This window comes from Pseudomonas sp. IT-P260 (assembly GCF_949768395.1).
GTDB classification, from domain to species: Bacteria; Pseudomonadota; Gammaproteobacteria; order Pseudomonadales; family Pseudomonadaceae; genus Aquipseudomonas; species Aquipseudomonas parakoreensis.
Window position 1 is genome coordinate 1 of the sequence record NZ_CATKPO010000033.1, and the last position, 114123, is coordinate 114123.

Annotated in this window: 99 protein-coding genes (1 of these 99 only partly in view); 37 read left to right on the forward strand and 62 right to left on the reverse strand. The window is 60.7% G+C overall.

Going from position 1 to position 114123, the window contains the following annotated elements:
• Both ACM6HV_RS13995 and ACM6HV_RS14000 read left to right on the forward strand, forming a co-directional pair.
• A partial coding sequence (locus tag ACM6HV_RS13995; protein ID WP_414904483.1) for a DUF6124 family protein occupies nt 1-291 on the forward strand: 291 nt, incomplete at its 5' end.
• Nucleotides 292-431: 140 nt separating this feature from the next.
• Complete coding sequence (locus ACM6HV_RS14000) at nt 432-791, forward strand: DUF6124 family protein (RefSeq protein WP_414904484.1); 360 nt, start codon at nt 432-434, stop codon at nt 789-791.
• A 242-nt stretch (nt 792-1033) separates the two neighbouring features.
• On the opposite strand, the gene ACM6HV_RS14005 is transcribed toward ACM6HV_RS14000, so the two are convergent.
• The 17 genes from ACM6HV_RS14005 to ACM6HV_RS14085 all read right to left on the reverse strand — a co-directional run bounded on the left by ACM6HV_RS14005 (nt 1034) and on the right by ACM6HV_RS14085 (nt 24618).
• Entirely contained in the window at nt 1034-3598 is a 2565-nt protein-coding gene (locus ACM6HV_RS14005; protein WP_414904485.1) for an Ig-like domain-containing protein, read from the reverse strand.
• 333 nt (nt 3599-3931) lie between these two features.
• Nucleotides 3932-4690, reverse strand: coding sequence for a PIG-L deacetylase family protein (locus ACM6HV_RS14010; protein ID WP_047294177.1), 759 nt, complete (start codon nt 4688-4690; stop codon nt 3932-3934).
• 157 nt (nt 4691-4847) lie between these two features.
• Nucleotides 4848-5534, reverse strand: coding sequence for a glycosyltransferase (locus tag ACM6HV_RS14015; protein WP_041067035.1), 687 nt, complete (start codon nt 5532-5534; stop codon nt 4848-4850).
• Complete coding sequence (locus ACM6HV_RS14020; RefSeq protein ID WP_414904486.1) at nt 5531-6130, reverse strand: SAM-dependent methyltransferase; 600 nt, start codon at nt 6128-6130, stop codon at nt 5531-5533. The genes ACM6HV_RS14015 and ACM6HV_RS14020 overlap by 4 nt, the downstream gene beginning before the upstream one ends.
• A complete protein-coding gene (locus ACM6HV_RS14025; protein ID WP_145597933.1) occupies nt 6127-6900 on the reverse strand; it encodes a PIG-L deacetylase family protein in 774 nt (257 codons plus the stop codon). The genes ACM6HV_RS14020 and ACM6HV_RS14025 overlap by 4 nt, the downstream gene beginning before the upstream one ends.
• Nucleotides 6897-7895 carry an acyl-CoA dehydrogenase family protein gene (locus tag ACM6HV_RS14030; protein WP_145597935.1) on the reverse strand — a complete coding sequence of 333 codons (999 nt, stop codon included), beginning with the start codon at nt 7893-7895 and terminating at the stop codon, nt 6897-6899. Before ACM6HV_RS14030 ends, ACM6HV_RS14025 begins: the two co-directional genes overlap by 4 nt.
• 1 nt (nt 7896) lies before the next feature.
• Nucleotides 7897-10056: a glycogen debranching protein GlgX gene (gene glgX, locus ACM6HV_RS14035; RefSeq protein ID WP_041067046.1), complete on the reverse strand. Its 2160-nt coding sequence runs from the start codon at nt 10054-10056 to the stop codon at nt 7897-7899.
• Between the two features lie 243 nt (nt 10057-10299).
• Nucleotides 10300-10620, reverse strand: coding sequence for a DUF2934 domain-containing protein (locus tag ACM6HV_RS14040; protein ID WP_145597937.1), 321 nt, complete (start codon nt 10618-10620; stop codon nt 10300-10302).
• Nucleotides 10621-10647: 27 nt separating this feature from the next.
• On the reverse strand, nt 10648-13416 hold the full coding sequence (locus ACM6HV_RS14045) for a malto-oligosyltrehalose synthase (protein WP_414904487.1): 2769 nt from the start codon (nt 13414-13416) through the stop codon (nt 10648-10650).
• Nucleotides 13413-15491, reverse strand: a complete 2079-nt coding sequence (gene malQ, locus ACM6HV_RS14050; RefSeq protein ID WP_145597939.1) for a 4-alpha-glucanotransferase — start codon at nt 15489-15491, stop codon at nt 13413-13415. The genes ACM6HV_RS14045 and malQ overlap by 4 nt, the downstream gene beginning before the upstream one ends.
• Nucleotides 15488-17290, reverse strand: a complete 1803-nt coding sequence (gene treZ / locus ACM6HV_RS14055) for a malto-oligosyltrehalose trehalohydrolase (protein WP_414904488.1) — start codon at nt 17288-17290, stop codon at nt 15488-15490. Before treZ ends, malQ begins: the two co-directional genes overlap by 4 nt.
• Nucleotides 17291-17308: 18 nt before the next feature.
• Entirely contained in the window at nt 17309-18895 is a 1587-nt protein-coding gene (gene glgA, locus ACM6HV_RS14060) for a glycogen synthase GlgA (protein WP_041067060.1), read from the reverse strand.
• 574 nt (nt 18896-19469) lie between these two features.
• Nucleotides 19470-20423 carry a D-2-hydroxyacid dehydrogenase family protein gene (locus ACM6HV_RS14065; RefSeq protein ID WP_414904489.1) on the reverse strand — a complete coding sequence of 318 codons (954 nt, stop codon included), beginning with the start codon at nt 20421-20423 and terminating at the stop codon, nt 19470-19472.
• Between the two features lie 13 nt (nt 20424-20436).
• Nucleotides 20437-21486, reverse strand: a complete 1050-nt coding sequence (locus tag ACM6HV_RS14070; RefSeq protein WP_145597944.1) for an alpha/beta fold hydrolase — start codon at nt 21484-21486, stop codon at nt 20437-20439.
• 86 nt (nt 21487-21572) lie between these two features.
• Entirely contained in the window at nt 21573-22007 is a 435-nt protein-coding gene (locus tag ACM6HV_RS14075; protein WP_222019221.1) for a YqaA family protein, read from the reverse strand.
• Nucleotides 22007-22462 carry a DUF411 domain-containing protein gene (locus ACM6HV_RS14080; protein ID WP_414904490.1) on the reverse strand — a complete coding sequence of 152 codons (456 nt, stop codon included), beginning with the start codon at nt 22460-22462 and terminating at the stop codon, nt 22007-22009. Before ACM6HV_RS14080 ends, ACM6HV_RS14075 begins: the two co-directional genes overlap by 1 nt.
• A gap of 164 nt (nt 22463-22626) precedes the next feature.
• Nucleotides 22627-24618, reverse strand: a complete 1992-nt coding sequence (locus tag ACM6HV_RS14085) for a methyl-accepting chemotaxis protein (protein ID WP_041067073.1) — start codon at nt 24616-24618, stop codon at nt 22627-22629.
• A gap of 380 nt (nt 24619-24998) precedes the next feature.
• Here ACM6HV_RS14085 and ACM6HV_RS14090 point away from each other — a divergent pair, with 380 nt between their 5' ends.
• Complete coding sequence (locus ACM6HV_RS14090; RefSeq protein ID WP_041067079.1) at nt 24999-25526, forward strand: hypothetical protein; 528 nt, start codon at nt 24999-25001, stop codon at nt 25524-25526.
• A 42-nt stretch (nt 25527-25568) separates the two neighbouring features.
• Here ACM6HV_RS14090 and ACM6HV_RS14095 read toward each other — a convergent pair whose 3' ends face one another.
• The 6 genes from ACM6HV_RS14095 to ACM6HV_RS14120 all read right to left on the reverse strand — a co-directional run bounded on the left by ACM6HV_RS14095 (nt 25569) and on the right by ACM6HV_RS14120 (nt 33016).
• A complete protein-coding gene (locus tag ACM6HV_RS14095) occupies nt 25569-26492 on the reverse strand; it encodes a GNAT family N-acetyltransferase (protein ID WP_414904491.1) in 924 nt (307 codons plus the stop codon).
• Nucleotides 26492-27781: a phenylacetate--CoA ligase family protein gene (locus ACM6HV_RS14100; protein WP_414904492.1), complete on the reverse strand. Its 1290-nt coding sequence runs from the start codon at nt 27779-27781 to the stop codon at nt 26492-26494. The genes ACM6HV_RS14095 and ACM6HV_RS14100 overlap by 1 nt, the downstream gene beginning before the upstream one ends.
• A 49-nt stretch (nt 27782-27830) precedes the next feature.
• On the reverse strand, nt 27831-30233 hold the full coding sequence (locus tag ACM6HV_RS14105; protein WP_414904493.1) for an acyl-CoA reductase: 2403 nt from the start codon (nt 30231-30233) through the stop codon (nt 27831-27833).
• A 1-nt stretch (nt 30234) separates the two neighbouring features.
• Nucleotides 30235-31365, reverse strand: a complete 1131-nt coding sequence (locus ACM6HV_RS14110) for an acyl-protein synthase (protein WP_414904494.1) — start codon at nt 31363-31365, stop codon at nt 30235-30237.
• Complete coding sequence (locus ACM6HV_RS14115) at nt 31365-32630, reverse strand: MFS transporter (protein WP_414904495.1); 1266 nt, start codon at nt 32628-32630, stop codon at nt 31365-31367. Before ACM6HV_RS14115 ends, ACM6HV_RS14110 begins: the two co-directional genes overlap by 1 nt.
• 248 nt (nt 32631-32878) lie before the next feature.
• Complete coding sequence (locus ACM6HV_RS14120; RefSeq protein ID WP_177327908.1) at nt 32879-33016, reverse strand: hypothetical protein; 138 nt, start codon at nt 33014-33016, stop codon at nt 32879-32881.
• Between the two features lie 157 nt (nt 33017-33173).
• On the opposite strand from ACM6HV_RS14120, the gene ACM6HV_RS14125 reads away from it, so the two are divergent.
• A complete protein-coding gene (locus ACM6HV_RS14125; RefSeq protein WP_041067099.1) occupies nt 33174-33362 on the forward strand; it encodes a hypothetical protein in 189 nt (62 codons plus the stop codon).
• A gap of 18 nt (nt 33363-33380) precedes the next feature.
• Here ACM6HV_RS14125 and ACM6HV_RS14130 read toward each other — a convergent pair whose 3' ends face one another.
• Nucleotides 33381-33758 carry a fe2+ zn2+ uptake regulation protein gene (locus ACM6HV_RS14130; protein ID WP_047294218.1) on the reverse strand — a complete coding sequence of 126 codons (378 nt, stop codon included), beginning with the start codon at nt 33756-33758 and terminating at the stop codon, nt 33381-33383.
• A gap of 288 nt (nt 33759-34046) precedes the next feature.
• On the opposite strand from ACM6HV_RS14130, the gene ACM6HV_RS14135 reads away from it, so the two are divergent.
• Complete coding sequence (locus tag ACM6HV_RS14135; protein WP_414904496.1) at nt 34047-36392, forward strand: acylase; 2346 nt, start codon at nt 34047-34049, stop codon at nt 36390-36392.
• An 89-nt stretch (nt 36393-36481) separates the two neighbouring features.
• Here ACM6HV_RS14135 and ACM6HV_RS14140 read toward each other — a convergent pair whose 3' ends face one another.
• Nucleotides 36482-37483, reverse strand: coding sequence for a FecR family protein (locus ACM6HV_RS14140; RefSeq protein ID WP_414904497.1), 1002 nt, complete (start codon nt 37481-37483; stop codon nt 36482-36484).
• Between the two features lie 152 nt (nt 37484-37635).
• Between ACM6HV_RS14140 and ACM6HV_RS14145 the strand changes: the two genes are divergently transcribed.
• Nucleotides 37636-37905, forward strand: coding sequence for a PepSY domain-containing protein (locus ACM6HV_RS14145; RefSeq protein WP_007961867.1), 270 nt, complete (start codon nt 37636-37638; stop codon nt 37903-37905).
• A gap of 54 nt (nt 37906-37959) precedes the next feature.
• Here ACM6HV_RS14145 and ACM6HV_RS14150 read toward each other — a convergent pair whose 3' ends face one another.
• Nucleotides 37960-42777: a hypothetical protein gene (locus tag ACM6HV_RS14150; RefSeq protein WP_414904498.1), complete on the reverse strand. Its 4818-nt coding sequence runs from the start codon at nt 42775-42777 to the stop codon at nt 37960-37962.
• 233 nt (nt 42778-43010) lie between these two features.
• Here ACM6HV_RS14150 and ACM6HV_RS14155 point away from each other — a divergent pair, with 233 nt between their 5' ends.
• Nucleotides 43011-44051, forward strand: a complete 1041-nt coding sequence (locus ACM6HV_RS14155; protein WP_414904499.1) for an Ldh family oxidoreductase — start codon at nt 43011-43013, stop codon at nt 44049-44051.
• Nucleotides 44052-44140: 89 nt separating this feature from the next.
• Here ACM6HV_RS14155 and ACM6HV_RS14160 read toward each other — a convergent pair whose 3' ends face one another.
• Complete coding sequence (locus ACM6HV_RS14160) at nt 44141-44458, reverse strand: DUF883 family protein (RefSeq protein WP_007961870.1); 318 nt, start codon at nt 44456-44458, stop codon at nt 44141-44143.
• Nucleotides 44459-44611: 153 nt separating this feature from the next.
• Between ACM6HV_RS14160 and ACM6HV_RS14165 the strand changes: the two genes are divergently transcribed.
• Nucleotides 44612-44866 (forward strand): hypothetical protein, encoded by a 255-nt coding sequence (locus tag ACM6HV_RS14165; protein ID WP_003224595.1) that lies wholly within the window; start codon nt 44612-44614, stop codon nt 44864-44866.
• Between the two features lie 8 nt (nt 44867-44874).
• On the opposite strand, the gene ACM6HV_RS14170 is transcribed toward ACM6HV_RS14165, so the two are convergent.
• Complete coding sequence (locus ACM6HV_RS14170; RefSeq protein WP_414904500.1) at nt 44875-45789, reverse strand: LysR family transcriptional regulator; 915 nt, start codon at nt 45787-45789, stop codon at nt 44875-44877.
• 84 nt (nt 45790-45873) lie between these two features.
• Between ACM6HV_RS14170 and ACM6HV_RS14175 the strand changes: the two genes are divergently transcribed.
• Nucleotides 45874-46797, forward strand: a complete 924-nt coding sequence (locus tag ACM6HV_RS14175; protein ID WP_414904501.1) for a carbon-nitrogen hydrolase family protein — start codon at nt 45874-45876, stop codon at nt 46795-46797.
• A 132-nt stretch (nt 46798-46929) separates the two neighbouring features.
• Here ACM6HV_RS14175 and ACM6HV_RS14180 read toward each other — a convergent pair whose 3' ends face one another.
• The 3 genes from ACM6HV_RS14180 to ACM6HV_RS14190 all read right to left on the reverse strand — a co-directional run bounded on the left by ACM6HV_RS14180 (nt 46930) and on the right by ACM6HV_RS14190 (nt 50043).
• A complete protein-coding gene (locus ACM6HV_RS14180; RefSeq protein ID WP_145597970.1) occupies nt 46930-47403 on the reverse strand; it encodes an LEA type 2 family protein in 474 nt (157 codons plus the stop codon).
• A 64-nt stretch (nt 47404-47467) separates the two neighbouring features.
• Entirely contained in the window at nt 47468-48934 is a 1467-nt protein-coding gene (locus ACM6HV_RS14185; RefSeq protein ID WP_414904502.1) for a nucleobase:cation symporter-2 family protein, read from the reverse strand.
• Between the two features lie 215 nt (nt 48935-49149).
• Nucleotides 49150-50043 carry a LysR family transcriptional regulator gene (locus tag ACM6HV_RS14190; RefSeq protein ID WP_414904503.1) on the reverse strand — a complete coding sequence of 298 codons (894 nt, stop codon included), beginning with the start codon at nt 50041-50043 and terminating at the stop codon, nt 49150-49152.
• Between the two features lie 99 nt (nt 50044-50142).
• On the opposite strand from ACM6HV_RS14190, the gene ACM6HV_RS14195 reads away from it, so the two are divergent.
• The 5 genes from ACM6HV_RS14195 to ACM6HV_RS14215 all read left to right on the forward strand — a co-directional run bounded on the left by ACM6HV_RS14195 (nt 50143) and on the right by ACM6HV_RS14215 (nt 54700).
• Complete coding sequence (locus ACM6HV_RS14195; protein WP_414904504.1) at nt 50143-51234, forward strand: polyamine ABC transporter substrate-binding protein; 1092 nt, start codon at nt 50143-50145, stop codon at nt 51232-51234.
• A 16-nt stretch (nt 51235-51250) separates the two neighbouring features.
• Nucleotides 51251-52210, forward strand: coding sequence for an agmatinase (gene speB, locus ACM6HV_RS14200; protein WP_414904505.1), 960 nt, complete (start codon nt 51251-51253; stop codon nt 52208-52210).
• 121 nt (nt 52211-52331) lie between these two features.
• Nucleotides 52332-53450, forward strand: a complete 1119-nt coding sequence (zapE, locus tag ACM6HV_RS14205) for a cell division protein ZapE (protein ID WP_414904506.1) — start codon at nt 52332-52334, stop codon at nt 53448-53450.
• A 17-nt stretch (nt 53451-53467) separates the two neighbouring features.
• A complete protein-coding gene (locus ACM6HV_RS14210; protein WP_414904507.1) occupies nt 53468-54049 on the forward strand; it encodes a DinB family protein in 582 nt (193 codons plus the stop codon).
• A 153-nt stretch (nt 54050-54202) separates the two neighbouring features.
• Nucleotides 54203-54700, forward strand: a complete 498-nt coding sequence (locus tag ACM6HV_RS14215; protein ID WP_414904508.1) for a GNAT family N-acetyltransferase — start codon at nt 54203-54205, stop codon at nt 54698-54700.
• Between the two features lie 84 nt (nt 54701-54784).
• On the opposite strand, the gene ACM6HV_RS14220 is transcribed toward ACM6HV_RS14215, so the two are convergent.
• Together ACM6HV_RS14220 and ACM6HV_RS14225 are read right to left on the reverse strand one after the other, a co-directional pair.
• Nucleotides 54785-54994 (reverse strand): hypothetical protein, encoded by a 210-nt coding sequence (locus ACM6HV_RS14220; RefSeq protein WP_414904509.1) that lies wholly within the window; start codon nt 54992-54994, stop codon nt 54785-54787.
• 204 nt (nt 54995-55198) lie between these two features.
• Nucleotides 55199-57445: a TonB-dependent siderophore receptor gene (locus ACM6HV_RS14225; protein WP_414904510.1), complete on the reverse strand. Its 2247-nt coding sequence runs from the start codon at nt 57443-57445 to the stop codon at nt 55199-55201.
• Between ACM6HV_RS14225 and ACM6HV_RS14230 the strand changes: the two genes are divergently transcribed.
• Nucleotides 57432-57659: a hypothetical protein gene (locus tag ACM6HV_RS14230; protein WP_414904511.1), complete on the forward strand. Its 228-nt coding sequence runs from the start codon at nt 57432-57434 to the stop codon at nt 57657-57659. The genes ACM6HV_RS14225 and ACM6HV_RS14230 overlap by 14 nt on opposite strands.
• A complete protein-coding gene (gene gorA, locus ACM6HV_RS14235; protein ID WP_047602277.1) occupies nt 57643-59001 on the forward strand; it encodes a glutathione-disulfide reductase in 1359 nt (452 codons plus the stop codon). Before ACM6HV_RS14230 ends, gorA begins: the two co-directional genes overlap by 17 nt.
• On the opposite strand, the gene ACM6HV_RS14240 is transcribed toward gorA, so the two are convergent.
• Nucleotides 58998-60014, reverse strand: a complete 1017-nt coding sequence (locus tag ACM6HV_RS14240; RefSeq protein WP_414904512.1) for a DNA-binding protein — start codon at nt 60012-60014, stop codon at nt 58998-59000. The genes gorA and ACM6HV_RS14240 overlap by 4 nt on opposite strands.
• A 177-nt stretch (nt 60015-60191) precedes the next feature.
• Between ACM6HV_RS14240 and ACM6HV_RS14245 the strand changes: the two genes are divergently transcribed.
• From ACM6HV_RS14245 to ahpF, 3 genes are all read left to right on the forward strand, one after another.
• On the forward strand, nt 60192-61130 hold the full coding sequence (locus tag ACM6HV_RS14245) for a site-specific integrase (RefSeq protein WP_414904513.1): 939 nt from the start codon (nt 60192-60194) through the stop codon (nt 61128-61130).
• A 136-nt stretch (nt 61131-61266) separates the two neighbouring features.
• The gene (gene ahpC, locus ACM6HV_RS14250; RefSeq protein WP_003224621.1) at nt 61267-61830 is read left to right on the forward strand and encodes an alkyl hydroperoxide reductase subunit C; all 564 of its coding nucleotides are present in this window, start codon (nt 61267-61269) and stop codon (nt 61828-61830) included.
• A gap of 132 nt (nt 61831-61962) precedes the next feature.
• A complete protein-coding gene (ahpF, locus tag ACM6HV_RS14255; RefSeq protein WP_414904514.1) occupies nt 61963-63525 on the forward strand; it encodes an alkyl hydroperoxide reductase subunit F in 1563 nt (520 codons plus the stop codon).
• Nucleotides 63526-63651: 126 nt separating this feature from the next.
• Here the strand turns inward: ahpF and gloA are convergent, their stop codons facing one another.
• The gene (gene gloA, locus ACM6HV_RS14260; protein ID WP_007963339.1) at nt 63652-64173 is read right to left on the reverse strand and encodes a lactoylglutathione lyase; all 522 of its coding nucleotides are present in this window, start codon (nt 64171-64173) and stop codon (nt 63652-63654) included.
• A 139-nt stretch (nt 64174-64312) separates the two neighbouring features.
• Between gloA and ACM6HV_RS14265 the strand changes: the two genes are divergently transcribed.
• Nucleotides 64313-64831 carry a DUF4946 domain-containing protein gene (locus ACM6HV_RS14265; protein ID WP_186448518.1) on the forward strand — a complete coding sequence of 173 codons (519 nt, stop codon included), beginning with the start codon at nt 64313-64315 and terminating at the stop codon, nt 64829-64831.
• 217 nt (nt 64832-65048) lie between these two features.
• Here ACM6HV_RS14265 and ACM6HV_RS14270 read toward each other — a convergent pair whose 3' ends face one another.
• From ACM6HV_RS14270 to ACM6HV_RS14280, 3 genes are all read right to left on the reverse strand, one after another.
• The gene (locus ACM6HV_RS14270) at nt 65049-65414 is read right to left on the reverse strand and encodes a histone-like nucleoid-structuring protein, MvaT/MvaU family (protein WP_003224630.1); all 366 of its coding nucleotides are present in this window, start codon (nt 65412-65414) and stop codon (nt 65049-65051) included.
• A 234-nt stretch (nt 65415-65648) separates the two neighbouring features.
• Nucleotides 65649-67184, reverse strand: a complete 1536-nt coding sequence (locus ACM6HV_RS14275; protein WP_414904515.1) for an EAL domain-containing protein — start codon at nt 67182-67184, stop codon at nt 65649-65651.
• A gap of 115 nt (nt 67185-67299) precedes the next feature.
• Nucleotides 67300-68172, reverse strand: a complete 873-nt coding sequence (locus ACM6HV_RS14280; RefSeq protein WP_414904516.1) for a LysR family transcriptional regulator — start codon at nt 68170-68172, stop codon at nt 67300-67302.
• A 78-nt stretch (nt 68173-68250) separates the two neighbouring features.
• Between ACM6HV_RS14280 and ACM6HV_RS14285 the strand changes: the two genes are divergently transcribed.
• Together ACM6HV_RS14285 and hppD are read left to right on the forward strand one after the other, a co-directional pair.
• Nucleotides 68251-69198 carry a DMT family transporter gene (locus tag ACM6HV_RS14285; protein ID WP_414904757.1) on the forward strand — a complete coding sequence of 316 codons (948 nt, stop codon included), beginning with the start codon at nt 68251-68253 and terminating at the stop codon, nt 69196-69198.
• Between the two features lie 245 nt (nt 69199-69443).
• Nucleotides 69444-70520 (forward strand): 4-hydroxyphenylpyruvate dioxygenase, encoded by a 1077-nt coding sequence (hppD, locus tag ACM6HV_RS14290; RefSeq protein ID WP_041067161.1) that lies wholly within the window; start codon nt 69444-69446, stop codon nt 70518-70520.
• Nucleotides 70521-70641: 121 nt separating this feature from the next.
• On the opposite strand, the gene rarD is transcribed toward hppD, so the two are convergent.
• From rarD to ACM6HV_RS14310, 4 genes are all read right to left on the reverse strand, one after another.
• Complete coding sequence (rarD, locus tag ACM6HV_RS14295) at nt 70642-71523, reverse strand: EamA family transporter RarD (RefSeq protein WP_414904517.1); 882 nt, start codon at nt 71521-71523, stop codon at nt 70642-70644.
• Nucleotides 71524-71783: 260 nt separating this feature from the next.
• Nucleotides 71784-72797 (reverse strand): aldo/keto reductase, encoded by a 1014-nt coding sequence (locus ACM6HV_RS14300; protein ID WP_414904518.1) that lies wholly within the window; start codon nt 72795-72797, stop codon nt 71784-71786.
• Nucleotides 72798-72865: 68 nt separating this feature from the next.
• A complete protein-coding gene (locus ACM6HV_RS14305) occupies nt 72866-73765 on the reverse strand; it encodes a LysR family transcriptional regulator (RefSeq protein ID WP_414904519.1) in 900 nt (299 codons plus the stop codon).
• A 179-nt stretch (nt 73766-73944) separates the two neighbouring features.
• Complete coding sequence (locus ACM6HV_RS14310) at nt 73945-75255, reverse strand: MFS transporter (protein ID WP_041063709.1); 1311 nt, start codon at nt 75253-75255, stop codon at nt 73945-73947.
• Between the two features lie 172 nt (nt 75256-75427).
• Here ACM6HV_RS14310 and ACM6HV_RS14315 point away from each other — a divergent pair, with 172 nt between their 5' ends.
• The 4 genes from ACM6HV_RS14315 to ACM6HV_RS14330 all read left to right on the forward strand — a co-directional run bounded on the left by ACM6HV_RS14315 (nt 75428) and on the right by ACM6HV_RS14330 (nt 81095).
• Nucleotides 75428-76546, forward strand: coding sequence for a sugar diacid recognition domain-containing protein (locus ACM6HV_RS14315; protein WP_414904520.1), 1119 nt, complete (start codon nt 75428-75430; stop codon nt 76544-76546).
• 216 nt (nt 76547-76762) lie between these two features.
• Nucleotides 76763-77905 carry a glycerate kinase gene (locus tag ACM6HV_RS14320; protein WP_414904521.1) on the forward strand — a complete coding sequence of 381 codons (1143 nt, stop codon included), beginning with the start codon at nt 76763-76765 and terminating at the stop codon, nt 77903-77905.
• A 335-nt stretch (nt 77906-78240) separates the two neighbouring features.
• Entirely contained in the window at nt 78241-79866 is a 1626-nt protein-coding gene (locus ACM6HV_RS14325; protein ID WP_414904522.1) for a methyl-accepting chemotaxis protein, read from the forward strand.
• 41 nt (nt 79867-79907) lie between these two features.
• The gene (locus ACM6HV_RS14330) at nt 79908-81095 is read left to right on the forward strand and encodes a pyridoxal phosphate-dependent aminotransferase (RefSeq protein WP_414904523.1); all 1188 of its coding nucleotides are present in this window, start codon (nt 79908-79910) and stop codon (nt 81093-81095) included.
• Between the two features lie 140 nt (nt 81096-81235).
• Here ACM6HV_RS14330 and ACM6HV_RS14335 read toward each other — a convergent pair whose 3' ends face one another.
• The 8 genes from ACM6HV_RS14335 to ACM6HV_RS14370 form a co-directional block, all read right to left on the reverse strand.
• Nucleotides 81236-82213 carry an NAD(P)-dependent oxidoreductase gene (locus ACM6HV_RS14335; RefSeq protein ID WP_414904524.1) on the reverse strand — a complete coding sequence of 326 codons (978 nt, stop codon included), beginning with the start codon at nt 82211-82213 and terminating at the stop codon, nt 81236-81238.
• 14 nt (nt 82214-82227) lie between these two features.
• Nucleotides 82228-83526 carry an MFS transporter gene (locus ACM6HV_RS14340; RefSeq protein WP_414904525.1) on the reverse strand — a complete coding sequence of 433 codons (1299 nt, stop codon included), beginning with the start codon at nt 83524-83526 and terminating at the stop codon, nt 82228-82230.
• Between the two features lie 56 nt (nt 83527-83582).
• Nucleotides 83583-84602 carry a sugar kinase gene (locus ACM6HV_RS14345; RefSeq protein WP_145598026.1) on the reverse strand — a complete coding sequence of 340 codons (1020 nt, stop codon included), beginning with the start codon at nt 84600-84602 and terminating at the stop codon, nt 83583-83585.
• Complete coding sequence (locus ACM6HV_RS14350) at nt 84595-85377, reverse strand: AP endonuclease (RefSeq protein ID WP_145598029.1); 783 nt, start codon at nt 85375-85377, stop codon at nt 84595-84597. Before ACM6HV_RS14350 ends, ACM6HV_RS14345 begins: the two co-directional genes overlap by 8 nt.
• 178 nt (nt 85378-85555) lie before the next feature.
• Nucleotides 85556-86584, reverse strand: a complete 1029-nt coding sequence (locus ACM6HV_RS14355; RefSeq protein WP_414904526.1) for a LacI family DNA-binding transcriptional regulator — start codon at nt 86582-86584, stop codon at nt 85556-85558.
• 166 nt (nt 86585-86750) lie between these two features.
• A complete protein-coding gene (locus ACM6HV_RS14360) occupies nt 86751-87392 on the reverse strand; it encodes a DUF1345 domain-containing protein (RefSeq protein WP_414904527.1) in 642 nt (213 codons plus the stop codon).
• Between the two features lie 138 nt (nt 87393-87530).
• Nucleotides 87531-90629: a multidrug efflux RND transporter permease subunit gene (locus tag ACM6HV_RS14365; RefSeq protein ID WP_414904528.1), complete on the reverse strand. Its 3099-nt coding sequence runs from the start codon at nt 90627-90629 to the stop codon at nt 87531-87533.
• Between the two features lie 15 nt (nt 90630-90644).
• Nucleotides 90645-92186 carry an efflux RND transporter periplasmic adaptor subunit gene (locus ACM6HV_RS14370; protein WP_414904529.1) on the reverse strand — a complete coding sequence of 514 codons (1542 nt, stop codon included), beginning with the start codon at nt 92184-92186 and terminating at the stop codon, nt 90645-90647.
• On the opposite strand from ACM6HV_RS14370, the gene ACM6HV_RS14375 reads away from it, so the two are divergent.
• Both ACM6HV_RS14375 and ACM6HV_RS14380 read left to right on the forward strand, forming a co-directional pair.
• Nucleotides 92079-92780: a response regulator transcription factor gene (locus ACM6HV_RS14375; protein WP_041063735.1), complete on the forward strand. Its 702-nt coding sequence runs from the start codon at nt 92079-92081 to the stop codon at nt 92778-92780. The genes ACM6HV_RS14370 and ACM6HV_RS14375 overlap by 108 nt on opposite strands.
• A gap of 4 nt (nt 92781-92784) precedes the next feature.
• Nucleotides 92785-94086, forward strand: a complete 1302-nt coding sequence (locus ACM6HV_RS14380; protein WP_145598043.1) for an ATP-binding protein — start codon at nt 92785-92787, stop codon at nt 94084-94086.
• 107 nt (nt 94087-94193) lie between these two features.
• Here the strand turns inward: ACM6HV_RS14380 and pncA are convergent, their stop codons facing one another.
• From pncA to ACM6HV_RS14400, 4 genes are all read right to left on the reverse strand, one after another.
• The gene (gene pncA / locus ACM6HV_RS14385) at nt 94194-94820 is read right to left on the reverse strand and encodes a bifunctional nicotinamidase/pyrazinamidase (protein ID WP_414904530.1); all 627 of its coding nucleotides are present in this window, start codon (nt 94818-94820) and stop codon (nt 94194-94196) included.
• A gap of 50 nt (nt 94821-94870) precedes the next feature.
• Nucleotides 94871-95629, reverse strand: a complete 759-nt coding sequence (locus ACM6HV_RS14390; protein WP_414904531.1) for a transcriptional regulator — start codon at nt 95627-95629, stop codon at nt 94871-94873.
• A complete protein-coding gene (locus tag ACM6HV_RS14395; RefSeq protein ID WP_414904758.1) occupies nt 95626-96084 on the reverse strand; it encodes a sigma-70 family RNA polymerase sigma factor in 459 nt (152 codons plus the stop codon). Before ACM6HV_RS14395 ends, ACM6HV_RS14390 begins: the two co-directional genes overlap by 4 nt.
• Nucleotides 96085-96174: 90 nt before the next feature.
• Nucleotides 96175-96708 carry a tetratricopeptide repeat protein gene (locus ACM6HV_RS14400; RefSeq protein ID WP_414904532.1) on the reverse strand — a complete coding sequence of 178 codons (534 nt, stop codon included), beginning with the start codon at nt 96706-96708 and terminating at the stop codon, nt 96175-96177.
• Between the two features lie 175 nt (nt 96709-96883).
• On the opposite strand from ACM6HV_RS14400, the gene ACM6HV_RS14405 reads away from it, so the two are divergent.
• The 3 genes from ACM6HV_RS14405 (at nt 96884) to nudC (ending at nt 99528) form a co-directional block, all read left to right on the forward strand.
• Nucleotides 96884-97657 (forward strand): class I SAM-dependent methyltransferase, encoded by a 774-nt coding sequence (locus tag ACM6HV_RS14405; protein ID WP_414904533.1) that lies wholly within the window; start codon nt 96884-96886, stop codon nt 97655-97657.
• A 221-nt stretch (nt 97658-97878) separates the two neighbouring features.
• On the forward strand, nt 97879-98691 hold the full coding sequence (locus ACM6HV_RS14410) for a crotonase/enoyl-CoA hydratase family protein (RefSeq protein ID WP_414904534.1): 813 nt from the start codon (nt 97879-97881) through the stop codon (nt 98689-98691).
• A 6-nt stretch (nt 98692-98697) separates the two neighbouring features.
• Nucleotides 98698-99528 carry an NAD(+) diphosphatase gene (nudC, locus tag ACM6HV_RS14415; protein WP_041063748.1) on the forward strand — a complete coding sequence of 277 codons (831 nt, stop codon included), beginning with the start codon at nt 98698-98700 and terminating at the stop codon, nt 99526-99528.
• On the opposite strand, the gene ACM6HV_RS14420 is transcribed toward nudC, so the two are convergent.
• The 4 genes from ACM6HV_RS14420 to ACM6HV_RS14435 all read right to left on the reverse strand — a co-directional run bounded on the left by ACM6HV_RS14420 (nt 99496) and on the right by ACM6HV_RS14435 (nt 102222).
• Nucleotides 99496-100275 carry a TSUP family transporter gene (locus tag ACM6HV_RS14420; RefSeq protein ID WP_145598055.1) on the reverse strand — a complete coding sequence of 260 codons (780 nt, stop codon included), beginning with the start codon at nt 100273-100275 and terminating at the stop codon, nt 99496-99498. The genes nudC and ACM6HV_RS14420 overlap by 33 nt on opposite strands.
• Nucleotides 100276-100378: 103 nt before the next feature.
• On the reverse strand, nt 100379-100900 hold the full coding sequence (locus ACM6HV_RS14425) for a hypothetical protein (protein ID WP_414904535.1): 522 nt from the start codon (nt 100898-100900) through the stop codon (nt 100379-100381).
• Nucleotides 100901-101122: 222 nt separating this feature from the next.
• Entirely contained in the window at nt 101123-101602 is a 480-nt protein-coding gene (locus ACM6HV_RS14430; RefSeq protein WP_007963424.1) for a DUF1348 family protein, read from the reverse strand.
• Between the two features lie 56 nt (nt 101603-101658).
• Complete coding sequence (locus ACM6HV_RS14435; RefSeq protein WP_041063753.1) at nt 101659-102222, reverse strand: TetR/AcrR family transcriptional regulator; 564 nt, start codon at nt 102220-102222, stop codon at nt 101659-101661.
• A gap of 206 nt (nt 102223-102428) precedes the next feature.
• Between ACM6HV_RS14435 and pssA the strand changes: the two genes are divergently transcribed.
• Nucleotides 102429-103772, forward strand: coding sequence for a CDP-diacylglycerol--serine O-phosphatidyltransferase (gene pssA, locus ACM6HV_RS14440; protein ID WP_414904536.1), 1344 nt, complete (start codon nt 102429-102431; stop codon nt 103770-103772).
• A 109-nt stretch (nt 103773-103881) separates the two neighbouring features.
• Here pssA and efeO (ACM6HV_RS14445) read toward each other — a convergent pair whose 3' ends face one another.
• From efeO (ACM6HV_RS14445) to efeU, 4 genes are read right to left on the reverse strand one after another with little or no spacing between them, the layout of a single operon-like run.
• Complete coding sequence (gene efeO / locus ACM6HV_RS14445; RefSeq protein ID WP_414904537.1) at nt 103882-104706, reverse strand: iron uptake system protein EfeO; 825 nt, start codon at nt 104704-104706, stop codon at nt 103882-103884.
• A 25-nt stretch (nt 104707-104731) separates the two neighbouring features.
• Nucleotides 104732-106030 carry an iron uptake transporter deferrochelatase/peroxidase subunit gene (gene efeB / locus ACM6HV_RS14450; RefSeq protein WP_414904538.1) on the reverse strand — a complete coding sequence of 433 codons (1299 nt, stop codon included), beginning with the start codon at nt 106028-106030 and terminating at the stop codon, nt 104732-104734.
• 17 nt (nt 106031-106047) lie between these two features.
• Nucleotides 106048-107247: an iron uptake system protein EfeO gene (efeO, locus tag ACM6HV_RS14455; RefSeq protein ID WP_414904539.1), complete on the reverse strand. Its 1200-nt coding sequence runs from the start codon at nt 107245-107247 to the stop codon at nt 106048-106050.
• A gap of 8 nt (nt 107248-107255) precedes the next feature.
• Nucleotides 107256-108110 carry an iron uptake transporter permease EfeU gene (gene efeU, locus ACM6HV_RS14460; RefSeq protein ID WP_414904540.1) on the reverse strand — a complete coding sequence of 285 codons (855 nt, stop codon included), beginning with the start codon at nt 108108-108110 and terminating at the stop codon, nt 107256-107258.
• A gap of 290 nt (nt 108111-108400) precedes the next feature.
• Here efeU and ACM6HV_RS14465 point away from each other — a divergent pair, with 290 nt between their 5' ends.
• From ACM6HV_RS14465 to ACM6HV_RS14485, 5 genes are all read left to right on the forward strand, one after another.
• Nucleotides 108401-109417, forward strand: coding sequence for an AraC family transcriptional regulator (locus tag ACM6HV_RS14465; protein WP_414904541.1), 1017 nt, complete (start codon nt 108401-108403; stop codon nt 109415-109417).
• Between the two features lie 261 nt (nt 109418-109678).
• Nucleotides 109679-111343: an AMP-binding protein gene (locus ACM6HV_RS14470; protein WP_414904542.1), complete on the forward strand. Its 1665-nt coding sequence runs from the start codon at nt 109679-109681 to the stop codon at nt 111341-111343.
• 15 nt (nt 111344-111358) lie between these two features.
• Nucleotides 111359-112120 carry an SDR family NAD(P)-dependent oxidoreductase gene (locus ACM6HV_RS14475; protein WP_414904543.1) on the forward strand — a complete coding sequence of 254 codons (762 nt, stop codon included), beginning with the start codon at nt 111359-111361 and terminating at the stop codon, nt 112118-112120.
• A 12-nt stretch (nt 112121-112132) separates the two neighbouring features.
• On the forward strand, nt 112133-113326 hold the full coding sequence (locus tag ACM6HV_RS14480; protein WP_414904544.1) for an acetyl-CoA C-acyltransferase: 1194 nt from the start codon (nt 112133-112135) through the stop codon (nt 113324-113326).
• 147 nt (nt 113327-113473) lie between these two features.
• On the forward strand, nt 113474-114123 hold the 5' portion of the coding sequence (locus ACM6HV_RS14485) for an acyl-CoA dehydrogenase (protein WP_414904545.1). 478 nt of this gene lie beyond the right edge of the window; 650 of the gene's 1128 nt are visible here — the first part of the coding sequence; its start codon is at nt 113474-113476; its stop codon lies beyond the right edge, outside the window.

Sequence of the window (114123 nt, forward strand, 5' to 3'; positions counted from 1 at the left end):
ACCGACCGCGCCATCAACTTCTACCTCAACCCCGGCGCCCTGAAGATCTCGATCCCTTCAACACCCTCAAGCAAATCCAACAGAATCTTCCTCATCGACCCCACCGTGGACGAAGAAACCTTGCTCGTCGAAGCCTGCGAATCATTAGCCGCCGCCAGCGACATGGCCCGTGATATCGGCGACACCGTCGACCACCCACAGCGCCGGGCCATGCTGATGCTGCATCAGGTGATCATGCTCAGTGAACTGATGGTCAACCGAGTACTGGACGGCCGCCGCGTGTCGAACTAATCACCCGGTCCCCCTGTAGGAGCTGCCGCAGGCTGCGATCTTTTGATCTTGTTTTTAAAAGCAACATCAAAAGATCGCAGCCTGCGGCAGCTCCTACAGGTCATCATTCTTCCAAAGTGCCTCGATCGGAGTTCCATCTGATGCCCGAAACCCCACCCAATCCGCCGATCACAGAATCGGTATCGCCATACGAATCCCTCAACTCCAGAAAACTCCACGAGGCCGCCGAACGCGCCCTCGACCACTACCTCGCCCCCGCGCACATCATGGCAACGCCGTACAGCCCCAACAGCATGTTCCTCGTCAACCCGCAAACCGATACCGAATCGCTGCTGGCCAACGCCTGCGAGTCCCTGGCCTCGGCCACGGTCATGCTCGGCGATTTCGCCGGCACGCTCGAAGGGCCGAGCCGTCATACGGCGCTGGGCATTGCGCAGGTGGTGATGCTGGGGGAGCTGGCGGTGAATCAGGCGTTGGATAATGTTGTGCCAGAGGATTAGGTGCCAGCCGTCGTAGCCCCATCGCGAGCAGGCGAAGGTCTGCTTGGGAACTGCGTTGGTCACAGGATAAGTGCCCGGCAAAAATTTCTTGTAGGCGTGAACTTGCTCGCTATTGTCATTAAATAAATCCGCCCGGCTATATTGTATTTGCAACTTTTGATTATGTTCTGAGGGCGAAAAATAGACAGGGGCGGGTAATTTAACTCGCCCCTGTATTTTCAATGTCTGTTACTTTTATAAGATTAGGGGGTGAGTATAAAGTTATCAAAGACAACAGCCGTGCGGGTGGTGGTGACAATCATTTTTTTTATGCCATTGCCTTGGAATTGAGCAGATTTCGGCTTCTCAGAGTGTTCTGTTAGAAGTGTTATTTCGCCTAGCAGTCTATTCGTGGAGTCATAAAATTTAGCTGTCGCCGGGGTATGTGTGCCTGCGTAGTCGAACGATATATATGAGTAACTTTCCCTGAATGTAAATGTGGACGTGGAGTAGCTACCATTTATCGATAAATAGTTTCCGGCGAAAGGAGGTAGGTAAATACTACTTTTCCCAATTGCTACATTTAGTCCTGCTCCTACTGGGCTGCGCTCTATTGTCATAGTAGGAAGATCCAATCTTATTGGATCACTACCACTCCTGGTCTCAAAATCCTCTCCCAGTGGGATTGGTGGCGATACGACCACGACCCGCGATCCCGACACCTGTCCACTGCCATACAGCGCGGTGGCAGTGAAGCTGTGAGTAGCCACGCTCAAGTCCGTCACGGTCAGTTCCCACAGGCCGGTCGTCAGGTTAACCGTGGCTTCACCTTTGACGGTGTCGCCATCCTTGATCTGGACTTTCTGACCTTTGGCCCCGGCCCCTGACAACGTGACCGTGGTATCGACGGTCGTCCCGCCGTTGTCAATTGGCGCCCCTTTTGAGTCTACGGCCTGGGTGATGGTTGGCGGGTCGAGCTCCTGGGCAGGGCCCACATTGAAGTCCAGTGGCTGCGAATGCCGGGTGCGCTCTCCCGCACGTTCGACGAAGTACCTGGCCTGGACCGTGCCGTTCTCGTTGCCCTTGATCAAATCGGCGCTGATAGGGAACGGCACCTCGCTACCGGCGGTTATCGAGTTGAGTATGATCCAGTCGCTGTCCAGGCCGGTTTTCGAGCCCACCCACTCTCGTGTCACCTTGTCGTCGACCAGGGTATTGAGCCAGGTGGCGCTCAGCGTGGTGCCTTTGCGATCCGGGTCTAGGACGTTGTCGACCACACCGTCTACCCTTGGCATCGGCAATTCCAGGCGTGGCTCGCCGACCGCGAGCAGCGGCGCGTGTTCGGACTCGCGGATCGCACTGATCGCGCTATAGCGATCCAGCTTCGCCAGTACGCCGTCGTCGCTCAGCAATTGGTAATAGAGCTCCAGCGTGCCACCTTCCACAACCTTGATATGGGCACTGTCAACGGTGATGTACAGAGATACTTTATCGTTGACGTCGCCATGGGTGATCGGTCGCAAGGGCAGGTCGGGCAGGTACGGGGTGAAATCCGGCAGGGTGCCGAGCCAGAACAGTTTGATTGCCTGACCGGACTCGAACGAGTCATCCCAAGGGATTTCAATGCGGGTACGCGGCAGGTCCGGATCGAGTGCCCCTTGCTCGGCGTCTTCGGCGATTGGCGCCTTCAGACGCTGGAGTTGACCGATGACGCTGATGAACTGCCCTTTGGACAACATATCGGCCGAGCCATCGGCTTTCTGGATACGGTACAGCAGCACCATCTGGACCTTGGCAAAACGGCGCAGCAGGGCATTGTCGATCGGTATTTCAAGGATGCTCGGTACGCTCTCCACGATCACGCCCGGCAGTTCGTGGTCGATCGGTGTCCCTTCCACCGGTGTGCCTTTGAGTTGGAGGAAGACGGTGTCGCCCTTCGCGAACAACTTGCCGTCCACGGCAACGACCTGCCCGGTGCCTTTGGCATCGCCCAGCTTGTCGAGATCCAGCACGTTGTTCAGCGTTTCCTTGAGCAGGGGTGCCAGTGGGCGAGACGTGTCGATACTGACCACCACCCGCTGGGCGACACTCCAGTCCTCGGAACGGTTGTCGACCTTGTCGTAGAGTTCGAACGCCACCGCCAGCCCGGTGTTGTCAGAGTCCCCCGCTTTACGGATCGTGGCTTCGTCGACATGGATGACGATGGGGGTTTTGCCTTCGACCTGGTCCTGGGTCAGTGGCAAGCTTGACACATAGACCCCGCCCCAGCTCAGGCGGATCACGTCACCGGAGGCAATGTTCGGGTAAGGTTCAATCCTGATGTCGACACCCGCAGCCACGTTGTCCTTATCGATGCCACCGTCGAGAATCTCGCGGGGAATGTGCATGATCAGCTTGGAGTGGCCAAGTTCATCGTTGTCATCATGACCACCGGGGCGTGTGAGCTTGACGAACACCTTCATCACTTCGGAGGGCTCGGCCGTCTGGCCCAGGCGGGTCACGCTGTAGGAGACATCGAAGTTACCGGCCAGGATGTGCCGCGGCTCCACGAATAACTGCAGTGGGGTGTCGACCTCATTTTTCTCCACGGTCTTTTGCAGTACCCGATTGTCGGGCCCCCAGAAAATAACCAGGCTGTCGCCTTGCCCCATGGGTCCCCAGGGGCCGGCTGTGCATTGCAGGCCGTGGCGCGGGAAATTGTCCAGCACCGCCGCGATGTTCAAGCCCCACACATCAGGACTGGTGGAGATCGGTTCCTTGCTGCGCCCGGGAATGCCCAGCTCACGCAGGAGGTTGGTGTGCTCGTCGGGGGAAGGGGATGAGGCCATGGGAGGTACTCCGGTCGAGGGCTGGGGGACTGAATGATTTAAAGCCTGACGGAGTGGAGCTGCCTACTGTCAGATCTGACAGGTCTGGAGGGGTTTCCGATGAGTGGTAGGTGTTTCGCCGGGGTTGATTCTCGGCCAATGATACTGGGGTGTCGATCTCACCTCGTGTCACAGGGCGTTTTAGCAAGAGACTGTTTTTTTAAACTGGATCTGCCCTGACGAAAATCCCTTGTGGCAGCGTGCTTGCTCGCGAATGCGGTGTATCAGTCAGCAATTTAAGCGCCTGACACTGCCTATTCGCGAGCGAGCCCGCTCCCACAGGGGAAAAGTGTTTCAGATGAGGACGATTTCGTACGGCAAGCGCATGCGCTCGAGGATCACCCGCGGCAGCATCGGCGCAATGCCGATCGCCGGTTCGCCCTTGAGCTGGCTGGCATAGGCATGGGTGGCGTGGCTTTTGCGTGCCACGGTCCAGGTGTCGAGTCGCAGTTTGCGCGCACGTTCCCAGGGGATCAGGTTCTGCTCGCGTTCCGGCCAGTGCCAGGCCCAGACCGGCACGTCATGGAAGGTCGCGCCGACTTGCGCAGCCGCTTGGGCACTGGCACGGCCGACCGCTTCATGGTCGTCGTTGCTGTCGTTGCGCCAGGTGCTGAACACCACGTCGCCGGGGCGCAGGTAGCGTGCGATGAAGTGGGTGATGTCAGCCTCGCAGTCGAGCAGCGCGTTGTCGGTAAACCCGCCGCGTACCCATTTCAGACTGTGCATCGGCAGGCCGAGCCGGCGCAGGGCTTCGACGCTTTCCTGGGGACGGAATACGCTCAGGCGTTTTTCCGACCATTGTCGTGAACCCGGATGGCTGGCGCTGCCGTCGGTGATCGACAGCAGTTGCAGCGGATGACCGAGGCTGGAAAGCAGTTGCAGGAGACCGCCACAGGTCACCACTTCATCTCCCGGATGCGGGGCGACCACGACGGCACGGGCACCGGGGGGAACGAGGCTGTGGGTGTTGATGACGGGAATGTTGTCCAGCTGCGGGGCGCTGTTCCATATCTGCGCCGGCAGCGAGTGTTCGCTGAGGAATAACGGTTTCATGGGTATGACGTCCTTGTTGTGTCTGGCCCTCAGTCGTGTCTGCACCGTGGAAAATCAGGCGCGCGCGACCTGTGAAGGCGGATGGATTGCTGTGCGACGCTCCGAACCCTGGATTGCCGCGCAGCAGAGTATTGCTCATGAAAACCGGTTCGTCGCGTCACAGATCAATCTGATCCGCTTTTTTTATGTCTATCTGTACCATTTTTCGCAAGTAATCACCGAATCCGCCCCGGGCTCGGCTGTCCAGACGGGCGCTGGTGTGCACTTGCGGTCGATGGCTCCAGGCGATGTCGGCACCGGACAGCTCCAGTTGCCGCACCAGTTGGACATCTTCATCGCAAGCCAAAGGTTTGAACCCCCCGGCCCAACGATAGGCGTCCGCGCTGATTCCGAGGTTGGCACCGTGAATGTGCCGATGCCCGTCACGCGCCTGATAGTGGCTGTGATAGCGGATTTGCGCGGCTTCGTCGAACGATTGATCCCAGTGTTCGACGGTTACCGTGCCGCAAACCGCGTCGGCGCCCAGGCCCAACTGCGCTACCAGCCAGTCGTCGGCCACGCGGCTGTCGGCGTCGGAGCAGGAGATCCAGCGTGCGCCACGCTCCAGCAAAACCTGCGCGCCGGCGGCACGGGCCTGGCCGACGTTGCGAGCGTCGATGTGCAGGCTCAGTACCGGAAAGCCGCTGACAATCTGTGCCGAACGGTCGGTACAACTGTCGAGCACCACCAGCACCTCCACCGGTTCACCGGCCAGCAGTCCATGTTTGCTGGCACGCAGAGCGGCTGTCAGGCACTGCTCAAGCAAGTCTTCTTCGTTGTGCGCGGGAATCAGAATGCCGATCATCGCAGGCCCTCCAGTGCGGCCACCGAGCGCGGCTCGCGGCTCCAGACCTCAAGGATGAAGTCGGCTTCCTGATGCAGCGCCAGACGCGGCAGCGGCAATTGTTCGTGAATCAGGTCATGCACCTGGCGGGCATTGAGCGGGCAGCCGTCGATGGGCGGGCGCCAGTGGCACGCGAGCAATTGCCCGTCTGCGGTCAGGGCATCGCTGATGCGCCGGATCACGTCTGTCAGATCCTTGGCATCGAGGTAGTAGCCGATTTCGCTCAATACAATCAGGTCGAATTTTTCTTCCGGCCAGTCGCCGGGCAGGCGACTCTGGCGGACTTCGGCGTGGTCGAACAGGCTCAATCGGCTGCGCGCCAGGCTCACCGCCGCACTCGCGGTGTCGCAACACAGCAGACGGTCACAGCGGCCAGCCAGCTCGGCGCTCAATTCACCATTGGCGCAACCGGGTTCGAAGATCGCCCGATAATGCGCGCGGGGCAGGGCGGCGAGGGTGATCGCGCGTTTGCGCTGTTCGTACCAGCGCTCGCGAAACGCCCAAGGGTCATCGCTGGCGCGGAACAGGCCCTCGAAGTAGCGATCATCGACACTCACAGGAACACCACTTCGAAGGGTTGCAGCAGACGATCCAGCACGTACGGCGCCAGCACCGGTTGCAACCCGGCTTGCGGGTCGCCTTCCAGTTGGCTGGCAAAGGCATGCACGGCGTGCCGTTTGCGCGCCACTTGCTCCGGCGACAACAGAATCTTGCGCGCGCGCTGCCATGGCACCGAGGCGTCTTCGGGTGAGGCCCAATGCCAAGTCCATACCGGCAATTCGTGGCAAGTGGCGCCGACCCGCCGCGCGGCTTCGATACTCGCGCGGCCGGCAGCTTCGTGATCGCAATGGCCGTCCTCGCACCAGGTGCTGAACACCACATCGCCGGGGCGCAGGTGGCGTTCGATGAACGCGACCAGCGACGGCTCATCCGCGGCAACCTGGCTGTCGCTGAAACCGCCGCGCAGCCATTTCATCCGGTGCAGTGGCACGCCGAGACGGCGCAGGGCTTCCGCCGATTCCTGCGGGCGCACCACGCTCAGGCGTTCGACCGGCCAGCGCTCGGAGCCGGGATGACTGGCGCTGCCATCGGTGACCGAGATCAGTTGCAACTGACGCCCGGCAGCGGCCAGCCATTGCAGCATGCCGCCGCAACCGAGCACTTCATCGTCCGGGTGCGGCGCGACAATCACCGCCCGCGCGCCCGGCGGCACCAGACTGAGGACATCGACGCTGTCCAGCGCCGCCAGGTGCCGGGAATGTTGCCATTGCAACAGGGAAGTCCCTTGGTGGCCGATGATCGGATCGGGTTTGTTCGCGACATTCATAGCGTCCACGCCTCCTCAGGGTACTCGGCCAGCGCTTGGCCGAGCGCGGCAAGGTCACGCTCGGCATGGCTCTGGCGCAGGAACACCGGCAGATCGGCGTTCAACCGGGCGAAGTGTCGATCCTTGCAGAACGGCCCGGCACCCAGCGCCCGGCCGACATCGCGCATCACTTGCTCAGCCGATTGTTCGACCACAGCGCGGGCGCGCTGGGCCAACAGTCGGGCATCGGCTTCGGGGTGCGCATCAATGTGCAGAGCACTGAAACGCAGCACATTCGCCGCTGCGTACAACGCCGCATCGACCGCACCGAGGTGGGCGAGGGCGTGTGGCTCCTGGCGTTGCGCGCAGTGTTGCCGCAGTGCCTCGGCGATCTGCCGTGCCGCGCCGTACCAGCATGCGGCAATGCCAATCCCGCCTTGCCAGAAACCGGGGCGCTGCAGGTAATCGCCAGGGTTGCCGATAGCCTGGGCTTCGACGCCGTCGAACAGCACTTCGACGCTGCCGGTGGCCCCCATGCCGACTGCCTGCCAGCCCTGATCGGTGATGGTCACCCCCGGTTGATCGAGCCCCACCGCCACCAGTTGCTGACGGTCTTCGGCGTCCCACGCCGTGAGCAGTGCGTGGCTGAGCACCGCCGCGCCGGAACACCAGGCCTTGCGCCCGTCGAGGCGCACCATGTGCCCGGCCGGTCGCACGTGCACCCGCGCCTGCGGCGGTTCCGCCGCCCACATGCCCCAGGTGCTGCCCGGCGTGGGCGTACCCCCGAGTTGTTCGATGATCGCCAGTGCGTCGGTGTGGCCTTCGTAAAGTTTGCACAAGCCCAGATCATGTCCGCCGACTTCGGCCAGACGCTGAAAACGCTCCAGCGTAAGGCCGCTGCCCGGTAACGGCAGTTGATCCAGCCCGGCTTCGACCAACGCCCGCAGGCAGTGGCCGAGGGCGGCGGTGTCGGCGTAGTCCGGCGGGCGGCGCGCCAGATAGTGTTGCAGGTCCATATCAGTCTTCTTCTTCGCGTTGCAGTTCGAACAGCAGCAGCGAACGGCCGGTGACCGAGTATTCATGGCCGAACTCGAAGCGCTCCTGACCGCGAATGGCCGGTTGATTGGTATCGATCATGCAGGTCCAGAAACTGCCTTCCGGCACTTCCGGCAGGCTGAAATTGACGATGTCGTGATGGGCGTTGACCACCAGCAGCAGCGTCGCGTCGGCACCCTTGCGGCGGATCCCGGTCTCCTGAGCACGGCCATCGAGCAGCATGCCCAGGCAACGGTTATGCGCGTCATGCCAGTGTTCGGTGGTCATCTCGGTGCCATCCGGCGCCAGCCAGGTGACGTCCTTGACGCCAATGTCCTCGTTGTACTCGCCGACCAGGAAACGCCCACGGCGCAGAATCGGATAAGCCATGCGCAACTTGATCAGGCGTTTGACGAACTTGAGCAGCGCCTTGCCGTCTTCGCTGAGGTCCCAGTTGACCCAGCCGATCTCGCTGTCCTGGCAATAGGCGTTGTTGTTGCCGTCCTGCGTGCGGGCGAATTCGTCGCCGGCGACGATCATCGGCGTGCCTTGTGACAGCAGCAGCGTGGCGAAGAAATTACGCATCTGCCGGTGGCGCAGCGCGTTGATCTCCGGATCGTCGGTCGGTCCTTCGACGCCGTGGTTCCACGACAGGTTGTTGTTGCTGCCGTCCTGATTGTTCTCGTCGTTGGCCTCGTTGTGCTTGTCGTTGTACGACACCAGATCGTTGAGGGTGAAGCCGTCGTGGGCGGTGATGAAATTCACCGACGAATACGGCCGTCGCCCACGCTGGTTGAACATTTCGCCGGACGCGGTCATGCGGCTGGCGAAGTCGGCAACCTGGCCATCATCGCCTTTCCAGAACGCGCGCACGGTGTCGCGGAATTTGTCGTTCCACTCGACCCAGCCCGGCGGGAAGTTGCCAACCTGATAGCCACCGGGGCCGCAGTCCCAAGGCTCGGCGATCATTTTCACCTGACGCAGCACCGGGTCCTGGCGGCAGGCGACGAGGAAACTGTGGCGTTCGTCGAAACCGTCGTGATAACGCCCGAGAATCGTCGCCAGGTCGAAGCGGAAACCGTCGACATGCATTTCGCTGGCCCAGTAACGCAGCGAGTCGGTGACCATCTGCAGCACGCACGGGTGGCTCAGGTCGAGGGTGTTACCGGTGCCGGAATCGTTGATGTAGTAGCGCTTGTCGTCCGGCATCAACCGGTAATACGAGGCGTTGTCGATGCCGCGCATCGACAGGGTCGGGCCTTGTTCGTTGCCCTCGGCAGTGTGGTTGTAGACCACGTCGAGGATCACTTCCAGATTGGCTTCGTGCAGGTGCGCGACCATCTCCTTGAACTCGGCGATCTTGCCGCTGGCCAGATAGCGCGGGTCGGGGGCGAAGAAGGCGATGCTGTTGTAACCCCAGTAGTTGGTCATGCCCTTGTGCAGCAGGTGCTGGTCATTGACGAAGGCGTGGATCGGCAGCAGTTCCACCGACGACACGCCGAGTTTGCGGATGTGTTCGAGCACATCATCGACCATCAACCCGGCGAAGGTGCCGCGCACGTTCTCCGGCACCGACGGATGACGCATGCTGATGCCGCGCACGTGGGTTTCATAAATGATGGTCTTGTCCCACGGCACGCTGACGCGATGGTCGTTACCCCAGGTGTGCGCCGGGTCGATGACCTTGCATTTGGGCACGAAGGGCGCACTGTCGCGCTCATCGAAACTGAGGTCGGCGTCGGGATGGCCGATGGTGTAGCCGAACAGCGCCTCGGACCATTTCAACTCGCCAACCAGTTGTTTGGCATAGGGGTCGATCAGCAGTTTGTTGTGGTTGAAGCGGTGGCCGTTGGCCGGGTCATACGGGCCATAGACGCGGTAGCCGTAGATCAGCCCCGGGTGGGCGTCGGGCAGATAACCGTGATAGATCTCGTCGGTATATTCCGGCAGTTCGATACGTTCGAGTTCGACTTCGCCGGCGTCGTCGAAGATGCACAGCTCAACCTTGGTGGCATTGGCGGAAAACAGCGCAAAGTTGACCCCCAGACCATCCCAGGTCGCACCGAGCGGGAAGGGCAGGCCTTCACGGATTCTCGACGGTTCAGCGTGCGCTGCGGGCTCGGCTTTTTTTGGACTGGTCATGATTGCTCCTGCAAAACGGGTTGGTTCGAATAATCAACGGTGGGAAAAGAATCTGTGGTGAGGGGATTTATCCCCGATGGGTCGCGCAGCGGCCCTGCGACTGCTTCGCAGCCGATCGGGGATAAATCCCCTCACCACAGACATCTCTCCCTGACAGGGGTTATTAGGTTTTTTGAGGACGAGTTGTCCCTGCGTGACGGGCGAACCCGCCACACGGTCATTCAGTTCAACAATCCGGGTGTGTCAGTTGGCCGGGGGCTTGCGTGGGGCGCGGGGCTTTTTCTCGGCGGCTTTTTCACCTGGCGGTACGACTTTGGCGGCGCCCGCCGGTTTGGCTTTGGCGGCTGCTGGCGCCTTGGGCTTGGCCGCCGCAGCCTTGCTGTCGGTGCCTTTGCCGGCGGTCTTGCTGCCCGCCGCTTTCGGCGCTTTCTTCGGCGCCAAAGCTTCGGCTTCAGCCAGTTTGCGCGCCATCTCCCAGTGGCGTGCTTCATGACCTTCAGGTTTGCCCTCTGATTCCCAGATCTGATAGGCGAACTCGCGGATGCGTTTATCGTCGGTACTCATCGCAATGCTCCTGAACTGAACTCGTCGTTACGTAAAGAGTTGGATAAACAGATTGACCGGGAAATCCCCCAGCGCGGCGCTGACGTTCAGCTCCCTGTTTTTTGTGACTGCGCTGCTGTGAAAAAGTCCCTTCAGGTTTGTGTCAGAGGCGGCGAACGGTAAAACCACCCGTGTATCGCCCCAGCGCAGCGCATCAACTTGAGGGACGGCACCGTTTTCCAGCAGCGTCGCGCAGCGCACCGGGACGATCACGATGGCGTACATCCCCTCGTGCTCACGGGCAAACGCGAGCACGTTGTGCGCCTGCTCGCCCAGTACCTCCAAGGCCTGGTACGCGCCGCGCCGGAACAGCTCGGCGTGTTCGACGCGCAGGTTCAGCACCTCGGCGATCAGCGCTTGTTTGATACGCCCGTCACGCCAGTTCGCCAGCAGAGTCTCGACTTCAACACGCTCATGCAGGGCCTGCTCGCGAGCGGCGTAGTCCACCGGCCGGCGGTTATCGGGATCGACCAGGCTGAAATCCCAGAACTCGTTGCCCTGATACAGATCCGGCACCCCCGGCACAGTCATGCGCAGCAAGGTTTGCGCCAGACTGTTGAGGGCGCCAGCCGCAGCGATACTGTTCACGGTCTTGCTCAGCGCGGCGCGCAGCAACTCGCCTGCTTCACCGGTGAGCAGGCGTTGAGTGAACGCCTGCGCAGCGTTTTCATAGGCTTCATTCGGCGCACTCCAACTGCTTTGCAGCTTGGCCTCGCGCAGGGCTTTCTGCTGCCATTGCCAGATCCGCTCGGCGTAATCGGCCAAACCGGCCTGATCATCATCGCGCAAGTGCAGCGGCCAACTGCCGAGCAGGGCTTGATAGAGGATCAGTTCATCAGCGGACGAGGGCTGTTGATCATCGTCACGCAGCGGACGAGCGAGGGCGCGCCACAACTCGACCTGTTCGGCGTACCAGTGGCTGCGCTCGCTGAGCACCGCCAGCCGCGCACGGGTGTCCTCGCCGCGTTTGTGGTCATGGGTGGCGGTGGCCAGCAAGTTGTCGGGAAACGCCTCCATGCGCTGTTGATTGATCGCGTGGAAGTCACTCAGCGGTGCGCTGAACTGTTCGGTGTTGTAGCCGACGTCGTTGCGCGACAGCAGCACCGCCGAGCGGTACAGCGCGGTGTCTTCCACGGCTTTGGCCGCCGCTGGGGAGGTCAGTTGCTGGAAACGTACGCAGGCGTGCTTGAGAATCTTGCGTGAGCGTCCGCGCGGGGTGTGCCGCCACGGCGTGCCACCGAGCCACGCGGCCACGCAGTCGAGCACCGGCCAGTCGCCTTCGCTCAGGGTCTGCCGGGCGCCGTCCATGGCTTGCTGGAAGAAGTGCTCATCCTGCGCCGAACGACCGAGTGCGCTGATGTAGGTGCGATACACCGGAAAATGCACGATCAGCGCCTGCAACACACGGCGAATCGCGCCGAGGGTCAGGTCTCGGGTCATCAGGTCGTCCCGGGCAACTTGCAGCAGCGCCTGAGCGACGCTTTCGAAGTCGCTGGCCAGCGAGCCGTTGAGAATCTGCTGGCGCGCCAGTTGCGCTTCTTCGATGAACGCCGCCGGACGCTCGGTACGCCGCTGCCAGAGGTCGCCGAGGACGTGTTCTCCATCGGGGTCGTGTTGCAGCAACGAGAGCTGATTCATGAACTCGTAACCGGTGCTGCCATCCACTGCCCAGTCGGTGCGCAGGGTTTCGCCTTCACCGAGAATCTTCTCGACGTAGATCGGCAAGTGCCGGCCTGGCGCAAGCAGATCAAGGCGCCGACGCAGTTTGCGGCAATAACCGCGCGGATCGGCGAGGCCGTCGATGTGGTCGATGCGCAAACCGTCGACCAGCCCTTCGGCGATCAACTGGAAAATCTTGCCGTGAGTCGCTTCGAACACCGCCGGACGCTCGACACGCAGGCCGCCGAGTTCGTTGATGTCGAAAAAGCGCCGCCAGTTGATGTCATCCGCTGCGGTGCGCCAACTGGCCAGACGGTAGCTCTGGCGTTCGAGCAATTGGTGCAGCTTGTCGAAACCTTCGGCAGTGGTGGAGTCGTAATGCGCGAGACTTTCCTCGATCGCGGCGAAGATCTGCGGATCGCTTGCCAGCTCCTTCAATTCAGCTTTGAGCGGCATCGCCAGCGCATGCGCATCGGTCTGGTAGCTCAACGCACTGAAACGATCAGCCAGTGACTTCAACGGCTCAACGGGTTTGAGCAGTTCACCGTAGTCATTCGGGCAGATCGGGAAGTGGTGTTCGTAATGCTCGACGTGAAAGCGCCCTTGTTGTGCGTCGAAGTGCAGTTTCAGCGTGCCTTCCTGCAACGCGACGCCGTAATCGCTGCCCAGAAACGGCAGCAGCAACTGGCCTTCCATCAACGGGTCCGGTGAGTGCCACTGGATGTCAAAGAACTCGCCGTAAGGGCTGAGTCGGCCCCATTCCAGCAGGTCGAGCCACCACGGATTGTCCCCGCCGCCGACGGCCATGTGGTTGGAGACGATGTCGAGGATCAGCCCCATGTTGTGTTCGCGCAGGGCGCTGACCAGACGCCGCAGCGCCGGTTCGCCGCCGAGTTCCGGATTGACCTGGGTCGGGTCGACCACATCGTAGCCGTGCATGGAGCCGGCGCGGGCCGCGAGCAGCGGTGAGGCGTAGAGGTGGCTGATGCCAAGGCGGGCAAAGTACGGCACCAGCGGCACCGCGTGTTCCAACGTGAAACCCTTGTGAAATTGCAGGCGCAGGGTGGCGCGCAGGGGCTGGATGAGCGTCTGGTTCATTGGTCACGCTCGGCAGCTTGCAGGCGGGCACAGGCCAGCAATTCCAGACGCCGCGCGGCATCGGTGCCGTCGAGCAACGCTTCGCTGTTGCCGGGCAGGCGCCGCGACCAGTTCGGATGGCTGTCGATGGTACCCGGCAGGTTGGCTTGTTCGTCGATGCCCAGCGCATCCTCCAGCGGCAGCAACACCAGCGGCGCGCGGGTGTGGCCGAGGAAACGCACGCTGGCGTCCACCACCTGATCGGCTTCGTGGGACTCTTCGCGAAAGTTCTGCGGGTCCTGACTCAGGGCTCCGCGCAGGCCTTCGCGTTCGCGCTGGCGATGACGGCGCCAGTCGATTTCACCGTTGGCATCGACAAAGCCCAGGCGCGCATTCCAGTCGATGTCACGGCCGTGCCACCAACCGTTGAGCGTCGGCAGATCGTGGGTGCTGGTGGTCGCCAGTGCGTTGTCCGGCCAGTCAAGGATCGGCTTGAAACGGGTGTTGTCCTGCTCAAACAACAGCACGCGCATGCCGAGAATCGAACGCGCGCTGAGCTTTTCTCGCAGCCCCTCGGGCACCGTGCCCAAGTCTTCGCCGAGGACGATGGCCTGATGCCGATGGGATTCGAGGGTCAGCAGGCGCAGCAGGTCGTCGAACGGGTAATACAGATAAGCGCCATCGGCCGGAGCGGCGCCATTGGGGATCACCCACAGGCGTTGCAGGCCCATCACATGATCGATGCGCAGTCCGCCGGCATGGGCGAAGTTGGCCCGGAGCATGTCGATGAACGCGCGAAAGCCGTTGCGTATCAGGCCCTCTGGAGAGAATGCGGAAATCCCCCAGCCCTGACCGGAGCGGTTGAGGATGTCCGGGGGCGCGCCCACGGTGAGCGAGGCGAGCAATTCATCCTGAAAGCTCCAGGCCTGACTGCCGGCGCCGTCGGCACCGACCGCGAGGTCGGCGATCAGGCCGATGCCCATGCCGGCGCTACGGGCAGCCGTCTGCGCGCGCTCCAGGCAGCGGTGGATCAGCCATTGACAGAAGGCGAAGTAACCGATGCGTTCGGCATATTCCTCGGCAAAGGCTTCAAGGGCGGCACCGCGCGGGTCGTGCCAGTGTTCCGGCCATTCGCGCCAGTCGAGGCTTTCGCCACGGGCGGCGCGCATTTCCTGGATCGCTTCGAAGCGGCAGTGGTTTTCCAGTGCTTCGCCACCGGCATGACGGAAACTGGCGAAGTCCGGGTGCAACGGATGCTCGCCGGCGACAAAACCTTCGTACAAGGCTTGCAGCAATGCCTGTTTGGCGTTGGCGGCGGTCGGCCAGTCGATCAGTTTCGAATCTTCCAGTTGACGAAATTGTTCCGCCAGCCCGCTGGCGTCGATCGCATCGCGCAAGGCCCGTTCGCCAAGGATGGCGCCCGGTGCGGCATACAGGGGGTTGAGAAACAGACGGCTGGAGGGCGAATAAGGGCTGTAGCGCCCGGTGTCGGCGCTGAACATCGCGTGCAACGGACTGATCGCCAGCGCATCGGCGCCGCGTTCGCCGGCCACACGAGCCAGTTCCTCCAGCGCCTGGGTGTCACCAAAGCCGCAGTCGCCGGGGCGACGCAGACTGTACAGTTGCGCACTCAGGCCCCAGACGCGAGGGATCGGGTTGTCCACCGCATCGCCCACGCTGAAGCAGCGCTCGGGGGCCACGGCCAGAGTGAAATATTGATCGGCGATATGGACCTGCTGATAACCGACCGGGATCAACCCGGGCAATTTCGCTTCGGCGTCGAGTTTGAGGTTAAGGCGGGAACCGTCCTCGAGGTGGATTTCGCAAGGCGTCTCGGGCTCGAAATAGCGAGCCAGATCAACGCCGACCCCGACATCGGCGGTCAACAGCGGCGGCAAGTGGCGATCTTGCTGTACTTGTTGCAGTTGCAGCAGGCTGGCATCGATTTCCTGCGCGGTGTTGGCCGGATGACCCAGCCCGGTAAGGACATTGCGCAGTACCGCCGGGGCGACTTTCTGCGGGCGGCCGTTGGCGTCGATCCAGTCGACGGCGAGGCCGGCGCGGCTTGCGAGTATTTCCAGTTGCGCATCGCTCATAGGCGCTCTCCATCCAGAGGTTGCAAGGGGGTTGCGGCCGTGAGGCTGACAAGCGCGCAATACGCGGGCAGTTGGCCCGGTTCCGACAGGGCAACGGCGGGCGGTTGCTGAAACAGCCACACAGCGTCGCTCTGTGCTGGGTTGACCACTGGCGTGTCGCTGAGGTTCAGGTCAATTCGCAGCTCACTGCCATCGCCCAGGCGCCAGCGCGCACTGACCGCGCCACGACCGAGCATGTGCGCCCCGAGCGCCTGAGTGCCGGACAGGTTGGGAATGATGTATTGATGGCGCAATTGCAGCAGGCGTCGGTACAGCGCGAGGGTTTCCTGCTGTTTTGCGCTGCCGCTGCCGATCAAGCGTGGCTGTGAGGCGTGGAAGGTCTGTTCGGCATTCGGGTCGGGAATTTTTTCGCGCTGGTGCGGATCGGTGAAGGCGCTGAACGCGGCGAACTCATTGCGCCGGCCTTCGCGCACCAGATCCGCCAATTCACCGTGGTGGCTGGTGAAGAACAGGAACGGTTGCTCGGCGGCGAACTCATCGCCCATGAACATCAGCGGAATCATCGGCGACAGCAGTAACAGCACGGTGGCGGCCTGCACGGCACGTGGGTCGGCCAATTGATGCAGGCGTTCGCCGAAGGCCCGGTTACCGATCTGGTCGTGGTTCTGCAGAAACAGGATGAAAGCGGTCGAGGGAAGGTGTTCACTGGGCTCACCGCGAGGTTCGCCGTGGCGGGTGATGTGGCCTTGAAACACGAAGCCCTGGCTCAGGCAGCGGGCCAGTTGCTCAGTGGGTTGCAGCGCATAGTCAGCGTAATAGGCGTCGGTTTCGCCGGTCAGCAGCACGTGCAGGGCGTTGTGCCCGTCGTCGTTCCACTGGGCGTCGTAATCCTCTTCGAGCAGGCTCGACTGGTTGAGCTCGTTTTCCACGGTCAGCCAGACGTGACGCGTCGGATCGATCTGTTGCCGGATGCGTTGTGCCAGCTCCGGCAGGAAATCCGGGCTTTCGATCGCGTGCACTGCGTCCAGGCGCAGACCGTCGAAACGGTATTCGAGCACCCACATCAGCGCATTTTCGATAAAGAAGTCCCGCACTTCACGGCGGCGGAAGTCGATCGCCGCCCCCCAAGGCGTGTGCTTGTCTTCGCGAAAAAAACCTTTGGCGTAGCGACCGAGGTAATTGCCGTCAGGGCCGAAGTGGTTGTAGACCACATCGAGAATCACCGCCAGCCCGTGGCCGTGGGCACTGTCGATCAGGTGTTTGAGTTGTTCCGGGCTGCCATAGGAGGCTTGCGGTGCGAAAGGCAGGACGCCGTCGTAACCCCAGTTGCGGGTACCGGGAAATTGCGCGACAGGCATCAGTTCGATGGCGGTAATCCCCAGCTCGACCAGACGCGCCAGATGCTGCTCGACTTCCGCAAAACCGCCGAGTGCGCCGACATGCAGCTCGTAGATCACCGCCTCGCTCCACGGCCGGCCGTGCCAGGTGGTGTGCCGCCAGTCGTAGGCCAGCGGATCGACCACCACACTGTGACGGTCAAGATCACCGTCCTGAGCACGGGAGGCCGGGTCAGGCACCTCCAGTTCACCGTCGATGTTGAAGCGGTAGCGGGTGCCCGCCGGGCACTGGGCCTTGATCACGAACCAGCCATCACCCTGCGGCAACATCGGCAGGGACTGGCCGTCTTCAAGTTCGACACTGACGTAAAACGCATCCGGTGCCCACAGCGCAAACTGAGTGTGTTCGGCGTCCTGCATGATCGCGCCGTGGGGCCAGTTTTCTTGGGTCCGTAACGGCATCGTGAAAAGCTCCCTGAGTTATTTGTGGCCGGCTTTACCCAGCGCCTTGGCGACCAGTCGTTCGTAGAGTTCGGCGTAGGGTTCGACCGCTTTGCACCAGTTGAACGGCGCGGCCATGGCCCGGCAGCGCATCGCGTTGAGCAATTCGGGGAAGGCGAAGACCTTGAACGCACGGCTCAGGGCTTCGCGGTAGCTGTCGGCGGTGGATTCGTCGAAAAGGAATCCGGTGACGCCATTCTCGATGGTGTCGGCCAGCCCGCCGGTATTGCGCGCCACCGGCAACGAGCCGAAACGCTGGGCGTACATCTGACTGAGGCCGCAAGGCTCGTAACGCGACGGCATCAGCAGGAAATCGCTGCCGGCGAACATGCGGCGGGCGTCGGTTTCATTGAAGCCGATGCGCACGCCGATCTGCCCGGGGAAGCGCAGCGCCAGTTCACGCATGGCCTGTTCTTCTTCCGGCTCGCCACGGCCGATGATTGCGATCTGGCCGCCGTTCTGCACGATGTATTCGGAGACGGCTTGCGTCAGGTCCAGACCTTTTTGATAGACCAGTCGCGAAACCACGGCAAACAGCGGGCCGCTGGAGTCGCTCAAACCAAACAGTTCACGCACATGGGCGGCGTTGATCGCTTTGCCTTCCCAGTCGCCGATGGCGAACGGTGCGAACAGGTGCGGATCAGTCGCCGCATCCCAGCTTTCGTCGATGCCGTTGGGAATGCCGCTGAGCAAGCCTTGCTGGGTCTTGGCGGCGAGAAAACCGTCGAGACCGCAGCCGAAATCCGGGGTGGTGATTTCCTGCGCATAGGTCGCGCTGACCGTGGTGATGTGGCTCGAATAGGCCATGCCGGCCTTGAGGAACGACATCTTGCCGTAAAACTCCATGCCTTCCTGTTGCAGGGCATGGGTCGGGATGCCGAGTTCCGGGCACGAGCCGAGGCTGGTCACGCCTTGATAGGCCAGGTTGTGAATGGTGAACAGGGTCGGCGTGCGCTGCCCGCGCCAGTGCATATAGGCAGGAGCCAGACCGGCCGGCCAGTCGTGGGCGTGCACCAGATCCGGGCACCAGTGAATTTGTGCGAGGTTGGCGGCGATGTCGGCAGCGGCCAGACCCAGGCGGGCGAAACGGATATGGTTGTCGGGCCAGTCGCGGCCATTGTTGGCGCCGTAGGGCGAGCCTTCACGTTCATACAGTTCAGGGCAGATCAGGACGTAGATCACCAGTCCGTCCGGCATGTCCATGCGCCCGATCTTGCACGGGGGCAGTGCGGCATGGCCGCCGAGTTCGCCGATGATATGGATCGGGTTCTCGCTGTGCATCACCTGCGGGTAACCGGGGATCAACACCCGCACATCGTGCAAGTGCGCCATGGCGCGGGGCAGGGCGGCGGAGACGTCACCCAGACCGCCGGTCTTCACCAGGTCGGCGATTTCCGAGGTGACGAACAGCACTTTCTTCTTGTTCGGATTCTGGCTGGCGACTGGCGTCAGCGTTTTGGTGCCCGGGACGCTGATCGACCGGCTGCCGGGAAGACTCATGGTGCTCGATTCACCAACCGCCTGCTGAGCACGCTCTCCCTGAATATCCAATGCCGCACTGATCATATGAATCTCCCGTGTCGTTGATCTGATTCTTGTATCGAACAAGCTGTGGCCAAATCCTGTGGCCGGGCGCAAACGCGCCACGCATCGGTGAGCAAACGCTACCCAACACGCGCAAGCAGAATGGGTGAAAGGGCCGTTGCAAGGATTGCACCAGTCGCGTTGAGCCTGCCTTTCAGATGACCCGCCGCCATCGGCAAAAGTTTCGACAATTTTTCGGGTTTGTGACTGGCCGGTTTTAACCCGCGAAAATCAGTCTAGGCCAGATCCTAGAGCGGGCGAGAGCAAACGGGTAAATTGTTCGACAATCGGTTTGCAGGCAGCGAAAACCGTGGTGTTCAAGCAGGAACGCACCGACGAAGGGCAGGTTTTTTTGAGGGAGAGGGCTAAAACGGTGACTGGCCGGTCACGATTTTGTGCTAGCGGAAAGGCAAGGTGCACTGTTGTGGTGCGGTCAGTTTGTTGATCTGCTGAACACGGATGCACCTGTAGGAGCTGCCGAAGGCTGCGATCTTTTGATCTTGTTTTTTTAGATCAAGATCAAAAGATCGCAGCCTTCGGCAGCTCCTACACGGGGTCAGTTGAGGATCCTGATTGGATTATCCGCTGCCCACTCCTGAATATCCTCGATCATCTGTGCAAAGAACTGCGCATAGTTCTGTCGGCTGACATACCCCACATGCGGTGTGGCCAGCACATTGTCCAGCGTGCGAAACGGGTGCAGTTCAGGCAGCGGTTCCTGATCGAACACATCCAGCGCCGCTGAGGCGATCTTGCGTTTCTGCAGCGCCTTGATCAGCGCCGCTTCATCGACGATCGGCCCGCGGGCGGTGTTGACCAGCAGCGCGCCGGGTTTCATCCAGTCCAGCGCCTGTGCGTCGACCAGCCCACGGCTGCGCTCGCTCAATACCAGATGCACCGACAGCACATCGGCCTGCTCGAACAGTTGCTGTTTGCTGACCCGGGTCACGCCGACGGCTTCAGCGCGTTCGGCGGTGAGATTCTCACTCCAGGCAATTACGCGCATGCCAAATACCTGACCGAATTGCGCGACCTTTTGACCGATGCTGCCCAGACCAAGAATGCCCAGGGTTTTACCGTGCAAATCACCGCCCAGCCCTTGCTGCCAGCCGCCGGCGCGCAGGGCATTGGCTTCGTTCAGCAGATTGCGCGTGGCGGCCATGATCAGCGCCCAGGTCAGTTCCGGCGCCGCGTGCTTATAGCTGTCGGTGCCGCAGACCTTGATCCCGAGGTCGGCAGCCGCCTGCATGTCCAGCGCCGCGTTGCGCATGCCGCCGGTGACCAGCAGCTTGAGGTTGGGCAGGCGCTGCAGCAGGTCCTGGTCGAAACGCGTGCGCTCGCGCATTACGCAGATCACCTGGTACTGGCCAAGACGTTCGGCCAGTGTGGCGTTGTCCGCCGGGTAGTCGTGCACAAACGTCACTTCGCCGATGCTGTCGAGCACCGACCAGTCGACCACGTCCCGCGCCACATCCTGCCAGTCATCGATCACTGCAATCTGCACCGCCATCAGCCTTACCTCATCAACGAACGGGATTGGGGTTGTTCAGCCAGCCGAGCAAGGCCTGGTGAAATTTCGCCGGCTCTTCCATCTGCGGCGCGTGGCCCATGCCGGGAAACTCCACCAGCGTCGACTGTGGAATCAGTTTGGCGACTTGCTTGCCGAGCACCTCATAGTGGCCGATTTTTGCCTTGACCTCGGGGGAGGCGAGATCCTTGCCAATGGCCGTGGTGTCGGACGTGCCGATCAGCAACAGGGTCGGCATTTTCAGGTCCTTGAACTCGTAGTACACCGGCTGGGTGAAGATCATGTCGTAGATCAGCGCCGAGTTCCATGCCACCTGGGTCTTGCCTGGCCCATTGCTCAGGCCCGCGAGCATGTCGACCCAACGGTCGAATTCGGGTTTCCAGCGGCCGTCGTAATAGGTGTTGCGCTCGTAGTCGCGAATGCCTTGGGCGGTGACCTTGAGTTCGCGCTGGTACCACTGATCGACGGTGCGATAAGGCACGCCGAGGGCTTTCCAGTCCTCCAGACCGATCGGGTTGACCAGCGCCAGTTGTTCGACCTGTTCCGGGAACAATAGCGCGTAGCGGGTGGCGAGCATGCCGCCGGTGGAATGGCCGAGCAGCGTGGCTTTCTGGATGCCGAGGGCCTTGAGCAGTTGTTGGGTGTTGGTCGCCAGTTGCTGGAAACTGTACTGATAGTGGTCGGGCTTGCTCGAGGTGCAGAAGCCGATCTGATCCGGCGCAACAACCCGGTAACCGGCCTCGCTCAAGGCCTTGATCGAGCTGTCCCAGGTGGCGGCGCAGAAATTCTTGCCGTGCATCAGCACCACGGTGCGGCCGTTGGCCTTGCCATGGGCGGCGACGTCCATGTAACCCATCTGCAGGGATTTACCCTGGGACTGAAAGGCAAAGTGCTTGAGTGTGTAGGGATACTGAAAACCCTGCAGCTCCGGACCATAAGTCGGGCCGTCGGCGGGGGCTGCTTCAGTTGCGGCGGCATGGGCAAACAGCGGCAGCGCGGCGCTGAGGAACAGACCGGGCAGCCAGCGGGAGAGCGTGACGGACATAAGGGCAAACTCCATGAAAATCGGCCAATGCTGTAACGCCCGGATTAGGGCGACGTTAACCACAGGCAACGCCGCGTGCAGAATGTTCAACCGAGCCAGCCCAGGGTCAGCATCGCCACCACGGCGTAGCGCGCGCCTTTGGCCAGGGTGACGATCAATAGAAAGCGCCCGAGTGGTTCGCGCATGACGCCGGCGATCAGGGTCAGCGGATCACCGATCACCGGCAGCCAGCTGAGCAGCAGGGACCAGTGACCGTAACGCTCGTAATGTTTGCGCGCGGTGGCCATGTGTTTCGCGCTGACCGGAAACCAGCGGCGATCCTGAAACCGTTCGAGGCCGCGCCCCAGCCACCAGTTGACCAGCGAACCGAGGACATTGCCCAGCGTCGCCACGCCCAACAGACCCCAGAGCCAGTAATGATCGCTGGCGATCAGCCCGACCAGAAGTGCTTCGGATTGCAGCGGCAGCAGCGTCGCAGCGCCGAACGCCGCCGCGAACAGCCCGAGGTAACCGGCAGCCATCAATGCGCCGGGTAGTCCGCCACCACCACATCCGTGCCGTCCTTCTTCAGGCCGATCACTTGATAGGCATCGCTCATGCCGTCCATTTCCATGCCCGGCGACCCCATGGGCATGCCCGGTGCGGCGATACCCAACAGATCGTCACGCTTGCTCAGGGCCAGCACTTGTTCAGCCGGCACGTGGCCTTCAACGAACTTGCCGTTGATCAGCGCGGTATGGCACGAGCCCAGGCGCGGTGGTACGCCGTGTTGCTGCTTGAAGCGGCTCATGTCGCTTTCGACGTGGTCTTCGACTTTGAAGCCGTTGGCTTCGAGGTGGCTGATCCATTTTTTGCAGCAGCCGCAATTGGCATCGCGATGCACTTCGATCGGAATCAGGTCGGCCGCCTGGGCCAGGGAGGAGAGAAGCAGGGCGCTGAGGGCGCTGAGGGCGGTCAGTCGCAGGGAGGTTCGCATAATGGATTCTCGGCTCGGATGACGATCAAAAAGGAAAGCATTTTGACCGGATTATCCTGCCCGGCATCAACGGAGTGTTTCAAGTTGATACAAGACAGGCTGGCAGGATGATCATTGATCAAGCCTGACAGCCTGCTGAGAGGGAGATTACAAATCTGTCAGGCTCAACGAACCTTGAACCGCCCCATGATCGCGCTCACCCGGTTGTTGGCTTCCAGCAGCTGGTGGGTGTTGCGTTCGCTGGCCTGGCCGCTGTGCACCAGTTCTTCGACCATGTGCCGGATCTGCACCATGCTGCGGTTGATCTCTTCGGTGACTGCGCTCTGCTGTTCGGCAGCGGTGGCGATCTGCGTGCTGAGGCTGTTGATGTGACTGACCGAGCCGGCCATTTCATCCAGACCCGAGTTGACCCGTGCTGTGGCGTCGGCGGCCGACTGGCAACTGGCCTGAGTGTTTTCCATGGCGCTGACCGAGGAGCTCACGCCTTGGGTCAGGCGAGTCAGCATTTCGTTGATCTCCGAGGTGCTGGCCTGAGTGCGGGCGGCGAGGGCGCGGACTTCGTCGGCCACCACGGCAAAGCCGCGACCCTGTTCACCGGCCCGGGCGGCTTCGATGGCGGCGTTGAGCGCCAGCAGGTTGGTCTGGCCGGCGATGGCGCCGATCACCCCGAGAATCTCGGTGATGCGCTGGGCGTCCTGCTGCATGTTCTCGACTTTTTTGGTGGCGCTGGCCACTTCATCGATCAAGGCCACCACGCTGTTGGTGGCTTCACCGACGACCACCCGCGAACGGTCGGCGTTTTCGTTGGCGCGCTGGGTGAACGCTGCGGTTTCTGCGGCGTTCTGCGCGACGCTTTCGGCCGTCGAGCTCATCTCGGTGATGGCGGTAACGGTCTGATCGGTTTCCGATGCATGGCGCAGCAGAATCTGGCTGGTGTTGGCCGACGTGCGTTGCAGATCGTCGAGGCTTGAGGCCATGGCGCCGGTGGCCTGCGTCACTTCACCGATCATGTTCTGCAGGTAGGCAATAAAGGTGTTGACCGAGTGCCCGATGGCGCCCAGTTCATCTTCGGCGCGGATGGTGATGCGCCGGGTCAGATCGGCATCGCCGCTGGACAACGAATCGATATTGGCCTTGAGCGCCTTCATTCGCGACACCAGTTGGCGGATCGCATACACCTGCAACAGCACCAGCAGAATCACCAGCGGAATCTGCAGCAGGCTCAGGCTGCTGAGCACGTCGTCACGCTGGGCGGTGAGCATTTTCGTTGGCAGGGCGGTGGCGAGGAACCACGGCGTGCCTTCGATCGGGCGCATGAAGAACGTGCTGGCCTCGCCATTGTTGTCGAACTCGACGCGTTGCGCCTGATCACGGTTTTGCAGACCCGCCTTGACCTGACTGGCGAAAGTCGAACCGGCGGCCAGCTCGCTGATGTTCTTCAGTACGATCGGGCCGCTGATGCGCGAGCTGTTGCTGATGATCTTGCCGTCGGCCTCGACGATCAGCATTTCGGCGTTGAGGTCTTTTTCCTTGCGCGCCACCAGATCGTTGAAGAAGCCCAGCGTCACGTCGATGGTTGACACGCCCCAGGCCGCGCCGTTTTTCTGGATCGCCATGGCGCAGTTGGTGCGCGGCTCGGCGCTCGCATCGTCTTTATAGGCGGCCGCCCAGGCGCACTGGCCGCGCGGGGTCTGCATGCCACCCTTGTACCAACTCTGGTCGTAGTAGTTCGGCGCCGCGTCGCTGTTCCAGAAGGTGTTCACCGCCAGTTTGCCCGAGGCATCGCGGTGCCAGAACGTGCTGAACTTGTTACGTCCGGCTTCGCGCTGACCCGGCAACGGCCAAATCCCGCCACCAAACACTTTCAGTTCGCCGTACTGATCCACCAGCCCCGGCAACACTGTGTCGATGGCCGCGCTGTCGAGCAGCGGAATGGTCTGAGTGATGCTGCGCTGCTGCGACTGAACCTTATTGAGTTCGCCCTGAATCTGCTCGGCGACTTCGGCGATGCGATTGAGCACCACCTGTTCTTCGGTATGCCGCAGCTTGGGTGCGACCAATTGGCTGATACCGACCACGGTCAACACCGACAGCAGCAGGATGAAAAGAACCAGAAATAACGTGTAGCGAGCCTGAATGGTGCGGAATGCGGGCATGGAGACCGGTCCTTGAGCTGCGATTCTTATTGTGGGGTCGAGGGAGAAACGGCGGGGTTACACCAGCGTATCGTCGGCGAAGGGGGAAGCTTTAGGTACTTTCGTGCAAGAAAGTTTCGGGCTGACAGAAGGGGCGTATCGACCCTGATACAAATGAATTGACCGCCTGTTTAACCGATACGAAAAAAGCATCGCCAGCCATCGTCAAACTGCCATGAAGCCCCGTGATAGTGAGCTTGCGGTGATTTGTATCGAGAATGTACAGAAATTGTAAGCGACTGCACTAAAAGGGTTGGTGCCACTAGTTGGCCGGTAGATACTTCGCGTCATTCAAAGTGTCACCAAGGACATTTCATGGTTATTTCACAGGGAGTCTTCTCATGACGATCGGCATTGTCGGTGGTTGGGAAAGCAAGGCAGGGGTGCTGGTTCGCAATACGGGCGCGAAAAAGCAGGTGAATCAAAGCGTCAAGGTGCAGCAGATGCTGACCATGGTCGGCAACGATCCGAACGCGCTGAACACCGCAGAAATGGACAAGCAGGGCCTGCGCAAGAACATCAAGGGCTTCGACCCGTCGAACACTTCGGTCAAACAACTGGGCAATCTGAGCGTTTTCCTGCGCAGCCGCGGGCTGATCTCCGAGATCACCTCGTTCACTTTGCTCAATGCCGGCGACAAGTTCGACCGGTTCGGCGTGACCAAAGACGTCGATGCCAAATTCAACGCACTGGAATATTTCGCCACCCAGCTCGACGCGATCCAGAGCAATGGCCTCAATGGCAACGCTTACGGCAAGAACCTGATCCCCGAATTCAAAAAGGCGATCTACGTGCTGCAAAACCTGAAAACCTACGGTGAAGGCAACGCGCCGAAACCGGTGGATCAAGGCGTCAAAGCCAAGGCCTGAATCTTGAAAACGGCCCGCCCATTTTGTGGGCGGGCCGTTTTTTTAGCCTCGGTACATTTGCCCGACCTGTCGGGCTTGGTCGTGCAAGCGTTGCATGTGCGGACAGTGCAATGTCAGCGCTGACGGCTGGTAGCCGCGATGAAACAGCGCCAGCCAGCCCTCGCTACGCTCATCGGGGACGATCCCGGTGAAAGCGAAACCTACATCGGCAAGTTGGCCCATTGCGGCGGGAAAACCCTGGGCGAGCCTGAGCCTTAGCGAAACCAGCCATTGCACCGGCAGTCGCTCAAGTTGCCTGAGCAGGTTGTCATCGAGTTCCTTCAGCACGATGTCATAGCGCCCCCAGGCGTGTTCGACATGGACCTTCGGGCCTCTCCAGAGCGCGGCTTTGTCGGTGGTACCAAACGCCCCCTCCAGATGCGACATCAATTCGCCGCAATCCGTTGGCCAGACCAGCGCGGGCAGCGGGCGTTGAAAGCCCTCGATGTCGTAGTGGCCGACAATGATCGTCTCTCGGCCCTGCCCATCGAAGGGCGAAGAGGCGTAATCCGGCAACAGACCGCAGCTGTGAAAGCCGAGACTGGCGGCCATACGCTGAGTGTACGGATGGTGCGTGACCTGCTTGATGGTGACGCCCCGGCAATCCAGTGCCTGGGCATGAATCAGCAATTGCTGGCCCAACTGTGTGGCGATGTTCTGCCCGCGGGCATCCGGATGTACCACCGTCAGTGCCAGTTCTGCCAGTGAGGATCTGCCAGACCGGCGAAACAGGGTGGCATGCCCGCGAATCTGCTCGTTCACCTCCGCCACCAGCGAGTGCCAGCGTCCGTCACTGTGATTCTGATTGATCATGCACGGCAGATACACATGCGGTTGAGGATAACGAGTGCCGTAAATGGCTTCGAACAGACCATTGACTGCCGGTGCGTCGGTGATGCGATAACGCCGCAGAATTGTCTTGGCCATCAGGCTTGCTGCTCGCACGGAGTCTGATAGTCGCGCCGGTCCACAACCCGCTGATGCTTGCCGGAACGTGGATGACACGTCAGTTCATCGCTGGCGCAGGCGATCACACGCAGATCGAGCAATTGCTCGCCGTGCAGCTTCTCGATCAACGGATATTGCTCGATCAACGTGCTGCGCAGGTTTGCGCTGGCCTGGGCGATATCCTGCATATGCCTGTCGGGTACCCATCTGAGACTCAGCAGGTCTTTTTTTCCCTGCTGCTCGATGACCAATTGCCAGTCGGCGCTGGTACCGAGGCTTTGCACCAGGTCGCCAATGTCACGCATGTCCAGACTCAAAACGCCCACCCGCACGCGCTGGCTGCTCATGCTGCGTCCCATCAGCGCGAATTTGCGCATGGGCGTGCCGGGTGGTTCACGCCAGCACGCCAGATCGCCGACGGGATAGCGGATGACGGGCATCAGGCGACGGGTCAGATTGGTCATGACCAGTTTGCCGTTACGGTCGCATTCTTCGATGACTGCGCCGCTCACCTCATCGATGATCTCCAGCACGCTGTGGCGCTCCAGCATCCGGTGTTCGCCCAGAGTGCAATCGCGAGTGCTGACGCCGATCAGTCCGGCATCGACGCTGGCGTAACCGATGGAGGCGATACGCGCGTTCGGAAGCACCCGGCGCAGCACTTGCAGCTGTGCGCCGAACAGGCTCTCGCCGCCGTAGAGCAGGGTTTCGACGCCCTCCAGAACCTGCGACCGACGCTCGAGCCAGGCGGCAAATTTCAACAGTTGCGCCGGCACGCCAGCCAGCACGTTGATCCGGTTCGCCACGATCGACTTGGCCAGTATGGCGCTATCGACGGCCCCGGTGAACGGGAACTCGCTGACGGGCGTCTCGACATGTGCCAGGGCATCGTGGACGAAAATGAAGCTGGCATACAGGTCACCGACGAAGAACAGATTGGCGACCCGGTCGCCGGGGTTCAGTTGTGCCGTGAGCTGGTTGCCGAAATCGCGCGTCAGGGTTTGCCATTCGCCGCGGGTGAACAGCGACAGTTTGCCTGAACCGGTGGTCCCCCCGGTCTGGAACACCAGCGCATCCGCGGTCGGGCCGGTCAACGGCGACCACTGCTGCAGGGACTGGCTGCCGTGCCAGTACTGCCCGGGATCGACCAGGGGCAGCTCGTTCAAGCTGCTGACGGGATCTGCAACGTCCTTGAAGTGTTCACGGTAATAAGGCGAATGTCGGCGGGCAAAATCGAGCAAGGAATTCAAATCTGTGGTGGTATTCATGGTGGTTTCATAGGGAAAGGAGCGGTGGGGCGCCAGCAGGCGCCCGTCTTCAGCGGCGTGAATCAATCACGGACGGTGTCTTGCCGCTGTGTCTGTTGCGGACGAATTGCGCAACGGCGCATTGCTCGACGTCCACGGTGAGCAGTCCGGTCTGCACCAGTGTGCTCAGCGTCTGATAGCCCTGCAGTTGAAGATGGGCCTGAGCCGGCTCCAGAGGGCTGCGCAGTCGCATGCGTTCCCGGCCGTCTGGGCCGTGGTCGAGGATCAGTTGAAACGGTGCTTGCAGGCGCTGCGCCAGCGTTGCCAGCGAGATGAAGTCAGTGGCGATGCGCAGCAATTTGCCATGCCGTTGCAGCAGCTCGAAGCGCGGTGAGGTCAGACCGCAGGGACATGGGCCGGATAGCCAGCGTCCGCTGTCACCGATGTCATAGCGCTGCACGGACTGGCCCTGACGCGCCCGGGAGGTCACCAACAGACGCCCCGACTCACCGTGATCGACCGGCGCGTCCTGATCGAAATGGACGATTTCCAGGTGCTGGATATCGCTCATCAGGTGGAACACGCCGTCTGCCGTGGCCTGGCAGGCATGGCCGAGCGGACCGGCATCGACACTGCCGTAAATCGCCGACCGGATCAGCCTGACTCCGCAGCTTTGCAACAACTCGCGGGTGGGCGCGCTTACGTGCTCGCCACCGAGAAAGACCTTGTCGATGGCGCCATAGCGCTGCAGCGTCTGCTGTTCATTGAGAAACAACCGGTGCACGGTGCTGGGCATGCCGATCAGCACCGTGATCCGTTGTTGCACGATCAGTTGCGCGATCTCCCGGTAATCGTCATCCGCTGGAGCGCCCATCGGCCAGTGTCGGGCCTCCAGTTGTTCCAGCGCCTTGGCAAAACTTGAAAACCCGCCGTACAGCCCGCCGCTGAAGAACAGGTTCATGATGTTGTCTTGCGCCGGATCGAGGCCGGCCGCGAGCAGGCCGTCGGCGGTGGCACGCATCTGAAGCTGGAAATCTTGGTAACTGAAAGCGGAAAGTGTGGGTGTACCGCTGCTGCCGCCGGACCGAAAGTACAGTTGCGCCTTGGCGTTCGCTGGCTGACTTGCAAATGTCGCCTTGTCCATGATCGACACCCCTGATAGCGCTGGCGCAGGAGGCTGGCGGTCAAGCGTGGCACACCTCGCCAGCGCGTCCGGCGGCAGGCTGACCGACACGCGACGGCTCAAGCGCTGCAGGGCGTAAACACCGTCATGGGGTTCGCCGTCGTAGCCGTCGTGGATGGCTTCAATCGGGGCGATGCGGGTCACACCGGCGGCGATCAGCGTCTGCGCCAGTTCAGCGATTTGCGCCTCAGGACACAGCAAGGCACAGCTCTGCAGTACGTTGCGCCACGGCGACAACGTAGCGCCGAGCAGTTCGCGGGGCAGGGGTTTGAGCAGCAGGCTGCGAAACAGCGCAGAAGGTTCGAGCTGACGGTCATGGCTCCAGATCACCCGCCAGTGCGGCGTACTCCAGACCCGGCCGGTCTGCCCGGCAAAACTCTGCGCCAGCCGCGCCATCGCCGTACTGGTGGTGATTTGTGAGGCTTCTTCGAGCGTCGGGGTGAGCGCCGGCCAGTGCCCGGTGCGACGCTCGAACGCGGCAGCCAGTTGCGCCCCGATATCGTTCAATTCGCTCACATCGTCGCTGTCCACCAGCAACCATTGTGGGCTGGAGCAGGCTTGCTGATCGAGGCGGCAGACTTCATCGACAATGGCATCGAGGACGGCGGGCGATACCGCATCCGGGGTCAGGTAGGCGAAGCTGATGCGGTGACCCCAGTCGATCCAGCGACAGCCTGGCGGGATCTGCAGGCGGATGGCTTGCAACGCGCTTTCGCCGCCCCAGGCGGAGACCCCGTTGGCGTGTCTGCACAGGTGACCGATTTGTCCGTTCGTTGTCGGCAACACCGCGACGTAACCAGCGAGTTGCCCGCTCGGGTCACATTCCAGCAATTTCTGGAGCAGGCGCGCAGTGAGTCCGCCGTCGCTGCTGCTGGGCCGCAGCCAGTTGACGTTGCCGCTCAACAGACCTTCCAGGACTGCACAGAACGCCAACAGCGGCGCGTTGGCCGGCGTGATGTGAACCACCAGTCCCAGAGGGCTCCAGCGCTCGAAACGCGACTGCCGATAGTCGATGCGGCGCAGGGAATCGGGTCGCAGGCCCAACTCATGATCAAGCTTGGCCTGCAGCGTCGCAGGCTGGCAAAAGTCGATCAGGGTTTGGCGCTGGCTGGTGTCGAGTGACAGCTCCGGAGGTTGATGCTGCAGGCATTCGGCGAACGCCTGCGCAGCGGTCAGTAAAGTGGAGGTCTCAAGGGGGGTCTGCAGCTGATTTGGAAGTTGCGGGTAAAGTTGTTGCAGCGCACTGTCGAGATCGCAGTCGCAGCGCAGTTTTCCGTTGATCAAGTACATATCAGAGTTTCCTCAGGAATTCGGAAGCGGCCATGGCGCAGCTCCTCGCGGCCGTCGTGCCGGCGCGGCCATGCAACTGGAACCAGTCGCTCGCCAGACCACAACCGCAACTTGCAGCGGGATACAGCGTGGCGAGGTCGCTCATGACCACCGCGTGGGCGGGACTTGACGAGATGTAAGGCGAGACCAGACTGAGCAGACCGCACTGCCCATAGGGCAGGACCGAAAAGTCCACGGGGCTGCGTACGTACACTTTCGAATAGACCGGCACATGAAAATGGTGGTGGGCACACTCGATGTAAGGCACCGCGTGCTCGACGGCGCCGTAGCCATCGCGACAGTCTTTGGCATCCATGCCCAATTGCTGCTGGATCCGTGCGTACAACTGTTGCTTGGGGACTTCTTCGGCGGCACGGGTTTTCCAGCCGCCACCAAAGAACGCCAGCGACCCGGCCGGCAGTTGCAGATCCGTCGCGCCGGTGGCGCGCATGCGTTGCAGGGTTTCCCATAGAAAAGCCGGGAAACCGAAGATGCGCACCGGCAAACCTTCTTCAGCAAACGCTTGCAGGGCCGTGATCACGCCGAACAGATCGAACCGATGACCGTCACCGTCGGCCCGTAGCGCATACACCACCCGATTGACGGGGGCAAAGCCACACAGAAACTGATCGGTGAACGATGTGCCCAAGGTGATTCGCGCCTGGGGTTCGTAGCTCAGCAACAGGTAATTGCAGGGCGTATGCGGTGTAATCCAGCCGTACTGCGCAAAGATCCGCTCGACCATGTACTGTGCCGCACCCAGGCTGCGCGCGTCATAACGCATGCGGCTTTTTTGCCCGCTGGTGCCGGAGGACGTCAGTTCCAGCGCGTCCGCGCCAGTGGGGCTGAGCAGCAAATGCTGTTTGAAGAAATTGGCGAAAATCGGCGGCAGGTGCGACCAGTCCTCCAGGGTTTCGAGGTCTTTGGCTGCAATGCCATTGGCGTTTAGCCAATGCTCATAACCTGGGGTCTGTTCGATGTGAAAACCCGTGATTTCGAGCATGGCCCGATCAAACAGACCGGGCGCCAACGAGTCCGCACAGTAGGCGGCCGTGGATGCACAGAGTGCGTCACTGTGAGGGAAAAGGTGCATTAGCGGGCCTCCTCAGGTGAAGCCGGTGCAAGGTTGAGTGGCTTCGACAAGTGCACAAAACGCTGGATCAGCGGCAGGCACAGCAAGCCAGCGAGTGCCGCGCACAGGGCGAAACCCTCGAGACTGTCGGCACCGCCAACAGCGGCTATCAGCGAACCGCCCGTGCCCATTACGACAATCGAGAGCATGCCGATGGTCGCGGAAACCAGGCCCTTGCTGTCATCGCTGGCGAAGAGTGCCAACCGGTACAGCGCTGCATTGCTCATGCCCAGGCCAATGGCATATAGCGACAGGCTGGCAATCAACAGCGGCAGCGCAGCGCTGGACAGGGCTGTGCCGATCAATGCGATCAGGCCCAGGCACAGTGGCCATAGCGCAATGCGAATGACCCGGGTCAACGAGTGGCTGGCGAGCAAACGATCAAGGATCAGATTGCCGACAATCACGGCGCCGAAGATCGGGACTTGCCACAGCCCGTATTCGCGCGAGCACAGGCCCAGCAACTGCATCAGCAGCAGCGGCGACAGCCCGATCCAGGCAATCAGGGGCAGGCTCATCAAGCCCAGTGCGAAGCTGGCGTACAGGAAGTGGCGGTTGCCGAGCAGCGTCAGATAGCGCTGCCCAATTTGCCGTGCGTTGAACGCAACGGGTGCCTGTTGTTGGCCGTCGTTGCGCATGACGCCGATTGTCTCGGGCATGCAGACATACAGCCCCAGCCAGGCAATAGCCGCCGCCAGGCCCAGGCCGAGAAACAGCGTCCGCCAGCTCAGCCATTCGAGCAGCAGGCTGCCAAGCAATGGCCCGAGCAGCGGCGACAGCAAGGCCACATTGCCCAGCAGTGCCATCAAGCGCACGGCATCCGCTTCACGGAAAACTTCCTGCAGGGCCGGATAACTGACGGCAACGACGAAGCCAAGGCCCATCCCCTGCATCAGCCGCAGCAGGTTGAACGCCTCAATGCTGGTGGAGCCAAAGGTCGCGGCACAGGCCACGCCGAACAACAGGCACCCGCTCAACAGCAGCCGCCGCCGGCCAAAACGGTCGGAGAGTGGCCCCATCAGCCATTGCAGGCAGACACCACCGATCAGGTACAGATTGAATGCGTAGGGAACATGCCGCGCGTCTGCTTCGAATTCCAGGGTAACGGCCAGCATTGCCGGCATGATCAGGTCGCTGGCCATGTAGGTCAGCAGTTCAAACAGGGAGACGGCCAGACAGAAGCCGAGGGCTTGTCCGGGGCTGATATCGATAAGTGTTCGTTGCATGCGCGGGTGTGCTCGTGGTTAGGCATCAGGAGCGCAGAGGGTAGGGCGGTGAGGAGGGGGAATTACACCAGGAAGGTATAAGCAGAAATATCAAAAAAGCGCAAAACGTTGCAGCTCGAAGAGTCTTACAAAAGCTTGATCAGGGTCTTACACGCGCAGGTCAGATTAGAGGCAGAAAGCGCCTGCTATTCAGCAGGCGCGTTCGTTCCGGGAACACAGTTTTTAACGTTTATCCGGGGAGACATCGCCTATCGATGTTGGTAATAACCGGGACCTTCCTGGTACCGATGGTGGTCGTCATGCCAGCCGCCGTGGGGGAAAATGATGCAGCCGCTCAAGGTCAGCACGGCAAGGACGGGAATCAGCCAGGTGATTCGACGGAACATTTCAAAAATCCTCATGGTTACGCCGTCATGAAGCCAAAACTCTTCATCGGCTGTAACATGAGACCGCGTTTATCAAAGCCCATCCCCGCAACACGGTATGTGCATGGCATGCAACCGGATACAAACCGGATACATTTGAAAGGTTCAGGAACCCGCAATGACCCAGAAGCAACGTTTGAAATATTCGATACTGATCGCGCTGTCGGTGCTGGCGATCATGCTCGGCCTGTCGTGGCTGCAAAATGCCGGGATGATCAGCGAGAAGACGTTCCAGTACATCGCCATCGGTGTGGCGGTGGTCGTGGTGGTGATCAACGGGGTGATGCGCCGCAAGGTCAAACCCTGACGGCGATCGCGGGACGCTTCAATCGTGATTGAGCACGGCAGCAGCCTGTGGATGCAGGCTGTAACTCTTGTCCGGGTTGAAGGTGACCACACCTTCGGCACACAGACGCTTCAACACTTCGCGCACGCTGAGAAAGGACAACGGAATATCCAGGTCCAGCAATTGGCTGTGCACACCGCGCACGCCCAGGCGTCGATCGTTTTGCGCGGCGACCAACAGCGCGTCGATGACCTTCAGGCGAATCAGGCTGGTACGCAGACCGAAGCTTTTGAGCAGCAGGCGAATGCGCTCATTGCCCTGGCGTTCGGGGCTGGGTGCGAAACTGCTCGCGCGGGGACTCATGGAAGCTCCTTGTGACGCCTGGCTACCGTCCGTTGGTAGTTGCGAGTTGTACATGGGTTACTCCTTTGCAGAGCCTGTTCAGGAAACGTTTTGGCTGCTCTCAGTAAACAAGACGTTTCAGCAGGACAAATCATGAAAGGAAATATGTAGAAATTTTGTCGGTTATTCGTTGTTTTCCCGTCATCGGCGGTTTGTCCCTTGGGCAAACGGGCTAAATATTTTTTTACTGCATTCGTTTTCTGAACAGCCACCTTGCGCCCAGGCGCAGGCGTCAACTTCAGACCGAGTTCGAAGCTTGCGCAAAGCACGCGTCGAACCGTGTCCTATCGATCAGGAGCGAGTGTGATTATTTCCAGGCAGTTAACCGGGCTGGCCCTCGCCAGCGCGTTTCTCGGGCTCAGTCTGTCGGCCCATGCATTCAGTCCCGCCACGCCAGCCAGTGCCGATATCCGCCGCACCGCGTTTGGCGTACCGCACATCCGCGCCGAGAACGAGCGCGGGCTGGGTTTCGGCATCGGTTACGCCTACGCGCAGGACAACCTGTGCTTGCTGGCCAACGAGATTGTCACGGTCAACGGTCAGCGCTCGCGCTATTTCGGGCCGGAGCAGTTCACTGTCGAACAACGCGAGAATCGCGTCAGCGACCTGTTCTTCACTTGGCTCAACACCTCCGAAGCGGTGAAAGCCTTCTGGGACGCGCAACCGGCGCAGGTGCACGATCTGGTGGAAGGTTATGCCGCCGGCTACAACCGCTATTTGGCCGAACGCCGCGAGCAAGGTCTGCCGCAACAGTGTCAGGGCGAGTGGGTGCGCGATATCGCTGCCGAAGATCTGGTGAAGCTCACTCGGCGCTTGTTGGTCGAGGGCGGTGTCGGGCAGTTCGCCGAAGCCCTGGCGGGCGCGACCCCGCCGCAGGCCACGGCTCAGTTCGACAGCCATGCACAGGCCTATCGGTTGGCGGACGCGCGCCTGCAGCGCTTCGCCCTGGATCGCGGCAGCAACGCCGTGGCGGTCGGCAGTGAACGCTCATTCAACGGACGCGGCATGTTGCTGGCCAACCCGCATTTCCCGTGGGTCGGCGGCATGCGCTTTTACCAGATGCACCTGACCATCCCCGGCAAACTCGACGTCATGGGCGCCGCCTTGCCGGGGCTGCCGATGATCAACATCGGTTTCAACCAGCATCTGGCCTGGACCCACACGGTCGATTCATCCAAACACTTCACTTTGTATCGCCTGCAACTCGACCCGAAAGACCCGACCCGCTACCTGCTCGACGGTAAATCGTTGCCGCTGAGCAAGCAGACCGTTACCGTGCAGGTCAAACAGGCGGATGGCCAAGTGGTGCCGGTTTCGCGCGATGTCTACAGCTCGCAGTTCGGCCCGATCGTACAGTGGCCGGGCAAACTCGACTGGGATCATCAGTACGCTTACAGCCTGCGCGACGCCAATCTGGACAATGATCGCGTGCTGACGCAGTGGTACGCGATGAACCAGGCATCAAGCCTCAAAGCCCTGCAGGATTCGGTGCACAAGATTCAGGGCATCCCGTGGGTCAACACGCTGGCCGTGGATGACAAGGGGCAAACGCTGTACATGAACCTGTCGGTGGTGCCGAACGTCAGCGCCGACAAACTGGCCAAGTGCAGCGACCCGCGCATCGGCTTGCAGATGATTGTGCTCGACGGTTCCAACAGCGCTTGCGCCTGGGATACCGATCCGCAAGCGGCGCAGAAGGGCATCTATGCCGCCAGCCAGCTGCCGCAACTGTTGCGCAGGGACTTCGTTCAGCACTCCAACGATTCCGCGTGGCTGGCCAACCCGGCACAACCGCTGACCGGGTTCTCGCCACTGATCAGTCAGGACGGCCAACCACTGGGGCTGCGATCACGATTTGCGCTGGAGCGTCTGAGTGCGCTGGGCAAAAAGGGGCCGCTGGCGGTCAAGGATCTGCAGCAGATGGTGATGGACGACAACGTCTATCTGGCAACCCAGGTGCTGCCCGATCTGTTGAAGTTTTGCGCTGCGGATCTGGGGGCGGACGCGGCGGCGTTGAGGCCGGTTTGCCTCAGCCTCAAGGGCTGGGATGGCCGGGCGAATCTGGATTCGGGCATCGGTCTGGTGCATTTCCAGAACATCATGCAGGCGTTGCAAGCGTCGCCGGATGTCTGGCGCGTGCCGTTCGATCCAAAAGACCCGCAACATACGCCACGCGGGTTGGCGATCGAGCAACCGACCGTGAGCAAGGCCCTGCGTGAAGCGCTGCTGGCGTCGGCCGCCACCGCGCAGAAAATGGGGCTCAAACCTGAAACCCGCTGGGGCGATATTCAAGTGGTGAGCAGCGGCGCTCGACAAACTGCGATCCACGGCGGGCCCGGGACGCTGGGAATCTACAACGCGATCCAGAGCGTGCCGCGTGAAGACGGCAAACTCGAAGTGATCAGCGGTACCAGTTATCTGCAAGTGGTGAGCTTTGACGACAACGGTCCGCATGCTCAAGGGCTGCTGGCGTTCTCGCTGTCGAGTGACCCCGAGTCGAAATATTCCCGGGATCAGACCGAGGCGTTTTCGAAAAAGCAGTGGAGCGTGTTGCCGTTCACTGAGCAGCAGATTGCTGCCGATCCGCAGTATCAACTGCAGACTGTTCGCGAAGTGGCGGGCAAGAGCGCTGAGGTGGTTGCGCGGTAAGTCAGCCTGAACGAAAAAGCCGCTGCTCCCTGAATGGGGACAGCGGCTTTTTATTGCGCTGAGTTCACTCTGGCAGGTGGTGTCGGGTTTCAGGTTTTCGGCGGCTGCCGCGGCATCGAATTGATTACCGGATCACCCTCGGTATTACGGGTCAGGTAGACCGGCAACACCTTGGGCAGGGTGTTGACGAGGCCGCCGAGTTCTTTGACGTTGTAGACACCGCCGACACGGATGGCGCCGGTACTGGCGTCAGCCAGTTTCAACGGTTTGCTCAGATAGCGATTGATCAGCGGCAAGGCCTCATTCAGTGCCAGGTTGTCGAGCACCAGTTTGCCACTGCGCCAGGCCAGAGCATTGTCGTTGGCGTAGGTCTGACTGATCTGTGGCATGTAGTCGCCATGCCGGTACTGCGCCTGCATGGCGGGCCCAAGGCGCAGACCGTCGCCGGGCAGTGCGGCGTTGCTGGTTACCAGCACCGAGCCTTCGATCAGATTGACCCGCACCTGATCTTCGTAGAGCCAGACATTGAAGCGGGTGCCGGTCACGCGGATCTTGCCTTCGCCGGCCCTGACCACGAACGGGTGGGAGAGGTCATGACTGACTTCGAAAAACGCCTCGCCTTTTTTCAGGGTGACTCGGCGTTCGTCCTTGTAATTGCTGAAAGTCAGCTCGGTGTTGAGGTTGAGTTCGACTTGACTGCCATCGTTCAAGGTAACTTGACGGACATTGTCGGTGGCTTCGAAGTGCTGATAGCTGTTGGGCAACCAGCCCAGATTCCAGCCACCGTACGCGGCCAGTGGCAAGGCCAGTGCGCACACGCTCGCTGCAATTGCATAGCGACGCCAGGCGGGAACCGCTTTATTCAGCGGTACATTCGGCAGCGCCTGCGGACGGGGCAAGTGCTCGGCAACGTCCCAGATTTCCAGCATGGCGTCATATTCGAACGCATGCAGCGGATGCGCATCGCGCCATTGCTCGAAAGCCAGACGCTCCTCGGTGGAGCAGTCTACGGCGTGCAGACGCATGCACCAGTGCGCGGCGGCATCGGTGATTGCATCGTATTCGGCTTCCGAGAGGGATTCTTGGGTCATTGACTCGTCCTGATTTGCTGCATTCTAACCTTGCGGGTCGGGTGCCGAGAACATCCGTCATGGCAATTGCCCATCAAAGTGGAACTTATTTTTCCGTGTGGCGCCCAAAAACAGGACGTTAGACGAACATCATCCACAAATGGAGTGAAAAAATGATCAAAAAAACCTTGGCCGCTGCAATCGCCACCGCCGCCTTGTTCAGTGCCGGTGCTGCCATGGCTGACCGTCCCGGTGCGGGCTGGGTCACCATCGAAAAGGCTATCGAGATCGTGAAAACCAAGGCCGGTTACGTCGAAGTCTATGAAATCGAGGCCGACAATGACGGCTACTGGAAAGGTGAGGGACGCAAGGCCGATGGTTCGGTGTATGAATTCCGTATCGATGGTGCCTCGGGCAATGTATTGCGCGACCAGAAAGACTGACCTTGCCCCGCGATAACCAATGCGCAGGCCAACCGCCTGCGCATTTTTTTTGTTTCAGTCGAGCCCTTCTTGAGCTTGAGTCACCGGATCGAGCTGGCGGCCCATTTCACAGATCAGAAAGGCGATCGAATCGGCATTGCGCAATATCGTGTCGATGCGTGGAGTCGGGTTGGAAGGGTTGAGAAAAGCCGTCCGCGCGTCATCCAGATTCGTGGTACGCGTGGTCTTGAGAATTTCCTTGCGTACATGATTCATGCCTTCAATCATGTCGATATCCAGCCACTCCTGACGTTCATGGCTCCAGCGCGAGAACAGCTCTTCACGGGGGGTAGACAGTGACAGAGCTTCGCGTTGAAAACGTGTCTGCAACTGTTTGCGGGAAGCTCCGTTACCGGTCACCGTAGCAATCAGATCAGCAAACGGGCGCCGCGCTTCCAGCGAAGCAATGTCGATGGTCTTGCTGAACTGATGGGAAAACTCGTGGATGAGCGTCGCGGCCCGTGCATGCCCTTCGACATTGAAGGGCTCGGTCAGCCCGGTGTTGTACCACTCCAGTTCTTGATTGAAGAATTTTTCGGTGAAATGGACTTTCTTGAGTAAATCGCCATCCAGTACAAAGGCGATTACACCCGAGTCGGGCTGTCTGTTCGAGCCGACCACAAAGCGACGAGTATTCAACAGGTCTTCTGTTGGATCGACCAGTGCATTACAGATCGGCACGATGGACAGCTTCAACTTGTGGAGCATGTCGGCATCGATCCGTTGCACGTCAAAAAACGACTTGAGAAAAGTATCGAGGCGGGTGCCCGGTACATCGTTTCTTAGCTGAACAAGATTGTGCAGGCTGTTGAACGCGTAATGCCGGGCCAGATCAATTGCCTCGATCAACATGAGTGCTTTTTCCGGATGGCGGGCGCGGATTTCTTCCATGCCTTGCGCTTCGATATTCAGCATGTACCGGGCCTGGCGACGGGTGGTGTAATGGTTGACCATCTTCGACAAGGCCTTGCCGAAATGCACGGTATGGCGATCCGGATCCAGCACCAGCTGCCGCGAAGCGGTGTGCTGCAACACCGGACCTGGCTGGCCGGCGCCCTTGATTTGCCAGACGACTCCCGGCCGCTCCACGGGATAGACTTTGCCGGCAATGGGGGCGTAGGTCGCTCTGGTGTTCAGGTCCTGATACGTGCCCTCGGCAGCATTATGGGTCAGATCCTTGAGGGCGATCTTCGAGGTTTCGAATGCCTGCAACGCGGTGCGCTGCGGATCGGTCGGCTTGGTCTGCGCAAGGACTGGGGCGCTCGGCGAGGTTGGCTGCGGCGGCACCGCCTCTTGAGATTCCAGACGTGACTCCAGAGCCAGCCGCCCGAGACTGATCATTTCCGCTGCGCCGGCGGTAAAGGTTTCCAGTGCACGTTTCCAGTGGTGATCCTGCAACGCTTCGGCCGAGCCCTTGAAATCCTTGTAGCTTTGCCAGAGAAACTGCGCACAGGCGAGTTTGCCCGGCAGCACGCCCCGGACCAACTGGATGCCTGAACTGAACAGGTGCTTCGCGGCGTCCCAGTCCGTCTGCGCCGACGGCATCGAATGGCCGCTCAGCAAGCGTGGCAGCAAGGCCAGGTTGTCGTCGAACAACTGCAGCAACCAGTTACCGTTGACCGGGGTGGTGGCCAGGGTCATCTCGCTCGCCTGGCCACTGCTTGCGTTGAACAACGCGCTGAAGATCGAACGTTGAGTTTCCGGCAAGCGGCGCAGCAACAAGTCCTGCAGTGAGCCCGGCGTATTCAGCGCGGCGATGACTGACGCCTCATCCTCGAATTCACTGAATGCGCATTCACCATGGTAGGGCGCATACAACACTTGGGGACCGGGTTTTCCTGCAGGTCCGATCAAGTACAGGCCCAACGCCTTGACCGCTGCAGCCCCGGCGGTCTTGATCAGCGCCAGCGGCCGAGCAATGGCATCGGCCCCTTGCACGGTCGCGCGGGCCACGGCGTCGGGCATGTCGAACACCTGAGCAATCAAGCCGAAGGCCTTCGGCGACAAGCGCTGTTGCAGTTTTAACTGATGGGCATGCTGCAGCAATTGCCAAGGCAGTTGGCGGAGGAAACGCTGCTTGCGTTGTTCAGCGGCGACGTCACTGGCGGACAACGCCGTGGTGATTTTATCGGCAAACGTCGTTGCAACGTTCAGGGACAGCAGCAGGCTCCTGACGGCTTGCGGGTCAAGCCCTGTCGGCAGCGCCCGGTCGGTACCCGAGCTGAGGGTGAATGCCGTGCTCTGTGCGAGATGCGCATGGTTCAAGGCGAAATCGGTCAGGCTCATCGCAGACCCGATCAGCGTCTGTACCGGGGTGATGGTGATCTGTTCGGGGTCGAGATCCTGCTTCTGCAAGCGGGTTCTCAACAGCGTTTGAAGGGTCTGCCTGATGTAGTCACGCACGGTTGGCAGCGCGTGGAGATAATCCTGATCGTCAATGACGCTGTGGCGCCACTGTTCCAGCAGCTCCAGATGCAACTGCTGCGCTTCAAGCGTGGCCATGCCCAGCCAGGCAGGCAACGAATGCTGTTTGCCGATCGACCGCGCCAGAGCGGTGGCGCGCTGCAGGTTGGTCTCCACGACTTGCTCACTCAGCGTCCTGAGGATTTGAGTTTCCCGCGGCTTTGGCCATTGACGGCCCCGTACCTGTTCACAGCGCTGGAGAAAATGTTCGATCGCCGACTCGGTCCGATCCAGCAGGACACTGCGGCTGATCAGCTGCCACTGTCCCAACGTGTAGCGTTGATGGAACCCTTGGTGACGGGGGGAAAGGTTTTCCAACAGCGTCAGGCGTTTTTGCGGATCCGCCAGTCGCTGGTCCAAAACCTGTCTGGCATGCTTGATCGAGCGGAAGACTTCCAGGCCCAGTGCTGGTGTCCACACCATCGCGCGTCCTGAGTGCTGGGTATCGCGGCCACCGCGTTCCGTGAGCAGGACGCAGTTGGCCAGCGGCAGCATTTCGCTTTGCCCGGCGACCTGCAATGTCAATGACCAGGCATCCGGCTGAAACCCGTTGAGTGCCCTGCGGCGGCTGCGATCCGGTTGATCCGGATTGAACACGGTGTCGACCAGCGCTTGCTCATGGCGGCTCAGCGTTCCGTTCAGGACTCTCAACCGTGCTTCACCTGTGATACCGACAGACAGGGCGTGCGCCAGCTTCGCGGCGATTCCTTGCAGGTAGGTGCGCTGCAGCGCCGTGACGGTCAGCGGTTGGGCGGCGAAGTCGGCGGCGAGGGTGGGCATGATGCTGCCGAACTTGCGCACTTCGCCCGCGGCGGTGTCCGCCAGCACCCTTGAAGGTAATTGGTTGCCGGTGAGCATCGGCCGGGTGCTCCAGCGCCCGTGGGCATCCAGGGTCTCAAGCCGCTCGTGGAGCATCGAACGGATGTCCAGGGCCTTGTCGAACAGTGCGCGAATATCCACGGCGCCGTCGCTGTGCCGATACCACTGCAGGGCATAGTCGATGTTCTGTCGCTGCTTGGTGATGATCAACTCGAGCAGCACGCTGAAAACATCTCCGGCAATCGATTGGCCGGAAACCTGCGGCTTGTCGAAACCGAGGAAGCGTTGCCGCTCGTCGAGATTCAACAGACCGTAGAGTTCGTCTTCGTGCCCGGGGCTGGCAAATTTGCTGAGCAGCATGGCTTTAAGATCTTCGTAATCCCTGAGCACCTGCAAACCGTGGGTCGGGGTATACAGGCAACTGTCGGAATGGCTGATCATCAACGCGCCGGCCAGCTCCACGAAGTTTGCCTGATGCTCCCACAAGCGCACGGTTTCCAGCGTCGCGCGGCGTGCCGGACCGTCGCTGAAACCCAACGAGGTCAGCAGGCTGTCGAAGGTGTGCTGCTCGATAATGCCAGCCTCGCGTTTGAGCAAAAAGTCAGCCAGCGCCTGCTGTCGAATGCTTTGCGCAAATACGCTGCGCCGCGGGCTCCCGCCAGCGCTGGGCCCATTCCAATAGCGCTCCATTTGCTGATACAGCAATACCAGCAGTTTGCCCGAAGCCGTGGTGATGGCTGTTTCCCAGTGTTGCTGATCACTGGCCTGGACTGTCCGGTCCGGGTGCGAAAACTCATGGGTCTGGCCAATCGGCCAGCCGGCGTGGCGATAGTGCAATAGCAGCGCATCGCCAAGTGACAGCGCTTCAAACCCGCCCAGTGAAGGACGGTCGCTCGATGCCGGGCCGCTTGCTGCGGCGGCTGTGTAATGGTTCGCGCGTGTGCGGGTCTGGTCGACGCCATGCATGGTCGGCGTCAGGAGTGCGTCGAGTGTGCTCTGGAGCAGGCTTTCCAGTTCGGGCAGTTGCATCAATTCATCGAGCATTGCCTGAGCGTTGAGTCGCAGGCACTGTTCGACGGCAGCGCGTTGATCTTCGAAGATATCGCCTTCGACAAGCTGGTAGGACACGCTGACCGCGCGTCGCTCAACCAGCCGTTTGCGTTGTGACAGGGCGAGCAATGCCAGCAGCCGATCATCTTCGGTGACACGGTTCAGGCGCTCTTCCAGGTGTGCGGTCAGGCTGGCGAGGCTGGCATGTTTTTTCAGCCCGTCGAAGGGGGTGTACAACATGACGCCGCGATCATCGGGGGTGGCACTGAGTATGAAGCTGCCGGCCAGAGGCACCGCAGGCGTATCGTCGGTGTTGAGCAGGATTCGATGGGCAAGCATGGGCGGGGTTTGCTGACTGCGCAGTGTGTGGGTGGCCAGTTGCACGTGGCTCAGCCACTGGAAATCAGCGTTGGACAAGCGATGGACATTGCCGAGTTCACGCCACAATGCGGGGGAATCGAGAAAGGACAGGAACAGCAGGGGAGGCAGGGGAGCAGGCATCATCGGGTCTCGTTCAGGGCACCGTCCGGTGCACCGGTAAATTGAGACTCGAGACTAATGACCGGCCAGATGACGCGGGTGGTACATGGTTACCGCACCAGCGGCAGCGCCGTGTGCTTGCTGCGACACGCCTTCACCGCAACGGTTGACAGCACCCGTGTCTGACGTGGTTAATCGGTGGGCTGGATATTCGTACGCTGTTGTTCCCTCCAATAATTAGTCTGGAGCTTCAGATGTCTGCGCCACACGAACCTCTGTCTTCCCTCGCTGCGTCCACACTTTCGCTCGAAGCGTTGACGCAATTGCTTGAAAAGGTTTTTCTGCGCCATGGTACGTCGGCGTCCGTCGCCCGCACCCTGGCTGCCAACTGCGCCGGTGCCGAGCGTGACGGGGCACACAGTCATGGCGTGTTCCGTATCCCCGGTTATGTCTCGACCCTCAACAGTGGCTGGGTCAATGGTCAGGCGGTGCCGGTGGTCGAGGACGTGGCCTCCGGTTTTGTGCGAGTCGATGCCGGCAATGGTTTTGCCCAGCCGGCGCTGGCCGCTGCCCGGTCGCTGCTGGTGGAAAAGGCGCGCAACGCCGGGATCGCCGTATTGGCGATTCGCAATTCCCATCACTTTGCGGCGCTCTGGCCGGACGTCGAACCGTTCGCCGAGGAAGGCCTGGTGGCGCTCAGCGTGGTCAACAGCATGACCTGCGTGGTGCCCCATGGCGCCGACAGACCGCTGTTCGGCACCAACCCGATTGCCTTTGCCGCGCCCCGGGCCGGCGGAGCACCGATCGTGTTTGATCTGGCGACCAGCGCCATAGCTCACGGCGACGTGCAGATTGCCGCACGCAAGGGCGAACGGCTGCCTGCCGGAATGGGTGTGGACGGCTTGGGTCAGGCGACGCAGGATCCGAAGGCCATTCTAGAGGGCGGCGCACTGTTGCCGTTTGGCGGCCACAAAGGTTCGGCGCTGTCGATGATGGTCGAGCTGCTGGCGGCGGCGTTGACGGGCGGGCATTTTTCTTTCGAATTCGACTGGTCGAACCATCCCGGGGCCAAAACACCGTGGACCGGACAGTTGCTGATCGTCATCGACCCGAGCAAGGCTGCCGGGCAACCGTTTGCCGAGCGCAGCGAAGAGCTGGTGCGGCAGATGCACGGCGTGGGGTTGAAACGTTTGCCGGGCGATCGTCGGCATTTACAGCGCGCGCGATCAACGACCGAAGGGATCGTGCTGGATGAGCAGACGCTGGCGCAGTTGCGAGCGCTGGCGGGGGAATAATGGTCAGATAACCGATGCGGCGAGGGAGCTTGCTCCCTCGCCGCAGATTTATTGTCAGGCCCTGAACAATGCGCTCTGACAACCGTCGCTTAACGACGACCGAGCAACAAGCCCACCACCAGACCGAAACCGGCGGAAATCGCCACGGTCTGCCACGGATGGCCGCCAATGTAACTCTCGGTGGCCTCGACCGCCGGTTTGGTGCGCTCACGCACGCTGGAGACCGAGTCCAGCGCCTGTTGCAGCTTCAGGGCGATTTGTCCGCGCAGGGTCTCCGCTTCTTCGCCCACCAGTGAGGCGCTGCTCTTGAGCAGTTTGTCGGACTCTTCGATCAAAGCCTGAAGTTCGCTGAAGGCTTGATCCTTGATCTGGTCTTCGACGGCTTGCACGCGGGATTTGCGGGCCATTGGGTGACTCCTTGCAGATGGATGAACAGTGATCAATGGAGTGTGGCGCTGACGGAAAAGTTGCACTGATTTTAGGTGCGAAAGAAAAACCTGCGCCGGAGATTTCCCTCGAGCGTGTAAGATGTCGCCATTTTACGCAGCAGGTATTTCCCCATGAGTTTCAATCTGGCCGACAAATCCCTCGCCGAGCGCGCTGCGCTGGAAGACGAGAAATCCCGTCTGTTCGAACTCTGGCAGAACAATCTGGGCAAAGCCAAGGGCGAAGCCGCGCGGTTGTTCGGCGAACGCTCCAAGCGCAAGGGCAAATGGGCCGAGTGGGTGCGCGCCGAGCTGGATGGCATGTCCCCGCCGGAATTCGCCAACATGGTGCGCAGTGAAGTCAATCGCCTGATGGCGGCCAACAAGTAACACAGGCGTCAGTCTGCGTTGAAACACGCAACAATCGCCTCACGCACCTTGATCACCACCGGGTCGATCTGCGTGCTGGTGCGCCAGCCCAGTTCGATCGGGTAACGCGGCAGCGCCAGCGGGCAGGGCAGCAGCATCAGTCCGCTGAGCCCGGCAATGGCCCGGGCGGCATGGGTCGGGATGGTTGCCACGGCGTCGCTGCCCTTGAGCAGATGCGGCAGCGCGGCGAAGTGCGTGGTCGAGGCGCAGACCCGCCGGCTCAGCCCCAGCGCCGCCAGCCCCTCATCGGTGATGCCGATAAAACCGCCCGAGGACACCAGAATGTGCTCGCGGGCGACGAACTCCGGCAAATCGATGCCCTGTTGACCGGGCACCAGACTGTCCGGATCAACCAGACAGGCATAATCCCCTTCACCCAATACCAGACGACTGAGCAGGCGCTCGGCAAATCCGCCGGCGGTGATCGCCAGGTCGATGCTGCGCTCCATCAGGGCGCGAGCGACGATCTGGCTGTGGGTCTGGCGGAAGATCAGCCGCAGCTTGGGTGCACAGCGGGCGATTTCTTCGATCAGGCGCCGGCCATAGGCTATTTCGAAATCATCCGACAGGCCCACCGTCACCGAACGGCCGTCATAGTGATGGGCCGCCGGGTCGACCATCGCCAGGCTTTGCCGGCATTTGTTCAGCGCCTCACTGACCACCGGTTTCAGTTGATTGGCCTTGAGCGTCGAGGCCAGACCGCGTCCGGTGCGCACGAACAATTGATCACCATACACGTCGCGCAACCGGCGCAATGCCGCGCTGACCGCCGATTGGGTCACGCCCAGGCGCAGCGCCGCACGGCTGGCGCTGGACTCCTCATGCAAGGCTTCGAAGACTTTCAGCAGGTTGAGGTCGACGGATGCGATATTCATTTGGCTCATATCATTCAGCAGTGAATTGGTCTTTATTCATGATCCCGTGCCGCCGCAGAATCGGCAACACTTGAACCTGATGGAGTGACTGCAATGCCCAAATCAATCGTCGCTGCCCTGCAGATTGGCGCCTTGCCCGGTGGCAAGGGTGAAACCCTGGAACAGATCCTCAGTTGGGAAGACGCGATCAGCGAGTCCGGCGCGGCGTTGGTGGTCATGCCCGAAGCGTTGCTCGGTGGCTATCCGAAAGGCGAGGGCTTTGGCACTCAGTTGGGCTATCGCCTGCCCGAGGGGCGCGAGGCCTTCGCACGCTATTTCGCCAACGCCATTGACGTGCCGGGGGCAGAAACTGAAGCACTGGCCGGTTTGTCGGCACGCACCGGGGCCAATCTGGTGATCGGCGTGATCGAGCGCGCCGGCAGCACGTTGTATTGCACGGCGTTGTATTTCGATCCGCAGGCAGGGCTGGTGGCCAAGCATCGCAAACTGATGCCGACTGGCACCGAACGGTTGATCTGGGGCAAGGGCGACGGTTCGACGCTGCCGGTACTCGACACTCAGGTCGGCAAACTCGGTGCGGTGGTGTGCTGGGAAAACATGATGCCGCTGCTGCGCACGGCGATGTACGCCAAAGGCATTGAGGTCTGGTGCGCGCCGACCGTGGACGAGCGCGAGATGTGGCAGGTCAGCATGCGCCACATCGCCCATGAGGGCCGTTGCTTTGTGGTCAGTGCCTGTCAGGTGCAGGCTTCGCCGAATGCGCTGGGCGTGGAGATTGCCAACTGGCCGGCGGATCGGCCGTTGATTGCCGGCGGCAGTGTGATTGTCGGGCCGATGGGCGATGTGCTGGCCGGGCCGTTGCGTGGCGAGGCGGGGTTGCTGACGGCTGAGATCGATACTGATGAGCTGGTTCGGGCGCGCTATGACTATGACGTGGTTGGCCACTATGCGCGGCCGGATGTGTTTGAGCTGTCGGTTGATGAACGCGCCAAACCCGGCGTACGTTTCAGCGCATAACTTCAGGACTGACACATACCCTGTGGGAGCGAGCTTGCTCGCGAAAGCGTCAGATCATCCAATATCATCGTTGAATGTCACACCGCTTTCGCGAGCAAGCTCGCTCCCACAGGGGAAAGTGTGTGCAGTCGATTACCACGTCGCAGCAGTGGCCTTTGGCAAACTCAGCTTGCCGCTGTCGACAAAACGCAGGGTGCCGAACACCCCGCCCGCGAGTTTGCCGCGCAGTACGTAGGGCAGGTTGTCGAGGGTTTGGGTCTGGCTCAGGCCGAGGGTCTGGCGCAGCACCGAGAACGCGGAAACGCTGACCGGCACGCTGACAACGGTTTCCGAGAAGCGCGGGATCGAGCCGGTCTGATCACTGACGCCCGAGGCCAGTGGTCGGCCATTGACCTCCAGATCCAGGGCGATACCGTTGTAATCGATGGCCGTTTCGTTGGGGTTCTGCACCCGCAACTTGATCGCGAAACGCACTTCCAGATCTTGGCTCGGCAACGGTTCGAGGCCGACCACGTTGATGTTCACCGGGTCTCGGTTGGGAAACAGCGCGCACGCGCTCAGGGATAGCAGCAGCAGGGACAGGATGACGGCGTGGACGCGGCGCATAAACAGTCTCTCAACGAAAAGGGCTGAACCGTTGCCGGTTCAGCCCTTTTTTCATGGCGTCGCGTCAGCGGTTCAACTGTGCGACCGCCGCTGCGCTTGCAGGTTCAGCTTTGGCCGGCAGATCGGGGTTTTCCATGACCTGCAGAATCGACGCTTCCGGATCGAAATCGTCTTCTTCCAGCTCAATGAAATCTTCCGGCAGGAAGATATTCAGCACGATAGCGCACAACGCACCGACGGTGATCGGCGATTCGAAGATGTTACGCAGCGCTTGCGGCAACTCGCGCAGCACTTCCGGCACCGCGGCGATGCCCAGGCCCATGCCCACGGAGATCGCCACGATCAGCATGTTGCGCCGATGCAGGCCAGCCTCGGCGAGGATCTTGATCCCGGCCACGGCCACGGTGCCGAACATCACCAGTTCGGCGCCGCCGAGCACCGGTTTGGGCATGAGTTGCAGCACCGCGCCGATCATCGGGAACAGCCCCAGCAGCACCAACAGGCCGGCGATGAAGAATGCCACGTAGCGGCTGGCGACGCCGGTCAGCTGGATCACGCCGTTGTTCTGCGCGAACGTGACCATCGGCATGCTGTTGAACACTGCAGCCATGGCCGAATTGAGGCCATCGGCGAGCAGACCGGACTTGATCCGGCGAATGTACAGCGGCCCTTTGACCGGTTGCCGCGAAATCATCGAGTTGGCCGTCAGGTCGCCAGCCGCCTCCAGCGGTGAAACCAGGAAGATCACCGCCACCGGCACGAACGCCACCCAGTCGAAATTGAAGCCGTACTTGAACGGCACCGGCACGCTGACCAGCGGCACTTCGGGCATCGAGGCAAAATCCACGGTGCCCATCAGCCATGCGACCACGTAGCCGAGGGTCAGGCCGATGACGATGGCGCCCAGGCGCAGAAACGGCACGTCGACGCGGTTCAGCACAACGATGGTGCCGATCACCAATGCGGCCAGGAACACATGGCTGGCTGCGCCCAGATCAGGCGCGCCGAAACCGCCGGCGATGTCGGTCATCGCCACTTTGATCAACGACAGGCCCATCAACGTGATGATGGTGCCGGTGACCACCGGAGTGATCAGCATCCTGAGCTTGCCGATGAACTGACTGAGCACCACTTCGATGAATGCCGCGAAGAAGCACACACCGAAAATGGTCGAGAGAATTTCATCGGTACCGCCGCCACGTGCCTTGACCATGAAACCGGCGCTGAGAATCACGCTGATAAAGGAAAAACTGGTGCCTTGCAGGCACAGCAGACCGGAACCCACCGGGCCGAAACGCTTGGCTTGAACGAACGTGCCGAGGCCCGAGACGAACAGCGCCATGCTGATCAGGTAAGGAATTTCACTGTGCAGGCCCAGGGCGCCGCCCATGATCAGGGTCGGGGTAATGATGCCGACGAAGCTCGCGAGCACGTGTTGCAGTGCGGCGAACACCGTGGCGGTCAAGTGCGGTCGGTCGTTGAGGCCGTAGATCAGATCGGTGTTGCGCGGGACTTTTTCAGAGGCGGTCATGGTGTTTTGCGCGCCGTGAGGCGGGGCCGGGTCAGAAAATGGAGGCGCAGGATGCCGGAAGCGGGCGGCGAGGGCAACGAGCAAAAATTGCCTGAAAGGTCAGGTTTTATTGGGTTTGAGGAGGATTTTCCCTTAAATCAAAAGATCGCAGCCTTCGGCAGCTCCTACAGGAATGCAAAATGTAGGAGCTGCCGAAGGCTGCGATCTTTTGATCTTCAAACAAAGGCGGCGAGCAAATCCTCCTCAAACGCCTTCTGCGCATCCCCCGGCACCTGCGCCCGGTGCCGTGCCAGATGAAACGCCACGTCGAAACTCAGTTCCCCAGGCCGCAGCGCGCGCAGCAGTCCCTTGTCCTCCCAGACCCGCGCATAGTGATCGGGCAAATAATCGACGTGCTTGCCGGAGAGAATGAAGGCGAGGGTACCTTCGACCTGCTCCGAACGCGCGGAACAGCGCTGGTCCGCAAACGGCTCGCCACGGCGCATGAACCGATACGGATGATCCACCCGATCGCAGGCCTGCAACGCCCCATCATCCGGCACATCGACGCTGAACAACGGATGTCCCTGCGCGCAGTACAGATGCTGGGTTTCGCTGAACAGTTCGCGGTAATCGAAGGCGCTCTGCACCTGTGAGAAATAACCGATGGCCAGGTCCAGCCGCTGTTGCAGCAGCAGGCGCTCCATCTCCCCGGGCATCGCGCTGATCAACTCGATGCGCACCGACTCGTCGCGCTCACGAAAGCGCCGGATCGCATCCGCCACCCGCAGCAGCACCGACTGATCGACTGCTTCGGAAAGGCCCAGCCGCACCTCACCGATCAACCGTCCGGCGACGCCGTTGGATTGATGGCGGAAGGTCTCGATGGATTCAAACAGCGCGCGAATTGCGATCAGCAATTGCTCGCCCTTGGGCGTCACGCTGAAACCACCCTTGCCCCGGCTGCACAGGCGATAACCGAGGCGGGTTTCCAGCTTGGCCATTTGCTGGCTGATGCTCGACTGGCTCAGGCCCAGCTCACCTTGCGCCGCGCTGAAGCCGCCACATTCCACGACCCGCACAAACAAGCGCAGCAACTGCAGGTCGACGTCGTGAAGCTGACCGAGCATCACATTGCTCCCGGATAAAGTCAGGTTAACAAACTTGATATTTCTGCAATGTATCCGACGGCGCATCCTGCCACCACTTCCTCCGGTCAGGTGTTCGTCATGGCTCCCGTATTCAAGCTGTGTTTTCCCGCGCTGTTGTTGTCCGTGGTCATCCAGGCACAGGCCGAGGATAAAACCCTCAATCTCTACAGCTGGACCGATTACGTGCCGGCGCAGACGCTGCAGCGTTTCGAGCAGGAGACCGGCATTCATGTGCGATACGACACCTTCGATACGTCCGAGGTGTTGGAAACCAAACTGCTGACCGGTGGCAGCGGTTATGACGTGGTGGTGCCGTCGTCCAGCGTGCTGGCCCGTGGATTGGCCGCCGGCGCCTTGAAGGAAATTCCCCATGAGGGCCTCAAGGGTTACGCCAACCTTGATCCCGATCTGCTGGAAAAACTCGCCGCCGTTGATCCCGGTAATCGCTACGCCGTGCCTTATACCTGGGGCACGTTGGGGCTGGGGCTGAATGTCGAGGCGGTGAAAAAGCGTTTGCCGGATGTGCCGCTCAACAGCCTCGATCTGCTGTTCAAACCCGAGTACGCCGGCAAACTCAAGGACTGTGGAATTGCTGTGCTCGATTCGCCGCAGGAGGTCATTGGTCTGGCGCTGCATTACCTCGGGAAGGATCCCTACAGCACCGACAAAAATGATCTGGCCGCCGCCGAAGCCTTATTGGAGAAACTCCAGCCGTCAGTGCTGTACGTCGCCACCGGCCGGCAGATCAACGATTTGGCCAATGGCAGCGTATGCCTGGCGCTGACCTACAACGGCGATGTGAGCATGGCAGCCGATCAGGCACACAAGGCCAGCAAACCGTACGAGGTCGCTTACCGGATTCCGCGCGAAGGCACGTTGATCTGGCAGGACAACCTGGCGATTCCCAAGGACGCGCCGAACCCGCAGGCCGCGCGGGCGTTCATCGAATTCATGCTGCGCCCCGAATCGGTCGCCGAGCTGACCAACACGCTGTTTTTTGCCACCGCCAATCAGGCTGCAACGCCGCTGGTGGACGAGGCGGTGCGCAATGATCCGGACATCTATCCACCCGCCGAAATGCGCGAGCGGTTGTACGCCGACCGCAGCATGAGCCTCAAGGACATGCGTCAGCGCACGCGCCTGTGGACCACTTTCCGTAGCCACCAATAATCAAAGGAGCACACCGATGGACGTGCCGATGCTCAACGACCAGGCCATGACTCGTGACAGCCTGTACGGGACTGCCGCCGAAAGCACCTACGCCGGGATCACCAGTTTCATGCGTCGTCGCTACAGCCGTGATTTGCGCGGCGTCGACGTGGCCGTCAGCGGGGTTCCGTTCGACACGGCCACCAGTAACCGTCCGGGTGCGCGTTTCGGGCCTCGGGGGATTCGCGCCGCGTCCACCGGGATCGCCTGGGAGCGCCACTGGCCGTGGGCGTTCGACCCGTTCGATCATCTGGCGGTGATCGACTACGGCGATTGCGACTTCGATTACGGTTCACCGCACACCATCCCGGAAAGCATCGAGGCGCATGCCGAACGCATTCTTCAGGCCGGCAGTGCCATGCTGACTTTCGGTGGCGATCACTTCATCACCTATCCGCTGCTCAAGGCCCATGCGCGTAAACACGGCGCGCTGTCGCTGATCCACTTCGATGCGCACAGCGACACCTGGCCGGACGAGGGCGGCAAACGCGTCGATCACGGCACCATGTTCTGGCACGCGGCCAGGGAAGGGCTGGTAGATCCGGCGCGCTCGGTGCAGATCGGTTTGCGCACCACCAATGACGATCATCAGGGCTTTGCCGTGCTCGACGCCCGCCAGGTGCATCGGCGTGGCTGCGAGGCGATTGTCGAGGCGATTCGCGCGCGGGTCGGCGATCACCCGGTGTACCTGACGTTCGATATCGACTGCCTCGATCCGGCCTTCGCTCCGGGTACCGGCACTCCAGTGTGTGGCGGGTTGAGCACGGTGCAGGCGCTGGAGATCCTCGGTGGCTTGCGCGGAATCAATCTGGTGGGCATGGACGTGGTGGAAGTGGCACCGGCCTATGATCATGCAGACGTGACGTCACTGGCAGCGGCAACCCTGGCCATGGAAATGCTCTGCCTCTACGCCGCCCGACATAAAGTCGACCTCTGACACCCCACAACCCCTGTGTAGGAGCTGCCGAAGGCTGCGATCTTTTGATCTTTAAAACAAAATCGAAAGATCGCAGCCTCGTTGCACTCGACAGCTCCTACAGGGATATATACTGCCGCGCATGACTTTCGACTCTCCTCTAAGCGCCTGGCAATACGCGATCGAGCACAAGGGGTTCATCCAGGATGAAGCCCAGGAACATGCGGTCTGGGCGCTGCAAAAATGCCATGAAGCCTTGCATGCCGGTGCCCGTTCGGTCTCCGGCGTGTATTTGTGGGGCCCGGTCGGGCGCGGCAAGACCTGGTTGATGGATCAGTTCTATCAGAGCCTGCAGGTGCCGGCCCGACGGCAGCACTTTCATCATTTCATGGGCTGGGTGCACCAGCGCTCGTTCCAGTTGACCGGGATCGCCGATCCGCTGCGAGCGCTGGCCAAAGAGCTGGCGGCGCAAGTGCGGGTGCTGTGTTTCGATGAGCTGTTCGTCAACGACATCGGCGACGCGATCATCCTCGGACGCCTGTTTCAGGTGATGTTCGACGAAGGCGTGGTGGTGGTCAGCACCTCCAACTTGCCGCCGGATGAGCTGTATGCCGACGGCTTCAACCGTGACCGGTTTGTCCCGGCGATTGCCGCGATCAAGGCGCACATGCAAGTGGTGGCGGTCAATGGCGCCGAGGATCATCGCCTGCATCCGGGGGCGGGCCAGCAGCGGTATTTTGTCGTCGCGCCGGGACAAGACAGTGCGCTGCAGCAGGTCTTCCAGTCGCTCAATGCCGGGCAGCCCGCCAGCGCCGAGCCGGTGCCCGTCGGCCATCGTGTGCTGAACGTGGTGCAAGCCAGTGCGACGGTGCTCTGGTGCCGCTACGCCGATCTCTGCGAGCAACCGTTTGCCGCGATGGACTTCATCGCGCTGTGCGACCGCTATCGGTCTATTCTGTTGAGCGACGTGCCGAACCTCAGCGCGCAGAAGCGCGAAGGGCGTATCGCTCGCGGTACCGAGGATGGCTCGGCGCAGGTGGTGGCCGGCGACCGCGAACTGCCGCAACTGTCGGTGCACGACGACGGCGTGCGTCGCTTCATCGCCTTGGTCGACGAGTGTTACGACCGTAAAGTCCCGCTGTACATCGAGGCGCAGGTGCCGATGGCAGCGCTGTACACCGAAGGGTATCTGGAATTCCCGTTCCGGCGCACCCTCAGCCGATTGCAGGAGATGCAGCTGCAGCGTTTTGCCGAATCCTGAGCGAAGAGGGCGCGAACATGAGCCAACCGCTGTCGCATCATTTACTGACCATGGCCTACCAGAACGCGTGGGCCAATCACCGCCTTGGCAACGCCTGGGCCCAGCTCGACGCTGAGGCTCTGGCAGCGCCTCGGGTGAGTTTTTTTCCGAGCATCCGCCTCACGCTCAATCACATCCTGACGTGCGACTGGTTCTACGTCGACGCGCTGGAGCGCGAGTTGCGCGGTGACGAGCCGCATCCCGACTGCTATGTGTTTTTCGAACGTGACGAGCCGTTTACCGAGGCCTCTGCGCTGCGTGAAGAGCAGGCGCACGTGGACCGTCGGTTGATCGCTTATTGTGAGCAACTGCGCGATGCCGATCTGGGGCGGATCGTCACCATCGCCCGGGAAACGCCGCAGCACGACAGTCGCCTGCGCATGCTTTCGCACCTGTTCGAGCATCAGATCCATCATCGTGGGCAAGTGCATGCGATGCTCAGCGCAACGTCGGTGAAACCGCCGCAGCTGGATGAGTTTTTCTGCGCTGGCGAGAGCGGCCTGCGTGCTCAGGATTTTGCCGAACTGGGTTGGACCGAGGAGCTGATCTGGGAGCGCTGACGCTGGAAAATCAAAAGATCGCAGCCTGCGGCAGCTCCTGCAGGCGTTTGCTATCAGCGTTTCTCCGGTTGTGGCCCATGGCAGCCTCGCGTTAAGGTCGAGGTGCCTTTCAGGTGCGCACCTTGCACGCCGGGGCTTTGATCGGGGATGGAAATGGATTCCGCAGAAATTCTTGTGCTGCAAGCCAGTTACACCAATCCACTGCACGCCGAAGCCATCGGCATTGTGCTCAATCATTACGCAGAAGACCCGATGGGCGGCGGCCATTCGCTTGACCCGGAACTGCTGCGTCGTCTACCTGAAGAGCTGGCCCGCCGGCCCCACGCCTTCAGCGTGTTGGCGTTTGTCGGCGGTGAACCGGCAGGGCTGGTGAACTGCTTTGAAGGGTTCTCGACGTTTGCCTGCAAACCGCTGGTCAATGTTCATGACGTGGCGGTAATTTCGAAATTTCGCGGCCTCGGGCTGAGCCAGAAAATGCTGCGCAAGGTCGAGGAAATCGCCCGTCAGCGCGGCTGCTGCAAGATCACCCTGGAAGTGCTCGAAGGCAATGCGGTGGCGCAGAACGCCTATCAAAAGTTCGGCTTCGCCCCTGGCATGTTCGACCCGGAACATGGCCGCATGCTGTTCTGGATCAAGGATCTGCAGGTATAAAAAAAGGCGCCCCACACAGGGCGCCCAACTGTCGTCTCCGAGGCCAGAGCGGAGCCATCGGAGGTCCATCGGTTGCTCGGTGAATCAGTTGCGATAAGACTCGGTGACTTGCGCGGTCTGATCGTTCGGAACCTTCAGTTCCGCTGCTTTGCTGTCGTTCGGTTGTTCACTTGGCGCGGGGTGGACCGGGAAGTTGTCGTAGTAATGCCGCATGCGTTCGGCGCCGCCCTCGGCAAAGGCGCTGGCGGAACCGAGGGCGAGTAGCCCGGCAAGAATGGCGGTGGTGGTTTTCATGGTGCCTCCTACTGAAAAACGTGGGAGCCGTTCGTCCATGAAGCAGATCTCGGGGCACAGTGTCCCGGCGGGGAATTAACTCGGGGTTAACAGCGGTGGCGAGGGGGAGGTGATGCATTGCGCTTCACCTTGCGAGTGGGGCCGCTACGCGACCCATCGGGGATGAATCCCCTCGCCACAGGGGGTTTATTTGAGCCTGTTCGCTCAGAGCTTCCAGTCCAGGCTCAGCGTCACCGTGCGCGGGTCGCCCCAGTACACGCCGTTGTAGAAACCGACGTTGTCGTAATACTTCTTGTCGAACAGGTTATCGACGTTCAGCGATGCCGACAGGTGCTTGTCGAATTCATAACGCGACATCAGCTTGACCACGCTGTAGGCCTGCTGAGTGATACGCGCCGGTTCGGTGATGATCCGGCCGTTGGCGCCGCGCCCGATCGGGCGGTTGGCCGCGCCATAGACGTCGCTCTGCCAGTTCACCGCGCCACCGACAGTCAGTGCGTGCCAGTTGCCCGGCAAGCGATAGGCCGTGGACAGCCGCAGCATGTTCAGCGGTTGAGCGGTGTTGCTGCGCTGTTTTTCACCGTCGACGGAATGGGTGTAGGTGTAGCCGGCGGTCATGTTCCAGCCATTGAGGATTTCGCCGGACACTTCGGCCTCGAAGCCATTGACCTTGTTGCCCTTGCCGCCGGACTTGAAAAACTCCTCGCCACTCACCGGGTCTGGTGGCACCGAGTTGTCGCGCTCGGCGACGTTGTCCTGTTTGCTCCAGAACACTGCCGTCGCCAGGTTCAGACGTTCATCGAGCAGGCTGCCCTTGAGCCCGACTTCGTAGTTGCTGCCAACCACGGGGTCGAGGTAATTGCGGTTGCTGTCGCGTTTACTCTGCGGTTTGAAAATGTCGGTGTAGCTCACGTAAGCCGTGTACTCCGGCGTCAGGTCATAAAGCAGGCCGGCGTAGGGCGTCCAGATATCGTTCTGACGCTGATGGGTGGCATCGGTGCTGGTCAGTTTTTGCTGCGCGTCATAGTAGTAATCGGTGCTGGATTCGTCCCAGCTGCCATAGCGGCTGCCGATGACGGCATGCAGCTCATCGGTCAGGCTCAGGCGGGTCGCGAGGTAACCGGCCTTTTGCCGAGTGATGCCTCGCGCGCCCGGCAGGCCGGTAACGGTGTCGGCGAATTTGCCGATGTCACCCATGTATTTCCAGTCGCGGATCTTGCCGTAGTCGGTGGCTTGGGGGCTGTTGAAAGCGTAGGGTGAAGTCGAGCGGTTTTCCGCCTCGCCGTAGCCGAACATCATCTCGTGTTCGCGGCCGAACAACTGGTACGGCCCCGACAGGTTGAAGTCGTACACGCTCATTTTCTGCGTGCCGAGCATGTGCCCCATGTAGGCCGTCATGCCGCTGCGGTCGGCCTCGGGAAAACCGGAGCCGCCGTAATAGACCTTGCCGTCGGTATCACTTTCGCGGTGGGTGTAGGCGGCCTTCAGCTTCCAGCCATTACCCAATTGCTGGTCCAGGGTAACGAACGCGGTCTTGTCCTTCAGCGGCCAGGAACTCCAGGATGTCGCCATGTTGGTCGACCGGCCGAGGCCAGCCTTGCTGCCGTCGGCGTTCCAGTAAGGCACGGTGCCCCAGGACGTGCCCTGAACCTGCTTGTCCTGATAGTCATAACCGACGGCGAGCACCGTGGAATCGGTCAGATCAGCCTCGAGAATGCCGTAGCCGACCTCGCGTTGCAGCGCGTATTTGTCACGGAACGATTGGCTGTCACGATAGGCCAATACCGTGCGCCCGCGCAGCCGGCCGTCGAAAGCCAGCGGCCCACCAACATCGACATAGCTGTAATAGTTGTCATAGCTGCCACCGCTGACCCCGGCCAGTGCCTGCAACTGGGCAGTCGGGCGTTTGCGCACCATGTTGATGGTGGCGGAGGGATCACCGGCGCCGGTGGTGAGGCCGGTCGCGCCGCGGACCACTTCGATGCGGTCGTAGATGATGGTGTCCGAATCCGACTTCATGCGCCCGAAGGTGTTGAGCATTCCGTCGATCTGGAAGTTGTTGATCGGGTAACCTCGCGCCGAATAGCTGACTCGGTCCGAGTCGTTGTGTTGCACGACGATACCGGTGGTCTGGCGCATGGCTTCGGACAATGTACCGAGCTTGAAATCATCCATCTGCTGGCGCGTGACCACGGACACCGATTGCGGGGTTTCCTTGATCGACAGGTTCAGCCGCGTTGCGGTGCTCATCGCGCCGGTGGTGTAGGAATGGGTGTTTTCGGTATTGAGGCCGAGGCCTTCAGCGCTGACGCTGGTGGCGTCCAGTTCCAGCGCCTGGGCGGCGGATTGTGGCGCTGTTTCAGGGTCGGTTTCAGCCAGCAGATCGGGACTCAACGTCATGCTGAACAAGCCGACAGTCAAGGTCATGGAACGGGTAATGGGCGCGAACATCGCAGCCGACTCCTTGTCTTCGAGGGAAAAAATCCGTTGGTTCAAAGACGAGGTGCAGCCCGACGATTTAGTATCAAACAAGAAATATTATTATTTGGACATATTTCCCGACTTCGCCGAGACGGGCGAAAAGCTGCGCACGGCGCTTGCCCAATGGGCGGCGGCGGGTATGCTGTTGGCCTGCCGAGGAGATAGCAATGGCCTACGATTTTGACCTTTATGTGATTGGTGCCGGTTCCGGCGGTGTACGTGCAGCGCGCTTCGCGGCCGGTTTCGGCGCGAAAGTGGCGGTGGCCGAGAGTCGTTATCTGGGCGGTACCTGCGTCAACGTCGGCTGTGTGCCGAAGAAACTGCTGGTGTACGGTGCGCATTTCGCCGAAGACTTCGAGCAGTCGTCCGGTTTCGGCTGGAGCCTGGGGGAAGCCAATTTCGACTGGGCGACCCTGATCGCCAACAAAGACCGCGAAATCAATCGCCTCAACGGCATTTATCGCAACCTGCTGGTCAACAGTGGCGTGACCCTGCACGAAGCCCACGCGAAGATCGTCGGCCCGCATGAGGTCGAGGTCAACGGTGAGCGCTTTACCGCGAAAAACATCCTGATCGCTACGGGTGGCTGGCCGCAGATTCCAGAGATTCCGGGGCACGAACACGCGATCAGTTCCAATCAGGCGTTCTTCCTCAAAGAGCTGCCGAAACGGGTACTGGTGGTCGGTGGTGGTTACATCGCGGTCGAGTTCGCCGGGATTTTCCACGGCCTGGGTGCGAACACTACGCTGCTGTATCGCGGCGATCTGTTCCTGCGTGGTTTCGATGGCTCGGTGCGCAAGCATTTGCAGGAAGAGCTGACCAAGCGCGGTATGGATCTGCAGTTCAACGCCGACATCGCGCGCATCGACAAACAGCCAGACGGCAGCCTCAAGGCGACCCTCAAGGATGGCCGTGTACTGGAAGCCGACTGCGTGTTCTACGCCACGGGCCGCCGTCCGATGCTGGACAACCTGGGCCTGGAAAACACCGATGTGCAGCTCACCGACAAGGGCTTTATCAAGGTCGACGAGCAGTATCAGACCAGTGAGCCATCGATTCTGGCGTTGGGTGATGTCATCGGTCGCGTGCAGTTGACGCCGGTTGCACTGGCCGAAGGCATGGCGGTGGCGCGGCGCTTGTTCAAGCCGGAGCAATATCGTCCAGTGGATTACAAGATGATCCCGACGGCGGTGTTCAGTCTGCCGAACATCGGCACTGTCGGCTTGACCGAAGAAGAGGCGCGGGAAGCGGGGCATGAAGTGGTGATTTACGAGAGCCGCTTCCGCCCGATGAAGCTGACGCTGACCGAATGTCAGGAGAAAACCCTGATGAAACTGGTGGTCGACGGCAAGACCGACAAAGTGCTCGGTTGCCACATGGTCGGCCCGGATGCGGGTGAAATCGTGCAAGGTCTGGCGATTGCTCTGAAGGCTGGCGCGACCAAGCGTGACTTCGACGACACAATCGGGGTGCACCCGACGGCCGCCGAAGAGTTCGTCACTATGCGTACGCCGGTCGGCGCTTAAGCATCCTTCGCTTTGCCTGTGTCTGGCGCTGCTGCAACGGTAGCCGCCAGACGCAGGCTGTCTTCCAGGCTCGCTTGAGTCTTGGTCAATTCCTTTTCCAGTGACTGATTGAGCTGCCGCTGTTCGTCGGCATCCTGTTTCAGCGTCTGACTCTCCAGCAGGGCCACGCGCAGGCGTTCCTGGAGGAGGGTGCGTTCGTTGTCGACGCGACTGGCTTGCTCCAGCAACTGATCCTGACGCTGGTTGCTGTGCTTGAGCTGATCCTGCATCTGGCTCAGTTCGCGCTGGGTACCACGGTTTTCCGTGAGCAGACGTTCGTTGTCGCGATGCAGCTGGGTGATCTCGTCCTGACGCACCAGCGCACTTTGTTGCGCCTGGCGCAATTCCATCTGCAATTGCTGAAGCTGGCCTTCGTGACGGGCCTGTTCCTGCTCGCGCTGTTCTTTTGTGGCATTGCGATAATGTTCGAGAGCATCGCGGGCGTGCAAATGTTTTTCTTCCAGCGAGCGGATCTGCTCGTCCTTGTCCTGCAGGCGCAATTCGAAGTCGGCCAGCGCCTGGTTGAGTCCGGCGTTGCGGGTTTGTTCGGTCTGCAACATTGATCGGGTTTCTTTCAGCGCTTCGGATTCCTTGGCCAGCGCCGCGCCTTGAATGTCGTGCTGTTGTTCCAGTTGCTCAAGTGCCTGGCGTACCTGTTTGAGTTCCGCCTCCAGCGTTTCACGCTGCTCTTCGAACTGCTCGCGCGCTTGTTCGATGGGCTCTTGTGCCTGTTCTTTCAGGCGCTGGGCGAGGCGTGAGACCAGTGCCGTCAGCTCATCGTTGATCGGTTCTGCGGACGCTTCTACCGGTTGGCTACCGTCATCCAGCTCTTTCAGATAGCGATGGATCGTGGTTTTCGAACCGGTGTTGCCCAGTTCGATGCGTACTGCATCGATGCTGGGGTGTTCGCCTCGGGCCAGAATCGCTGAGCGCGCGATCTGCACCACTGCTTTGTTAACGCCACCACGGGCCATTTTAACTCCTATCATTACGTACTGTGGTACATGCCACCAAAGTACGCAGTGTACCACGCTTAAAATAAAGTTAAATGCTTGATTAATCACAGGCGGGATATACTGGTATTACCCAATGTCAGGTGATTAAATTGCTTTTTTGCGCCCTGAATCAGTACGCCAGCGAGAACACTGCCCATGAGCGAGATCGATCGCTATCTGCAAGCCGCCACCCGTGACAACACCCGCCGCAGCTATCGTTCGGCGATCGAGCATTTCGAAGTGAAGTGGGGCGGGTTCCTGCCGGCGACGGCCGACAGCGTGGCGCGTTATCTGGTCGAGCATGCCGGCGTGCTGTCGATCAATACGCTGAAGCTGCGCTTGTCGGCGCTGGCGCAGTGGCACAACAGTCAGGGTTTTGCCGATCCGACCAAGGCGCCGGTGGTGCGCAAGGTCTTCAAAGGCATTCGGGCGCTGCATCCGGCGCAGGAAAAACAGGCCGAACCGCTGCAATTGCACGATCTGCAGCAAGTGGTCGACTGGCTTGAACAGGAAGTCCGCAGTGCGCGGCAGCAGCAAGATCGCCCGCAGTTGCTCAAGGCCTGTCGCGACCGGGCGCTGATCCTGCTGGGCTTCTGGCGCGGCTTTCGCAGCGATGAGTTGTGCCGTTTGCAGATCGAGCATGTGCAGGCGCATGCCGGCAGCGGCATCACCCTGTACCTGCCACGCAGCAAGGGCGACCGCGAGAACCTTGGGCAGACGTATCAGGCGCCGGCGCTGCTCAAGCTGTGCCCGGTGCAGGCTTATATCGACTGGATCACCGAGGCGGCACTGGTACGCGGTGCGGTATTTCGCGGCATCGACCGCTGGGGACATCTGAGCGAGGAGGGCTTGCACGCCAACAGTGTTATTCCACTACTGCGTCAGGCGCTGGAACGCGCCGGCATCCCGTCCGAGCGCTACACCAGCCATTCCCTGCGTCGCGGCTTTGCCACCTGGGCGCATCAAAGTGGCTGGGATCTGAAATCCTTGATGAGCTATGTCGGCTGGAAGGATATGAAGTCAGCCATGCGCTATGTTGAAGCGAGCCCCTTTCACGGGATGGCTCGGATTACGGATAAGCCGGCTTTGTCGTAGATATGGTTTTCTTCTATTAATACAGTCAGCTAATAGCGAAAACAAATCAGCAGCATCAGGTTTGCCAATGAGCCATCCGTCAAGTGAGTGGGTAGGATTCACCCATCGAATTCACAACCCTGACGGAGAGTCATCAATGCCTATCATCAACAGCCAAGTAAAACCGTTCAAAGCTACCGCGTTCAAAAACGGCGACTTCGTACAAGTCTCGGACGCTGACCTGAAAGGCAAATGGTCCGTAGTGTTCTTCTACCCAGCCGACTTCACTTTCGTTTGCCCAACCGAGCTGGAAGACCTGGCCGACAACTACGCTGCGTTCCAGAAACTGGGCGTGGAAATCTACAGCGTTTCGACCGACACCCACTTTGCCCACGCTGCCTGGCACAACACTTCGCCAGCCATCGGCAAAATCGAATACACCATGATCGGCGACCCGACCCACGTCATCTCCCGCAACTTCGACGTGCTGATCGAAGAAGCTGGTCTGGCTGACCGTGGCACCTTCGTGATCAACCCTGAAGGCCAGATCAAAATCGTTGAACTGAACGATGGCGGCGTTGGCCGTGACGCTTCCGAGCTGCTGCGCAAGATCAAGGCTGCTCAGTACGTTGCTGCTCACCCAGGCGAAGTTTGCCCAGCCAAGTGGAAAGAAGGCGAGGCCACTCTTGCTCCGTCCCTGGACCTGGTCGGCAAGATCTGAGTCTGTGAGACACGCAACACAGGGCGGGACTCCGCACCTACTTCAGTAAGCTGCACCGCCCATTGAAAAAGCCCGGGCGAGATTCGCTCGGGCTTTTTTTCGCCTTGAAAAAAGACACAGGAGATCGCCCGTATGTTGGACGCCAATCTTAAAGCCCAGTTGAAATCGTACCTGGAACGGGTCACCCAGCCGATCGAGATCGTTGCTTCCCTCGACGACGGTGCGAAATCCCGGGAAATGCTTGACCTGCTCAAAGACGTTGCCAGTCTGTCGAGCCAAATTACCCTGATCGACAGCGGCACCGATGCGCGCAAGCCGTCGTTCTCGATCAATCGCCCGGGTGCCGACATCAGCCTGCGTTTCGCCGGCATCCCGATGGGCCATGAATTCACGTCGCTGGTGCTGGCCCTGTTGCAAGTCGGCGGCCACCCATCGAAAGCCAGTGCCGAAGTGATCGAGCAGATCCGCTCGCTCAAGGGTGAGTTCAGCTTCGAAACCTACTTCTCGCTGTCGTGCCAGAACTGCCCGGACGTGGTCCAGGCGTTGAACCTGATGGCCGTGCTGAACCCGAACATCCGTCACGTCGCCATCGATGGCGCGCTGTTCCAGGACGAAGTCAACGATCGCAAGATCATGGCCGTGCCGAGCATCTACCTCAACGGTGAAAACTTCGGTCAGGGCCGCATGGGCCTGGAAGAAATCCTCGCCAAACTCGACACCGGCGCCATCGAGCGTCAGGCCGAGAAGATCAGCGCCAAGCAAGCCTTTGATGTGCTCGTAGTTGGCGGTGGCCCGGCCGGTGCTTCGGCCGCGATCTATGCCGCCCGTAAAGGCATCCGCACCGGTGTGGCGGCCGAGCGATTCGGCGGTCAGGTGCTGGACACCATGGCCATCGAAAACTTCATATCCGTGCAGGAAACCGAAGGCCCGAAACTGGCCACGGCGCTGGAAGAACACGTCAAGCAGTACGACGTCGATATCATGAACCTGCAGCGCGCCGACAAGCTGATTCCCGGCAAGAATGGCGAGTTGCACGAAGTCCATTTCGCCAGCGGTGCGACCCTGAAAGCCAAGAGCGTGATCCTGGCGACTGGCGCACGCTGGCGTGAAATGAACGTGCCGGGCGAGCAGGAATACCGCAACAAGGGCGTGGCGTACTGCCCGCACTGCGACGGTCCGCTGTTCAAAGGCAAGCGTGTGGCGGTGATTGGCGGCGGTAACTCCGGCGTTGAAGCAGCCATCGACCTGGCCGGTATCGTTTCCCACGTGACGCTGCTGGAGTTCGACGTGCAACTGCGTGCCGACGCGGTGCTGCAACGCAAACTGCACAGCCTGCCAAACGTCACCGTGATCACCAGTGCGCAAACCACTGAAGTCACCGGCAATGGCGAGAAGGTCAACGGCCTGCGTTACAAGGATCGCAAGACTGACGAACTGCGCAGCGTCGAGCTGGAAGGGATCTTCGTACAGATCGGTCTGCTGCCGAACACTGACTGGCTCAAAGGCACCATCGAGCTGTCGCCACGCGGCGAGATCATCGTCGACAACCGTGGCGAGACGTCGATCCCGGGGATCTTCGCGGCGGGTGACGTGACTACCGTGCCGTACAAGCAGATCGTGATTGCAGTGGGCGAGGGCGCCAAGGCTTCCCTCAGCGCGTTCGATCACTTGATCCGTACTTCGGCGCCGGCGTAAACGTCGATCGCTGAAACGCAAAAACCCATGAGCGATCATGGGTTTTTTTATGGGTGAAGCAAAAGATCGCAGCCTGCGGCAGCTCCTACAAGGAATGTGTAGGAGCTGGCGAAGCCTGCGATCTTTTTACAGCGGTGCAGGCTGGATGATTTCTACCCAGTAGCCATCCGGGTCCTTGATGAACGCCAGGCTTTTCATGCGGCCATCGGTCAGGCGCTTCTGGAAGTCACAGCCCAGCTCTTCAAAGCGCGCGCAAGCCGCAACGATGTCCGGCACCGAAATGCAAATGTGACCGAAACCGCGCGGGTCGGTGTTGCCATTGTGATAAGCAAAGTCGGCGTCGTTTTCGGTGCCGTGGTTGTGAGTCAGTTCGAGGATGCCGGGAATCGACTTCATCCACTCGGTGCGGGCCGCGGCGTCGGCCGGGATCTGCGCCTTGTCGACGAGGGCGAGGAAGTACAGGCTGAATTCGGCCTCCGGGAAGTCACGCTTTTCAACCAGCGAGAAGCCCAGGACGCGGGTGTAGAAGTCCAGGGACTTGGTGATGTCCTTCACACGCAACATAGTGTGGTTGAAGACGAAGTTGCGGGTTGCGCTGTCTGGCGTGGCAGTGACGCCGGGGAAAGTGTTCAGTTCGTGCAGGCTCATAGGCCCTCCGTAACAATGGGGCGAGTGAATGGGCGCAATGATACGCATGCGGGGCGGCATCGCCAAACCGAATGCGCGGCTTGCTCTGTGGGCGACCGGGCCTCAGACTTTGCTGCTCAATCTGCGAGTGCCTCTGGTAATGATCCGACCGTTCAACGTGCTATTCGTTTGCCTTTTCTCGTCGCTGCTGGCTGCTCCCGCATGGGCCGATCAGCCGAGCATCACCTGGCCTGCGGGGTGGGAAATCCAGGCATTGCCCGACACGCCGCCGCAGGTGTCGCGCCAGCGTGCGGTGAAAAACGACGCTGATGGCAATCAGGTCATGGTGATGGAGTTGACCATGACTCAGGTCGAAGCTGGCCATCAGGTCAATGTGCCGGGCGTGCTGCTGGAGATGCGCAAGTCGATTCAGAAAGACTTTTTCCAGGGTGGTTATCAGAGTGTGTGCAATAAGGTGCACCCGACGAAACTCGGCGCCCTGGACGCACTGGAAACCACCTGTACGATCACTGAAAATGGCCGACATGTGTTGTCGCAAACATTGGTTGCGGCGGTCGGGGCGGATAAGGCTTATGTACTTTCTTACGCGGGTCAGGCTGAGATTTATAAGGCCAGCGCTGACGAAATAGTCGCCGTGAGAAACAGCTTGAAACTTTAAGCCTCTGTTTCACCTCGGCCAGGTTAGATACCTCGAAGGCATTAAGCACAAAGTTTAGCAGCGGTGACCGTCGCAACATCCCGGCATGAGTTTTTTAGCCTCACGTCTTGTGGGTGTTAAAGCGGGTTGATAACTAGCGCGGGGGAAATCGTTGCTTTTGTTAGATATTGTCGAAAAAAAGCCCTGCATACAGCAGGGCTTGTTTTTTGGCGCAAGATTAACCGCGCAACCAGGAATCAACGGTGGCTGCACCGTATTGTTCCTTCCAAGCTTTCAAGCCACGGTGGTTGCCGCCCTTGGTTTCGATCAGTTCACCGGTGTGCGGGTTCTGATAAACCTTGACCACGCGAGCGCGGCGGGTTTTTGGTGCGGCGGACACTTGCAAGCCGGACTTGGACGGATTCGGATCGAGAATGGCGATGATGTCTTTCAGGCCTTTGCCGTAGGTTTTCATCAGCCCCTGGAGCTTTTCTTCGAATTCGATTTCTTTCTTGAGCCCGGCATCGTTCTTCAGCGATTCCAGCTGCTTGAGCTGTTCCTGAAGGGCCTTTTCAGCTGCACGAAATTCAGCGAGTCTGGACAATATCTTTACTCCAATAGTGTGTTTGGCTGATACCAACCGCAAACAAAGCTATAAGCCAAGAGCCTTGAAGCGACTCGGTGATAATGGCTCACCTGTCAATCTTGCACAGGCTGAAAAAATTGTAGTAGTTAATGCGCCAAGAGTAAATCCTGATCTTGTCGTCATGTAACAACAGTGGTGTTTTGTATCAATTTGGTGCGTCGGGTCGAAGCGTCGGGCTTAATTTATTTTTAGTTAACGATCACTTAATGCAGCGATGAAGTCGGCGCCGGGCATGGGTTTTCCGAACAGATAGCCTTGCAGGAAGTTGACGTGGTGTGCGGTCAGGTAGTCAGCCTGTGCCGGAGTTTCTACACCTTCGGCAACAATACCCAGATCAAGCTTGGCCGAGAGTTCGATAATCGTGTCCAGAATATGCCGCGACAGCGCATCAATACCGATCATCGCGACAAAACTCTGATCGATCTTGAGAAAGTCGACATTGAATTTTCGCAGGTAGCCCAGGCTTGAATGCCCGGTGCCAAAGTCGTCGATGGCGATCATCACGCCGAGCGTGTGCAACTGCTCGAACAACTGGTGCGTGACGTCGGTCGGCTCGATCAATTGGCGCTCGGTCAGCTCCAGCACCAGGTTGATACTGCCGGGGGCAAACCCGGCGAGAAATTCGCGACAGTCCTCCACTAGCTCCAGGTCCTGGCAGTGACTGGCGGTGATGTTGATGCCGATATGGAACGGTTGGTCGAAGTCCACAGAAAGCGGGCCAAGCAGGGCGGCAGTCTGTTGCATCAGCGAACGGGTCATGGGCACGATCAGCCCCGAATGTTCAGCGAACGGGATGAACAGGTCCGGGCGCACCAGACCTTCCTTGGGGTGTTTCCAGCGCATCAGCACTTCGGCGCCGGACCATTTCCTGCTGTCACCATGCACCACTGGCTGAAAGTAAGGGATGAACTCGCCGGCCTCCAGAGCGCGGAGCATTTCATGGCTGGGCGAGGTGGCGCGTCGTTGCAGGACGTGAGCGATCGCGCCCGAGATCACCCCGAAAAAGATCAGCAGGCTGAACAGCGGTGGGTATTCGGCGGCCATGTAGCGCCACGTTTGCCCTTGCGCGAACCCTGCGCTGACACTGAAGGCATAACGTGAAGACACCAACGTACTTTGCGCTATCGGCAGCGGCGGGAGGGCGCCCTGATGCACTTTGCCATCAGCCGACAGCCAGTTGTCGCCGACCTGCAGCACCAACTGCGTCTGCCGACCGATCAAGCGCAGGATGTTGCTCAAGTGATAGCCATCGAGCGTAGTCAGCGCGCTACCGCGACCTTCGCTGAGCCGATACACCAGCAGCGCGGTGTCGGGCGTGACGGGGTTGCCATTCATCAACCACAGTTTGCCTTGCGCATAGTCGCCCGGGTTCACGGCTTCCTTGAAATCACCGAACAGCGAGCTGCAATAGAGGTTGTTGTCCCACACCAGGTTGGTCGAGCGCACGAAAGGCCGGCGGGTCACCTGTTCGCGCAAAGCCAGTTTTACGCTTTCGCAGGGCTGGCCTGCCAGGGGCAATAATTCGCTGGCGGCCTGGGCGGTGTTGTCGAGCATCAGCTCGAATTGGCGCAACGCCTCATCGGCGGTGTTTTGCGTGCTCTGCTGCAAGGCCCGTTCGGCTTGCATATACAGAATCCCGCCGCCCAGCAGGACGGGCAATACACCGCAAAGCAGGGTCACCAAAATGCGTACGCTACGTTTGCGGCGGGGTCTGACGGTCAAGGGCATAGGCGCATCCTGTTGCGATGAGGTGGAACGCTCGAATGCAGGCCTGGCAACGGCGCACCGGTGAAGAACAGCGGAGTCAGAAGGGATGATAGATGGCTGCTGGCGCTTGTGCCGCTCACGGCTGATTGATCTGCTTGGCGAGTTCGATAAAGGCCCGCGTGGCGGGCGAAGCCTGACGCTGATCGAGAACAGCGAGGCCGATCAGACGTTGCACCGCCGGCAACAGCGGCTTCTTCACGTAGCGCGGCGCTGGATCGTCTGGCAATGAGCCTTCGGCCACGACCGTGACTGCATCGCCCCGGCTGACGACGTCGAGTGTGCTGAGCAATTGCGAGCAGCGGTAGCGAATGTTCGGTTGCAGGCGCGCGGCAGTGAACAGGCGTGAAACCAGTTCCGCTGAACCGGCCTCGGTCAGCACAAAGGGATCGGCACACAAATCCTGAAGGCTCAGCGCCGCGCTTGCGGCCAGTGGATGACCGAGCGGGAGCAGGGCAACCATCTGGTCTTCGACCAGCGCAAAAGTGTCGAAGCGCTCCTCGGGCAACACCACGAAACCGACGTCGATTCGCCGCTCTTCCAGCCACTGCAGCACCTGCCGGTCCGGCCCCTCATCGATGTGCACTTCTATGCCGGGATGGACTTGGCGATAGCGCCGCAGAATTCTCGGCAGCAACTTGATCGACGCCGTCGGGCCGAACGAGCCAATGCGCAGCGTACCGCTTTTCATGCCCCGCGCATCGGCCGCCTCCTGGCGCAGCGTGTTGGCCAGGCCGAGCATGGCGCGTGCGCGCTGGAGCAACTGTTCGCCGATATCGGTGAGCTCCACTTGCGACGGGTGTCGGCGCAACAACTCGACGCCCAACTCCTGCTCCAGTGATTTCATGGCGTGGGATACCGCTGACTGCGAAATCCCCTGACGATGGGCGGCGAGGGTGAAACCGCGCAGTTCCGCGACCAGTGAGAAGATCTCCAGTTGCGTGAGGGTCATGAGTGTTTGCTCATTTTACGATGACAAAGGATGAAGTGAATGATACGCCATCCTTTGGCTTCTCTGGTTTGGAGCGTCATGCACAACGTGGAGCAAACTCGCAATAACGTTTCTTATCGGTCGGTTTATCTGACGCTGGCAGCAGTGACCATGATTTGGGGCGGGACCTTTGTTGCCGGGCGTTATCTGGCGGGCAGCCTCAGCCCGCTGTTCGCCGCCAGCCTTCGCTTCCTGCTCGCCAGCGTGGCGTTGCTCGGGTTTGTGTGGATTGCGCGTATCCCGCTGGCACGACCGACGCCTCGGCAATGGCTGCAATTGACGCTGCTGGGGTTCTTCGGGATTTTTTTCTACAACCTCTGTTTCTTTTATGGCCTGCAGTACATCAATGCCTCGCGCGCTTCGTTGATCGTTGCGTTGAATCCAGCCGTGATCGGCCTGGCTTCCTGGCTGTTGTTCAAGGAGCGCCTGGGCCGGGTGAAAGTCGCCGGCATCGCCCTGTGCATTGGCGGCGCGAGTCTGGTGATCGTCAGTCGCAACCCGCAATTGCTCGCCGTGACACCGAATGCCTGGATCGGCGATTTGTTGATTCTCGGTTGCGTAGCGGGCTGGGGCATTTACTCGCTGTTTTCCCGCGAGTTGAATCAGGCACTCGGACCGCTGCAGACAGTGACGTTTTCGGTATTGATCGGCTGCGTGATGCTGTTGGTGCTGGCAACACTGCGTGGCGAGATGAGAGCGGCAGCCTTGCTCAACCTCGACGCGCCGCAATGGCTGAGCCTGATCTACCTCGGCGTGTTCGGCTCGGCATTGGCTTACATCGGCTACTACGACGGCATCCGCAAAATCGGTGCGACCCGTTCCGGCGTGTTCATTGCCCTCAATCCACTGACTGCAGTGCTGCTCGGCGCGCTGTTGCTTGGCGAACAACTGACCTTGACTCTGTGCCTTGGCGGCGCGCTGGTGCTGGCGGGAATTTACCTGTGCAACAAACCCCTTGCACCGATGCGAAAAAGGCGGATTTTATAGAGAGGGCAGACAACCCTATTTACGCTGTGTAGAATCCGGTTACGCATACAATAATAAACGTCTTCTGGCAGCAGAAGCCTCGCCCGCAAGAGCCTTGGGTCGACAATGAAGATATTCGGGTTTCAACTGATCTATGGTGACTTCCTCGCCCGCAGTGTGCGAGGCATCTCCTGCGCACCACCCGCCGGTCTCAGCATTACTGACAACTAACTCTGGTTAATTGATAAGAATGATGAGGCGTCACCATGGCAGATTTATACGAAAACCCAATGGGCCTGATGGGCTTTGAGTTCATCGAGTTCGCATCGCCGACTCCTGGCACCCTGGAGCCGATCTTCGAGATCATGGGCTTCACCAAAGTCGCGACCCACCGTTCCAAGAACGTGCACCTGTACCGCCAGGGCGCGATCAACCTGATCCTCAACAATGAACCGCACAGCGTAGCGTCGTACTTTGCCGCCGAGCATGGTCCGTCGGTCTGCGGCATGGCGTTCCGAGTCAAGGATTCGCAGAAAGCCTACAACCGCGCCCTGGAATTGGGTGCCCAGCCGATTCATATCGAAACCGGGCCGATGGAGCTGAACCTGCCGGCGATCAAAGGTATTGGCGGCGCGCCGCTGTACCTGATCGACCGTTTCGGCGAAGGCAGCTCGATCTATGACATCGATTTCGTGTTCATCGAAGGCGTTGACCGCAACCCGGTCGGTGCCGGCCTGAAGATCATCGATCACCTGACCCACAACGTGTACCGCGGCCGCATGGCCTACTGGGCCAACTTCTACGAGAAGCTGTTCAACTTCCGTGAGATCCGCTACTTCGATATCAAAGGCGAATACACCGGCCTGACCTCGAAAGCGATGACCGCACCGGACGGCATGATCCGCATCCCGCTGAACGAAGAGTCGTCCAAGGGCGCCGGGCAGATCGAAGAGTTCCTGATGCAGTTCAACGGCGAGGGCATCCAGCACGTGGCGTTCCTTACCGACGATCTGGTCAAGACCTGGGATCAGTTGAAGAAGATCGGCATGCGCTTCATGACCGCGCCGCCGGACACTTACTACGAAATGCTTGAAGGCCGTCTGCCGAACCACGGCGAGCCGGTGGATCAACTGCAATCGCGTGGCATCCTGCTCGACGGCTCGTCGAACCCGGACGACAAGCGTCTGCTGCTGCAGATCTTCTCGGAAACCCTGATGGGGCCGGTGTTCTTCGAATTCATCCAGCGCAAGGGCGACGATGGTTTCGGCGAGGGCAACTTCAAGGCGCTGTTCGAATCGATCGAGCGTGACCAAGTGCGCCGTGGTGTACTCGCAACCGAGTAAGCCATGAAAAAGCCTGGCTTATGCCAGGTTTTTTCAAGATCAAAAGATCGCAGCCTCCGGCAGCTCCTACATTTGGAATGAGTTTTCCTGTAGGAGCTGCCGGAGGCTGCGATCTTTTGCTTTAAGACCTGCGTTGTCGCATCAGGTGTTTGAAGCCTTCGAAGATCAGCACCACAACGGCGAGCCAGATCGGAATGTAGGTCAGCCACTCGCCGGCCTTGATACTTTCACCGAGCAACAGCGCGACACCGAGCAGCAATACCGGCTCGACGTAACTGAGCAGACCAAACAGGCTGAATGGCAACAAGCGGCTGGCAATGATGTACACCACCAGCGCCGACGCACTGATCAAACCGAGCAGCGGGATCAGCCAGAGCAGGCCCGGATACTGATCGAACACGGCAAAGCCTTGCTCGCCACCGCGTACAAACCAGTACGCCACCGGCAGCATCAGCGTCATGTCGACCCACAGACCGCCGAGGTTGTCGGTCTTCAGGCGTTTGCGCAGCACGAAGTACAGCGGGTAACCGACCACAACCACCAGGGTCGCCCAGGAAAAACCGCCGACTCGATACAGCTCGTTCGCCACACCCAGCGTGGCAAAGAACACCGCGATTTTCTGCAGGTACGACAGGCTGTCGCCGTAGACGATGCGCCCGGTCAGCACCATCGCCAGCGGCAGCAGGAAATAGCCCAGCGACACGTCGAGGCTATAACCGTTGAGCGGCGCCCACATGAACAGCCACAACTGCACGCCGAGCAACGCTGCCGAAACGATCAGGCCACCTGTCAGCTTCGGAGAGCCGGCCACGCGCCGCAGCAACTCCAGCACCCGCCGCCATTCACCGGAGACCAGCATGAACACGGTCATGCACGGCACGGTCAGCAGCATCCGCCAGCCAAAGATTTCCACGCCGCTCAACGGGGTGAGCAGCGAGGTGTAGTAATACATGACGGCAAACAGCACCGAAGCTGATACCGATAGAGCGATACCTTTAGACAAACTGTCCTCGCGGGTGGGTGATCAAACAGGGCGCGCAGGATACGTGGTTTTTGTGCTGAATATTGGCCGAGTGCTCAATATTTCCCACATTCTGAAGATAAGCACAAAACCAGTGGGAGCGAGCCTGCTCGCGAAAGCGGTGTGCCAGACAACGCAGATGTTGAATGTGCCGGCCTCTTCGCGAGCAGGCTCGCTCCCACAATGGATTTGTGTTGCCCTCGTAATCTGCTGACGCCGCTGATGCCCGGCTTGTGAGGCTTTCAGGCCTGACGCGGTTTACGGCCCGACACAAAATGGCTCACATCATTGAACCCCGGTGTCGACGCGTGCCCCGGGGTCACCAGCGAGTCGATAAACGCTTCATCCTCCGCCGTGATCTGCACCGCCTGCGCCTTGGTGTAAGCATCCCACTGCTGCTCGGTGCGCGGCCCGACGATCGCCGAAGTCACCGCACTGTTGTTCAGCACCCAGGCAATTGCGAATTCGACCATGCCCACGCCACGGCCTTGGGTGTACTGCTGGATCTGCTGAGCAATGCGCAGCGATTCAACCCGCCATTCGGTTTCCAGAATGCGTTTGTCCTGACGCCCGGCGCGGCTGTTGGCATCCGGAGTGACATCGGGTGCGTATTTGCCGCTGAGCACGCCACGGGCCAGCGGGCTGTAAGGCACCACGCCGAGGCCATAGGTCTGCGCGGCGGTGATCTGTTCGGTCTCGGCCTGGCGGTTGACGATGTTGTACAGCGGCTGGCTGATCACCGGGCGGTCGATACCGAGCTTGTCAGCGATGCGAATCACCTCGGCGATGCGCCAGCCGCGATAGTTCGACAGGCCCCAATAGCGAATTTTACCCTGACGAATCAGATCGCCAATCGCCGACACGGTTACTTCCAGAGGGGTGTTGTGGTCCTCGCGGTGCAGGTAATAGATGTCGAGATAGTCGGTACCGAGGCGCGTGAGGCTGGCTTCCAGACCGTTGAAGATGTGCTTGCGGCTCAAACCGCTGCGGTTTGGCACGCCGTCCGCCGGGCCGAAACCGACCTTGGTTGCCAACACCCATTCGTGACGATGGCGGGCAATCGCTTCGCCGACGATTTCTTCCGAACGACCGTTGGTGTAGACGTCGGCGGTGTCGATGAAATTGATGCCCTGATCCCAGGCCTTGTCGATGATGCGCAGCGAATCCTCGGCGCTGGTCTGTTCGCCAAACATCATCGTGCCGAGGGTGAGGGTGGACACCTGCAACCCCGAGTGCCCCAGTGTGCGATAACTCATGCCGAAATCCTTTTATCGGTGGGAAAGCTTCCATCAAATACCAGAAGCGTCCGCCGGGGCAAAGTGAATTATCGGCTCAGTGCCGCGCAACGCGTCTGCAAAAACGCCTGCAGCACTCGAACGCGTTCGGACACTTGCACCCGATGCGGGCAGAGCAGATTGAACGGCACGCTCTCGCCATGCCAGTCATCGAACAGCGTCAGCAGGCGTCCGCCGCGCACGTCCTCGGCGATGTCCAGCCACGCCTTGTAGGCAATGCCATGCCCGGCCAGCGCCCAGCGCCGCGCGACTTCGCCGTCATCGCTGAGATAGTCACCGTGGACTTCAACTTCCAGCGTTTCGTCCTCGCGACTGAAGCGCCAGGTGTTGTAAGGCCGGCCGTTGCGCCAATAGAGCAGGGCGCTGTGCTCGTTCAGTTCGCCGGGATGTTGCGGGGTACCATGGCGAGCCAGATAGTCCGGGCTGGCGCAGGCTACCCGTCGATGCGCCGGCAGAATCGGCAGCGCCACCAGCGTCGAGTCGCTGGGCACGCCGAAGCGCAGCGCGACATCCACGGTTTCGCGAAACAGGTCGGCGTGCCGATCGTTTAGCAGCAGTTGCAATTGAATATTCGGGTGTTCGCGTTTGAAATCATCCAGCCATGCCAACAACACGTTGCGCCCGAAATCCGACGGCGCCGCCAGTTGCAATACCCCGCTGAGGCCTTCGCCGTGTTGCTTGAGTGCCTGTTCGCCTTCGGCCAGGGCGGACAAGGCGATGCGTACACTGTCGAGATAGCGCCGACCTTCTTCGGTCAGGCGCATGCTGCGGGTGGAGCGCGCGAGCAGGCGGAAACCGAGTCGGGTTTCCAGGCGCTTCAACGCAATGCTGGCGGCGGCCGGCGTCAGTTCCAAAGCACGGGCGGCAGCGGAGATGCTGCCGGAGTCGGCCACGCGGACGAAGATCTCCAGATCGAGAATCGAGCTCATTGGTAAAAATCCTTTAAAGATCTGCGCTTTATTGCGGGATTTTTACGTGATTGGCAAGTTCGGGCGTTGCAATCAGTAAAGAAAAAAGATCGCAGCCTGCGGCAGCTCCTACATGGAAATACGCGTTTTCCTGTAGGAGCTGCCGCAGGCTGCGATCTTTTGATCTTAAAACGTGATGATTAAGCCCGCAGAGTCCGCGTCATACGCAGCGCCAGCAAACTCCCGCCAACAATCACACCCGCCAGCAGATACAACGCGGCATCGGTCGACCCGGTGCTGTCCTTGACCCAACCCACCAGGTACGGGCTGAGGAAACCGGCCATCTGCCCCATCGAGTTGATCAACGCCAGTCCGCCGGCCGCGGCGCCCGCGCTCAACAGCGCGGTCGGCACTGGCCAGAACATCGGCAGACCGGTCAGCGCGCCCATGGTCGCAAGGGTCAGGCCGAGGATCGCGATGGCCGGGTTGGCGGCGAAGTTCACCGCGATCAGCAGGCCGAGGGCGCCCATCAGCATTGGCACCACCAAATGCCAGCGACGTTCTTTGCGCAAGTCCGCCGAACGCCCGACCAGCAGCATGAACACCGCCGCCAGCAGATACGGAATCGCGCTCAACCAGCCGATCACCAGGTTGTCGCTGAAACCGAGGTTTTTGATGATCGACGGCAGCCAGAAGTTGATCGCGTACACGCCGCTCTGGATGCAGAAGTAGATCAGGCCAAACGCCCAGATCGCCGGGTTCTTGAATACCGCGAGCAACGAGTCGGAGGTGGTTTTCGGTTTGTTCGCCAGGTCTTCGGCCTGATCGGCTTCAAGCACCGCGCGCTCGTGCGGGCTCAGCCACTTGGCGTTGGCAAAGCTGTCACTCAGCAGGAAATAGGCGAGGGCGCCGAGGATCACGGTCGGAATGCCTTGCAGCAGGAACATCCACTGCCAGCCCGCCAGTCCACCTTGGCCGGCGGCGAAGTGGTTGAGGATCCAACCGGAAAATGGGCTGCCGAGCAGGCCCGAGACCGGGATCGCCGACATGAACAGCGCCATGATCCGCCCACGGCGAAACGTCGGGAACCATTGCGAGAGATACAACACCACACCGGGGAAGAACCCGGCTTCGGCCGCACCGGTGAACAGGCGCAGGGTGTAGAACTGGGTCGGGGTGGTGACGAACAACAGACAGGTCGATAGCGTACCCCACGTGATCATCATCAGTGCGATCCAGCGCCGTGGACCGAACTTGGTCAGCGCGAGGTTGCTCGGTACGCCGCACAGCACGTAGCCGATGAAGAAGATCCCGGCGCCGAGGCCGTACACGGTTTCGCTGAATTTCAACGCGTCGAGCATCTGCAGCTTGGCAAAGCCGACGTTGACCCGGTCGAGGTAGTTGAACAGGTAGCAGATGAAAATGAAGGGAATCAAACGCAGGGTGATGCGTTTGTAGACGGCGTTTTTACCGTCGTCGATGGTCTGGGTAGCTGCGGCGCTCTGCGACATAGCGGCTCTCTCTTTATTATGATTTTTTGCGATGCACAGGTTAACGTTGATCGCCCTGAGAGTCTCGGCCACCTGTGGCCGGATTGTCTTTGTGCCTGAGCACAGGGTTTACCGCCAGACCCTGTGCGGGTGAACAACCGTCCGCCGCCGTTGCTTAAGGATTTTGCCGATCATGTTCGAACTCGATCACGACCTCGCTCAGGATATCGTCGACCGGGCCATGGCCATTTTGCCCTATAACGTCAACGTCATGGACAGCCAGGGCCTGATCCTCGGCAGTGGCGAGCCGGAGCGCATCAACACCCGTCACGAAGGCGCGCAACTGGTGCTGGCCAACGGCCGCGTGGTGGAAATCGATGCGCAAACCGCGGTGCATCTCAAAGGCGTGCAGCCGGGGATCAACCTGCCGCTGATGCTCGATCAGCGCTTGATTGGCGTGCTCGGCATTACCGGCGAGCCGGAGCAACTGCGCACCTACGCCGAACTGGTGCGCATGACTGCCGAAATGCTTGTCGGCCAGCGCAATCAGCAGGCCGAGCAGCAATGGCGGCGCCAGCGTTGCGATGACCTGCTGGCGTTGCTGTTGAGCGACGCCGGCGACTCGCCGCGGCTGGTCGATGAGGCTCAGCAACTGGGGCTCAAGCCGCAGTTGACCCGGGTGCCGTACCTGTTCGAGCTGGGCCTGGAACAAGGGCCGGGGCAAACCGTCGAGGCATTGAGCGCATGGTTGACCTCGCGCTATCCGGACAGCTGGTGCGTGAGTTCGGCCAAGTCATCGCTGCTGTGGTGCCGGCCCGCAAGTCAGACGGTTGAGCATGATCGTTTGCTGGAAAAGCTCGATGGCCTGGGCTGGAACATTCTGCGCATCGCTGTAGGCGGGCAGGCGGATGGGCTGGCCGGTTTGCGTCGCTGTTATCGACGGGTCGGCGATCTGCTGGCGTATGGGCGGGAGGTGCTGCCGCAGTCGCGACTGCTGACGCTCAATCGCTATCGTTTGCCGGTGATGCTCTGGCGCCATCGCAATGACGACGCGCTGGATGAACTGCTCAAACCGTTGCGCAAAGTGATTGCCAAAGACGGTAACGGCCAGTTGCTCGCGACCCTGCGCAGTTGGTGCGAACACGACGGCCAGAGCCAGGCCTGTGCCGATGCGCTGGGCATTCACCGCAACAGCTTGCGTTACCGGATGGAGCGGATTGCCGAGTTGAGCGGGGTTGATCCGCTGAAACTCGACGGGATGCTGGCGCTATATCTCGGGGTGCAATTGCTGCCGCAGACTGACCCGAGTTGATCGGGTGTTTTCACCGACGCCTTCGCGACCAGGCTCGCTCCCACATTTGAAATGCATTCCCCCTGTGGGAGCGAGCCTGCTCGCGAAAGCGTCGGTACATTCGACACAGGCTTTTGTAGAAATGAACAATAAACGCCAACCGCCCTTGTGCAGCGGACAGGCGTCAATGCGCATGCCGACTGGCAGCATGAGGAGCATTGGAACTGGAGAATTCGCATGAAGATCGTCATCGCCCCCGATTCGTTCAAGGACAGCCTGAGTGCCCAAGGTGTTGCCGAGGCCATTGCCTTGGGCCTGGCGCAAGTCTGGCCACACGCCACGCTGGTCAAATGTCCGATGGCTGACGGCGGTGAGGGCACGGTGGAGTCGATTCTTGCTGCCTGCGAAGGCGAACTGCGCCGAACTCGGGTGCGCGGGCCGCTGGGCACTCCGGTCGATGCGGCGTGGGGCTGGCTGCCGCACAACCACACCGCGATCATTGAAATGGCCGAGGCCAGTGGTTTGCAGTTGGTGCCTACGGGGCAGCGCGATGCCTGCATCACCAGCACCTTCGGCACCGGTGAACTGATTCGCGCCGCACTGGATGCCGGCGCGCAACGGGTGATTCTGGCCATTGGCGGCAGCGCCACCAACGATGGCGGCGCCGGCGCGATGCAGGCGCTCGGGGTGAAATTGCTCGATGCACAAGGTCAGGTGCTGGTACCGGGCGGCCTGGCCTTGGCGCAACTGGCGCGGCTGGACTTGAGCGAGCTTGATCCGCGTCTGGCCCAAGTGCGCTTCGACATCGCCGCCGACGTCAACAATCCACTGTGCGGGCCGCATGGCGCCTCGGCGATTTTCGGCCCGCAAAAGGGCGCGTCACCGGTACAGGTGCAACAACTGGATCAGGCCCTCGGTCACTTCGCCGAGCTCTGCGCGCAAGCGTTGGGCAAAGACGTTCGCGATGAGCCGGGTAGTGGTGCAGCGGGCGGATTGGGTTTTGCGGCCAAGGCGTTTCTTGGCGCGCAATTTCAGGCAGGTGTTGAGGTTGTCGCGGAACTGGTGGGCCTGGCTGAAGCGGTCAACGGCGCCGATCTGGTGATCACTGGCGAAGGTCGCTTCGACGCGCAGACCCTGCGCGGCAAAACGCCGTTTGGTGTGGCGCGGATCGCCAAAAAACACGATGTCCCGGTCATTGTCATCGCCGGCACGCTCGGCGAGGGTTATCAGGAGCTCTACGAACACGGCATCGACGCCGCATTCGCCGTCACCAGCGGCCCGATGACCCTGGAGCAGGCCTGCGCCGAAGCTCCACGCTTGTTGCGCGAACGGGCGACGGACATCGCCCGGGTCTGGCAAATGGCCAAAGTCAATAACTGACTGCGTGAAGATGTTGTGGCGAGGGGATTCATCCCCGATGGGCTGCGAAGCAGCCTCCTGCGTTTTTCGCTAAAAACCAGTTTTGAGATTTTGCGACTGCTGCGCAGCCGATCGGGGATGAATCCCCTCGCCACAGAGGGTTGGTGTCAGGGTGTTTCAGTGGTGAAGCACCTTGAAAAATATTTTCGCTTTACACGAAATCTTCCTAAAGCCCAGCCGATACAGAGGTCAGGCGCACACAGATTCCCTCGAACAGTGCCGCCGGACTGACCCCGCTCAAGGGCCAGTGATGACGGCAAGGACGCTCGCAGTTACCTCTATCCGAGAGTCCAACCATGTCCTTGCGTAACCTGAATATCGCGCCTCGTGCTTTCCTCGGTTTTGCCTTTATCGCCTTGTTGGTGATTGTCCTTGGCGTGTTCGCCGTCAACCGCATGTCGACCATCCGCCAGGCCTCCATCGACATGGAGACCAATCAACTGCCCAGCGTCACGTACCTTGGCGTGGTAACGGAAAACGTTCTGCGCCTGCGGATTCTGTCGTTCCGGATTCTGGTCAACCGCGACCCGGCAGGCCTGCAAGAAGCGCAAACGCGCATCGGCGTGCTGGTGGACAAGGTGCGCAGTGCTCAGGCCAGTTACGCCGCGTTGCCGGCAGAGAGCGAAGAGCGAGCGTTGTACCAGACGTTCGCGACCACACTCGACAACTACCTGCAAGCGCAAAACCAGATGATGGAGCTGTCGCGCCAGGACAAAGTCGACGAGATGCGCACCCTGATCAACACGCGGATCAAGGACGGCACTGACCAGATGGGCGAACAGCTCAACAAGCTGATCGCAATCAACGCTGCAGGCGCGAAAGTCGCCTCCACGCAGGCCGGTGAGTATTACGACAGCGCCATTACCGGCATCGTCATTGTGGCTGTTGTCGCGGCGCTGGCCACCGTCCTGCTGGCCCTGCTGCTGACCCGCAGCATCGTCACCCCATTGAACCGTGCCGTACAGGCGGCGCAAACCATCGCTGGCGGCAACCTGACCCAGTCGATTGAAGTGGATGGCAAAGACGAAGCCACACAACTGCTGCAAGCGTTGTCGACGATGCAGACTAATCTGCGCAAAACCATCGAACAGATCGCCGGCTCCGCCACTCAATTGGGCGCTGCAGCCGAAGAACTCAGCGCGGTCACCGAAGAAGCCTCCCGTGGACTGCAACAGCAGAACAACGAGATCGAACAGGCCGCCACCGCCGTCAACGAAATGACCGCTGCTGTGGAAGAAGTGGCACGCAACGCGGTCTCGACCTCCGAAGCCTCGAACCAGTCGACCCAGGCCGCCCGCGAAGGGCGCGATCAAGTGGTGAAAACCGTCGACGCGATCCAGACCATGACCCATGACGTGCAGAGCACTGCACAAATGATCGAAGGCCTCGCCGCGCAGGGGCGTGACATCGGCAAGGTGCTGGACGTGATCCGCGCCATCGCCGAACAGACCAACCTGCTGGCCCTCAATGCGGCGATCGAAGCGGCGCGTGCCGGTGAGGCCGGACGTGGTTTTGCGGTGGTGGCGGACGAAGTGCGTGCCTTGGCCCATCGCACCGCGCAGTCGACTCAGGAAATCGAAAAAATGGTCGCCGGTATTCAGAACGGCACCGGTGAAGCCGTGTCGTCGATGCAGCAAAGCAACCAGCGCACCCAGACCACCCTGGAAATGGCTCGTGCCGCTGGCGTGGCACTGGAGCAGATTACCCAGTCGATCCATCAGATCAACGAACGCAACCTGGTGATCGCCAGCGCCTCGGAAGAACAGGCGCAGGTCTCGCGTGAGGTCGACCGCAACCTCGTCAACATCCGTGACCTGGCCACGCAATCGGCCGCCGGGGCCAACCAGACCAGCGCCGCGACCCATGAACTGTCGCGTCTGGCGGTGGATTTGAATGCGATGGTGGCGCGGTTTGTGATTTGACCTAGGGTGAAGGCTGGAGACCGCGCCATCAGGAGACGTACATGCGCTATTCAGCCTTGACCCAACGCATCGCCGGGGAGGGCGCAGCGGCCTGGCAGATTCATGACCGCGCGCTGGCGTTGCGCGCCGAGGGAGTCGACATTCTGCTGCTGAGCGTGGGTGATCCGGATTTCGACACGCCGCTGCCGATCATCCACGGCGCCATCGACAGCCTGTTGGCTGGCGATACCCATTATTCCGAAGTGCGTGGCCGACTGGCGCTGCGCAAGCTGATCGCCGCTCGCCACCAGCGGCGCAGCGGTCAAGTGGTGGATGCCGAGCACGTGATCGTGCTGCCCGGCGCGCAATGCGCGGTGTATTCGGTCGCTCAATGCCTGCTGGATCCGGGTGACGAAGTGATCGTGGCCGAGCCGATGTACGTGACCTACGAGGGCGTGTTCGGCGCGTGCGGCGCGACGGTGGTGCCGGTGCCGGTGCGGCCGGAAAATGGCTTTCGCGTTGACCCCGCCGATGTCGCCGCGCGGATCACGCCGAAGACCCGCGCGATGTTGCTCAACAGTCCCAATAATCCTTCCGGCGCGAGCCTTTCCCTGTTGATCTGGCAAGCGCTGGCGGCGCTGTGCGTGCGTCACGATTTGTGGCTGATCAGCGACGAGGTCTACAGCGATCTGCTTTACGAGGGCGAGCACATCAGCCCGGCGAGTCTGCCGGGCATGGCCGAACGTACGGCGACCATCAACAGTCTGTCGAAATCCCACGCCATGACCGGTTGGCGCATCGGCTGGTCGATCGGGCCGAAAGCGCTGGCCGAGCATCTGGTGAACCTGTCGTTGAGCATGCTTTTTGGCCTACCGGATTTTGTGCAGAAAGCGGCGGAGATTGCGCTGCACAGCGATCTGCCGGAAGTGACGCAGATGCGCGAGGAATATCGTTTGCGCCGCGATCTGGTCTGCGAGCATTTGCGCGGCTGTCCGGGGTTGCAACCGATTCGCCCGGATGGCGGAATGTTCGTGATGGTCGATGTGCGCCAGACCGGGTTTGGTGCGCAGGCATTTGCCGAGCGGCTGCTGGAAGGTTACGGGGTGTCGGTGCTGGCCGGTGAGGCCTTCGGGCCGAGTGCGGCGGGGCATATTCGCATCGGGCTGGTGTTGGACCGGGTGAAGCTGGCGGATGCCTGTGCGCGGATTGCGTTGTGTGCGGTGCAGTTGTTGCAGGCGCGCAGTGCCTGACAGTTTTGTGTTGTCGAGGCTGGCCCTTTCGCGAGCAGGCTCGCTCCCACATTGAATTGGGGGTACACAAAATTTATGTGCAACCCGAACCCTGTGGGAGCGAGCCTGCTCGCGAAGACGGACTCTCAGTCGGCGATTTTTCAGCCCTGCCAAGCCGCCGGATTCACCAGATTAGCCGGCTTCCCCCCAGCCAAAGCCGCCAGCAGATTGTCCACCGCACACCTGGCCATCGCCTCCCGCGTCTCATGCGTCGCCGAACCCATGTGCGGCGTTGCCACCACATTATTCAGCTGCAACAACGGCGAGTCATGATTCAGCGGTTCACGCTCGAACACATCCAGCCCCGCCGCGCGAATCCGTTGATGGCGCAGCGCGTCGATCATTGCCGCTTCATCCACCACTTTGCCGCGAGAGATATTGATGAAGATGCTCTCGGGGCGCATCAGCGCAAATTGCTCGGCGCCGATCAAACCTTCGGTCTGCGCGGTCAGCGGCAAGGTAAGACAGATGAAATCCGCCTCTTGCAGCAGCGCCTCAAGGCTACGGTACTGCGCGTCAAAACGCGCCTCGACTGCCGGTTTGCGCGACTGGCTGTGATAAAGCACCGGCATGCCAAAACCGAAATGCCCGCGCTGCGCCAGCGCCTCGCCGATGCGACCCATGCCGATGATGCCCAGGGTCTTGCCGTGCACATCGGTGCCGAAATGCGCCGGGCCGATGTTGCGGTGCCACTGGCCACTGCGCACCATGTTCGCCAGTTCCACCACGCGCCGGGCCGTGGCGAGGATCAGCGCGAAGCCAGTGTCGGCGGTGGTTTCGGTGAGCACATCCGGGGTGTTGCTGAGAAGGATCTTGCGTCGGCTCAGGTAGTCGATGTCGTAGTTGTCGACTCCGACCGAAACGCTGGCAATCGCCTGCAGTTGCGGCGCCAGATCGAGTAGCGCGGCGTCGAGTTTGAGGCTGGCACCGAGCAAACCTTGGGCGCTCGGCAAGGCGTCGCGCAGCTTCATCAGGCCGTCGGCGTCGAGGGTTTCGATCAGCGTCACGTCACAGTGTTGCTGTAGGCGCGTCATCAGCGCCGGCGACAGTTTCTTGTACAGCACGACTTGCTTTTTCATGGGCAAAAATCTCTTCAGGAGTGCGCCGGCACGGGACGCGTGGCAACGGCTTTGGCCACGACACGATCACTGGCGCCGGGCTTGAGAAAAATCGTCAGCACCACCGACAGCAGCAACGCGCCGCTCATCAGCAAATACGAAGCGCCGGGCGAACCGGTGGAGCTGTTCAGATAACCGACCAGGTACGAGCCACCGAACGAACCGAGCGCGCCCATGCTGTTGATCAGCGCCATGGCCCCACCGGCAACGTTGGCCGGGAGGATCTCCGGAACGATGGCGAAGAACGGCCCATACGGCGCGTACATGCAGGCGCCGGCGATCACCAGCAGCGTGTAGGACCACCAGAAATGTTCCGCGCCCAAGGCGTAGGAGCCGTAGAACGCGATGGAGGCGATCAGCAGCGGCGGCCAGACGAAGCGTTTGCGCTTCTGCAGTTTGTCCGAGCCCCACGACACCGCGAGCATGCCGATCACCGCCGCCAGATACGGCAGCGCCGACAGCCAGCCCGCTTCGATCATGTCCATTTGCGCGCCGGCCTTGAGGATCGACGGCAGCCAAAGCACGAAGCCGTAGACGCCAATGCTCCAGCAGAAAAACTGCAGCGCCAGAATGATGACCTTCGGCGAACGGAAGGCTTCGGCGTAGTTCTTCACCGCTTTGATCCCGATCTGTTCGGCGGCGAGAGCGCTTTCCAGATCGTGCTTTTCCTGCGCGCTCAGCCACTTGGCCTGAGCCGGACGATCATCGGCCAGTTTCCACCAGATAAACGCCCAGAGCACCGCCGGCAAGCCTTCGATGATGAACATCCAGCGCCAGCTGAAGTGCTGCACCAGATAGCCCGAGACCACCGACATCCACAACATCGTGACCGGGTTGCCGAGGATCAGAAAAGTGTTGGCCCGCGAGCGCTCGGCACGGGTGAACCAGTGGCACAGGTAGACCAGCATCGCCGGCATTACCGCGGCTTCGACCACGCCGAGCATGAAACGGATGACGATCAGCCAATAGGCGTTGGAGACCACGCCGGTCAGCGTGGCGAGCCCGCCCCAGAAGATCAGGCTGAAGAAAATCAGCTTTTTCACGCTGTGTTTTTGCGCGTAGATCGCCCCGGGCACCTGGAAGAAAAAGTAGCCGAGGAAGAACAGCGCCCCGAGCAAAGAAGACAGGCCCGGGGTGATCATCAAGTCGGCGGCCATGCCGGACGCGGCGGCGAAGCCGTAGTTGGCGCGATCGAGATACGCCAGGCTGTAGGTGATGAACACGATCGGCATGATGTACCACCAGCGGCGGGCGGCGAGGGTTGCGGTTTTCATGGTGTTGCTCCTGAGCTTGTTGTTTTTGTCGCAGCAGGTTCAAATTTTTGCGGTGATCAAGCGGGCCTCTTCGCGAGCAAGCTCGCTCCCACAGGGGAATGCATTCCAAATGTGGGAGCGAGCTTGCTCGCGAAAGCGGTTTCGAATTCAACGATGAGTTCAGACCGGGTCGGCAACCCCTCCATATCCCCGCGACTCTGCACCGCCCGACTGCCAATCCAGTTGGCGCGTTGCACCGCCTCGGCAAAGCTCTGATGTTCAAGCAGGGCACTGATCATGCCGACGGCAAATCCGTCGCCCGCACCCACTGTGTCGACCACGTTGGCCACCGGTACTCCGGCGACAAACCCCTGATCCAGTTGCGTGCGGTAATAAGCGCCTTGCGGCCCAAGCTTGATCGCCACGGCTTCAGCGCCCTGATCAAGATAGAACGCGGCGATGTCCGCCGGGTCTTCGAAGCCGGTCAGCAAGCGGCCTTCGCTCAAACCCGGCAGTACCCAGTGGGCGAGGGCGGCGAGGCGGTTGATTTCGCGGATCATCTCTTGCTCAGAGGCCCACAGGCTCGGGCGCAGATTGGGGTCGAACGACACGCTGCGCCCGGCATGGCGCATGCGAGTCATCAGTTCGAACGACATTTCCCGAGCGCTGGCTGACAGTGCCGGTGGAATCCCGGTGGCGTGCAGGTGACGGGCGCTGAGCAAGGTATCGGTGATCGACTGGACGGACAGACGACTGGCCGCAGAGCCACGGCGGAAATACTCGACCTGTGGGTCGCTGCCATCGTCGTTACGGGATTTGAACTGGAAACCGGTCGGATGCTGGTGATCGACCGCGACGTGACTGCAATCCAGACCTTCCTTGATCAAGGTCTCGACCACAAAACGTCCGAGGGAATCGCTGCCGACCCGGCTCAGCCACGCCACATTGAAACCCAGGCGCGACAAGCCGATCGCCACATTGCTGTCGGCGCCGGCAATGCGTTTGTGAAAATGTTCGACCGCCGCCAGATCACCGGTCTGCTCGGCGACCAGCATCGCCATGGTTTCACCGAACGACAGAATATCGATCTCAGACATGGGCAGGCTCCAGACGCGATTGGCCAAGGCGGGCGAGGGCGGCGACGTGTTCCGTGGTCAACGCCACCAGGTCATCGCCCTGCAACGGGTATTCGGCGGCACGCATAACGCCTTGGGCCATGTGCCGCAGCAGTTGTTCCCACAAATGCAGGTCGCTGACGGCGGGCGGCACGGCGACCAGTTTGCCGTCAGCGCGGCGCGCTACCGCTTTGCAGTGCACGTAGCCGACATGCCGTCCGAGCAGACGTGCGGCGTTGGCAGCGGACTGGTCCTGCCACTGCCAGTTGCCGATGTCGAAGGTCATCTTGATCGGCAAATCATGCTGCTCGACCGCCGCGAAAAAGCGCTGGAACGGCTCGATGCGGCCGCCCTGCAAGGTCTGGTCGTTTTCCACCAGCAGCTGCACCGGGCTGTTGCCCAGCAGTTGCTGCAGCGCCTGCAGATCACAGTTGTCGGTGAAATAGCCGAGTGAGACTTTCAGCCATTTCGAGCCAAACGCCTGGGCGTGTTGCAGGGCGTTGATCAATTCGGGATTGGGCCGCGCCTGACCGGCGAGCCACAGTTCGGTCGGCGACGAATAGATGCTTTGCAGACCCTGCGCCCGGGTGGCGGCCTGCAGTTGTGCAGGCACTTCGCGGGTCAGCAACTCTTCGCGCCATTCGATGCGATCGGCACCGGCGGCAGCCAGCACGTCGATGAAGAAATCTTGCCCGCGTTGGCGCACAAGCTCGGCGCCGTAGCTGGACAGGCTGATGGAAACGGCGGGTTTATTCATTGTTATCTGCCTCTGAAACCGGTTTCATTTTTGTTCAAAAAAATATCAGGTGGTTTTTTGATGGTCTTTTGGGCTTCGTCGCTGGCAAGCCAGCTCCCACAATGTTCTGGGGTATTGGATGGATTGCATTAACACCACAAAACCCTGTGGGAGCTGGCTTGCCAGCGAAGGCGTCAGCTCAAACACCACCGTTCCCTCGGGTAGAACCGCGCTCAATCAGCACCGGGGCAAAATCGAGCCTGCGTGGAATCTCGGCATCCCCCCGCAAACGCTTCAACAGACACTCAAACGCCCGTGCGCCAATCTCGGCCGTTGGCTGGGCGAGGGCGGTAATCCCGCTGCCCACCAACGGGTACCAATCCAGGTCATCCAGGGCAATCAGCCCGACATCCGCGAATAACCCGCAGCCGATTTCACGCAAGGCGAGGGTGCAGGCCAGCGCCGCCACGCCGTTGGCGCAGAACAGTGCTTTAGGCCCGGTAGCCGGTGTGTTCAAAAAGGTTTGAAGATCAGTGGCGAGTGCGTCGCCGGTTTCCAGCACCGCACCGGTCAATCCGGAACGCTGGGCAATCTGCGTCTGAAAATTGCTGACCCGCTCGATCCGCGAACTGGTGCCGTCATAAGGTTCAGTCACCATCAACACATCGCGATAGCCGCGCTGCTCAAGGTGCGTCAGGGCCATCTCGACAGCCTGCGCGTTGTTCAGCCCGAGCATGTCGCTGTCGAGGCCATCGACCTTGCGATCTACCAGCACCAGCGGCATTTCCCGGTGCAGTTCGTGGAGTTCGTCACGGTGATGACCGAGGGTGTTCACGATCAGCCCTTCAATGTTGTACGAGCGCAACAACGCCAGGTGTTGGCGTTCCTGCTCGTCATCGCGGTCGGTGTTGCACACCACCAGGCTGTAGCCATGCGCACGGCAGGCGGTTTCCACCCCGTGCATCACGGCAATCGAATAAGGGTTGCGGATATCGGCCACCAGCATGCCGATCAGGCGCGTGCGCCCGCGTTTCAGACCACGGGCCATCTGGTTCGGGCGGTAACCCAGCTCGCTGATCGCCTGCTCGATACGCAGGGCGATGGCGTCGGAGAGCAGGGCGCGGTCATCGCCGATGAAGCGCGAGACGCTGGCCTTGGACACGCCGGCGCGTTCGGCAACATCGAGCATGGTCACGCGGCTGCGCTGGGCGGCGGAAAAGTCGTTCACGGTGTGAAACCTTATTATTGGATTTATTCGTTTCGTGCGCCGCGATGGCGCTGAAACCGGTTTCAGGAAACACCAGAAGCCGACGCTCCGTCAAGTGAATGCGCGTGGTACTTCAACGTGGCGCCGACGGGCGGTGCTTAGCGTTATTGAGGTATCTGCGCAATGCTCAGCCAAACAGGCCGGCAGCAATGTTGATCGAAAAGCCCAGAATCGCGGTGTTGAACACAAACCCGATCAACGACTGCGCCAGGACGATCTTGCGAATGTCCCGGGTAGCCACGCCGACATCGGCCGTCTGCACCGCGACGCCGATGGTGAAGGAAAAATACAGGAAGTCCCAGTAATTGGGCGTGGTCAGGCCTTCGGCAAAACGCAGGGCCGGTTCCTTGCCGTCCCAGGTGTAAAACAGGCGTGCGTAGTGCACACAGAAGATCACCCCGATCACCAGCCACGAACCTACCACGGTGACGGCGGTGAAGGCGTAATGCAGAAGTTTGCGATGGGTATCCAGATCCTTGGTGCCGGCCAGTTCCAGGGTGATGGCGGCGAGACTCGCCAGGGCTGCGATACACACCACGAACAGCACCAGCCCGGCGTTTTCGTCTTCGATGACGGCAATACGTTTGACGTCCGGCGCCTTCGCCCGGACGGTCAGCCAGAACATCAGGATCAGGTAGGTCCAGACGCCCGTATTCCAGCCGATGAGGATTTTGCTGACGATGGCGTCGGCAGGAACCAGCAGGCCGGTGGCAAGGCCAACCAGAGCGGCGGCGGACAGGCGAGGGTGGGTGCGGGCGAGAAAGCGCATGGGGATTCACAGTGATGATCGATCCCTGCACCTTAGCGCACGCTATCGTGCTTTTGTAGGCGCTGCTGGCTGCGATTCTTTTGATTCTGTTCTATCAAGATCTAAAGATCGCAGCCTGCGGCAGCTCCTGCAGTGGGATCAAGGATGTTTGGTGAAGCGTTGGACGAGCTTCATGACCACCACGAAAAACAACGGCACAAAAATCACCGCCAGGGTCGCCGTGATCATCCCGCCGATCACCCCGGTACCGATCGCCTGCTGACTGGCCGAACTGGCACCGGTGGCGATGGCCAAAGGCACCACGCCAAGGATGAACGCCAGCGAAGTCATGACAATCGGTCGCAGACGCAGGCGCGCTGCCTGCAACGTTGCATCGATCAGGTCGTTGCCTTCGTCATACAGGCTCTTGGCGAATTCGATGATCAGGATCGCGTTCTTCGCCGACAGACCAATGATCGTGATCAGCCCGACCTTGAAGAACACGTCGTTGGGCATGCCGCGCAAGGTTACCGCCAGCACCGCACCGAGTACGCCCAGCGGTACCACCAGCAGCACCGAGGTCGGAATCGACCAACTCTCGTACAGCGCCGCCAGACACAGGAACACGATCAGCAGCGACAGGCCGAGCAGGATCGGTGCCTGGCTGCCGGACAACCGTTCCTGCAGCGACAGCCCGGTCCATTCCTGACCCAGGCCTTTCGGCCCTTGGGCGACCAGTCGTTCAATCTCTGCCATCGCTTCACCGGTACTGTGCCCCGGCGACGGTTCGCCAGAAATCGCAATCGCCGGGTAACCGTTGTAACGGGTCAGTTGCGCCGGGCCTTGGGTCCATTTCGCCTGGACGAACGCCGACAGCGGCACCATGTGCCCGGCGTTATTGCGCACGTGCATTTTCAGCAGATCATCGACCTGACTGCGCTGATCGCCTTCGGCCTGGACCACCACCCGCTGCATGCGCCCCTGATTGGGGAAGTCATTGATGTAGGAAGAACCCACGGCGGTGGACAGCACGTTGCCGATGTCGGCAAACGACACACCCAGCGCGTTGGCCTGCTTGCGGTCCACTTCCAGTTGCACCTGCGGCGCTTCGGCCAGCGCGCTTTCGCGCACGTTCATCAGGATCGGGCTTTTCTCGGCGGCGGTGAGCAATTCGGTGCGCGCCTGCATCAACGTCGCGTGACCGAAACCGCCGCGATCCTGCAGACGGAATTCGAAGCCGCTGGAAGTACCGAGACCGTCAACCGGTGGCGGCAACACCGCAAACGCGATGGCGTCCTTGATCTGGCTCAGGGCGATGTTGGCGCGATCGGCAATCGAAGTGGCCGAATCGTCGCTGCCGCGTTCCGACCAGTCTTTCAGGGTGGTGAACGCCAGTGCCGCGTTCTGCCCGCTACCGGAGAAACTGAAGCCGAGAATCACCGTGCTGTCGCCCACCCCCGGTTCACTGGCGTTGTGCGCCTCGATCTGCTCGACCACCTGCACCGTACGGTTCTTGCTCGCGCCCGGCGGCAGCTGGATATCGGTGATGGTGTAACCCTGATCCTCGACCGGCAGGAACGAGGAGGGCAGTCGCGCGAAGCACAACCCCATGCCGATCAGCAGCACGCCATAGATCAACAGATAACGTCCGCTGCGCTTCAGCGCGTAACCGACCCAGCCTTGATAGCGATCGGTCAGTTGCTCGAAGCGGCGATTGAACCAACCGAAGAACCCGCTCTTTTCATGATGCTCGCCCTTGGCAATCGGCTTGAGCAGCGTGGCGCACAAGGCAGGCGTCAGCGTCAGGGCCAGGAACGCCGAGAACAGGATCGAGGTGGCCATCGACAGCGAGAACTGCCGGTAAATCACGCCCACCGAACCCTGCATGAATGCCATCGGAATGAACACCGCCACCAGCACCAGGGTAATGCCGATGATCGCCCCGGTGATCTGCTTCATCGCTTTGCGCGTGGCGTCTTTTGGCGACAAGCCTTCGCTGGCCATGATCCGCTCGACGTTTTCCACCACAACGATGGCGTCGTCCACCAGAATGCCGATCGCCAGCACCATACCGAACATGGTCAACACGTTGATCGAGAAACCCAGCGCCAGCATGGTGGCGAAGGTGCCCATCAGGGCCACCGGCACCACCAGCGTGGGGATCAGGGTGTAGCGAATGTTCTGCAGGAACAGGAACATCACCGCGAACACCAGCAGCATCGCTTCACCGAGGGTGTAGACGACTTTGGTGATCGAGACTTTGACGAATGGCGAGGTGTCGTACGGAATCTTGTATTCGACGCCCGCCGGGAAGTAGCGCGACAACTCGTCCATCTTCGCCCGGATCAATGTGGCGGTCGCCAGCGCATTGGCCCCCGGTGCCAGTTGCACGCCAACGGCGGTGGACGGCTTGCCGTTCAGGCGCGTGCCGAACTGGTATTCCTGACTGCCGATCTCGACCCGCGCCACATCGCCGATGCGTACGGTAGAACCATCGGGGTTGGCCTTGAGCACGATGTCGGCGAATTCTTCCGGCGTCGACAACTGACCCTTGACCAGAATGGTCGCGGTGATTTCCTGCGTAGACGGGTTGGGTAAATCGCCGATGCTGCCTGCCGATACCTGGGCGTTTTGCGCGACGATAGCGGCGTTGACGTCGGCCGGGGTGAGGTTGAAACCGATCAGCTTCTGCGGATCGATCCAGATCCGCATCGCGCGTTCAGCGCCATACAGTTGGGCCTTGCCGACGCCGTCGATGCGTTTGATTTCGTTCATCACGTTGCGCGCCAGGTAATCACTGAGCGCTACGTCATCGAGTTTGCCGTCGCTGGAGGTCAGGGTGATCAGCAGCAGGAAGCCGGCGGAGACTTTCTCCACCTGCAGGCCTTGCTGATTGACCGCTTGCGGCAGGCGCGACTCGACCACTTTGAGGCGGTTCTGCACATCAACCTGGGCCAGTTCCGGGTTGGTGCCCGGCTGGAAGGTGGCCTTGATCGTCGCGCTGCCCAAGCTGCTCTGCGATTCGAAGTACAGCAGGTGATCGGCGCCGTTGAGCTCTTCTTCGATCAGGCTGACCACGCTTTCATCGACGGTTTGCGCCGAGGCACCGGGGTACACCGCATAGATTTCGATTTGTGGCGGCGCGACGTCGGGGTACTGCGCCACCGGCAATTGCGGGATGGCCAGTGCACCGGCCAACAGGATGAACAGGGCGACGACCCAGGCGAACACCGGGCGGTCGATAAAGAACTGCGGCATAGAAGAGCGTCCTGCTTACTGACCAGAAGTCTGGGCAAGGGGAAGAGGGGTGTCGTCGATCTGCACTTTTTCGCCGGGACGGGCGTGTTGCAGGCCTTCGATGACAATACGGTCACCGGGCTTGAGGCCACCGGTGACGATCCAGCGGTCGTTTTGCACTGCGCCCAGTTGCACCGGTTGTTGCGCCACGCGCATCTGCTCGTCGACAGTCAGTACCTGAGCGATACCTGCACTGTCACGCTGCACCGCACGTTGCGGTACGGTGATGCCGTTCTGCACGGTCGCTTGTTGCAGGCGTACGCGAATGAAACTGCCCGGCAACAGGTCAAGATCAGGATTGGGGAACTCGCTGCGCAGGATGATCTGGCCAGTGCCTGGATCGACCGTGATGTCGCTGAACAGCAACTTGCCCGGTAACGGATAGAAACTGCCGTCATCCTGAATCAGCGTGGCCTTGACCTGATCCTGGCCGACTGCCTGCAACTGCCCGGAACGGAACGCGCGACGCAGTTCGTTGAGTTCACGGGTCGACTGGGTAAGGTCGGCGTAGATCGGATTGAGTTGCTGGATCAGCGCCAGTGGCGTGGTTTCGTTCTGCCCGACCAGCGCGCCTTCGGTAACCAGAGCCCGGCCGACTCGGCCGGAAATCGGCGCGGTGACGGTGGCGTAGCCGAGGTTCAGCTTCGCACGCTCTACCGCGGCTTTATTGGCGGCTACATCGGCGGCGGTTTGCCGGGCATTGGCGCGGGCGTTGTCGTAGTCCTGAGCGCTGATGGCCTTGTCGTCGATCAACTGCGCGTAGCGCTGCTCTTGCAACTTCGCCTGAAAGGCGTTGGCCTCGGCCTTGCGCAGCGCGGCTTCGGCGCTATCAAGATCAGCCTTGAACGGTGCCGGATCGATGCGAAACAGCACGTCGCCCTTTTTCACGTCGCTGCCTTCACGGAAGGTGCGTTGCAGCACCACACCGGCGACCCGGGCGCGCACTTCGGCGATGCGCGGTGCGGCGATGCGCCCGCTCAGTTCACTGCTGATCGACAGGGGGCGGGTTTCGATGGTTTCGATACGCACGGTGGCCGGCGGCGCTTCTTCTTCGGCCTTCGAAGACGAATCACAGGCGCTCAGCAACGACGCAACAGCGATCAGGCCGAGCCCGGCCAGAAGTTTTTTCGACATGTACCACCCCCAATATTGAAGCCCGCATCCTAAGGCCAGACGCCGAGGGTAGCGGTGAAGCTTTGTAGGCGCTGTGTGAAATTGTGTAAGGGTTTTACTCAGGGACGGGTGAGGGCGTATATCCTTTACGCCTTGAATTCTTTTGTTACGGTTGGACCGCTTTCGCGAGCAGGCTCGCTCCCACACAGGTTTTGTGAACGACGCAAAATCGATGTGGGCGCGAGCCTGCTCGCGAAGAGGGTCTGACATCCACCACAGCAATATCTGGAACACCCCATGCCCAACATCCTTCTGGTCGAAGACGACACCGCCCTCGCCGAACTGATTTCCAGCTACCTGGAGCGCAACGGCTATTCCGTCAGCGTGATCGGTCGTGGTGACCATGTGCGTGAACGGGCACGGATCAATCCGCCGGACCTGGTCATTCTCGACCTGATGCTGCCGGGGCTCGACGGCCTGCAAGTCTGCCGTCTGCTGCGGGCCGATTCGGCGACGCTGCCGATCCTGATGCTGACCGCCCGCGACGACAGTCACGATCAGGTGCTGGGCCTGGAAATGGGCGCCGACGATTACGTCACCAAGCCCTGCGAGCCACGGGTTCTGCTGGCCCGGGTGCGCACCTTGCTGCGACGCAGCAGCCTCGGTGAACCGATGACGGTCAATGACCGCATCGTCATGGGCAATCTGTGCATCGATTTGTCCGAGCGCACCGTGACCTGGCGCGGGCAGCCGGTAGAGCTGTCCAGTGGCGAATACAATTTGCTGGTGGTGCTGGCCCGGCATGCCGGTGAAGTGCTGAGCCGCGATCAGATTCTGCAGCGCCTGCGTGGCATCGAGTTCAACGGCACCGATCGTTCGGTGGACGTGGCGATTTCCAAGCTGCGGCGCAAATTCGACGACCACGCCGGCGAGGCGCGCAAGATCAAGACCGTGTGGGGCAAGGGTTACCTGTTCAGCCGTTCCGAATGGGAATGCTGAGCTGATGTTCAGAATCCTCTTTCGCCTGTACCTGGTGACGATCGTCTCCTACAGCGCGGCAATCTATCTGGTGCCGGATCTGGTGATCATGGCGTTCCGCGAGCGCTTCATCACTTATAACCTCGACTATTCGCGGGGCCTGCAATCGCTGATTACCCGCCAGTTTCACGCGGTGCCACAGGATCAGTGGCCAGCCTTGGCGCAGTCGATGGACAAGGACTTCCAGCCGCTGCACATCGTTCTGGCGCGCATCGACGACGCCGGTTTCACCGCCCCCGAGCAGGCGCGTTTGCGCCGTGGGGAAAACGTGGTGCGCATTGGCGATTGGGGATGGCGCACCTTGGCGGTCACGCCGCTGAACGACGATGTCGCGGTGCAAATGGTGGTGCCGCCGGATCCGTTGGACGTCAATCTGTTGTACTGGAGCATCAACGTGCTGATCGGCGCGACCATGCTCGCCTGCCTGCTGTTGTGGATTCGCCCGCACTGGCGTGATCTGGAGCGCCTCAAGGGGGCCGCCGAACGCTTCGGTAAAGGCCACTTGAGCGAGCGTACGCAGATTCCCGCCAGCTCCAACATCGGCAGCCTGGCCAACGTGTTCGACACCATGGCCGGCGATATCGAAAATCTGCTCAACCAGCAGCGCGACCTGCTCAATGCGGTGTCTCACGAATTGCGCACGCCGCTGACCCGTCTGGATTTCGGTCTGGCCCTGGCACTGTCCGATGATTTGCCGGCGACCAGTCGCGAGCGCCTGCAAGGGCTGGTGGCGCACATTCGTGAACTGGATGAACTGGTCCTGGAATTGTTGTCTTACAGCCGCCTGCAGAATCCGGCGCAATTACCGGAACAGGTTGAGGTTTCGCTGGATGAGTTCATCGACAGCATTCTGGGCAGCGTCGATGAAGAGCTGGAATCACCGGATATCGTCATTGATGTGCTGCTGCACGGTCAGCTCGAACGCTTTTCGCTGGACCCGCGCCTGACCGCCCGGGCGATCCAGAACCTGCTGCGCAATGCCATGCGCTATTGCGAGAAGCGTATCCAGATTGGCGTGCAGGTCAGCCCCGATGGCTGCGGGATTTGGGTTGACGATGATGGGATTGGTATCCCGGATGACGAGCGCGAGCGGATTTTTGAGCCGTTTTATCGCCTGGATCGCAGCCGCGACCGCGCTACCGGTGGTTTTGGTCTGGGCCTGGCCATCAGCCGCCGGGCGCTGGAGGCGCAGGGCGGGACACTGACGGTGGAAAGCTCGCCGCTGGGTGGGGCGCGGTTCAGGTTGTGGTTGCCCACTGCAAGCTGAGCATCAACCCACTGTAGGAGCTGTCGAGTGAAACGAGGCTGCGATCTTTTGATCTTGTTCTTGAAATCAGAATCAAAAGATCGCAGCGTGCCGCAGCTCCTACAGGGTCAGATGAGTTGGTTCGACTCAATCAAGCCAACCCCGGCCGTCTGCATCCGCTCCATGGCCGTCGCCAGTGAGCCCTCCATATCAATGGCGCGACAGGCATCCAGCACCACAAACGTATTGAACCCCGCCGCCCGCGCGTCCAGCGCCGAGAACATCACACAGAAATCCAGCGCCAGACCGACCATGTACACCGTGTCGATACCGCGTTCTTTCAGGTACCCAGCCAGTCCGGTGGTGGTGCGCCGGTCCGCCTCGAGAAATGCCGAATAGCTGTCGATGTCCGGGTTGCAACCTTTGCGGATGATCAGTTGCGCATGAGGCAGTTTCAGGTTGGGGTGAAACTCGGCACCGGCGCTGCCTTGCATGCAATGATCCGGCCAGAGGGTCTGCTCGCCGTAGGGCAGTTGAATGACCTCATACGGTTTGCGCCCGGGGTGACTGGAGGCGAATGACGCGTGGCCGCTCGGGTGCCAGTCCTGGGCAATGATCACTTGTTTGAACAGGCCGCTGAGGCGATTGATCAGCGGGACGATCAGATCGCCCTCGGGTACGGCCAACTGGCCGCCCGGGGTGAAGTCGTTCTGCACGTCAATGACCAGCAGGGCGCTGCGGGGTGAAATCTGCATCGGTGGTTCCTCCTTGGATAATCACTCGCTCAGCATAGTGGCAGCGACTCTCATGCGCTCAACCGTTCGATCAAGCGCCTGGCCAGATCTTCCAGTTCCGGCGCCGGGTTGTGCCCGATCAACATCCACGCATGCTCGCCTTCGGCCCAGTACACCACGTTCATTTCACGGCGCCGTTCGTGCGCCAGTGGCCGGCTGCCGCTATTGGAGCGGGTCACGCACAAGGCCAGCGGCCCATGCCTGGCGTCCAGATAGGTCAGTTGCGCAATCGGTACGCCGTCGTACTCGAGCATTTGTGCACGTTTGAGTTCGGCGCCCGGCAACCTCACCAGTGCCGGCGACAGACTCAGCCCCAATCGTGCATCCACCGCACGCAATTGCGCGCGTTGGCTGGCTTCGTCGCCCGGCAAATGATCGAGCGTTTGCGGCACATACAGCGCCATATAGTCGCCCACCAAGGCGCGCCAGTTATTTGCCTGCTGTGACTGCCAGGCGAGAAACAGGCGATCGGCCAATACGCCGCCCGCCAGCAGACTCGCGGCGGCCGCACCGATAAACCAGCGTCGACTCAAGCCCGGCCGCTGGGGGGCGGGGATAGCATCGAGGCGCGCCTGCAAACGCTCCAGCGGCGCCTGTTGCGCCAGTTCGTCATAGGCATCCTTGTACGGCAGGCTGCTGCGTTCGAACCATTGCACGCGCAGGCTGAGCAACGGGTCGTCGGCAATCGCGCTGTCGAGCTGGCTGCGATACGCCGGGTCCAGCTCATCATCAAGGTAGGCCACCAGTTGTTCGTCGGAGGGCTTGTTCATGGGCGGTCACCTCCGGTGGTTTTCGGCACGGCTTGCAGTGGCGGGTATTCGGCCAATTTCAGCCGCGCGGTGGCCAGACGACTCATCACCGTACCGATCGGCACTTGCAGGATATCGGCGACTTCGCGGTAGGACAGGCCTTCGACGTAAGCCAGGTATACGGTTACACGCTGGGTTTCCGGCAACGCATCGACCCGGCGAATCACCTGCGCCGCCATGACGTGGGTTTGTGCGGCGTATTCGCCGTCGAAGGCCAGTTGCCCGTCGGCATCAACCTGGCCCGCACCCTGACGCACCCGGCGGGCGCGCACTTCATTGAGCCAGATCGAATGCAGGATGCTCAGCAACCAGCGATCCATGCGCGTGCCGGCCACATATTGCCCGGCACGTTCCAGCGCCCGCACGCATGTGGCTTGCACCAGATCCTCGGTCACGTGCCGATTGCGCGACAGCAGCAGGCCGTAGCGCCACAGTCGCGCCAGATGCTGTCCGAGTTCCGCTCTGAATGCCTGATCGCTGACGATGATGGCGTTCCTTTATCTGTTTCAGGTTTTCGATGAATCGTTGATGGCTTCAGCCAGGTCCTGGTATTCCTCGCAAGAGGTTCCGCAAATCGATTTGATTTGCTGCAACTGTTCCTGCGCCAGGTCGACGCGGCCTTTGATTACATAGGCTTCGCCGAGGTATTCACGCACTTGCGCGTACTGCGGATCGAGTTGCACCGATTGCAGGTAATAGCCGATGCCTTCATCTGTACGCCCCAGTTTTCGCGTGGCGTAACCGCGATAGTTGAGGGCTTTGGCGGTGTTCGGTTGTTTGAGGGTGTCGAGCAGGGCCAGAGCTTCTTCGTATCGACCGTCCTTGGCCAGCCTGTAGGCGTAATCGGTACGGTCGGCATCCGGCACGGCACGGCTGGTCTGCATCACGCATTTCTGCGATTGGCTGTCCCAGACCTGGCCTTTGGGGCAATTGGGTTTCTGCACGGGCGCACTTTCATCACCGTTGGCAAACGCCATTGATGCAGACAACGCGGTCACCAGCAGCAACGGGGCGGCGAACATAACGGAACGGATAGTCATGGGCAAGGCTCCACAGAGGGTTATGTTTCACTTTGAACACCACAGCACGGCATTTTATTCATTGCTTTGTCAGGCTCTGTTCAAGGTAAGCGCAAATTGTGGCGTTATGCTCAAGAACGCCAGCCGTCCATCCAGCGCCTGACGATGCCTCCGCGCTGCCATACGAGGAACTGCCATGAAAGATCAGGTCCATCACTCCGCTGCTGCCGGCTACAAGACTGCCGCCGACACCTACATCAAGGGCCGCCCGGACTACCCGCCGCAGGTCAGCCAGTGGTTGACCCAGACGTTGGGTCTGGACAGTCACAAGACGGTCATCGATCTGGGTGCCGGTACCGGCAAGTTCACCGGCCGGCTGGTGGCGACCGATGCACAGGTAATCGCCGTGGAACCGGTGGCGCAGATGCTGGAAAAACTCTCCGCCGCCTGGCCGCAGGTGCTGGCGGTGAGCGGTACGGCGACCGATCTGCCACTGCCGGATGCGTCGGTGGATGCAGTGGTCTGCGCGCAGGCGTTTCACTGGTTCGCCACGCCCGAGGCCTTGAGCGAAATCGCTCGTGTGCTCAAGCCCGGCGGCAAGCTTGGCCTGATCTGGAACCTGCGCGACACGCAAGTCAGTTGGGTGCCGAAACTCGATGCCATCGTTAACGCGCTGGAAGGGGACACGCCGCGTTACTACACCGGCCAATGGCGTCAAGTGTTTCCGCATCCGGCGTTCGGGCCGTTGCACTTGCAGCAGTTCCACCATGGACATACCGGCTCGCCGGAGGACGTGATTTTCAATCGGGTGCGCTCCACCAGTTTCATTGCCGCGTTGCCGCAGGCGCAGCGGGACAAGGTCGATGAGCAGATTCGCGCGCTGATTGCCTCGGAGCCAGCGTTGCGTGGGCGGCATGTGTTGACGGTGCCTTATGAGACGGCGGCGTATGTGGCGGTGAAGGGCGGTTAGATCGGCGGTGCAGCCCTTCGCGAGCAGGCTAGCTCCCACAAGGATCGGTGGTGAATGCAGAAACTGAGTTCACTGAATATCAATGTGGGAGCGAGCCTGCTCGCGAAGAGGCCAGCCCTGACACTGCATCTCTCGACCCAGTCCCGCATTTGGCCGAACCGCCATCGTGATGCCTTGTTATAGTTCGGGCCTCATTTTCTGCCCGGTAAAGGATCACTGCCATGACTCAATACACCGCCTTCAGCGTCGAACTGGCCGACAACATCGCGCACGTGCAGATCAATCGTCCGGAAAAGATCAACTCGATGAACGCCGCGTTCTGGAGCGAGATCGTCGAGATTTTCCAGTGGATCGATGACACCGACGAAGTGCGAGTGGTGGTGCTCAGCGGCAACGGCAAACACTTTTCCTCTGGCATCGACCTGATGATGCTCGCCGGCGTCGCCAATGAGCTGGGCAAGGACGTCGGCCGTAACGCGCGTCTGCTGCGGCGCAAGATCCTGACTCTGCAAGCCTCGTTCAACGCCGTCGATAATTGCCGCAAACCGGTGCTGGCGGCGATTCAGGGCTATTGCCTCGGTGGTGCCATCGACCTGATCGCCGCCTGCGACATGCGTTACGCTGCCGAAGACGCGCAATTCTCGATCAAGGAAATCGATATCGGCATGGCCGCCGATGTTGGCACTTTGCAACGGTTGCCACGGATCATCGGTGACGGCATGCTGCGTGAACTGGCTTACACCGGTCGTACGTTCGGTGCCGACGAAGCGCGCAGCATCGGTCTGGTCAATCGCGTTTATGCTGACAAGGACCTGCTGCTTGAAGGCGTGATGGACATTGCTCGCGACATCGCCCGCAAATCGCCCATCGCAGTCACCGGTACCAAGGAAATGATCAGCTACATGCGTGACCATCGCATCGACGACGGTCTCGAATACGTTGCCACCTGGAACGCCGCCATGTTGCAATCCACCGACTTGCGCGTGGCCATGGCCGCCCATATGAGTAAACAGAAACCCGAATTTCTGGATTGAGAAACCATGACAGCTCGCTGGACCACTGCAGTACTGGACACCGATCAACCCGGCGGCTGGGCCGTGGCGCGCAGCCCCGAAGGCTTTCTGTTCGATGACAACGGCGCGCTGTTCCCCCGGGAATGGCTCAAGCGTCAGGACTTGTCGATCCTCGCCGAGCATGGCATTGGCCATCTCGATGGCGAGCCGGTGTATCTGCTGGAGCTGCACAGTCACAGCGAAGTGCCGGGCTGCAACTGGAAGGGGCTGCGGGCGTTCATGCTCGATGGCGATCACACCGTCTACAAGGTGTTGGGTTATGCCGCGCAGATCGGCACCTGGGCGCGCGAACATCGCTTCTGCGGCAACTGTGGGCAGGCGATGATGCAGGTGCCGCGTGAGCGGGCGATGTATTGCCAGCCGTGTGAGCTGCGCAGTTATCCGCGGATCTCGCCGAGCATGATCGTGCTGGTCACCCGTGGTGACGAGATCCTGCTGGCGCGCTCACCGCGTTTCGTCACCGGGGTCTACAGCACGCTGGCCGGGTTTGCCGAGCCGGGCGAGTCGGCCGAGGATTGTCTGATTCGCGAGGTGCGCGAGGAAGTCAGCATCGAGGTGAAGAACATCCAGTACATGGGCAGTCAGTGCTGGCCGTTCCCGCACTCGATGATGCTGGGCTTTCATGCCGAATATGCCGGTGGCGAGATCGTCTGCCAGGAAGACGAGATCGAAGACGCCCAGTGGTTCAACGTGCACGATCTGCCGCCGTTGCCGGCGTCAAAATCGATTGCCCGTTACCTGATTGACGTCTACGTGGCGCGCCGTTTAGGCCACGCTGAACCAGTGTTGCCAGGCTAGGCGCACGGTCAGGCCCAGCACCACGGTGATGAACACCGGACGAATGAACTTGGCGCCGCCGCTGATCGCGGTGCGTGCCCCGAAGAATGCGCCGACCATCACCGACAGGCCCATGCTCAGGCCGATGATCCAGTCCACTTGCCCGGAAAACATGAACACCGACAGCGCCGCAATGTTGCTGACGAAATTCATGCTGCGCGCCACACCGCTGGCCTTGACCAGGTCGATGGGGTAGAGCAGCAGGCTGCTGACGGTCCAGAACGCACCCGTGCCGGGGCCGGCCACGCCATCGTAGAAACCGAGGCTGAAGCCTTGGCTCGATTGCCATTTCTTCTTGATCGGCGCGTCGCTGTCCAGCGGCGCTTTTGGCGTACCGCCGAACAACAGATAGAGGCCGCAGGCGAAGACGATCACCGGCAGCATCTTGTTCAGCCATTCCGCCGGCAGGTAATGGGCGACGATCGCGCCGGTCAGCGCGCCGACCAGAGTGCCGATGATCGCGTGCATCCACTGCCGAGGATGGAACAGTTTGCGTCGGTAGAAGGTGAAGCTGGCGGTGGCCGAGCCGAAGGTCGAACTGAGTTTGTTGGTGCCCAACACCAAGTGTGGCGGCAGGCCGGCCGTCAGCAGCGCGGGCGTGGTCAGCAGACCACCGCCGCCGGCGATGGCGTCGATGAAGCCGGCAATGAAAGCGACAAGGGCCAGAACGGCCAGGGTAGTGAGGTCAACGCTGAGTTCGAAAGGCATGGAATCGGCTTGTGTGGCAGGAAGGAACGGGGCGTCATCATAGCCCGTAACACAGGCTCCTGCGACACGGATCCGTTGCCGTCATGGGCGCCGGGATTTCACTTTAGTCGAGGGTTAAAAACTGAAAATTGTCGAGAAAATAACATCCCTTGTTGCCGAACGGATCACTGGGTATGGCGATCTGAATATCCACCCGGCCGTAACCCTCTGGCGTAATGCCTTCCACCGTAATTGTCTGTGATTGCCGATCGACGTATCGCCAACTGGTCCAGATAGTTGATTCGCCCTGATCATTGGTCATCCAGATGGTATAAACGACGAATGCATTAATCAGCGGGTTGTCTGCCGTCTCGCGGCCCTGGATATGAAAGGTTCTATGCTGGGTGTTTTCGATAGGCACGGCCTCAGGTGCCTCGATGTCGAAATCGAACTTGAAAGCTCCGGGCTTGACGCTGAAAATTTCAGCAGCCAGATTTTGTCCTTGATTTCTGCCGCCGACCATTCGAGCAGCAAAGTTGCCTTCGCGAAGTTCTACGGTTATTGGCGTGTCATATCCCCTGGGACGCCAGTAGTCGAAGTTGCCGCTGCTGAAATCACCATTTTTGATGCGATTGGTCTGCTTCATAAAGAGTCCTCAACGATCATGAAGTTGGCGGTGTCCGCCGATCATTGAGTCAATCAAGACTCGTGGCTACTGTCATAAATGACAGTCAGTTAGACATTTTCGCGATAAATCGATGGCGATCATCTTGAAAAGGGAAGAAGGCTGCGATCGATTGACCTTGTTGCTTTCGAACAGGCCAATATCTCGCAGCCTCCGCACATTGCGACAGGGATTTCCGTGAGCTTACAGACCCAGGTCCGACAGCCCCGGATGATCATCCGGACGCCGACCCAGCGGCCAATGGAACTTGCGTTCGCTTTCCTTGATCGGCATGTCGTTGATGCAGGCATAGCGCTGGAACATCAGGCCGTGCTCATCGAACTCCCAGTTTTCATTGCCATAGGAACGGAACCAGTTGCCCGAATCGTCGCGCCATTCATAGGCGTAGCGCACGGCAATCCGCGTATCCGAATAGGCCCAAAGTTCCTTGATCAGGCGGTAATCGAGTTCCTTGGCCCATTTACGGGTCAGGAACGCCTTGGCTTCTTCACGGTTGTTGGCGAACTCGGCGCGGTTGCGCCATTTCGTGTCGAGTGTGTAAGCCAGCGACACCTTCTCGGGGTCGCGGGAGTTCCAGCCATCTTCGGCCAGTCGAACTTTTTCGATAGCCGATTCACGATTGAACGGCGGTAGCGGTGGACGCACTTGGGCAGCAGTCGACATTGTCAGTCTCCCGATCTAATAAACGATTAAACAACGGTTCAGGCTTATTTAAGGCGTTACAGGTCCAATAACTTACGCGCCATGCATTGCGCATTATCAGCGGCACTGTGATCACCCATCACAAGCGCTACGGTAATGGCGCCGTCAATCAGGATCAGCAACTGCCTGGCCAGACGTTGCGGATCTTCGACGCCATGTTCGGTGCACAGCTCGCACAGGTAGTCGAGCAGCTTCTGTTTGTGGTCTTTGGCGACCTGGCGCACCGGGTCCTCGGGGTCACCGGTCTCGCCACTGGTATTGATGAAGGCGCAGCCGCGGAAGCCTTCCGAGGCGAACCAGCTTTTGAGCACGGTAAACAGGTTGAGCAGGCGGTCGGCCGGGGTTTCGGCCTGGTCGACGGCGCTGCGGTACCAGTGCATCCAGCGCACGTCGCGGCGTTGCAGGGCGGCGACGGTCAGCTCCTCCTTGTTGGCGAAGTAGCGGTAAATGCTTTTTCTGGAGACGCCGGCGGTTTTCACCAGAAGATCCATGCCGGTGGCCGCAATGCCACTTTTGTAGATCAACTTTTCGGTGACATCCAGAATGATGTCGCGGGTCGAGGTGTCATTGATTTCGTTCATGTGGTGAACAGTAGAACGATCGTTCTCCTTGGTCAAGCGTTTATTTTCAGATCGTTTTCGCGAGCAGACTCGCTCCCACATTTGAAATGCGATCCATTGTGGGAGCGAGCCTGCTCGCGAAGGCGTCATTACAGACAGTAACAAGACCCGAACCGGTTGATGGTGTAAGCTCTCGGGTTCTTCGGATTCGACCCATTGCGAGCCCTATGCCGTTGCTTTTCAAACGCTCTTTGCTGCCCAAACTGCGCAGCTTTCCCCTGACTGCCGAGGCCGTGACGATTCTGTCCGGCGCCGCCGAGTTCCGTCGTTGCCTGCTGGAGAAAATCGCCGAGGCGACCCGGCGCATCTACATCGTTGCGCTGTATTTGCAGCACGACGAGGCCGGTCAGGAAATCCTCGATGCCTTGCACGCCGCCAAGCTCAAGCGCCCGGAGCTGGAGATCGTCGTGGTGGTCGACTGGCTGCGCGCCCAGCGCGGGCTGATCGGTGCCGGCAAACAGCCGGGCAACTCGGCGTGGTATCAGGAAATGACCCGCACGCATCAGAGTGAAGTGCCGGTCTACGGCGTGCCGGTGCAGACCCGCGAACTGTTCGGCGTCCTGCACTTGAAAGGTTTCGTGATCGACGACTGTGTGGTTTACAGCGGTGCGAGCCTGAACAACGTCTACCTGCACAAGTTCGACAAGTACCGTTTCGACCGCTACCACGTGCTGCACAGCCGCGAACTGGCGAACTCGATGCACCATCTGGTCAAGCACGGCCTGATCGAATCCAAGGCTGTGCATCGCCTCGACCTGCCGAACCTGCCGACTACCCGCAGCCTGCGCAACGACATCGGCGACCTGCGCAGCCGTCTCAAATACGCGGCGTACGACACCAGTGCCGGCAGCACGGCACATACCGGCCTGTCGGTGAGTCCGCTGCTCGGCGTGGGCAAGAACAACCCGTTGAACCGGGTGATTGTCGAGCTGATCGCCAGTGCGCAACAGCAGCTGACCATCTGCACGCCGTACTTCAACCTGCCGCTGCCGATCATCCGCGAGATCAACCGCGCCCTGGCCCGTGGGGTGAAGATCGACATCGTGGTCGGCGACAAAACCGCCAACGATTTCTACATTCCGCCGAGCGAGCCGTTCAAGGTGATTGCGGCGCTGCCGTACCTGTACGAAATCAGCCTGCGGCGTTTTGCCAAGCGCCATCAGCGCAACATCGACAGCGGCCAGTTGAACCTGCACCTGTGGCGTGACGGCGACAACAGCTATCACCTCAAAGGCATGTGGGTGGATCAGCGCTATACGCTGCTGACCGGCAACAACCTCAACCCGCGGGCGTTTCGTCTCGACCTGGAAAACGCGCTGCTGATCGATGATCCGCAAGGCGAGTGGCTTGAGCCCCGGGCGAAGGAGCAGCAGGAGATTTTCCACAACACCACGCGGATTGCCAGCTTCCAGAACCTTGAGACTCTGCCGGAGTATCCGGCTGGAGTGGCGAAGTTTCTCAAGCGGGTCAGTCGGGTGCGGATTGAGCGGTTGCTGTACCGGATTTTGTAACCGTTAAAAGCAAAAGATCGCAGCCTTCGGCAGCTCCTACATTGGGTATGTGAACACCCTGTAGGAGCTGCCGAAGGCTGCGATCTTTTTTACTGGCGACTCAAATCCGTCAGTTCAGCCCCAACTTGCCACGCAACGTGGACAGGTCTTCCGCCAAGGTATTGACCGGGCCAACCAGTGCCTTGCGATCGTTGTCCTTCACCTTGTCATACGTCTCGAAACCACCGTCCTTGGTCTTGTACTTGGCGAGGATCTTGTCCACGGTGGCGAAGTTCTTGTCGACTTTGGCAACGAACGCCTTGTCTTGCTTCTCGATCTGCGGACGGAACAGGTCGACGATTTTCTTCGCGCCGTCGATGTTGCCCTGGAAGTCGTACAGGTCGGTGTGGCTGTAACGGTCTTCTTCACCGGAGATCTTGGTCGCGGCAACTTCTTCCAACAGCGCGGCCGCACCGCCGACGACTTTCTCCGGCGGGAAGGTCAGGCCGGCGACGCGGGTCTGCAGGTCGTTGACGTCGCTGTCCAGCTTGTCAGCCAGCGCCGTCAGGCCTTCGGTGCTCTTCTCCGAGAACAGCGAATATTCGAGGCGATGGAAACCGGTGAAGTCTTCAGCCTTCACGCCTTTTTCGTGATCGTCGACGCGCGAGTCGATGGATGCATCAAGGTCACTGAACAGCTCGGCAATCGGCTCGATCGACTCGTAGTAAACGCGAGTCGGCGCGTAGAGCTTTTGCGCGGTGGCCAGATCGCCTTTCTTCACCGCATCGGTGAACTGCTTGGTGTGGCTGCCCAGTTCATCCAGTTGCTCGGTGACGTAGATCTTGTAGTCCGACACCGGGCCGACCAGATCCAGCGGCGCTGTTGCGGCGAACGCCGACAACGGGGTGTTGAGTAAACCGATGGTCAGCAATAACGCGAGTGGCGACTTTTTCATGGAGCGGCTCCGAGGTTTTTTATGGTTAGGCAGCTGTTTTGGGTTGGGTGGCGTTGAGCAGCGAGCGACCGATGAAATCCTTGTCGCCGGTGACACCCGGGAGGGTGAAGAAGTAACCGCCGCCGACCGGTTTGAGGTATTCCTCAAGTGGCTCGCCGTTGAGCCGGGTCTGCACGGTGATGAAGCCTTTTTCCAGGTCGGCCTGATAACAGATGAACAGCAGGCCCATGTCGAGCTGGCCGTTCTTGTTGACGCCGTTGGAGTAGTTGAACGGCCGACGCAGGATCAGGTTGGCCTGGCTCGCGGCAGTGCGCGGGTTGGCCAGGCGGATGTGCGCGTCGAGCTTGGTCAGCTTGCCTTCCGGGTCTTTGCTGTAATCCGGGACCTCGGTTTCATGGTGGGCGCCCATCGGCGCGCCCGTGGTCTTGACCCGACCGATGATGCTTTCCTGTTCCTGCAACGGCGTACGGTCCCAGCGCTCGACGAAATTGCGGATGATCCGCACCGCTTGATAGCTGCCGTGCGCCGCCCAGGCCGGCTCATCGCTGCCCGGTTGCACCCAGACAATCTTGTCCATGGCCTTGGCGTCGTTGGAGTCGGGGTTGGCCGAGCCGTCGCGGAAACCGAGGAAGTTACGCGCCGATTGCGCCGGCACACCCGGTTTGGCCGGGGCTTGCGGCGGCACGCTGCCTTCCTGTTTCCAGCGCACCAGCAGCAGGTCCGGCAGGTTCTTGACGATGTCGCGCAGGGCGTGAATGTTGGTGTCGGCGGTGTTCGAGCAGAACTGCAGGCTCAAGTCGCCGTGGCAGCACTCGGCTTCCAGCGCATCGTTGGGGAAGCCGACCATGCGTTGCAGGCGCTTCGGTTTGGCGGCGGCCAGACCGAAGCGTTCGTCGAACAGCGATTCGCCGACCGAGACGGTGATGGTCAGGTTGTCCGGGGTCACCACCGGGCCGAGAATGCCGGAATCCGGCGGCGGCAGTTTCGGGTCGATCTGCGCCACCGGGCCGCCCTTCATCAGGAACGCGATGCGCTCGTTGAGGGTACGGAACAGCCGCTCAAGGTCTTCGCGATCACTGGCCAGTACGTCGAACGAAACCAGCATGCCGGACGCCGGGCGCGGGGTGACGATGCCGGTCTGGTGCACGCCGTGGAAGTCGTGGCGGTCTTCAGTCTTGTCGCTGCTCGGCGCTTCGGTGACTTGCGCCGGGGCTGCAGCCATGGCCGGGCAACTCAGGGCCGATCCGGCCAGGGCGACGCCGGCGACACCCATGCCCATCAGCAGGCGGCGACGTTGCACATCGAGGTTTTGCAATTCTTTCATCGGTATTCGTCTTCTGCTTACAGGCCGGAGAGGCCGAGGGCGGGGTCGATGCCATCCAGAGCGTCGGCGAGTGCCTTGGCCTTGTCGGCGATCTGTTTGCGTTGTGCGCCACTGACCGTGTCGTAAGTGGCGTAGCCGTCCTTGACCTTGAAGCTGTTCAGTACGCTGTCGAAATCGCTCAGCGCCGCGTCGATTTTCGGCAGCAGATCCGGCGCCGACTTGCTCAGCATCGGCCGCAGCAATTCGACGACCTTGTGCGCGGTCTCCAGATTGCCGGCAAAACCGTTGAGATCGGCGTGGCTGTAGCGTTCCTCTTCACCGCTGGCGGCGCGCACGTCGGCCAGGGTGTTGAGGTTGCGCACTACGATGCTCACCAGCTGTTCCGGCGGCAGCGATTGGGCCAGCAGTTGCTGTTTGAGCGTGGTGACGTCGACCAGCAGACGCTCGGCGACCGGGACCAAGCCGTCGAGGCTGCGCTGCTGGAACAGCGCATATTCGACGCGGTGGAAGCCGACGAACGCTGGATCCTGCTCACGTTTTTCGAAGTAATCGGCGCGGGCATTGATGCTGTTGTCCAGTTCCGCCAGCCTTTGCGCGGCAGGTGCCAGACGCTGGTAAGCGGTACGGGCGGGCAGGTACAGCGCTTGCGCCTGCGCCAGGTCGCCGCTGGCAACTGCCTGATTCAGCGCGGTCACGGCTTTGATCAGCGCGCTGCCCTGAGTCGCCAGATACACGCGGAACTCCGACAAAGGCCCGACGAAAGCGACCATCGACGGTTTGGCCTTGGCGGCAGCGTCGGAGGCTGCGGTAGGCGTTACGTGCAACACGCCACGCGGATTGCTCAGCAGACCGCATGTGATCGCGTAGTCGCCGGGTTGCAGATTGGCGTTGATTACCTGACTGAGGCCCGGGGCAATGTTCTCACGCTCTTCGATCACCAGCACGCCGTCGAGGATTTCCCATTCCACCGCCCGCTCGGAACGGTTGACGATGCGGAAACTGGCGCGGCCGGCGGGAACCGTCAGCTCATTCGGATCACAGCTGTGCGCGTTGATGTTGACCACCACTTCGTCATGATTGTGCTGACGCTTGGCCGCGGCCATTTTCGAGGCGTAGTAGAACAGGCCGCCGGCGGCGATCATCACGACCACCGAACCGGCCACCGCCCATCGCAAGGCGCGGGGAGGCGAGGCCTGAGGAGTATTAGGCGTTGACATGGGTGCCCTTATTGGCTGGAAACGGAAGACGATTTGCCGGCTGTGTCTGCGCTGGAGGCCGGCGCGGCGGGGTAGAAAAACATCGCCAGCGCCAGCACCAGATAGATCAGGTACGCACCGAGGGTGCTGACGGTCGGCGCATCCTGATAACCGAACATGCCGGCCAGCACCGAACCCAGCGGGCCGTCCATCGGCAGCGTCGCGCTGAAATCAAACAGCACACTTTGCAGGTGATTCCACACACCGGCTTCATGCAGGGCTTGCACCGAGTTGGCGAGGATTCCGGCGGCGACCACCAGAATGAACAACCCGGTCCACTTGAAGAACGCCGACAGGTTCAGGCGCATGCTGCCGCTGTAGATCAGGAAACCGACGACGATTGCCAACAACAGGCCGAGCAGGGCACCGATTGGCGCGCCCGGGCCTTCGCTCTGCTGGAATACCGCGAGCAGAAAGAACACGGTTTCCAGTCCTTCGCGAGCCACGGCGAAAAACACCATGGCGATCAGTGCGATTACTTGATGCTTTGACGAGGTCAAGGCGTGATCCAGCGAGGCCTGTAATGAATGCTTGATCGAACGTGCGACCTTGCGCATCCAGAACACCATCGAACTGAGAATGCCCACCGCGACCAGTCCGACAATGCCTTCGAACAATTCCTGCTGTTTCTGCGGGAATTCGGCACTGACCAGTTCCAGGCCACCGCCGACCAGCAGCGCCAGCGCAGCGGCGAGGAAGACGCCGATCCACACTGCCGGCATCCACTGGCCACGACCGGTCTGTTGCAGGTAGCTGGCGATGATGCCAACGATCAGCGCGGCTTCAATGCCTTCGCGCAGCATGATCAGAAAGGGAACGAGCATTCAGGCAACCACGAGTGATTTAGATAGGTGGCTAAGTTGTAACATAATGACACTCATTCCCAAATGGGGATGGTTGACATTTACCTGAACATTCGCTGAACGGCATGTTTTTCGTCCCCCGCACAGCCCCCTTGTAGGAGCTGCCGAAGGCTGCGATCTTTTGATCTTGTTTTTAAAAATCAAAGTCAAAAGATCGCAGCCTTCGGCAGCTCCTACAGGGGATTCGTGCTGAATTCGCATCCTGCGTTAAGATGCCCGTCACTCGAAAACCACAAGGTCTGCCTCGCTCCATGTCGGAAAAAGACACCATCGCCGTGCAGCTGGTGCGTGAAGCGCTGCTGCAAAGTTGTGCCCCGGGCGTGGCCACGGATGAAGTCTTGAACAAGGTCGGGATTGCGCCGGCCCTGCTGCACAGCAAACAGGGGCGGGTGCCCGCCTCGCAATACGCGAAACTCTGGCGCTTGCTGGCCCGGCGCGGCGATGACGAGTTCTTTGGCATGGATCCGCGCCGGCTCAGGTCCGGCAGCCTCGAATTCCTCTGCCGCAGCGCCATGGCGCAATCGACGCTGGCCGCCGGCCTGAACATGGGCCTGAGTTTTCTCTCGCTGATGCTGGAAAAAATGCCCGCGCAACTGGTGCATCAGCAGAGCCTGGCGGAAATCGTCCTGCTCGAAGACGACCCGGAGCCGCGCCGCGCGTTCACCTATTTCACCTATTGGATGATCGTCCACGGCGTGGCCTGCTGGCTGGCGGGGCGGCGGATTCCGATTCTGGCGATCGAATTGCGCTGCGCCGAGCCGGATTTCTGCGACGACTACCGGGTGATGTTCTCGGAAAACCTGCGCTTCGAACGTCCGCGTACGCGGATGATTTTCGCCGCTGACTGCCTTGATCTGCCGATCAAGCGCACGGCCGAAGAATTGAAACGCTTTCTGGCCCATGCGCCGGCGAACATTCTGGTGAAATACCGCGACCCGGAAAGCCTGGCCAGCCGGATCAAGCAGGACCTGCGGCAGCTACCCGCCGAACAGTGGCCGGAGACCGAGGTGCTGGCGCAGCAACTGTGCATGTCCGCCTCGACCCTGCGTCGACGTTTGTCCGAGGAAGGGCAGACCTATCAGGGGCTCAAGGACAGCGTGCGCAAGGAATTGGCGATCAGTTGGCTGGCGGAGCCGTCGATCAGCTTCGTCGAGATTGCCACGCGGCTGGGGTTCGCCGATGCGAGTTCGTTCTACAAGGCGTTTCGCAAGTGGTCGGGGTCCAATCCTGGGCATTACCGCACCCTGATCCTTAACGAAGCGGTCTGATCCGACGCACATTTGGAATGCGCTTCCCCTGTAGGAGCTGCCGCAGGCTGCGATCTTTTGCCTTTGATGTTCTAAAAAACAAGATCAAAAGATCGCAGCCTGCGGCAGCTCCTACAGGCGTTTGTTTGTCATTGTGCAAGCATGGCCAAACCAGTCAGCCACTTTGATGGCTTTGACCATTGCCGCCTCCGCGCCGCAGCGCGACTATCCCTGTGTTGTTTACGGTTCCCAGCCTAATAAAAACACCGAGGGATTCTGGCAATGCGCGATTACTTGTCTGCCACCGAACAGTTCAACTATCAGCACACCGTGGACGCTGCGCTCAGCGGCACGCTGGAGGCGCTCAACGCCTGCGTCGAATGTTGCGACCGCCATGCCTTGCCGGGGCGCATCGCGCTGTTCTGGGAAGGCCGCGACGGCGCCAGTGCCACGTACACCTTCAGCGAACTGCAAGACAAAGCCGCGCGCTTCGCCAATTTCCTTCTCGAACAAGGCGTGCAAAAGGGCGACAAGGTCGCCGGCCTGCTGCCGCGCAACATCGAATTGCTCATCACCGTGTTCGCCACCTGGCGTATTGGCGCGGTGTATCAGCCATTGTTCACCGCGTTCGGCCCCAAGGCCATCGAGCATCGGCTGAACAGCTCCGGGGCCAAAGTGGTGGTCACTGACGCGGTCAACCGGCCAAAACTCGCCGAAGTCATGGATTGCCCGACCATCGTCACCGTCGGCGGCGCCAAAGGTCAGGGCATCGTCCGCGGCGATTTCAGTTTCTGGGCCGAACTGGCCAACTATTCCAGCGTTTGCGAACCGGTGCTGCTGAGCGGCGAAGATCCGTTCCTGTTGATGTTCACCTCGGGCACCACCGGCCCGTCGAAAGCGCTGTCGGTGCCGCTCAAGGCCATCGTCGCGTTCCAGAGCTACACCCGCGACGCGGTGGATCTGCGCCCTGAAGATTCGTTCTGGAACGTCGCCGATCCGGGCTGGGCCTACGGCATCTATTTCGGCGTCACCGGGCCGATGGCGATGGGGCATCCGATCACCTTTTACGATGGCCCGTTCACCCTCGAAAGCACCTGCCGGGTGATCAACAAATACGCCATCACCAACCTCACTGGCTCGCCGACCGCGTATCGCCTGTTGATTGCCGGCGGCAACGAGTTCGCCAAGTCGATCAAGGGCAAGCTGCGCATCGTCAGCAGCGCTGGCGAGCCGCTGAATCCGGAAGTGATCCGCTGGTTCGCCGACAACCTCGGCGTGGTGATTCACGACCATTACGGGCAGACCGAACTGGGCATGGTGCTGTGCAACCACCACGGTCTGCAGCATCCGATCCACCTCGGCGCCGCCGGTTTCGCCTCGCCGGGCCATCGCATCGTGGTGCTCGACGAGCAGTACAACGAACTCGGTGTCGGCCAGCCGGGCATCCTCGCCATCGACCGCACGCAGTCGCCGATGTGCTGGTTCGGCGGCTATGAAGGTGTGCCGACCAAAGCCTTCGTCGGCGATTACTACCTCAGCGGCGACACCGTGGAATGGAACCCGGACGGCAGCATCAGCTTCGTCGGGCGCAGTGATGACGTGATCACCACCTCCGGCTACCGCGTTGGCCCGTTCGACGTCGAAAGCGCGCTGATCGAACACCCGGCGGTGGTCGAAGCCGCCGTGGTCGGCAAGCCGGATCCGGAGCGTACCGAACTGGTCAAGGCGTTCGTCGTGCTCAACCCGCAATACCGCGCCGAACCGGCGCTGGCCGAAGAGTTGCGCCAACACGTGCGCAAGCGTCTGGCCGCGCATTCGTACCCGCGTGAAATCGAATTTGTCAGCGAATTGCCGAAAACCCCAAGCGGCAAATTGCAGCGCTTTATCTTGCGCAACCAGGAAATCGCCAAGGCTCAAGAGGCCGCGGCGCACAACGTTTCAGCTTGAATCAGGAAGTCCGTCATGCAGATCGAGAACAAGGTTTTTATCGTCACCGGCGGCGCGTCCGGCCTGGGTGCCGCCACCGCCGAATTGCTGGTCAACGCCGGCGCCAAAGTGATGTTGGTGGACATGAATGCCGAAGCCGTCGCCGCGCAGGCCCAGCGCCTCGGCGCGCAAAGTGTGGTGGCCGATATCAGCAACGAAGCCGCCGCTGAAGCTGCCGTACAGGCGACGGTGAAAGCCTTTGGCAGCCTCAACGGTCTGGTCAACTGCGCCGGTATCGTCCGTGGCGAAAAGATCCTCGGCAAGAACGGCCCGCATGCGCTGTCGAGTTTTGCCCAAGTGATCAACGTCAATCTGATCGGCAGCTTCAACATGCTGCGACTGGCCGCAGCGGCCATTGCCGAGAGCGAAGCCAATGCCGATGGCGAGCGTGGGGTGATCATCAATACCGCCTCGGTCGCAGCGTTCGATGGCCAGATCGGCCAGGCGGCGTATACCGCCTCAAAAGGCGCGATTGCCAGCCTGACCCTGCCGGCCGCGCGTGAACTGGCGCGTTTCGGCATCCGCGTGATGACCATCGCTCCGGGCATTTTCGAAACGCCGATGATGGCCGGCATGACCCCGGAAGTGCGCGAGTCGCTGGCCGCTGGCGTACCTTTTCCGCCGCGCCTCGGGAAACCTGCCGAGTACGCCGCGCTGGTTCGGCATATCATCGAAAACAGCATGCTCAACGGTGAGGTGATCCGTCTCGACGGCGCCTTGCGCATGGCCGCCAAGTAAGGAGGATTTGTCATGACTCTTGCCAACGATCCGATTGTTATCGTCAGTGCCGTCCGTACCCCGATGGGCGGTTTTCAAGGCGAACTGAAAAGCCTCACCGCGCCGCAACTCGGTGCCGCCGCGATCAAGGCCGCAGTGGAACGCGCCGGCGTCGCCAACGACGCGGTCGACGAAGTGTTGTTCGGTTGCGTATTGCCCGCCGGCCTCGGTCAGGCACCGGCCCGTCAGGCGGCTCTGGGCGCCGGGCTGGATAAATCCACCCGTTGCACCACGGTCAACAAGATGTGCGGTTCGGGCATGGAAACCACCATCCTCGCCCATGACATGCTGCTGGCCGGCAGCGCCGACGTGGTGATTGCCGGCGGCATGGAAAGCATGTCCAACTCGCCGTACCTGCTGGACCGCGCCCGTGCCGGTTACCGCATGGGCCATGGCCGCGTGCTCGATTCGATGTTCCTCGACGGCCTCGAAGACGCCTACGACAAGGGCCGACTGATGGGCACCTTCGCCGAAGACTGCGCCGAAACCAACGACTTCAGCCGTGAAGCCCAGGATGCGTTTGCCATCGCCTCGACCACCCGCGCCCAGCAGGCGATCAAGGACGGCAGCTTCAAAGCCGAGATCGTTCCGCTCACAGTGACCGTCGGCAAGGAACAGCGGCTGATCAGCAACGACGAGCAGCCGCCGAAAGCCAAGCTGGACAAGGTCGCCTCGCTGAAACCGGCGTTCCGCGAAGGCGGCACGGTGACAGCGGCCAACTCCAGCTCGATCTCCGACGGCGCGGCGGCGCTGGTGCTGATGCGTCAGTCGCAAGCGCAGAAACTCGGGCTTAAACCGCTGGCGGTGATTCATGGTCACGCGGCGTTTGCCGACACGCCGGGCCTGTTCCCGGTGGCACCGATTGGCGCGATCAAGAAGCTGGTGAAGAAGACTGGTTGGGCGTTGAACGAGGTCGATCTGTTCGAAATCAACGAAGCGTTCGCCGTGGTGGCGATGGCGGCGATGACCCACCTTGAAATCCCCCACGACAAGCTCAACGTGCATGGCGGCGCCTGCGCGCTGGGCCATCCGATCGGTGCCTCGGGCGCGCGGATTCTGGTGACCTTGCTCTCGGCCCTGCGCCAGAAAAACCTGAAACGCGGGATTGCGGCGATTTGCATCGGCGGCGGTGAAGCCACGGCGATGGCCGTGGAATGCGTTTACTGAAACAAACTCCAATCCGTGTGGGAGCGAGCCTGCTCGCGAAGGCGTCGTGTCAGTCAATGTTTACTTTACTGACACACCGCTTTCGCGAGCAGGCTCGCTCCCACAGGGGTTCTGTGTGGTAACCCGGATTTAAGTTAAGGATTCACCATGATTCCCAACGAAGACCAGACCCAGATCCGCGACATGGCCCGGCAATTCGCCGAGGAACGGCTGAAACCGTTCGCCGCCGAGTGGGATCGCGAACATCGCTTCCCCAAGGAAGCCATCGGCGAAATGGCCGAACTGGGCTTTTTCGGCATGCTCGTGCCGGAACAGTGGGGCGGTTGTGACACCGGTTACCTGGCCTACGCCATGGCCCTGGAAGAAATCGCCGCCGGCGACGGCGCCTGCTCGACCATCATGAGCGTGCACAACTCGGTCGGCTGCGTGCCGATCCTCAAGTTCGGCAACGACGACCAGCGCGAGCGCTTCCTCAAACCGCTGGCCAGCGGCGCCATGCTCGGTGCCTTCGCTTTGACTGAACCGCAGGCCGGCTCCGATGCCAGCAGCCTGAAAACCCGCGCCCGTCTGGAAGGCGATCACTACGTGCTCAACGGGTGCAAACAGTTCATCACGTCCGGGCAGAACGCCGGGATCGTGATCGTGTTTGCGGTGACCGATCCGAATGCCGGCAAGCGCGGCATCACCGCGTTCATCGTGCCCACCGATTCACCGGGCTACAAAGTCGCACGGGTCGAAGACAAACTCGGCCAGCATGCGTCAGACACCTGTCAGATTCTGTTTGAAGACGTCAAAGT

What these genes read in the sequence shown, in the direction of transcription:
- ACM6HV_RS14350 (WP_145598029.1), bottom strand. Translation starts at nt 85,377, where the DNA reads ATGAATAAACCCGCCGTTTCCATCAGCCTGTCCAGCTACGGCGCCGAG.
- ACM6HV_RS14315 (WP_414904520.1), top strand. Translation starts at nt 75,428, where the DNA reads ATGTTCGAACTCGATCACGACCTCGCTCAGGATATCGTCGACCGGGCC.
- ACM6HV_RS14390 (WP_414904531.1), bottom strand. Translation starts at nt 95,629, where the DNA reads ATGAACAAGCCCTCCGACGAACAACTGGTGGCCTACCTTGATGATGAG.
- malQ (WP_145597939.1), bottom strand. Translation starts at nt 15,491, where the DNA reads ATGAGCGATGCGCAACTGGAAATACTCGCAAGCCGCGCCGGCCTCGCC.
- ACM6HV_RS14300 (WP_414904518.1), bottom strand. Translation starts at nt 72,797, where the DNA reads ATGAGTTATCGCACACTGGGGCACTCGGGGTTGCAGGTGTCCACCCTC.
- ACM6HV_RS14100 (WP_414904492.1), bottom strand. Translation starts at nt 27,781, where the DNA reads ATGAATACCACCACAGATTTGAATTCCTTGCTCGATTTTGCCCGCCGA.
- ACM6HV_RS14085 (WP_041067073.1), bottom strand. Translation starts at nt 24,618, where the DNA reads ATGCCCGCATTCCGCACCATTCAGGCTCGCTACACGTTATTTCTGGTT.
- ACM6HV_RS14045 (WP_414904487.1), bottom strand. Translation starts at nt 13,416, where the DNA reads ATGAACCAGACGCTCATCCAGCCCCTGCGCGCCACCCTGCGCCTGCAA.
- ACM6HV_RS14240 (WP_414904512.1), bottom strand. Translation starts at nt 60,014, where the DNA reads ATGGCCCGTGGTGGCGTTAACAAAGCAGTGGTGCAGATCGCGCGCTCA.
- ACM6HV_RS14305 (WP_414904519.1), bottom strand. Translation starts at nt 73,765, where the DNA reads ATGAGCTCGATTCTCGATCTGGAGATCTTCGTCCGCGTGGCCGACTCC.
- treZ (WP_414904488.1), bottom strand. Translation starts at nt 17,290, where the DNA reads ATGCCGTTACGGACCCAAGAAAACTGGCCCCACGGCGCGATCATGCAG.
- ACM6HV_RS14210 (WP_414904507.1), top strand. Translation starts at nt 53,468, where the DNA reads ATGAGCCAACCGCTGTCGCATCATTTACTGACCATGGCCTACCAGAAC.
- glgX (WP_041067046.1), bottom strand. Translation starts at nt 10,056, where the DNA reads ATGACCAGTCCAAAAAAAGCCGAGCCCGCAGCGCACGCTGAACCGTCG.
- ACM6HV_RS14420 (WP_145598055.1), bottom strand. Translation starts at nt 100,275, where the DNA reads ATGCCTTTCGAACTCAGCGTTGACCTCACTACCCTGGCCGTTCTGGCC.
- ACM6HV_RS14125 (WP_041067099.1), top strand. Translation starts at nt 33,174, where the DNA reads ATGACCCAGAAGCAACGTTTGAAATATTCGATACTGATCGCGCTGTCG.
- ACM6HV_RS14475 (WP_414904543.1), top strand. Translation starts at nt 111,359, where the DNA reads ATGCAGATCGAGAACAAGGTTTTTATCGTCACCGGCGGCGCGTCCGGC.
- efeO (WP_414904539.1), bottom strand. Translation starts at nt 107,247, where the DNA reads ATGTCAACGCCTAATACTCCTCAGGCCTCGCCTCCCCGCGCCTTGCGA.
- ACM6HV_RS14340 (WP_414904525.1), bottom strand. Translation starts at nt 83,526, where the DNA reads ATGAAAACCGCAACCCTCGCCGCCCGCCGCTGGTGGTACATCATGCCG.
- ACM6HV_RS14370 (WP_414904529.1), bottom strand. Translation starts at nt 92,186, where the DNA reads ATGGTCACCACGACCGATCACGCTGACGGAATAGCCGTTGCGCTCCAG.
- ACM6HV_RS14010 (WP_047294177.1), bottom strand. Translation starts at nt 4,690, where the DNA reads ATGAAACCGTTATTCCTCAGCGAACACTCGCTGCCGGCGCAGATATGG.
- ACM6HV_RS14170 (WP_414904500.1), bottom strand. Translation starts at nt 45,789, where the DNA reads ATGAGCCAAATGAATATCGCATCCGTCGACCTCAACCTGCTGAAAGTC.
- ACM6HV_RS14070 (WP_145597944.1), bottom strand. Translation starts at nt 21,486, where the DNA reads ATGTCCGTCACGCTCTCCCGCTGGCTGCCCGGTCTGTTCCTCAGCGCC.
- ACM6HV_RS14320 (WP_414904521.1), top strand. Translation starts at nt 76,763, where the DNA reads ATGAAGATCGTCATCGCCCCCGATTCGTTCAAGGACAGCCTGAGTGCC.
- ACM6HV_RS14225 (WP_414904510.1), bottom strand. Translation starts at nt 57,445, where the DNA reads ATGTTCGCGCCCATTACCCGTTCCATGACCTTGACTGTCGGCTTGTTC.
- ACM6HV_RS14285 (WP_414904757.1), top strand. Translation starts at nt 68,251, where the DNA reads ATGCACAACGTGGAGCAAACTCGCAATAACGTTTCTTATCGGTCGGTT.
- zapE (WP_414904506.1), top strand. Translation starts at nt 52,332, where the DNA reads ATGACTTTCGACTCTCCTCTAAGCGCCTGGCAATACGCGATCGAGCAC.
- gorA (WP_047602277.1), top strand. Translation starts at nt 57,643, where the DNA reads ATGGCCTACGATTTTGACCTTTATGTGATTGGTGCCGGTTCCGGCGGT.
- ACM6HV_RS14115 (WP_414904495.1), bottom strand. Translation starts at nt 32,630, where the DNA reads ATGCAACGAACACTTATCGATATCAGCCCCGGACAAGCCCTCGGCTTC.
- ACM6HV_RS14430 (WP_007963424.1), bottom strand. Translation starts at nt 101,602, where the DNA reads ATGTCGACTGCTGCCCAAGTGCGTCCACCGCTACCGCCGTTCAATCGT.
- ACM6HV_RS14080 (WP_414904490.1), bottom strand. Translation starts at nt 22,462, where the DNA reads ATGCGAACCTCCCTGCGACTGACCGCCCTCAGCGCCCTCAGCGCCCTG.
- ACM6HV_RS14185 (WP_414904502.1), bottom strand. Translation starts at nt 48,934, where the DNA reads ATGACCGCCTCTGAAAAAGTCCCGCGCAACACCGATCTGATCTACGGC.
- ACM6HV_RS14410 (WP_414904534.1), top strand. Translation starts at nt 97,879, where the DNA reads ATGACTCAATACACCGCCTTCAGCGTCGAACTGGCCGACAACATCGCG.
- ACM6HV_RS14190 (WP_414904503.1), bottom strand. Translation starts at nt 50,043, where the DNA reads ATGCTCGGTCAGCTTCACGACGTCGACCTGCAGTTGCTGCGCTTGTTT.
- ACM6HV_RS14025 (WP_145597933.1), bottom strand. Translation starts at nt 6,900, where the DNA reads ATGAATGTCGCGAACAAACCCGATCCGATCATCGGCCACCAAGGGACT.
- ACM6HV_RS14005 (WP_414904485.1), bottom strand. Translation starts at nt 3,598, where the DNA reads ATGGCCTCATCCCCTTCCCCCGACGAGCACACCAACCTCCTGCGTGAG.
- pncA (WP_414904530.1), bottom strand. Translation starts at nt 94,820, where the DNA reads ATGCAGATTTCACCCCGCAGCGCCCTGCTGGTCATTGACGTGCAGAAC.
- ACM6HV_RS14425 (WP_414904535.1), bottom strand. Translation starts at nt 100,900, where the DNA reads ATGAAGCAGACCAATCGCATCAAAAATGGTGATTTCAGCAGCGGCAAC.
- ACM6HV_RS14030 (WP_145597935.1), bottom strand. Translation starts at nt 7,895, where the DNA reads ATGGACCTGCAACACTATCTGGCGCGCCGCCCGCCGGACTACGCCGAC.
- ACM6HV_RS14465 (WP_414904541.1), top strand. Translation starts at nt 108,401, where the DNA reads ATGTCGGAAAAAGACACCATCGCCGTGCAGCTGGTGCGTGAAGCGCTG.
- ACM6HV_RS14280 (WP_414904516.1), bottom strand. Translation starts at nt 68,172, where the DNA reads ATGACCCTCACGCAACTGGAGATCTTCTCACTGGTCGCGGAACTGCGC.
- ACM6HV_RS14265 (WP_186448518.1), top strand. Translation starts at nt 64,313, where the DNA reads ATGATCCGACCGTTCAACGTGCTATTCGTTTGCCTTTTCTCGTCGCTG.
- ACM6HV_RS14145 (WP_007961867.1), top strand. Translation starts at nt 37,636, where the DNA reads ATGATCAAAAAAACCTTGGCCGCTGCAATCGCCACCGCCGCCTTGTTC.
- ACM6HV_RS14245 (WP_414904513.1), top strand. Translation starts at nt 60,192, where the DNA reads ATGAGCGAGATCGATCGCTATCTGCAAGCCGCCACCCGTGACAACACC.
- ACM6HV_RS14130 (WP_047294218.1), bottom strand. Translation starts at nt 33,758, where the DNA reads ATGTACAACTCGCAACTACCAACGGACGGTAGCCAGGCGTCACAAGGA.
- speB (WP_414904505.1), top strand. Translation starts at nt 51,251, where the DNA reads ATGGACGTGCCGATGCTCAACGACCAGGCCATGACTCGTGACAGCCTG.
- ACM6HV_RS14220 (WP_414904509.1), bottom strand. Translation starts at nt 54,994, where the DNA reads ATGAAAACCACCACCGCCATTCTTGCCGGGCTACTCGCCCTCGGTTCC.
- ACM6HV_RS14040 (WP_145597937.1), bottom strand. Translation starts at nt 10,620, where the DNA reads ATGAGTACCGACGATAAACGCATCCGCGAGTTCGCCTATCAGATCTGG.
- ACM6HV_RS14120 (WP_177327908.1), bottom strand. Translation starts at nt 33,016, where the DNA reads ATGTTCCGTCGAATCACCTGGCTGATTCCCGTCCTTGCCGTGCTGACC.
- ACM6HV_RS14105 (WP_414904493.1), bottom strand. Translation starts at nt 30,233, where the DNA reads ATGTACTTGATCAACGGAAAACTGCGCTGCGACTGCGATCTCGACAGT.
- ACM6HV_RS14160 (WP_007961870.1), bottom strand. Translation starts at nt 44,458, where the DNA reads ATGGCCCGCAAATCCCGCGTGCAAGCCGTCGAAGACCAGATCAAGGAT.
- ACM6HV_RS14110 (WP_414904494.1), bottom strand. Translation starts at nt 31,365, where the DNA reads ATGCACCTTTTCCCTCACAGTGACGCACTCTGTGCATCCACGGCCGCC.
- ACM6HV_RS14075 (WP_222019221.1), bottom strand. Translation starts at nt 22,007, where the DNA reads ATGGCTGCCGGTTACCTCGGGCTGTTCGCGGCGGCGTTCGGCGCTGCG.
- efeO (WP_414904537.1), bottom strand. Translation starts at nt 104,706, where the DNA reads ATGAAAAAGTCGCCACTCGCGTTATTGCTGACCATCGGTTTACTCAAC.
- ACM6HV_RS14230 (WP_414904511.1), top strand. Translation starts at nt 57,432, where the DNA reads ATGGGCGCGAACATCGCAGCCGACTCCTTGTCTTCGAGGGAAAAAATC.
- ACM6HV_RS14215 (WP_414904508.1), top strand. Translation starts at nt 54,203, where the DNA reads ATGGATTCCGCAGAAATTCTTGTGCTGCAAGCCAGTTACACCAATCCA.
- ACM6HV_RS14365 (WP_414904528.1), bottom strand. Translation starts at nt 90,629, where the DNA reads ATGCCGCAGTTCTTTATCGACCGCCCGGTGTTCGCCTGGGTCGTCGCC.
- hppD (WP_041067161.1), top strand. Translation starts at nt 69,444, where the DNA reads ATGGCAGATTTATACGAAAACCCAATGGGCCTGATGGGCTTTGAGTTC.
- ahpC (WP_003224621.1), top strand. Translation starts at nt 61,267, where the DNA reads ATGCCTATCATCAACAGCCAAGTAAAACCGTTCAAAGCTACCGCGTTC.
- ACM6HV_RS14150 (WP_414904498.1), bottom strand. Translation starts at nt 42,777, where the DNA reads ATGCCTGCTCCCCTGCCTCCCCTGCTGTTCCTGTCCTTTCTCGATTCC.
- ACM6HV_RS14195 (WP_414904504.1), top strand. Translation starts at nt 50,143, where the DNA reads ATGGCTCCCGTATTCAAGCTGTGTTTTCCCGCGCTGTTGTTGTCCGTG.
- ACM6HV_RS14175 (WP_414904501.1), top strand. Translation starts at nt 45,874, where the DNA reads ATGCCCAAATCAATCGTCGCTGCCCTGCAGATTGGCGCCTTGCCCGGT.
- ACM6HV_RS14330 (WP_414904523.1), top strand. Translation starts at nt 79,908, where the DNA reads ATGCGCTATTCAGCCTTGACCCAACGCATCGCCGGGGAGGGCGCAGCG.
- ACM6HV_RS14380 (WP_145598043.1), top strand. Translation starts at nt 92,785, where the DNA reads ATGTTCAGAATCCTCTTTCGCCTGTACCTGGTGACGATCGTCTCCTAC.
- ACM6HV_RS14335 (WP_414904524.1), bottom strand. Translation starts at nt 82,213, where the DNA reads ATGAAAAAGCAAGTCGTGCTGTACAAGAAACTGTCGCCGGCGCTGATG.
- efeU (WP_414904540.1), bottom strand. Translation starts at nt 108,110, where the DNA reads ATGCTCGTTCCCTTTCTGATCATGCTGCGCGAAGGCATTGAAGCCGCG.
- ACM6HV_RS14435 (WP_041063753.1), bottom strand. Translation starts at nt 102,222, where the DNA reads ATGAACGAAATCAATGACACCTCGACCCGCGACATCATTCTGGATGTC.
- ACM6HV_RS14470 (WP_414904542.1), top strand. Translation starts at nt 109,679, where the DNA reads ATGCGCGATTACTTGTCTGCCACCGAACAGTTCAACTATCAGCACACC.
- efeB (WP_414904538.1), bottom strand. Translation starts at nt 106,030, where the DNA reads ATGAAAGAATTGCAAAACCTCGATGTGCAACGTCGCCGCCTGCTGATG.
- ACM6HV_RS14000 (WP_414904484.1), top strand. Translation starts at nt 432, where the DNA reads ATGCCCGAAACCCCACCCAATCCGCCGATCACAGAATCGGTATCGCCA.
- ACM6HV_RS14360 (WP_414904527.1), bottom strand. Translation starts at nt 87,392, where the DNA reads ATGCGCTTTCTCGCCCGCACCCACCCTCGCCTGTCCGCCGCCGCTCTG.
- ACM6HV_RS14405 (WP_414904533.1), top strand. Translation starts at nt 96,884, where the DNA reads ATGAAAGATCAGGTCCATCACTCCGCTGCTGCCGGCTACAAGACTGCC.
- ACM6HV_RS14095 (WP_414904491.1), bottom strand. Translation starts at nt 26,492, where the DNA reads ATGGCCAAGACAATTCTGCGGCGTTATCGCATCACCGACGCACCGGCA.
- ACM6HV_RS14155 (WP_414904499.1), top strand. Translation starts at nt 43,011, where the DNA reads ATGTCTGCGCCACACGAACCTCTGTCTTCCCTCGCTGCGTCCACACTT.
- ACM6HV_RS14015 (WP_041067035.1), bottom strand. Translation starts at nt 5,534, where the DNA reads ATGATCGGCATTCTGATTCCCGCGCACAACGAAGAAGACTTGCTTGAG.
- ACM6HV_RS14325 (WP_414904522.1), top strand. Translation starts at nt 78,241, where the DNA reads ATGTCCTTGCGTAACCTGAATATCGCGCCTCGTGCTTTCCTCGGTTTT.
- gloA (WP_007963339.1), bottom strand. Translation starts at nt 64,173, where the DNA reads ATGAGCCTGCACGAACTGAACACTTTCCCCGGCGTCACTGCCACGCCA.
- ACM6HV_RS14090 (WP_041067079.1), top strand. Translation starts at nt 24,999, where the DNA reads ATGACGATCGGCATTGTCGGTGGTTGGGAAAGCAAGGCAGGGGTGCTG.
- pssA (WP_414904536.1), top strand. Translation starts at nt 102,429, where the DNA reads ATGCCGTTGCTTTTCAAACGCTCTTTGCTGCCCAAACTGCGCAGCTTT.
- ACM6HV_RS14400 (WP_414904532.1), bottom strand. Translation starts at nt 96,708, where the DNA reads ATGACTATCCGTTCCGTTATGTTCGCCGCCCCGTTGCTGCTGGTGACC.
- ACM6HV_RS14140 (WP_414904497.1), bottom strand. Translation starts at nt 37,483, where the DNA reads ATGACCCAAGAATCCCTCTCGGAAGCCGAATACGATGCAATCACCGAT.
- ACM6HV_RS14375 (WP_041063735.1), top strand. Translation starts at nt 92,079, where the DNA reads ATGCCCAACATCCTTCTGGTCGAAGACGACACCGCCCTCGCCGAACTG.
- ahpF (WP_414904514.1), top strand. Translation starts at nt 61,963, where the DNA reads ATGTTGGACGCCAATCTTAAAGCCCAGTTGAAATCGTACCTGGAACGG.
- ACM6HV_RS14310 (WP_041063709.1), bottom strand. Translation starts at nt 75,255, where the DNA reads ATGTCGCAGAGCGCCGCAGCTACCCAGACCATCGACGACGGTAAAAAC.
- ACM6HV_RS14165 (WP_003224595.1), top strand. Translation starts at nt 44,612, where the DNA reads ATGAGTTTCAATCTGGCCGACAAATCCCTCGCCGAGCGCGCTGCGCTG.
- ACM6HV_RS14480 (WP_414904544.1), top strand. Translation starts at nt 112,133, where the DNA reads ATGACTCTTGCCAACGATCCGATTGTTATCGTCAGTGCCGTCCGTACC.
- ACM6HV_RS14345 (WP_145598026.1), bottom strand. Translation starts at nt 84,602, where the DNA reads ATGTCTGAGATCGATATTCTGTCGTTCGGTGAAACCATGGCGATGCTG.
- ACM6HV_RS14275 (WP_414904515.1), bottom strand. Translation starts at nt 67,184, where the DNA reads ATGCCCTTGACCGTCAGACCCCGCCGCAAACGTAGCGTACGCATTTTG.
- nudC (WP_041063748.1), top strand. Translation starts at nt 98,698, where the DNA reads ATGACAGCTCGCTGGACCACTGCAGTACTGGACACCGATCAACCCGGC.
- glgA (WP_041067060.1), bottom strand. Translation starts at nt 18,895, where the DNA reads ATGATCAGTGCGGCATTGGATATTCAGGGAGAGCGTGCTCAGCAGGCG.
- ACM6HV_RS14180 (WP_145597970.1), bottom strand. Translation starts at nt 47,403, where the DNA reads ATGCGCCGCGTCCACGCCGTCATCCTGTCCCTGCTGCTGCTATCCCTG.
- ACM6HV_RS14065 (WP_414904489.1), bottom strand. Translation starts at nt 20,423, where the DNA reads ATGGCGGTGCAGATTGCAGTGATCGATGACTGGCAGGATGTGGCGCGG.